Source organism: Marinococcus sp. LNHM4E3-1 (genome assembly GCF_056034405.1).
Genome location: NZ_JBQLID010000003.1, coordinates 1 through 115343 on the forward strand (window position 1 = coordinate 1; position 115343 = coordinate 115343).

A 115343-nucleotide genomic window follows, 5' to 3' on the forward strand; every position below is an offset into this window, starting at 1 on the left:
TCTCCGTAAAAAGTTTGATGCTGTGGCATCCGAAATGCCCTAAAAATGTGTTGCTTTTGATTGGGGCTCTGGCTTGTCTTTCCTTTTCAAAGAACAATCTGTCGTTATTTTCGCGACTTTTATATACTAACACCGGAGCGTTATTAAGTCAATAACTTTTTTCAGCTGCCTGAACAGCCCGCCGCTCTCTTTACGGCGACAAAAAATAATATATCATCGTTTCTTATTTGTACGCAACCCATTTTTATATTTTCTTTTAATTTTTTATATAAATGCCGGCTTTCGAGTCAGAAAGCCGGCAGAAAACTGTCTACTCTTCGTGAGAAACCTGGCTGCGCATTTGCGGAAACAAGAGCACATCTCTGATAGAAGCAGAGTTCGTTAGCAGCATCACCAGCCGGTCAATGCCTATACCGAGCCCTCCTGTTGGTGGAAGTCCGTATTCCATTGCTTCAAGATAATCGTAGTCCATCATATGAGCTTCTTCATCTCCAGCTTCTCTTTCTTCCACCTGTTTTTCGAACCGCTCCCGCTGATCTACAGGATCGTTTAACTCACTAAAGGCGTTTGCATGTTCACGTCCTACAATAAATAATTCAAAGCGGTCTGTAAATCTGGAATCTTTTTCATTTTTCTTTGCAAGCGGAGAAATAGCGAGCGGATGACCGTAAACAAAAGTAGGCTGAATTAGTTTTTCTTCCACAAAGTGCTCGAAGAATTCGTTAACCACATGACCAAAGGACATCGTTTCCCGAATAGGCACATTATGTTCTTTAGCCAGCGCTCTGGCTTCTTCGTCACTCATTTCCTGCCAGAAATCCACGCCGGTTTCTTCTTTGACAGCGTCTACAATGTGCATTCTTTTCCACTGATTACCGAGTTCAATCTGTTCGTCTCCGTATTGGAGCGTGGTACTCTCAAGTACATCTTCTGCGATCTGTACGATCAAGCTTTCGGTCAGGTCCATAATATCTTCATAGTCTCCGAAGGCTTCATACAATTCCATCATAGTAAATTCAGGGTTATGGCGGGTGGAAATACCTTCATTCCGGAAGACGCGGCCAATTTCATATACTTTTTCCATGCCACCGACAATCAAACGCTTTAAATGCAATTCAATCGCAATACGAATGTACAGCTCCATGTCTAGAGCATTATGATGAGTAACAAACGGACGCGCAGACGCTCCGCCCGGTATTGTATGCAGCATCGGTGTTTCTACTTCCAAAAAGCCCTGACGGTTCAAATGATTTCTCATGGATTGGATGATCTTACTCCGCATGATAAACGTATCTTTCACTTCGGGATTTGCAATAAGATCTAAATAACGCTGGCGGTAGCGCTGTTCAATGTCCTGAAGTCCATGGTATTTATCAGGCAGCGGGCGAAGAGCCTTTGTTAAGAGCGTTACTTCTGTGGCCCGCACAGATAATTCCCCTACATTTGTTTTAAATGCACGGCCGCGCACCCCGACAATGTCTCCAATATCCATATCCTTAAAGCCTTCGTATGCTTCGTCGCCGACTTCGTCTTTCCGTACGTAAATCTGAATCTGCCCTTCAAGATCCTGCAGGTGGGCAAATCCTGCTTTCCCTTTTCCACGCTTAGTGACCATGCGCCCCGCTATCGTAATATCCGTATTTTTTTCGCTCAGCTCTTCCTTAGAGAAGGCGTCGAACTCCCGGTGCATAGTTTTTGAATCATAAGTACGCGCGAAGCGTTCTCCAAATGGGTTTTTCCCTTCATTAATCAGCGCTTCTCTTTTTTCACGCCGTACACGGAACTGGTCGTTCAGCTCTTGATCCTGGCTCATAGTAGTCTCCCCTTTAGATCGCTTTTAATTTTTTCTTCTATTATATAATACCTTTTGTTTCCAGTTTTATTCCAGCACTCATAAACAGAGCGGCTTCCCTGGAAGAAGCCGCTCTGCGTGCAAATGCTTATGCCATACTGGGAGCTTCCGTAGAACCGACAAAATTATATAGTGTTTCCGCCACTTCATCGCGTGTATTCAGTTCATTTACTTTACCCCGTACCTTAGAGCCGCCGTGCATGCCCTTTAGATACCAGGCCACGTGCTTGCGCATTTCCCGCACAGCCACATCTTCACCTTTCAACTCTATCAAACGATCCATATGCACGATACACACATCCATTTTTTCCTTTGGAGTTGGTTCTTCTTCTACAAGCTTTCCTGTCTCCAAATACTGTACTGTCCGGTAAAACATCCAAGGGTCCCCGAGAGCGGCACGGCCGATCATGACTCCGTCCACTCCAGTCGTATCAAGCATCGCCTGGGCGTCCTGGGGAGTAGAGACGTCCCCGTTGCCAATTACCGGGATGTTCACGGCGTCTTTTACTTCCTTAAGTATTTCCCAGTTTGCCACACCTTCATACATCTGCACCCGGGTGCGCCCGTGTACCGCTACGCCTTCGCCGCCGGCTGCCTCAATTGCCTGAGCATTCTCCACAGCCAGTATGTGCTCGTCATCCCAGCCCATCCGCATTTTTACCGTTACGGGCTTATCTACTGCGTTCACAGCTGCTTTTACCATTTGATAGATTTTATCCGGATCAAGCAGCCACTTGGCCCCTGCATCACACTTAGTGATTTTCGGCACAGGACAGCCCATATTTATGTCAATGATATCTGCATTGGTATGCTGATCCACTACTTCAGCAGCCCCGGCCATCGTTTCTTTGTCCCCGCCAAAAATCTGGAGACTGAGCGGCTTTTCCCTTTCATCCACGTAGAGCATCCGCATCGATTTTTCATTTTCATGCAGTATTGCTTTGTCGCTTACCATTTCTGCGCACACAAGCCCTGCTCCAAATTCCTTCGCAATCAGCCGGAAAGCAGGGTTGCTGACTCCTGCCATCGGAGCAAGCACCACCGGGTTATTCATTTCTATGTCACGAATTTTTAACACCACAGCAACCTCCTATGTGTTGTCTTTATTTTTCACGCGTCGTTGTTTTCTATTGACAGCTCGCCCCAGTATACTACGTCAGCCCGTTCTTTCTCTGGCAGATTTTTTACATACCAACGAACCGTCTTGTCCTCGTGAACAAAACGGTCGGGGGCAATATCAAAAAAGGGGACCAGAACAAAGGCCCGCTCAGTTAACCGGGGATGCGGAATAATTAAATGCTCCTTGTTCATATTTTCTTCATCATAGATAAGAATGTCAAGGTCCACCGTTCTCGGCCCCCATCGTTCTTCACGTATGCGCTCAAGCTCATGCTCGATCCGGTGAAGCGCCTCCAGCAGTTCTTCCGGTCCGTAATCAGTGCTCCATTCAGAAACCATATTCAGAAAATGCGGCTGATCGACCACCCCTACCGGTGCGGTTTCATACACCGGGGAAAGCTTTATCAGCTGCATCTGCTTCTCCTTTTGCATAGCCTGAACCGCCCGCTTTAAATACTCTTCCCGTTTCCCGAGGTTTGACCCCAGGGCAATAAAAACCTGGGGCATTACGGACGAACCCTGGTCATTTCAATGGCAACATGATCGTAGTGTCCCGGAATTGGAGGATCCGGTTTAATCACTTTTACATGAAGCTGCTTAACGATTTCAAAACGCGCAAATATTGTTTCAGCGATTTTTTCAGCAATAGTTTCTACCAGCCGGAATGTTTGGTTTTCCACGGCATCTTTCACCGCTTCGAATGCTTCGGCATAGTTAACGCTTTTTTCTACGTCATCCTCTGCCGCTGCCGGCTTTAGATCCGCTTCGAGTACTAAATTGACGCGAAAGCGCTGGCCGAGCCTGTTTTCCTCCTCAAACACTCCGTGATAAGCGTAAAACTCCATTCCCTGTAAATGAATTTTATCCAACCGAATGCTCCTTTCTTACTCCGAGCATAGCGTCCATCATCCGGGCTACGCGCGTCATTTCTTTTACGTCATGCACACGGACAATATCGCACCCGCGTTCAATACCAAGGCTTACTGTAGCGCCTGTTCCTTCTACCCGGTCGTCGGCAGGAAGCTCAAGCGTTTTTGATATGAGCGATTTACGGGAGCTGCCAAGAAGTACGGGATACGAAAGCGACGTAAACTGATCCATTTTCCGCATCGCTTCCAGATTCTGCTCATAGGTTTTTGCAAAGCCTATGCCGGGATCCAGAATAATACGGTCTGCTTTGACTCCGGCCTTCTCGCAAATGGCTATGCTTTCATAAATATCCTGAATCATGTCCGGCATCAAATCCTGGTACTCAGTATTATCCCGGTTGTGCATCAAAATTATTGGCACGTCGTATTCAGCTGCTACCCGGGCCATGTCGGGATCTGCTTTTGCTCCCCACACATCATTAATGATATCCGCCCCAGCTTTAACAGCTGCCTCGGCGGTGGACGCTTTATAGGTGTCCACGCTGATAGGTACGCCTATACGGCTCCTCAGGGCTTCGAGCACCGGGACAATCCGCCGCTGCTCTTCTTCTGCTTCTACAAATGCCGCCCCGGGGCGTGTGGACTCCCCGCCGATATCGATAATATCCGCTCCGTCCCCCACCAGTTTTTCTGCCTGCGCGACAGCATGCTCCACCTCGCTGTAACGGCCTCCGTCAGAAAAGGAATCCGGCGTCACATTTAAAATCCCCATGACAAACGTTTTTAAGGAAAAATCAAGCTCCCAATTCTTCCATCGCATTACCTGATTGCGCATTTTCTCTCCTCCCTGCCGTGCCAGCTGTTATTTTCTCTCTCTTTCTTTCTGGTAGCGGCGGTGCAGCAGCCGGGCCGCTGAATAGCTTGGAAAATAATAATCCCCAAGGGCACGGACCGCTGCAATTTCCTGAATAGAATTCGTGACAAACATTTCTTCTGCCGTTTCTATATCCTGCGGGAGGAAGTGGCCTTCCTCCACGGTGTAGTCATTTTCATGTGCTAACTGTATCACAAATTGACGGGTAATGCCGTTTAAAATACCTGTCTCCACTGCCGGTGTATACAAAGTATCTCTTTTCCGCCAGAAAATATTGGACACGATGCCTTCTGCAGCATATCCCCCGCTATTGACGAAAATACCCTCCGCCGCCGGACGGTCTTTTATTTCCTGCTTGGCGAGCCAGTTGTTCATATAATGGTGGGACTTCATGCGTTCCCGGCCTTCCGGACTGTTGCGCCTCAGCTGAAGCCATAAGGCGTCCTTTTGCATAGGTTCTGCTCCCGCTGCCGGAAGCGGCTTCATGTAAATAACAATAACCGGCTCAAGATAGGGAGTCGTTTGAAGCCCCAGACTTCCGGGCCCTGCGGATACATTATATCGTACGTAGGCATTCTCTAGCCCATTGGCGTCGAGCAGCTGCTGAATTTCTCCCTCCACCGTTTCGCGTTCATAGCGGAAGACAATGCCGAGCTCTTCTGCGCCGGCTTCGAGCCTTTCCATATGAGCATTCAGCAAAAACGGGTGCCCGTTATACACCCGAAACGTCTCAAATAAGCCGAGCCCGTACATAAAACCGTGATCAAACACAGAAAGACGAGCTTCGCCCGCCTTCTTTACCTCACCGTCTATATATACATACAATACTACAGCACCTCTTCCGACTGCCGGTGCCGATCCACAAAGCGCTTGAGCATCTGTTTCCCTTCACCGGTCATAATCGATTCAGGGTGAAACTGCACTCCTTCCACAGGAAGGGTGCGATGGCGAATACCCATAATCTCCCCGGCGTCCGTTTCAGAGGTGATGTCAAAGCAGTCCGGCAGTGTTTCTCTTTTCACAATTAACGAGTGGTATCTTGTAGCCGTCAATGGATTTGGAAGATCGGTATAAATACTCACACCGTCATGGTGGATCTCCGATGTTTTTCCGTGCATCAGCCGTTCCGCCCGTACAACATCGCCGTCAAAAGCCTGCGCAATCGCCTGATGGCCGAGGCAGACACCAAAAATCGGGATTTCACCGGCAAAGCGGCGTATCGCTTCGACGCTGATCCCCGCCTCATCCGGACTGCAGGGCCCCGGGGAAATCATCAGAATATCGGGATTCAAATGGGCAATCTCCTCCACCGTGATTTGGTCGTTGCGCCGCACTTCGAGTTCTTCTCCCATTTCTCCGAGGTACTGCACGAGGTTGTACGTAAACGAGTCATAGTTATCAATCATTAAAATCATGCGAAAATCTTCCTTTCTATTCTAGTCTCAGCTCTGCTCGTGGGTGATGCCGGCCTCTGCTTCACTCTGTCTTTTCGCTTCCCATAACGCTTTGGCTTTTTTGATTGATTCTTTGTATTCTGCTTTTGGATCAGAGTCGATAACGATCCCGGCCCCTGCCTGAACATGGGCGTACCCGTCCTTGGCAAGCATGGTGCGGATAGAAATGTTCAGCTCTGCATCCTTGTTGTAGCCGATCCAGCCAAGCGCTCCTGTATAAAAACCCCGGCGTACCGGCTCGAGCTCTTCAATAATTTCCATTGTCCGTACTTTCGGAGCACCGGTGATCGTCCCTCCCGGGAACACTGCCCTTATCATATCATACACCTGCTCTGTTTCAGCAAGTATTCCTCTTACATTAGAGACAATATGCATCACGTGGGAATACCTTTCCACTGCCATTAATTCATCCACTTTTACAGAACCATAGCGGCAGACACGGCCCAGGTCATTTCTTTCAAGATCGACAAGCATGACATGCTCGGCCCGCTCTTTTTCCGTGCCCATCAGCTCCTGTTCAAGCGCCATATCCTCCTGTTCGTCCTTCCCTCTCGAACGGGTTCCAGCAATCGGGCGGGTGGACACCTCCGCACCCCGTTTTTTAACCAGAAGCTCCGGGGAGGCACTGACCGTCTGCCAGTCCGGTGTATGCATATAGCCCATATAGGGGGAAGGATTCAGCTCTCTCAGCTTTTGATAAATATGAAAGGCAGAGGTATGCAAAAGTTGTGTCTGGCGAGTGGATAAATTCACCTGGAAGACATCCCCCGCAGCAATATACTCTTTAATCTGCTCTACTGCTCCGCCGAACAATTCCCCGGAAAAGGAGGGCACCGACTTTTCGGCAGATACAGCCCCCTTCGATTCTGAACGCTCCTGTCCGGCAGACCTTTCTGCCGCCTCCATCCATGTTTTTTTCCATTTCTCGACGAATTTAACGGCGTCTTCCCCTTCAGCATGTAAATGCCATACCCACGTTTTCCCGGTTTTTTTATCATGAATGAAAAACAGGTCATACAGTAGAAAATACGCATCCGGCATCCTAAGGTCATCCACCGCGAGTTCCGGCAGCTGTTCAATATAACGTACATAATCGTAGCTTATCTGGCCTACCGCTCCCCCCTGGAACGGCGGCAGATCCGGATCCTCTGGAAGATTGTACGGCTCCATCCATTTTGCCAATGCTTCAAGTGGATCTCCTGCATGCATTTCAGTACTTCCATGTCTATGAAGGCTCGTCTCTCCATCTTTCCCTTCCACTACCGCAAAGGGGCAAAGGCCAGCGATATCGAGTTCGCCCTGACGTCCACTTTCAAGCAGCACATGGTAAGGTTCTTCCCTGGCAAGAAAGTCGAACGCCTGAAAAAACTGGTCATTCGTCTGAAAAAACGACGTCGTAGTCTGTGTATATGATTCTCCTGCTTGAGGCCCTCGGGCCAGTCGCTCATCCATTATGTGTATGCCCCCGGTTTCATCCAATTCTCTCTTTTTTTACAGAAAATTCTCTTTACATTTCTACCAAGTCTACGAAATTTTTTATAAAAAAACAATCAGAACGCTGCGTTTGCTTCATTACCCTTTTTCGTTTCCATTCACTCCAAATAAACCAAAGCGCCTCATTAAAGCTATTTCCATAAAAAAAGCCCGTCCCTTTTTGAGGGTACGGACTTTTAAACGTTTTTTATCTCAGTCTACAGTGTCTTCAAACTGGTAAAGAGGCGTACTCAAGTAGCGCTCTCCGTTACTAGGAATAACAGTCACGACCTTTTTGCCTTTGCCGAGCTTTTTCGCTTCCTGAAGAGCCACATAAATAGCCGATCCGGAAGAAATACCGCCCAAAATGCCTTCCTCGCGGGCAGCGCGGCGGGCATATTCAAACGACTGCTCCGTGGTTGCTACCGCTACTTCATCGTAAATGTCTGTATTCAGCGTACCCGGTACAAAACCGGCACCGATGCCCTGAATTTTGTGAGGGCCTTTATTTCCGCCGTTTAAAATTGGGGAATCTGCCGGCTCAATACCTACAATACGCATCTCCGGATAGTGCTCCTTCAAAAGGCCGCCTGCACCGGAAATCGTGCCACCAGTCCCGATTCCGGAAACGAAGGAATCAATCGGCCCGTCAATCTGCTCCAGCAGTTCGCGGCCGGTAGTTTCACGGTGGATTTTCGGATTGGCTTCGTTTTCGAACTGCTGCGGCATAAAGTAGCCTTTTTCTTCAGCAAGCTCATTCGCTTTAGAAATCGCACCACCCATGCCGTCAGGTCCTGGTGTAAGCACCAGTTCCGCACCGTATGCACGAAGAAGATTGCGACGCTCCATGCTCATTGTTTCCGGCATTACCAACACCGCCGGATAGCCTTTGGCAGCAGCTACCATCGCAAGGCCGATGCCTGTGTTACCGCTTGTTGGTTCAACGATTGTATCCCCTTCTTTTAAACGGCCATCCCGTTCAGCAGCTTCGATCATAGCAAGACCAATACGGTCTTTAACACTGCTTCCTGGATTCATATACTCAAGTTTCAAATAAACATCTGCATCATTTTCCCCGGTTAAACGGTTTAGTTTTACTACGGGAGTATTTCCAATGAGTTCTGTAACGTTATTTGCAGCCTTCATTCATGCTCCTCCTTCAAACACCAAGTAAATTTATTGGTTTTATTATAATTTAATCGTACCAATTTGGTCAACTTCTGTCAATCTGTAGATCAAAAGGCGCATAAATAATCTAGGAGCGGTTTTCAATTTCAGAGGTGCGCTCTTTCAAACGCTCCAGATCATCCACATCCAGGTGATAGACCTCGTTACAAAAGTGACAAGTTGTCTCGGCTCCCCCATCCTTTTCAATCATATCCTGGAGCTCGTCGGTGCCAAGAGAAATAATCGCATTTTCCACCCGCTCCTTGGAGCACTGGCAGGAAAATTGAACCGGCTGGGTATCGAGCACATTCACTTCTTCACCGAGGATAATATGAAGAATTTCCTCCGGGGTTTTACCGTGTTCAATCAGCTTGGAGACCGGTGGCATCTGCTGTATCTGCTGCTCAAGGCGCACTACATATTCTTCCTCTGCATCAGGAAGAACCTGAATAATAAACCCGCCTGCTGCTTTTACAGAGTTATCCGGGTTGACAAGCACTCCAAGACCGACAGACGAAGGCAGCTGCTCGGAATTCGCAAAGTAATACGTAAAATCGTCTCCGAGTTCACCGGAAACAATCGGAACGTTGCCGGTAAACATGTCCCGCATGCCAAGATCTTTAACGACCGATAAGGTTCCTTCTGTTCCGACGGCACGGGCTACGTCCAGTTTACCGCTATCGTTCAAATCGAAGTGAACCTGCAGGTTGTGGGCATATCCCCTCGTATCACCCGAAGAGTTACTGTCGACAATAATTGGACCCATCGGCCCATGCCCTTCAATTTTAATGGTCAGTTTATCGTCGCCTTTAAGCATCGCTCCCATCATGGAACCCGCTGTCATCGCCCGGCCTAAAGCCGCCGAAGCAGTCGGCCATGCCTGGTGGCGTCTGACCGCCTCATCCACCATTTCTGTCGTGTGTACGGCGTAAGCACGAACCTGATGATTAAACGCTGTTGCTTTTACTAAATAATCCTTCATTGATTTAATTCCTTCCTTTCCACTCTTGCTCTCTATATCATAATATTATCTTTGAAAACCTGATACATAGTATTGTACAAAACCAATTGAAAAACAACTAATCCGCTCGCATGCTTTCTGTTTATGCTATACCGCAGAACGTGCGGAGAAAAACATCCGCTCTCTTTTAAGCATACAAAAAAGGATGCCCGCTTAAAGGCACCCTTTCTTTCATGCTAGTCACGACGGTTCGTATCGTCGCTGTCGGAGCCCGAGTCCGAAGAAGTTGTCGTTTCTTCAGAAGAGGTTTCCTCCGAAGAAGATTCACCGCTGTCATCTTTTAGGACGTGGTCAGCCTGCTCCTCTTCATTCTTTTGCTCTTCGCTTTTCGTAGCACCCATCTCTTCATCCGATTTATTCGAATAGTGATCCTCTGGAAGCTTGCCATCTTCAACAAGGGAACGGATCTGCTCTGCATCCAGCGTTTCCAGCTCCAGAAGGCTTTGGGCTACAAGCTCAAGCCGGTCTTTGTACTGCGTAAGAATCTGTTTACAGCGTTCATACGATTCCATAATGATTCTTTGCATCTCATTATCAATTTCGTGAGCGATAGCGTCACTGTAATTTTGTTCGTTCTGCATGTCACGGCCGAGGAATACCTGGCCGCCGCCGCTTGAGCCAAACTGCAGCGGGCCGAGCTTTTCACTCATACCGTATTCGGTAACCATGCGGCGGGCGATATCTGTAGCACGCTGGAAGTCATTATGAGCACCTGTACTCACTTCGTTAAACATAACTTCCTCTGCCACACGGCCGCCTAACAGGCCGACAATTTTATCGAGAAGCTCCGGCTTGGTCATAAAGTAACGATCTTCCTTCGGAAGCATCATTGCATAACCGCCGGCCTGGCCGCGCGGAACGATGGTTACCTTGTGCACCATATCCGCGTTTTCAAGCTTCATACCAACAACTGTGTGCCCTGCTTCGTGGTGCGCCACGATGTTACGTTCTTTTTCTGAAATAACGCGTGATTTTTTCGAAGGACCGGCAATAACGCGGTCAATCGCTTCTTCCACATGCGTCATTCTAATCTTCTGCATATCAGCACGGGCTGCCACAAGCGCCGCTTCGTTCAGAAGGTTTTCGAGGTCCGCCCCGGTAAAACCAGGCGTACGCTGTGCGATGGCCCGGAAGTTAACGTCTTCTGCAAGCGGCTTGTTGCGCGCATGCACCTGAAGGATTTCCTCCCGGCCGTTTACATCCGGACGGCCGATAAGAATCTGACGGTCAAAACGTCCTGGACGGAGAAGTGCAGGGTCGAGTACGTCGGCACGGTTAGTCGCTGCAATGATAATGATACCTTCATTGCCGGCAAAGCCGTCCATTTCAACCAGAAGCTGGTTCAACGTCTGCTCCCGTTCATCGTGGCCGCCGCCGACGCCGGCACCACGCTGTCTTCCCACTGCGTCAATCTCATCAATGAAAATAATACACGGTGAATTTTTCTTCGCGTTTTCAAAAAGGTCACGTACACGGGAAGCACCGACACCGACAAACATTTCCACGAAGTCTGAACCACTGATGGAAAAGAACGGTACGTCTGCTTCTCCGGCGACCGCCTGGGCGATCAGCGTCTTACCTGTACCCGGAGGACCGACAAGAAGTACGCCTTTTGGAATACGGGCACCGATGTTGGAGAATTTACGGGCATCTTTCAGAAAGTCAACGACTTCTACAAGCTCCTGCTTTTCTTCCTCCGCACCGGCTACGTCTTTAAAACGCACCTTCTTTTTGTCTTCCTGGTACATCTTCGCCTTACTTTTACCAAAGTTCATCATCTTGCTGCCGCCGCCCTGGGACTGGCTGAGCAGGAAGAAGAACAGAAGGAAGATAATGATGAATGGAATCATCGTTGTAAGGAAAGTAACCCAGCCGCTCGTTTCTTCTTCCGGCTGCGTATCAAATTCGACAGCGTTGCCGTTAGGCCCCTGTGCTGTCTGCAGCTGCTGTGTTGATTCATCTGTCATCGGAATATACGACTCGTACGTTTCCGCATTTTCAGTATCTTCACTGGTGGCAGCTGTTACATTGTAAACTCCGCCCTCGGGCTGGAGCGTAATAGTAGCAAATTCGTTCTCACTAAGACGTTCATTGAACTCTGTACTGCTGATTGTATTTGTATCTGCACCATCGTTTTGGGCAAAGCTGATAATCCCTATAATAACCAGGAATAAAAAAAGCCAAAACACAGTGTTACGAAAAATTCGGTTCATTCCTGACCTCCTCCTGCATACATCGAAAGCTGCAATAATAGTATCATATTCACTTGTCTGTTCCTAATCATCCGCCTTGATAAATCTCGGGCTTTAATACACCAATATACGGCAGATTCCGGTATCTTTCTGCGTAATCCAGACCGTAGCCCACAACAAATTCATCCGGCACTGTAAAGCCAACCAGGTCTGCGGTAAGGTCCACTACCCGTCCCTCCGGCTTATCCAGGAGCGTTACCACTTTTAACGACTTTGCTCCCCGGGTCTGCAGGAGGCTGATTAAGTATTTAAGCGTGCGCCCGCTGTCAATAATGTCTTCAAGTATTACGATGTCTCTGTCGTAAACCGTTGTATCCAGGTCTTTGATAATTTTAACTTCCCCAGTGGAAACCGTGCCCCCGGCGTAGCTTGAAACGTCCATAAAATCCATCTCAAGATGAATGTTCATGCGCTTGACAATATCAGCCATAAAAGGAAGTGCTCCTTTTAAAACTCCGATCACTAAAGGAAAACGCCCGTCATATTCTTCCGTAAGCGTTGTGCCCAGTTCTTTAATTTTTGTCTGCAGTTCTTCTTCCGAGATTAATATATCCTGTATTTCGTCGTGCATCTGAATGTCTTTACCCTCCCAAGCGAATTTCATTCTTTCATCCGGGCTGAATTTTAACAGCCGCTGTTTTATTTTATAAAACTATAGTCACAAAACAGAAGCATTACAACCATGTTATAAGCTGCCATTGTTAAAAATGGTCCATTTTCAATCATAGCACGTATAAAGGGAATTTGCTTCCCTGCACAACAAATTTTCCGAAATTGTCACTTCTTATTTCACGTGCCTGCCCAGTGCTTTTTCCATACGAAATAGGCTGATTCTTTTTCATAGCGAAAGGAGGCACGCAGGCCGGGGAGCCATAAAATAGTCCCTTTTTCATCTGTAAATACGGGCCGGTGCGCACGTTCATGCTTTGGAACTTTTTCGTCTATAAACAGACGATGAATTTTTTTCGCTTCCTTCATGCCTGGTATATGTATTCGGTCCCCTGCGCGCGGGGGTCTTACGTATATCGGGAACGAAAGAATTCTTTCCGGGACAGCCACCCACCAATCCGCATCCTCCGGACGGTCACGACTTACCCTGACGACCCCGGGGCCGTATTTGTAGTTACCGTAGTCAGAAATACGGACCAGTTCAGGAAAAGAAGGGCCGGATTTTCCCCTGCATAAGAATTCCAGCCTATCGTAAGATTTGCGGACCAGTATCCCCCCGGGTAAATGAAGCTCTCCTGAAGCGCCGGCGGCAGAAGCCAGACTGATACAGGAATCCACCAAAGAAGCCGAAATACCTGTTTCTTCTGCAGAAAAATAATAATTTAATAGTAGCGAAACCGTTTCCCTTTGTAAAGCAAGAGGGGTTTCATGAAAAAAATCCATTCTTACAGCTGCATAATTAAGTTCCAGCTTTTCTCCGTAAAAATCGAGAGAAGCACCTGCCTGGCTGCGCATATAGTTTTGCTGTTCTTTATGCCATTCATATTTTTTCTGCATGTGCTGATGCACTGAAGGAAATTCATCTGTCAGCGCCGGAATGACGTGGCGGCGCACCCGGTTGCGCCTGTAATCGTCCGTAGCATTGCTTTCATCCTCCACGTAAGGTATGCCGTGCTCTTTGCAATAGAGCAGAATTTCTGTTTTTTTCACACCAAGCAGAGGACGTGCAATTTTCAAACCGTTCATTGCACGCTTCGGGGCAATTCCTTCTTCACCGAGTAGCGACCGGCCCGAAGCTGCCTGCATGATCATCGTTTCAAGCTGATCATCTGCATGATGGCCGGTCATCAGAACGCTGTAGTCAAAATGTTCCATAGTGCGGAAAAAGAAATCATACCTTTTTTTCCGGGCCACTGCCTGTGTCGCCTTTTCATCAGGGGTTTCTTTCATAAACATTGCCGCCGAAAAAAAAGGCAGCTGCTGATGCTCCGCCCACGTCCGCACCATCTGCGCCTCGGATTTCGATGTTTCCGGACGGAAGCCATGGTTTACATGCGCAATTCCCAGGGTGAATTCATATTTACTCTGTAAGCTTTTCAGGATGGACGCAGCTGCCATGGAATCCGGGCCCCCGGAGACCGCTGCGAGTACTTTCGCTCCCGGCGGTATCATTTCCCATCTGGTGATCCATTCTTCAACGATGTGTTTCATAACGCTGGCCCACCCCTTTGCCAACAGAAAATACCGAAAATGCGAACACGAGGCCAGCCGCAATTGCAATGGCCTGAAGCACTGTTTCCACGCCCTGCTCCAGTCCGTATAAATACCGTTCCTGTACGAATGCAAGCATCGTTTCATACGCCCTGCTGCCAGGGATCAGTGGAATGATTCCCGGGAGACTGAAGGTTGTCACCGGGACTTTCATAAACCGGGCAAACCATTGGCTGACAAACGAAGCAAAAAATGCAGCTACCGCCGCCGCAAAAACGAGCGACAGGCCTAAAACCGGCATCAGTGAATAAATCGCCCACGTACCTACACCGATAAACCCGCCCCACCAGACGAGCCGGAGCGGAATATTAAAAATAATCGCAAAAGCGATCGTCGCGACAAAACAAAGGCCCAGCTCTAATGCAAACATCGCCATCGTTATTTCCCTCTTTTCCTCAGTCTATACGAAAAAAATTGTGAGTGCTACTGCCACACCGCCTGCTATAGACATGCTTGAGACAGCCGCTTCGGCGCCCCTTGCTACTCCTGCCACCAGATCTCCCGACATTAAATCACGCACCGCGTTCGTCAGCGGCACACCTGGTACAAGAGGAATAATCGTGCCGATAATTACCTGGTTGGTATTCATTACAAGTCCCATCTGCACCATCAGCATGGCTATTAAAGCACCCGTGAATGAGGCCAGAAACTCCGAGAAAAACTTCACTTTCAGCCTCATTTGGTAGCGTACGAGCGCTACCGCTGTCACGAGTCCGCCAAGTGCGGCCGGCAGCATATCCATAATGCTCGAGCCGATCAAATAAGAAAAAGCGCCCCCGCCAATACCGGAAGCCAGGTAAATGAACCATACAGGATAATTCATCGGTGATTCTTCGATTTCTTTTAACTGCTTCTTTACTTCCCTTGAAGTAAGAAGACCACTCACGTATTCCCTCGACAGCTGGTTGACTGAGGTCACTTTGCTCAAATCCTGGTAACGCTCCTCAATTCGGAGCATCTGTATATGATCACGCTGGTCTACAGGCGATTTAAACGACAAAAAGATAGCTGTTGTCGTCACAAATGTATTCACCTGCTCCATTCCGGCAGCCCGGCCCATTCTCCGCATTGTGTCCTCTATCCGAAACGTTTCTGAACCGTAGCGGAGCATAAGCTGTCCGGCATGCAGACACATAGCCATAATGTCATCTGCTTTTTCCACGTGCCTCCCCGCCCTTCCTCAATTAATATGTAAATGTGCTTTCGCTTAAAGTATAGAATACTCGCCAGCGGAACAAAAGTAGTTTTCAGCAGTGAAACCGCTTTAATTATCTGGAACAAAATAAAACCACTGCCCAATTGGCAGTGGAAGCATTCAAGTTATAATTTGGTAGCGGCGGAGGGGATCGAACCCCCGACCTTACGGGTATGAACCGTACGCTCTAGCCAGCTGAGCTACGCCGCCATTTATTGCGACATTCACGATTATAAATTGTTTTTGTATTAAAAGTCAATATGCGCTATGAAATTAATTTCTGCTGAAGCATTTCCCCAAACAAAGAGAGCCTGCCGTGCGTTGGCAGGCTCTCTCCAGGGTTGGAAGCTTTCGGCATTACTTGCGGGATTTTTTTCCTCGTTTTTCAGTTTGCTTACGGATAGTGGCCAGGCGTTCTTCACTGTCTTTCATGAAGCTGCTCATTTTGTCTTCAAAGCTTGCCGGACGCTGCTGCGGAGGCTTCGATCCTCCACGTGGCCGGTCTCCCCCGCTTTTTGGGCGACCGCTGCCGCTGCTTTTCGGGCGTTCTTCCTGAGGACGGTCCTGCGCCTTACGGATGGAGAGTCCGATTTTTCCATCATCCTCTACCTTCATCACCTTTACTGTCACTTCATCCCCGACGGACAGAAAATCACTGATGTTTTCCACGTATTTATCCGCGACTTCACTAATGTGAACGAGACCTGTTTTTCCCGGCTCCACTTCTACAAAAGCGCCAAACTTCGTAATGCCGGTAACCTTGCCCTGTATCTTGCTGCCCACTTCAATTGCCATCTAAAAAATGCTCCTCCTTATGGATCCTATATGAAATATAAAAAGAGATTAGTGCAAAAGAAAGAGAAACGCCTTACGTTTTCAATTTCTCTGTGTCCAAGTAATTATACTCGAAGCCAAAAAACAATGTCAATTAGATGAATCGCTTTCCGGAAGTTTATAAAGCGTTTCCCCTTCTTTAGTTAAATAATACTCTTCCCGGGCGACTTCTGCTATGTAATCAAGGTCGTTGTAATCCTCCACCTGCTGATTTAAATCCGCTTCTTTATCCTCAAGGTTCGCCATCTGCTCTTCCATCTGATGCTGCTCCTCATTATTGGCTGCAATGGTTTGCCACTGTGAGAACAAAGTAATTCCCATTAATATGACGACAAAGGCAGTAACAACGGTTAAAGCAGTCATTCTTTTTTTCAATCCACGGCGCTGCTTCTGTACTGAGGCTTCTTTACGGGCATCTGTTTGTGTCTGCTGGTGGGAGTGCGGTCTATGAATGTTTGTTACTTTTTTCTTTTCTTCAATCAATCAAGAGCTCCTCCTTCGCTTGTCTCTGCAAGCTTTGTTGTAAAACAAGCGCTTTATAAACCGTTTACGATTTTAGTTATGTTAATCATAACGGAGCAGCGAAAGAGTTTCAACACGGTTTTTCCTCTTTATTACAGTTTTTCGCTTTATTTTTTCTGTTTTCGCAGGTTTTCTTCCATACTAAATAATAAAGCCGCCCCAAAAAGGAACGGCCGTTCGTATTATTTGCTTTCTTCTTCCATCAGTGTATACATCGATTCTGCTTCATCTTTTTTCGTTGTATCTTTAATAGCTTCCACTCTTAATTTTAATGTCTTCGAAGCAAAACGTACGATGATTTCATCCCCAGGCTTTACTTCCGTTCCGGCCTTCGCCTGATTACCGTTTACCGTAATGCGTCCCTGGGCAGCTACTTCCTTTGCAAGAGTTCTTCGCTTAATCAGCCGGGACACCTTTAAAAACTTATCTATTCTCACCGTTACCGTTCCTCCTTCTTCGCTTCCTGCCACCATGCTTCCGCTGTCTGCAGAAAGTTTTCTTCCTTCCAGTGCCGGTTTTCTTCATTCATTTTCTGTTCAATGTAGGCAAAACGACGGAAAAACTTCTGGTTCGTCTGTTCGAGCGCTTCCTCCGGATGTACGCGAAAGAACCGGGCAAGATTAACGAGCACAAATAAAATATCCCCAAATTCCTTTGAGCTGTTTTGTTCGTTTTCTGCACGAAGCTCCGCTTTCCATTCGTCTATTTCTTCGTGGAGCTTGTCCCACATCGGAGCATCATCGCCCCAGTCGAACCCGGCCTTTGCTGCCTTTTTCTGAATTTCGTAGGCTCTCATTAGTGCCGGCATTGCCTGCGGAATATCCGCCAGTACAGAATCTTCTTCGCCATCTTTGCTTTTTTCAGCTTTTTTAATCTGTTCCCACTGCGTGTTCACTTCTTCCGGGGTAGCCGCCGCTGACTCTGCAAACACGTGCGGATGCCGGCGGATCATTTTTTCCGTTACTGATTCCACCACATCATCAATGGTGAAAAAGCCTTCTTCTTCCCCAATTTGAGCATGAAGCATCACCTGAAGCAAAATGTCCCCCAGCTCTTCCTGCAGGTTGTCATCGTCTTCAGCATCGATGGCACTTAATACTTCATAGGTTTCTTCGAGCAGGTATTTTTTCAGCGATTGGTGCGTTTGTTTCTTGTCCCATGGGCACCCGTCCGGAGCCCGGAGAGAGGCGATAATGCTGCGCAATTTGTCCCAGTCTCCGAACCGGGCCGAAAACGGCAGCGGCGGCACGTAAACGGACATTAGATTATCGACAAAATCTTCGCGGTCAAGCTCGTACAGCGGCAGCTTCTGAAGCAGTTCTGTTCCGGTTCCCGCTCCGGAAATCATGTGTACGGTGTGCTCTTCCGGATACAGCTCCATCAGCGTCAGCTTCACCTCTGAAGCTGTCATACGATCGTACACCTGGGTGAGCAGCAAATGGGTGGAGGTCTGCACGTCTTCTCTTTTCAGCGCCGTCGCATCCAGCAGCTGGAAGCCTTCACTCGGATCCAGCCGCAGGGATGCAAAGACAGGGTCTAAAAAGCTTTGTCCGCCCACGATGTCCACCCGGCATTTTTCGGCCTTTTCTGCTTCAAGCAGGTGCTGCACCACCATTTCTGCCACTAGCGGATGACCCGGGACTGCGTAACAAATTTCCCCGGAAGCTTTGGAAGCCATAAGCAGCTCTTCCGTCATTATTCCGTATGCCTCTTCAAACGAATCTGTCTGTTCGTAGACCTGGTCAAAGGTTTTATGCGCCGGCAGCTCTTCCTGAAGCTCTCTGACTACCGGGTGCTCCCTGGTACGTAAATACAGAGAGGAAGCTGCGCGGAGACGACGGTAAACGTCCAGGGGGAGCTGCCCGGCATCTCCTGCTCCGAGCCCTAAAACGGTAATAACTGGTCGCGTGTCTGCATTATTCATTAGGAAGTCCCCCTCTTTTCATTCTTATTTCCGCCTGCGGAAAATATGTTCCACTCCTGGCGTTCGAAAAGTTTTAAGCCTTTGACAAGAGCAAGGCACAATGCCACGCCGGCCCCGGCCAGACCCAGGGCCCACATGCCAGCGACCGTCCGTGCGTCTACGCTGGCGGCAGGCAGCTGCAGCATCCACAGTCCAGCGCCAAGCAGGACTAAAAGAGTCACCCAGCAGACGCACCACCTGGGGGAAGGCCAGGAAATCAGCCGGTACTTCTGCAGAAGCGCTCCCTGCAGAAGGCTCGTAACAGCAAGGCCGCCGATCGTTGCCGCAGCTGCACCAACTGCGCCAAAGGACGGTATAAGCACTATATTTCCGACGAGCTTTATGATTCCTCCAGCCACTATTGATCCGGCAGCTATCCGGACATAGCCTCCCCCCTGGAGAATCGCGTTCGCAGTTACAATCCATCCGCTAAACAGAAGTGAAATAGCGAGCGCAGCCATAAGCTCTGTTCCCCTGCTGTTTTCAAACAGCATCACATTCACAAAGTCAGCTACTGTATAAAGGCCTACAGCCGCCGCTCCGCCGATAACCAGACTGATCCGAAGAGCAAGCCCACCGAGGAAAACTCCTTCCTGTCCGCGCAACGAAGGGAGTACAGCTGCTGCGAGCGCCGTAGATACTACCGTGCCGAACTGGAGAAGCGGCTGTGCCCGGTCCAGAACACCCTTCGTTTCTTTTGCATCCTGTCCGGAAACACCGTAAGCCTCAAGGCCGGGGACTACAGTAAACGCATCTATCCATTGATAAAATAAAAACACCATTGCACCGAGACAGGCAACTACTCCCGGGATAAGCAGTTTTTTCACCATTGTTTTATACTCGTTTCCGGCTTGCCGAAAAAGAAAAGGCAGGGGTTTGCGACGATGCTGAAACCACCAGAGAAGCAGCAGAATCAAAGCCCCAACACCGGCGCCTGCTATGGAAGCTCCCATAGCTCCGGCACCTACGTTATATACCCCCTGCCCAGCCGATACTGCTGCCCAGGCAGACAACAAAATAAAGGTTACCCGGCACACCTGCTCTACTACATGCGATAAAGCTGTCGGCTCCATTTTCCCTCTCCCCTGGTAATATCCGCGTCCAAGCGAAAGTACAGGAACGAGGAGAAAGACGAATGAAGTCATACGAAGTACCGGCGTAAGCTGTTCATCTCCCATGAATCCAGCCACCACGGGCGCAAAAAGAAACAGAAGCACAAAAGCCGATACTCCTGCAGATATCAGCACCACTCCAGCCGCTTTCATCGTTTCAAGCCGGTCGGATGCTTTTTTCTGCTGTATCATTTCACCAGCCAGTACAGCCGGAAATCCGTAAAGAGCAAGAATCATCGCTATACCGTAGAACGGGTACACCTGCTGGTAAACATAATACCCAATATCCCCGGTCATATTCTGGTATGGAATCCGGTAAACAGCGCTGAATACTTTTCCTATCAGGGCAGCTGCTGTCAGCAGGGAAACGCTTTTTAGTAAACGCGCGAAAGAGCGTTTGTCATTTGTCATCTTCGGTCCCTTCCATCCGCCCGCTCTATTTCGTGGACGTTGTTTCTTCCGGCTCTTTTTTTGCTTCCTGTACCCCTTTTACGACCGCCTGCACAGAAGTGAGTATTTTCATTTCTTCGAGCCGCTGGTGCTGCACTGATATCTGAATCTTTTTCCCGCTGGTCCCGATACCTATATGACGTCCCAGATCATTTACAAGTCCGAACAGCGAAGCACCATCTGCTTCACTGCTTGCTTTTTCACCCACTAGAATAATGGTTTTGTTAGCCTCCTGGGAAACCGACTCCACTCCGGAAGCTTCCGCGCGCAGACGAATATTACTGAGAATAAACAGCTTTTCCACTTCCACCGGGTATTCCCCGAAGCGGTCGATCATCTCACTCTGCAGATCTTCCATATCCTCAAGTGTCTCAAGCCCCCGGAAGCGTTTATACATCTCTATTTTCTGCTTGGAGTCGTCAATATAAAAGTCAGGGATGTAGGCATCTGCTTTCATATTCATCTCCATCTCCGGCTCCTGCTGCTTCGGCTTATCTCCCTTACGTTCTTCAATAGCTTCTTTAAGCATCTGTGAGTACAAATCAAAGCCAACGGATTCAATGTAGCCATGCTGCTCTGCACCGAGCAGATTACCCGTGCCGCGGATGGAAAGATCTCTCATGGCAATCTTAAAGCCCGAGCCGAGCTCCGTAAATTCCTTGATCGCCTGCAGCCGCTTTTCCGCAACCTCAGAAAGCACTTTGTCGCGCTGGTACGTGAAATACGAATACGCTACGCGATTGGACCTGCCGACCCGGCCGCGGATCTGATACAGCTGAGAAAGTCCCATCCGGTCAGCATTGTTAATAATAAGCGTATTCACGTTCGGGATATCGACTCCTGTTTCTATAATCGTTGTTGTGACCAGTACATCCTTGTTGCCCTCTAAAAACTCCACCATGACTGATTCAAGCTCCTGCTCGTTCATCTGTCCGTGAGCGTAGGCGACCTCTGCTTCCGGCACAAGCATCGAAATCTGGTCAGCCATCCGGCTGATATTATCCACCCGGTTATGCATAAAGTACACCTGGCCGCCACGGCTGATTTCACGTTCTATGGCTTCTTTAACGAGCGTCGGATTGTATTCCATCACATACGTCTGTACCGGAAAACGATTTTCCGGCGGGGTCTCAATAACTGAAAGATCACGAACACCGAGCATCGACATATGCAGCGTTCTTGGAATCGGCGTCGCCGTCAGCGTTAACACGTCAATGTTTGCCTTAAGCCGTTTGATTTTCTCTTTATGAGTAACTCCAAACCGCTGTTCTTCGTCGACAATCAGCAGACCTAAATCATGAAACTGTACGTCCTTGGAAAGCACACGGTGCGTGCCGATCACAATATCGACGCTTCCTGCCTTCAGTCCCCGGGTCGTTTCGTTCTGCTGTTTTTTCGTCCGGAAGCGGCTCATTAAGCCGATGTTGATCGGCTGGTCGGCAAAACGCTCTGTGAGCGTATCGAAATGCTGCTGGGCCAAAATCGTTGTCGGCACCAAAATGGCCACCTGCTTGCCGTCCATTACTGCCTTGAACGCTGCCCGTATTGCCACCTCTGTTTTTCCGTAGCCGACATCCCCACACAACAGGCGGTCCATCGGACGTTCGCGCTCCATGTCTTCACGGATTTCTTCAATTGCTTTTATCTGATCCTCCGTTTCCTGGTAAGGGAACGTAGCAGCAAACGCCTGCTCTTCCATCGCATACCGGTTAAAGGCGTGCCCTTTCGTAGCCTCCCGTTCTGCATACAGCTTGATCAGGTCGTCGGCGATGTCTTCCACAGAGGACTGTACTTTGCGTTTTACACGCTTCCAGTCGTTGCCGCCGAGTTTATAGATTTTCGGATCCTTTTCTTCTGACCCCACATACTTTTGAACCTGGTCAATCTGTTCGACCGGCACATACAGTTTATCGTTGCCCGCATAGGACACGTTTAAGAAATCCTGGTGCACTCCTCCAACGTCCAGAGTTTCCATCCCCAGGTATTTCCCGATGCCGTGGTTCACGTGAACCACCAGGTCTCCCACCTGCAGCTCCGAATAGCTCTTGATACGTTCGGCATTGTTCAGCTTTTCCCGGCGTCTTGAGCGGCGCACCTGCTTGGTGAACGTCTCCTGCTCTGTAATGACGGCAAGCTTCTCCAACGGCAGTTCAAATCCGCTGTCGAGCCGCCCCTGCACAATAGCAGGCCGTCCCGGCGTAAACGGTCCATCCTTGTCTGCGCGCTCTGCTTCTACTCCGTAATCATCGAGAATTCTCTGCAGCCGTTCGAGCCGGTCTTTGGTCTCAGCGGCAAAAACGATACGAAATCCACCGTTCTGCCAGCGTTCAATTTCATTTTTCAGTACCGGCAGCTGGCCGTGGAACTGCTGCATCGCCTTGCTCGTGACGTTCGCCACCCGGCGCGGGTGAAACTCGGATAAACTGCGGGTGAATAAAGAAAAAAGCACCTTCGGAAAATCGATGTTTTTCATAAGCGCATGGAACGGCACCGAAAGCTGCATCTCTACCGGCAGCTCCCCCTGCTCCACCATGTTTGTCCGCCATTCTGCCTCTTCTTCATCCAGCCGTTCTGCTGTTTCCTGTACCCGGCTCACTTCATCGATAAAAAAGACCGTTTCCGGGGAAAAATAATTGCTCAGGGTAGCCGGCTCTTCATAGAAAAACTGCATATATTTGTACAGACTTTGAAAACGTACGTGCTGCAGCAGCTGCTCCCGCTCTTCCGACAGGCGCTCCTGCACCTTCTGTTTCACGGTCTCGTCCTTGACCGTTTTCAGCGTTTTGCCCAGGCTTTCCTCAAGCTGCGAGGCTGCGCGCTGAAACTGTTCCGGATAAAGTATTGTCTCCTGAGCCGGGCTAATATTCACTTTAGTAATCTGTTCAATTGTCCTCTGGTCCTCCGGATTAAACAAACGAAGAGAATCAATTTCTGTATCAAACAGCTCCAGGCGTACCGGATTGTCCGCTGTAAGCGAGTAAATGTCAATAATACCGCCACGAATGCTGAATTCACCGGGAGCCGCCACCATATCGGCCCGCTGGTAGCCGGAAGCATAGAGAAATTGCTGAAACGCATCCAGATCAAGATCGTCCCCGTTATGCAGCGGCCACTGGGCTGCTTCCCAGACAGCAGGCGGAGGCAGCAGACGGCGCAGCCCGGCCACCGGGCTTACAATAATTCCGTCAAAGCCGCTGACCAGACGGTCGAGCACTTCAATCCGCTGCGACCTCATTTCCGGGCTCGCTACCGCAATTTCAGCAGAAATAAGCTCATTGACCGTATAAATTAATACGTCCTTTTCTGACCATTCCAACAAATCATCGTACAGCTTCTGCGCCTGATACAACGTATGCGTCACTACCAGCTGAGGCTTTTGCGTCTTCTCCTGGGCAAGCGTCATAAATAACGTTCTTGCCGAGCCGCTGAGCCCTGAAATCAGCTGCTCCGAAACCCCGTTCTGGAGGTCGCTGATAACTGCGCTGATCTCCGGATTGGAGGCCAATATCGATGGTAAACCCTTCATGCTCGTTCCTCCCTGTTTATGGCGATCTCTTTTTTTTATCAAGCAAAAGGGGAGCGGAACCTGGCAGTCCCACCCCGTTTTATTAATTAAACTCGTTCATCACTTCATCAAATGATTTACTGCTCCATGCTTCCGCCGAGGCTGCGGCCTTTTTGACTGCCTCATCCATATGCTTTCTCTCTTCCGGTGGAAAGGTGCCGAGAACATAGTCGATCACAGACGCCTTCTCCGGCTTTCCAATGCCAATGCGGAGCCGCTTGAATTCCTTCGTACCCAGATGTTCAATTAACGAGCGTATACCGTTATGGCCGCCGTGCCCGCCTTTTTTACGCAGGCGGACCGTGCCGGGAACGAGATCCAGGTCATCATACACAACTAGAACGTCTTCCGGGGACGCTTTATAAAAATCAAGCATCGGGCCTACCGCTTCTCCCGAAAGATTCATATAAGTCAAAGGCTTTACCAGTATCACTTTTTCGCCCCCTGCCATTGTTTCGGCAGTTTCGCTCCTCCACTTGCTCTTTTTCCATGACAGCTTCCACATGGAAGCGAGCTCTTCAACAGCTTCAAATCCGACGTTATGACGTGTCTTTTTATATTTTTTTCCCGGGTTGCCTAACCCGACAATAAATTTCATGCTGGTCCCCCGCTCTGCCTCGTACGTATAATGTTCAGGCTGCTTCTTCATATTGTACTAAAAAAACTGCTTCTTGACGTTTAAAACGATTACAGTGCTTGTCTTATTTTAAGATATTTCAGCTTAACAGCATAGCATAAATAAAGATCGCAGGGCGCCTGTAAAACAGAGTCGCCTGCGATCTTTATTTATGACGGAAGGCAGCACGCCCTCCGTCAGCTTTGGTGCAGTGATTATGAATTGTTGTTGTCGTTGCTGCCTTCTTCAGAACCGCCTTCTTCGGATTCTTCATCCGCATCTACAAGCTCAGGCTCTTCTGCTTCTTCTTCGCCTGGCTCTTCCGGCTCTTCTTCCGGTACAAGAACAGTAACAATCGTTTCTTCCGGCTCACTCGTAATCGTGTAGTTCAAACCTTCTGGAAGATCTGCTACCTGAATGGAGTCGCCGACATTCAATGTCGAAATGTCCACGCTGATGCTGTCAGGAATTTCAGCAGGCAGTGCGCTGACAGTAATATTGAACATCATGTGGGAGACAACGCCGCCGTCTTTTTCCCCTGGCGCTTCGCCTTCGAGGCTTACAGCAACGTCTGCTTCCATTTCGGAAGTCATATCTACTTCAAAGAAGTCAACATGGATAAAGTAATCCTTGATGGAGTCAACCTGCATATCATGCACGATGACCTGGTGCTTTTTGTTTTCACCTTCAATAGTCAGATCAATGATGCCGTTCTTCCCGGCTTCACGGATCGTTTTTAGGAATGTAACGTTGTCGACAGAGATAGGCTGGCTTTCCGTTTTCTTGCCATAAATAACGGCTGGAATCGTGCCCTCTCTGCGGAGTTTTTTCGTCACTGACTGTTTTGTTTCAGGACGACGAGCTGCAGTTAACTGCGTAGCCATGGTATTCACCTCATAATTAAATTTTATTTTCACGTGTTCGCGTAATTTTGCCCACTTGAGACAGAATTATACCAGAATCCACATCAAAAATCAATGGCTTATTCAAACCATTGATTTTCTTGTAGATTAATTAAACAAGCGGCTGACCGAAGTCTGCTCAAAGACGTTAATAATTGCTTTAGCCATAAGCGGGCCGACGGAAAGCTGTGTTACTTTATCGATATTTTTCTCTTCCGGGAGCACGATGGAGTTTGTTACGACAAGTTCTTCAATCCTGGAATTTTCGATTCTTTCTATTGCCGGGCCGGAAAGTACCGGATGGGTGCAGCACGCATACACATGGTTTGCACCCGACTCGATTAACGCATCCGCTGCGAGAGTAATTGTTCCGGCGGTATCAATAATATCATCAATAATGATTGCCGTTTTGCCTTTTACGTCACCGACGATATTCATAACCTCTGAAACGTTTGGACGCGGCCGGCGCTTATCAATAATCGCAATAGGAGCCTTTAAGCGGTCTGCCATTCTGCGTGCGCGCACCACGCCTCCGTGGTCAGGCGATACAATAACGAGATCTTCCAGGCCTTTTTCGTTGAAGTGACGGGACAAAATAGGCTCTCCCTGCAGCTGATCCACCGGAATATCGAAGAATCCCTGAATTTGCGTCGCGTGCAGGTCCAGGCTCAAAATTCTGGTCGCTCCAGCTGTCTCCAGCAGATTGGCAATCAGCTTGGCTGTAATAGGCTCTCTCGCCCGGGCCTTACGGTCCTGACGTGCGTAACCGTAATAGGGGAGGACAACGCTGATCGTTTTTGCCGAAGCCCGCTTCATGGCATCGATCATAATCAAAAGCTCCATTAGATGTTCATTGGCCGGGTCTGAAGTTGACTGGACCAAAAAGACATCGCAGCCGCGGATACTTTCTTCAATGTTTATCTGCACTTCGCCGTCACTGAATCGTTTTACAGAGCTGAGCCCCATTGTTGTACCGATCTGTTCAACAATTTCCTCTGCGAGCCTTGGATTCGAGTTCAGGGTGAATACTTTCAAATTGGAGCGATCCATCGTGGACATTTTTTAATTCCCTCCGTCACTTGTTTTGCTTTTTATCTGCATTTAATTTTTCACTTACATAGTTTTCTTTATTCGTCTGCCTTGCCCGTGCAATGGAAAGCGCATCCTCCGGTACATCCGAAGTAATAGTGGAACCTGCTGCTACGTAAGCGCCTTTCCCAACGTTTACCGGAGCTACAAGATTGGAGTTGCATCCAATAAATACGTTATCTTCGATTTTCGTTAAATGCTTGCCCATACCATCGTAATTAACAGTAATGGAGCCGCAGCCGATATTCACATTTTTTCCTACCTCTGCATCTCCAATGTAGCTGAGGTGGGACGTTTTGCTTCCCTGTCCGATGGAGGCTTTCTTGATTTCAACAAAATTGCCGATTTTGGCTTCATCACCGATTGACGAAGCCGGCCGGACGTGGGCATAAGGGCCGATTTGTACGGAGTTTCCTACCTCGCTGTCCGTCACTGTCGATTGACGGACCACTGTTTCGCTGCCAATGACTGCGTTGCTGATTTCTGAATGCGGGCCTAGCTGGCAGGAGGTTCCTACATGTACACTGCCGCGGAGAATTGTCCCGGGCTCAATTACTGTATCAGCTCCGATCACAGATTCCTTGGAGATATAAGTATTCTCCGGATCAATGATAGTTACTCCCTGGCGCATCCAATGTTCATTAATGCGGCGCTTCATGGCTTTTTCAGCCTGGGATAAAGCCACACGATCGTTCACCCCGATTGTCTCAGAAAAGTCCGGGGTGGTCCAGGCAGATACGGTTTCTCCCTGTTCCTGAAGGATACCAATAACATCCGGAAGGTAATATTCCCCCTGAACGTTGTTGTTATCCACCTGGCTGAGGGCATGAAACAAGGCTTCATTATCAAAGCAGTAGGTCCCCGTATTAATTTCCCGGATGCTTTTTTCCGTTTCGTCTGCATCCTTATGTTCAACGATACGGACAACTTCCCCGCTGCTTCCCCGGATGACCCGTCCGTACCCGGCGGGGTCGTCTGCTACGGCTGTTAAAATGCTTGCTTTTGCTTCCGTTTGTTCATGATGATCCATCAGCGCCTGCATCGTGCTCCCCTGGATCAGTGGAGTATCTCCACACGCAACGATAGTTGTTCCTTTTTTCCCCTCAAGCATCTGCCTTGTCTGCATTACAGCATGAGCCGTGCCAAGCTGTTCCTCCTGAAGAACATAGGAAGTACGCTCTTTTAAATGCTCTTCGACAGCTTCCGCCCCGTGGCCGGTCACCGTCACCAATTGATCGACACCGGCGTCTTCGAGCTCATCCACTACGTGCTCCACCATCGGTTTTCCGCAGACAGGATGAAGTACTTTATAGAGACTGGATTTCATGCGGGTGCCTTTTCCGGCAGCTAAAATAACGGCATAGCGATTGTTCATGTAGGTTCCTCCATATGCGCATTTTTGTCCATTAAGAATAATATCTTAAAAGCTGTAGGTTTTCAAGAATACACTATTACCTATTCTACATAATGAACGTTTACCTATCCACCCGATTTCGTTTACAGCCAAAAATAAATAACGGCCCCATCGAGACCGTTATCGCTGCCCTGGTACGTATGAAGTTACGAAGCGCCGGCTTCGTTAAAATTTTTTTCTGCGGGCTGCTGTTCCTGCTCGTCATATTCTGCCAATACAGCGGACTGGATCTTTTCTCTCGCTGCTGACGAAATAGGATGGGCAATATCACGGAATTCCCCATCAGGGGTGCGTTTACTCGGCATAGCAACAAAGAGACCGTTATTTCCATCAATGACCCGAATATCATGGACCACAAACTCTTCATCAAATGTAATAGAAGCAATCGCTCTCATCCGTCCATCAGTATTTACCCGGCGCAGCCTGACATCTGTTACCTGCATGTTTTCACCACCTTTGGTTTATTAACTCTCTCATCTATATGTATCTCTTCTTTCGCATCAAGCGTAAAGAGGCTGATTATTGATTTCTATATTATTCCGCAAAGTCCTGCCCAGACAAAAAATCGTCTGCAGATATATTTGATTTAAAGTATATAAACATGTATTCAGTATAACGATGTTTCATGTATGTTACCATATCTTTTTGCTCGAGCTAAAAGTCCTGTCTTTAAAAATCTCTCCGTTATTCTTCTTATCGGCCTGTTTTATGCTCTTTTCTACCCATATCGCAAAAAAACAGCACCCCGGCTGCCATTCGCGAAGGCAGCACAGAGCACTGTTTTTTATGAAGCCAGTAAAGCAATAACTTCAATTTCCACTTTTACATCCTTAGGGAGACGGGCGACTTCGACACAAGAACGGGCCGGCTGATGCTCCTGAAAGTAAGAACCATACACTTCATTAATAACCGGAAATTCATCCATATCTTTAATAAATACGGTTGCCTTAATAACATGATTCAGCGAAGAACCGGCTTCAGCAAGTACTGCCTGCAGATTCTGAAAAACCTGGTGCGTCTGCTCTTCAACTCCGCCGCTTACAACTTCACCAGCCGTCGTTAAAGGAATCTGGCCGGAGCTGTAAAATACATTGTTTACCTTAATGCCCTGCGAATACGGACCAATAGCCTCTGGAGCCTGCTTAGTAAATACTTCCTTCATCGTGATCTCTCCTTTTCGAGCTTTGTTAGAAAATTACCGGGAACTACACGGATGTTTTTTGTCTTTTCGTTTACCTCTTCCACTCTTGCGATGCTTACGTAATCATCCACCAGACGCTCTCCCGCGCCTTCAGCTTCCACAAGCACTCCGATGCCTGCCACATTTGCTCGGAACTCCTGCAGCAGCTCTATCATTCCGCTCACCGTACCGCCTGCTTTCATGAAATCATCCACTACAAGGACGTTAGATCCTTCCGGCAGGCTCCTCCGCGCTAAGGACATTGTCTGAATGCGTCTCGATGAACCTGACACGTAATTGATGCTCACGGTCGATCCTTCCGTAACCCGGTGGTCTCTTCGGACAATACTTACAGGGACGTCAAGATACGTACCAATCGCGTGTCCAAGCGGGATGCCTTTCATAGCCACAGTGACAATGGCATCAATCTGCCTGTCCGCAAAAACAGAAGCAAACATTTTCCCCACTTCGTTCATCGTACGTGGACGCCCAAGGATATCCATCATATATAAATACCCTCCAGGCAGCAGCCGTTCTTTGTTTTCCAGTTTTTCACACAGGTCTCCGACAAACAATTCTGCGGTGCTTTTTTCCACTTTTGGTACATATCGCACGCCGCCGCTCGCGCCTGCTACCGTACGCAGTGCACCAACACCCTGGGTTTCAAAAATTTCTTTAATGATAGTCAAATCTTCACTTACCGAGGATTTGGCGGAATCATACCTCTCCGTAAAATAACCAAGAGAGATAAGTTCATGTGGATGCTGCAGTAAAAAATTGGTCATATCAACCAATCGGCCGCTTCGTTTCAGTTTTTTCATGCTTACCTCCGTAAAATCCGAATATTTAGCAAGAATATACCATTTTCATACGGATTTTATCAAGCGTTTCGGTTGTTCAACAGGCGAACCGCGTACACTTGGGAGCAGAAACCACGCAACGCATTATACACACGGCTTACTTTGCTTTCCTTATCCACCAGTCCGAAAACAGTAGGACCGCTGCCGCTCATCAGTGCAGCATCCACACCGGAATCGAGCATGCGGGCTTTAATCTGCCCCACTTCGGGATAAAGCGGCAGAGTTACTTCTTCAAGGGTATTGGATAAAGAGCGGCAAAGCTGTTCATAATTGTTATTCCGAATCGCTTCCACCATCGCCGGGGTCATCTCCTGGCGTTTTTTAGCCGCGTCGATTCTGCGGTAAATTTCCCCGGTGGAAACACCTGTAGGAGGTTTAGCTAAAATTACCCAACAGGACGGGGGCGGGTCAATGTGCTCAATCTGCTCTCCCCGTCCGGTAGCAATCGCCGTTCCCCCGTGTACGCAAAAGGAGACGTCCGAGCCGATCAGCGCCCCAATTTCTGCCAGTTCCTCCATGTCCGCGCCGATTTCCCACAGCTCATTCACCCCCCGCAGCGTAGCTGCGGCATCACTGCTGCCACCGGCGAGTCCGGCAGCGACAGGGATGTTTTTATGTATGAAAATCGACACGCCATAAGCAATACGGTATTTATCCTTTAACAGCTTTGCAGCCTGGTACGCCAGGTTTCTATGGTCTTCCGGAAGAAAGCCCTCTGACATTTGCACGACAATTTTTCCATCTTTTCTTCGCTCAAACTCCAGACGATCAGCCAAATCCACCTGGGCCATCACCATTTTTACTTCGTGATAGCCATCTGCCCGTTTACCTAAAACATCGAGCGTCAGATTTATTTTCGCCGGAGCCTTTTTTGATAACTTCACCATCATTCTCCTTCTCTCATCTTCCTCCACGTTTACCGTACTTTCAACCTTCTAACATTTTAGTTGAAAAACTGCAGCATGTACAGCAGGAAAAGCTTCCCTTACTCCCGCAGGCGCACGTAAATTCGGAAATCGGGCTTTCGCCAGCCTTTTACTGTTCTTTCTTCAACATGGCTTTAAAAATGAAAAAAGCTTTCCGCTTAGCGCAGAAAGCCTGTATGCTGTCCGGGGACTGCATTCGTATGTGTTAGTTAAGCCTGAAGCTCTTCTTCTTCCGTTAGATACAGTTTGACTGTCTGGGTGAGTACATCTGTATAGCTGTAAGAAAGACGTTCGACAGGATGCTGGGCTCTGTCCAGTTTGACAATAAAGACGGAAGGATATGTTTCCTCTAAATACCCGGAACGTTCGACGGTTTTCTTGCGTCCGCCATTAGCAATTACCGTAACTCGTTTACCTACTTTTAAATCCAACGCTTCTTTAATCTCCACCAATGTTTTTCCCATTGTCTAACCCACCTCACTAAAAATTATGTTAACATAACCCGGGTTAGTTGTCAAAAATTTTTCATTATACCAATTCTTTAATTTGAATGTCAATTACTAAATCTTCTTTTTCCGAATGTCTTAAAATTCTTGATAAAAAGGAGCAAGTTCATTGGATAATAGAGCAAATTCCTCCATGGAAAGCGTTTCACCACGTCTTCCCGGATCGATGCCAGTCTGCTCAAACGCCTGCAGCAGTCTGCCTTTGCCCTCCGCTCCGGCCAGCTGGTTCAGCAAATTGTTCCAGAGGGTTTTTCTGCGCTGTACAAATGATGCGCGCACCAGCCGGAAAAAGAATTCCTCGTTCACTACATGCACTGGCGGAGCAGAACGTTTTCTCAGGCGGAGAATCAGTGAATCGACTCTCGGCTGCGGAATAAAAACGGTTTTCGGAACGGTCATCACCTTTTCTGCTTCCGCAAAATATTGTACCGCTATGGATAAGGATCCGTAGGCTTTTGTACCGGGCACGGCCGCCATTCGCTCTGCCACTTCTTTTTGCAGCATGATCACAATGTTTTTAATCGGCAGCCTCTGTTCAAGCACTGCCATCAGTATAGGAGTGGTAACATAATACGGAAGGTTCCCTACGACGGATACACTTCGGCACTCACTCATGTGTTCATGAATAAACGCCTCGAGGTCCACCTGCAGAATATCGCGGTGGTGCACCCGGACGTGCGGATAAGGAGCCATCGTTTCTTCAAGAATCGGAAGCAGGCGCTGGTCGATTTCGAATGCCTCCACCTGCCCGGCCTGTTTTGCGAGATGCTCTGTGAGGGCCCCAATGCCGGGACCCACCTCTATGACCCCGTCTTCCGGCTCTATGCCCGCTGCCTGGGCAATGCGCGTTAATATGTTTGCGTCGATTAAGAAATTTTGTCCCAGGCTTTTTTTAAACGCAAATCCGTGTCTTTCCAGTATATCCTTCGTCCGCCCCGGGGTTGCTATATCCTTCACGCCTTCTCCTCCTCTTCCAATAATTGTTCATATGCTGCGGTAAATTCAGCCTGGCTGATTTGAAACATCTCTAGCCTTTTCAAAAACTGCTTTCCATTGGCATAGCCGATGTTCAGTATTTCCCCCAGGCGGGCGCGTTTATCTCTAGAGCCGCTTCCGGCGAACAGCCCAAGCTCCAGGAGGTCTTGCCTTGTCACTGCTGCTGTCACTTCCGGATGCTCTTTTTCGCTGCGCACGTGCCTTAAGGCTTCACGGATCGTTTCCGCAGAAGCGTGCTCCACCCCCAGACTCTGGCCCGGGCTCCCGAAGGCTTTACCTTTTGTTAAGAAAGCGTGCTTGCACCCCGGCACGCGACGGCTGACTATCCTTCGGATTCTCTCGCCCGGAACGTCCGGATCAGTTAAAATAATGACCCCTCTCCGCTCCCTGGCCAGTTCAATCCGGCGGAGCGCTTCCTCACTTACTGCCGAGCCGTTTGTTTCAATGGTGTCTGCCTCCACCGCGTTGCGGACAGCTGCGGTATCAGATTTGCCCTCCACTACGATACATTCGTAAATACGCACGGTTACCTTCCTTCTAAGTCAATTTAGTCTTTTGCTATGATACAGCCCGCTTTTCCATTTTCATGGAAAGAGCGGGCCCGTTCATCGTTTACAGACGAAAAAGCTGTTTAGCGTTTTTTGTCGTCTGTTCAGCCAATTCCTCATACGGAATTTCTTTCAATTCTGCGATTTTTTCAGCTACCAGCTTTACGTATGCAGGTTCATTCCGCTTACCCCGGTATGGGTGGGGGGCCAAAAACGGACAGTCGGTTTCCACCAGCAGCCGATCCATCGGAATTTCCCTGCTTACTTCCTTAGGAAGCTTTGCGTTTTTGAACGTGACCGGACCGCCAAAGGAAATATAAAAATTCATATCCATACAGCGCTTCGCGGTTTCGGCAGTGCCGCCAAAGCAGTGCATAATACCGCCGACTTCTCCCGCATTTTCTTCCTCCAGCAGATCGACAATATCATCATGGGCCTCGCGGTCATGAATAATGATCGGCATGTTCACTTTCTTTGCCAGGTGGATCTGCCGGCGGAATACCTCTTTTTGTACATCCTTCGGGGATTTGTCCCAGTGATAATCGAGCCCCATTTCTCCGAGGGCTACAACCCGGGGATGGCCGGCGAGTTCCTCAAGCCATTCCAGGTCCTCATCGGTCATGTCAACAGCGTCGACTGGATGCCAGCCGACTGCTGCATAAATAAAATCGTACGTTTCCGCCAGTTCTATCGCTTTAGGAATCGTCTCCCGGTCAAAGCCGACGACCGTCATGTAATCGACCCCGGCTTCTTTAGCCCGTTCGATCGTTTCTGCGACTTCTCCTTCGAATTGTTTTACGTTCAGATGAACATGCGTATCAAAAAGCATCACATTCTCGTCCTTTCTTTAATTCACGACCGATCCGTTTGGAAGAGCCTGATCGATAGTGGCAAGCGTCAGTTCTTTTCCTTTAGAAGCAGCCAGGATCATTCCTTCCGACCATTCTCCCCGAAGCTTCACCGCTTTCAGGTTGGTTACACAGATCACCTTCCGGCCTTTTAAATCCTCCGGGGTGTAATGCTCTGCAATGCCGGAAACGACCTGACGCTTCTCATCCCCTACGTCAAGCTGAATTTTAAGCAGCTTATTAGCCTTTTTGACTGGTTCTGCGTCGATGATTTCCGCTACCTTCAGCTCCACTTTGCCAAAGTCATCAATTGTGATTTCCCCGTTTTCTTCTGTTTCCTCTTCCTCTTCTGCTTCCGCTTTCACTGTACCACCCATCGACTCAATAATATACTTCACTTCGTCCTCCTGCTGAAGACGCGGGAAGACAGGCACGGCCTTACCGGCTACTCTGGTGCCTTCTTTTATATGGGCGAAGGATTTTGTCGTTTCCCAGCCTGTAATTTCTTTCTCTATACCAAGCTGCGACCAGATGCTCTTCGGCGTTTCTGTCATAAACGGCTGAATCAGTATACTGATTACCCGCAGAGATTCCGCCAGATGGTAAAGCACGGAGCCCAGAACTTCCCGCTCGCTTTCATCTCTTGCAAGAATCCACGGCTGCGTTTCATCAATATATTTATTTGTCCGGCTGATAAGCTGCCATATGGCTGTCAGAGCCACTGAAAACTCCATCTCTTCAACCGCATTTTCTACCTTAGTGACGGTTGCCTCTATCAGCTCAAGCAGCGAAGCATCATACGGACTCGCGTCCTTCACATAAGCCGGGATGGAGCCGTCAAAATATTTGTTAATCATTGCCACGGTACGATTTAAAAGATTGCCCAGGTCGTTTGCGAGATCATAGTTCAGCCGGTCCACAAATCCTTCCGGCGTGAACACTCCGTCGGAGCCAAACGGTACCTCCCGGAGCAGATAGTAGCGGACAGCATCCAAACCGTAGCGGTCAACAAGCGGAATCGGGTCCACCACATTGCCTTTGGACTTCGACATTTTTCCGTCCTTCATCAAAAGCCATCCGTGGCCGAACACTTTCTTCGGAAGCGGCAGATCGAGGGCCATCAGCATAATCGGCCAGTAAATAGTATGGAAACGCACGATTTCCTTGCCGACAATATGCACATCCGCCGGCCAGTATTTTTGGTATTCTTCGTCTTGCTCTGTCGTGTAGCCGAGCGAGGTGATGTAGTTGCTCAATGCGTCAATCCATACATACACTACATGCTCCGGGTCGCTTTTGACAGGAATGCCCCATTCAAAGGTCGTTCTTGAAATGGACAAATCCCCGAGACCCGGTTTGATAAAGTTATTAATCATTTCATTCTTACGGGATTCCGGCTGGATAAATTCCGGGTTATCTTCATAAAACTGAAGCAGGCGGTCCGCATACTTGCTCATTTTGAAAAAATACGATTTTTCCCGCACCTTCTCTACCGGGTGGCCGCTTTCCGGACTGATACCGGCGGTTACGTTGCCTGCTTCATCGTACTGTTTCTCTTCGAGCTGGGTTTCTGTATAGAAGGTTTCGTCCGGCACCGAATACCAGCCTTCGTATTCGCTCAGATAGATATCGCCGTTTTCTTTCAGCTTTTCAAAGATGATCTGTACAGCATCGCGGTGACGGTCTTCAGTCGTGCGGATAAAATCATCGTAGGTAATATTTAATTTGTCCCACAGCTGCTTAATGTTCTGCGCTGCATCATCGACGAACTGCTGCGGACTGACCCCGTTTTCCTCCGCTTTTCTTTCAATTTTCTGCCCGTGTTCATCAGTTCCGGTTAAGTACTTTACATCGTAGCCTCTCAGGCGCTTGTAGCGGGCGAGAGCATCTCCGGCTACTGTCGTATACGCATGTCCGATATGAAGCTTTCCACTCGGATAATAAATCGGCGTCGTTAAATAAAAAGTATTCTTTTCTTCTGGCATATTTATGTCCTCCTTCAAAGGCGTGTAAATTCTTTTCCAATATAAAAAAGCCTCCGTCCGTCAAAGGGACGAAAGCTGCGCTCACGTGGTACCACCCAAATTTCCGTTATTTTTACAAACAACGGCTTATTTCCAGGCGCATCCGGCCCCCGGAAGTTCAGCGTTAACGCCGCTGACGGCCCGTCTTTACTGTTACAGCTCACACGGACGCCCTCCCGGACCATATTCTCTAGTTCCGCCGCACCGGTTTTCAGCATTCCCGGTTCTCTGTGCCGGCTTCTGTAGATACTCATCCATTCGTCGGGCCAATATTTTCTACACTAATATACTATTTGTTTTTTCCCTTTTCGTCAAAAATATTTTCATTCGACAATTCGACAAAATTAGTTTGGCCCAAGTAAATATTTCCCTATTATAAATTTTTATGGTTTTTTATACATAATCGGGCTGAATAAGTTCTAATTTGTTTAAAATTAATATATAAATAGATGTATAAAAGAATTTATTTCTGTATAAATGATTGAAATTTTTGTTAAATTTCACAGAAATCATAATTCAAATTCGTTGACGGTATTAGAAAACATTGGTATTGTTAGCGTACAGATAGAAAATGTCGAATTTTGACGAATAAAGCTGAATTTAAGGAGGACCTACCAATGAAATCAACAGGTATCGTACGTAAGGTTGACGAATTAGGGCGCGTAGTCATTCCGATTGAACTCCGCCGCACACTTGAAATCCAAGAGAAAGACGCTCTTGAAATTTATGTGGATCATGACCGCATTGTATTGAAGAAATACAAACCAAACATGACCTGCCAGGTAACCGGAGAAGTGTCGGATGACAACTTATCTCTTGCCGATGGTAAAATTATTCTTTCCCCTGAGGGCGCTGAAGCAATTATTAAAGATCTTCAGGATTACGTGCAAAACCATAAATCGAACGCTTAAGTTCACGAAAAAGCCTTTCCTTTCGGGGGAAGGCTCTTTTTTTATGATTTATTTAATCCGTGGTAAGCCGCATATACTTCCTGTTTTTTAACATTTCGGCGCTGGGCAGTTTTTTTAATCGCTTCTTTGCTCGATGCACCCGCTTCCACATACTTCCGGACTTCCTCCTCCATCGGCCCGTGCTCCTCTTCTCCGGATTCATCCGAAACAGGCTTTTCTACAATTAATACACATTCCCCTTTAATGTCTCTGTCTTCAAAAGCAGCCGCTGCTTCAAGCAGGGTGCCGCGGACAAACTCTTCATATTTTTTCGTTAATTCTCTTGCCACGACCGCCGGCACGTCCCCCCACTCTTCATGCAGAAAGTGGATCGTCCCGAGGAGGCGGTAGGGTGATTCATACAAAACAATTGGCACTCCTGAAGGAAGCTTTTGCAGAACCATTCGTATCTCTTTTTTCTTGCGCGGCAGAAATCCATGAAAATAAAAGCCGCCGCCCCCGAGTCCGGAAGCCGTCAGAGCTGGCAGAAGAGCACTTGCACCCGGCAGCGGCACTACCGGTATCCCCTGCGCAATGCATTCCTGCACGAGTTCATTCCCCGGATCAGATACAAGCGGCGTGCCTGCATCACTTACTATCGCCACCTGTTTTCCCTCTGTGAGCCACTGCAGAATTTTTTCCTGTTTTTGACGCTTGTTATGTTCGTGATAGCTTTCTAAAGGCGTATCTATTTGATAGTGCTGGGTAAGCTTTTTTGTCTGTCTCGTATCTTCGGCCAGAATATATTCCGCTTCCTGAAGTATGCGGACAGCCCGAAAAGTAATATCCTCTAAATTCCCGATCGGTGTTGGCACTAGGTAAAGCATGCCGGTATTTTCAGTAGCTTTAAAGCTGAACTGCTGGGTCATCATGCCCCTCCTTCATTAACCGTTGTTTGTGACTGCGGGGAAGCTGCTTAATACGGTATTCCTCCCGCATCGCCTCTCTTTTTGTAGGGAACCTCTGATGATAAACGAGCCGCACAGGCCCCCTACCCTTCGTATATTTTGCCCCCCGGCCTGCATTGTGGGCTTCCAGCCGCTTTTGCAGATTGTTTGTATAGCCGGTGTAGAGGCTCCCGTCCCGACATTGCAGTATATAGACAACATGTTTATTTTGTTCCATAGTACGCCCGAAACTCCTCTGTATACTCTCCGTCCGCCTTATATACAATAATCGGGGAAAGGCATTCCAAACCGGGCCTGCCTGCTTTTATTCCCTCCACCATCACAATATTTGCCGCCCGCCCTGCCTTTGGATGCACAAACTGCATCCGCTTCGGCTCGATCCGGTATTTCTGGTAGTAGCTAAACAGCTCTGCAAGCCTTTCCGGACGAAGAACTATAGCCACTTTTCCTTTCTGCTTGGCTAAAAATGCAGCGGAACGGACAAATTCTTCCAAACTTCCGTGCTCCTCGTGGCGTGCGTTTGCCAGCTTTTCCTGCTTATTTTTCATTGTCTCCCGGGCGGTATCAAAATAAGGAGGATTGCACGTCACCAGCGACCACTGATCCCCGTGATACCTGGAACGAACCTTCCGTACGTCTTCCTGCTGAACAGTAACCTGCCCTTCCGCTCCGTTCATCGTCATCGTCCGGGACGCCATATCACACAGCTCCGGCTGTCTTTCTATACCTGTAACAGGAACGCGGCTCCGCTCTGTTAATAACAGAGGAATAATCCCGTTGCCGGTCCCAAGATCGATAATTTTCCCAACAGTTTTCGGCACAGAGCAAAAGTACGCAAGCAGCACCGAGTCAATGGAAAACGCAAAAGCATTTTCATGCTGAATAATAGGCTTCCTCGAAGGGGTATAGTCGACTCTCTCTCCTGCCTGTAATACCTCTTTCACTGCCTGGGCCCCCTGATTTTGAATTGATTCACATTTTTTTTCATATATCCACCTTCTGCTGATTGGCCTCCTGAAAAGCTGCATATCGTCCCTGCTTTCGAAGAAGTTCTCTGTGCGTTCCCTGTTCTGCAATTTCTCCATCGTCCATTACGTAGATGGTATCTGCTTTTTCAATGGTATTTAAGCGGTGCGCCACTACAAAAGAAGTACGGCCTTTCATTAAGCGCCCCAGCGCCTCCTGTATTCTCATCTCCGTTACTGTGTCCACGCTTGACGTTGCTTCATCAAGAATCAGAATTTTCGGGTCGGACAGCACTGCCTTGGCGATGGAAAGCAGCTGCCGCTGCCCGTGACTGAACCCGCTTCCTTCCTTCCCAAGCATCGTCTGGTAACCTTCCGGCAGCCGCTCGATAAATGCATGGGCATTGGCCGCTTTTGCCGCTTCTATTACTTCTTCATCCGTAGCCTCCAGATTACCGTAGCGTATGTTTTCCATTACCGTTTTTTCAAACAGAAAATCATCCTGCAGAACTACGCTCATCTGCTTCCGAAGATGTTTAATATTCCATTCAGAAAGAGGTGTCTGATCCACATAAATCTCTCCGGCTTCCGCCGTGTAAAAACCGATAATTAAATTCATAACGGTCGTTTTTCCGGAACCGGTAGGGCCTATAAAAGCAGCTGTCTCGCCGGCATTCACATGAAAATCAATGCCGCGGAGCACCTTTTCGTTTTCATAGCCAAACGTAACTTCCTGAAACTTTACTTCCCCGGAAACAGTCTTGGCTGTTCCTCTCTCCTCCCGGTGATCCTCCGCCTTTTCGTCCAGAAACGAAAAAATTCTCTCTGCCCCGGCAAGCGCCGCAAACAGAGCATTAAACTGATTCGCCAGGTCGTTCAACGGCCGGGTAAACTGACGGGAATATTCCACAAAAATCACGATCGTACCAATAGTAACTGCACCGACACCATAATACGCCAAAATTCCTCCGGCTCCTGCCGTAATCGCGAAATTAATATTGTTTAAAAAATTCATCCATTTCGGGATAAAACCGGAATACGTCTGAGCCCAAAATCCTGCATGACGAAGGGTTTCGCTTTCCTGTTCAAAGTTTTTCATGACGCGCGGCTCTTTGGAAAATACCTTCACGATCGACTGGCCGGAAATCGTTTCTTCAGCATACCCATTCACTGCCCCGACCGCCTGCTGCTGTTTTTGAAACAACAGTCTGGTCCGCCTGGTAATCCAGCGCAGACCCAAAAACATGACCGGTAGAAACAAAAGCGTAAAAAAGGTGAGAAGCGGGCTGATCACTAACATAATAACGAGAATACCGGTAAACGTTAACAGGCTGGTCATGATCTGCACGACCGAGGTGTTTAAGGTAGTTGATATGTTATCCATATCGTTCGTCATTCTGCTCATGATAGAGCCATCCTGCCGTTTGTCAAAAAACGACAGCGGCAATGTCTGCAGATGAGAAAAAAGGTGGTAGCGAAGCTTAAAAACGGCCTGTTGGGCAAGAGAAATCATCACATAAGTCTGGATGGTGCTCATGACTCCCCACCCAACGTACACAGCAAACAACAGTAACAGTATCGTTCCAAGCCCTTCGAGCCGCTGCGGCACTAAATACTGGTCAACGATATGACCAAGAAGCAGCGGCCCCGAAAGCATAAAGGCGGCAGTGAAAAGCACGCAGACAAAAACAGCCGTCAGCCGCCATTTCTGAACGGACAGATAAGACCAGAGCCGGGCGGTGGTACGTTTCCAGTTCTGTATCTGGTCAGTGTCCGGGCGGTCGTCTGCCTGGGAAGGATCAATGTCCGGATGTTTATATTGAAACGGCGAGGTAATCCAGTGCCTTTTCATGTCGCCGCCTCCTTCCCATACTGTGATTGATACAGCTGTCTGTAGAATGCAGACTCCTCATACAGCTCTTCATGAGTGCCGAATCCAATGACTTCCCCATGCTCAAGAAGCAGCATTTTATCCGCCTTCAGTGCCGTAGAAAGCTTTTGAGTTACTAAAATGGAGGTACACGGGTACGCTTCAAGCGCTTCCAGAAACTGTGCCTCCGTTTCCGCATCCAACGCGCTCGTACTGTCATCGAGGAGCAAAAGCCCCGGGTTTCTCAGCAATGCCCGGGCAATCGTCACCCGCTGTTTCTGGCCCCCCGAAAGATTTACGCCATTTTGGCCGATCATCGTCTGCTCCTGCTCAGGCATGGCCCGGATCGTTTCCTCAAGCTGAGCCGTCTCCACCGCTCTGCTCATTTCCTCAGCTCCGGCTTCCTCACGCCCCCACTGAATATTTTCCTGAATCGTTCCTGAAAACAATTTTGCCTCCTGGGGGACGTAGCCGATCTGGGTTCTTAACGAAGCAATGTTAAGATCCCTGGTGTCTGCATTATCAATAAAAAGACGGCCGCTGACCGGCTCATACAAACGAAGCATTAACTGGAACAAAGAAGATTTACCAGCCCCGGTCGCCCCGAGAACCGCCATCTGCTCGCCGCGTTTCACGTGAAACGTCACATCATTCAGAGCCGGAACCCGGCTGTCGCTATAAGCAAAAGTCACATTCTCAAACTGGACGTCTATACTTCCTTCTTCTTTTACGTCCTCCTGGCCGGAATTTTCCTTTTCGGCACCTTCGAGCACTTCTTCAATCCGCGAGGCGGAAGTTCTCGCCCGGGCAAGCAGTGTAATCAGCATGCCGACAACGCCAAGCGCGCCAGTCATTCTTGCAGCATAGTTCACTACCGCTACCACCTCACCTACCTGGGCCTCGTTGTTCTGCACGGCAGAGCCTCCGATCCAAAGCATGAGCACAATCGCTGCGTTCATTAAAAACAAAAGGATCGGCGAAGTAAGAGCTGTATAACGAAAAGCTTTGACAGCACTCGCCTGGAGAGCTTCATTCTGCACAAAAAAACGTTTAATTTCATGCTGCTCGCGGCCAAAAACCCTTACAAGCCTAAGGCCGCCAAGGTTTTCCTTCATCACCCTGTTTACGGCATCGATACGCTTTTGCAAACTGCCGAAATAAATCATTCCCTTTGTCATCAGCCATGCGAGGATCAACAGTAAAAAAGGAATAAAAATCACCAGTACGAGCGCCATTCGGGCATTTACCACAAAAGCCATAACTGTCGCGCCAATTAGCAAAAGCGGCGAACGAAGCATAAACCGGAGCATCATTACAATCAAGTTTTGCACCTGGGTAATATCATTGGTGAGCCTGGTCAGTAACGAGGACTGCGGGAAATCCTGCAGATTCTCCAGGCTCGACTCCTGGACACGCTTATACATTTCATTGCGCAGATCAAAGCCGGTGCTGTGCCCGACGTGATCTGCGAAAAAACAGTTCAGTACCCCGACACCAAAGCTGAGCAGGGCAAGACCTGCCATCGCAAACCCAAGGCTTACGACCAGGCCGATATCATTGTTTGCCAGACCTTCATCAATCAGTCTCGCAAGAAGAAGCGGCTGAAATAATTCAACCGATAATTCAATCAAAAGCAGAAAAAAAGACAATACCGCTGCTGCTTTATAAGGACGAACGTAGCGTAAAATAGTTTTCATCAAAAGACCCCTTGCACATTTCTGCCCGCGTAAAGAATTATTTATATTTTAGCACACGCCTGCAGCTTATTTCTTCTCGATCCAGCATAAAAACCGGCCTTCTCATACGAAAAGGCCGGTGGGCAGCTACACGATATCGAGCGGTTGCTTTGTCTGCGGCTTCGGAAAAGCACTATCTAGCATTTCGACTTCTTCATTTGTCAGTGTAATACTAGCCGCCTCGGCATTCTCCCGCACATGCTCCGGATTGGAGGTCTTCGGAATACTTAACACCATCCCTGAGCGAATGGTCCAGGCGAGGGCAATCTGCAGCGGGCTCATGCCCCGGCGTTCAGCGATTCTCTGCAGGGTCCGGCTTTCCCCAAGCGTACGCCCTCCTCCCTGATCAAGTGGACAGTATGCCATTACCGGCATCCGCTGCTCCTTCATCCAAGGCATCAGATCAAATTCAATCCCCCTTGAAGCCAGATGATATAATACTTGATTGCAGACAGCATTACCTCCGTGTTCGAGCGAGAGCAGCTCCCTCATCTCCCGGGTATCGAGGTTGGAAACGCCCCACCGTTTGATTTTTCCATCTGCTTTTAATTTTTCCATACCCTTCACGGTTTCTTTGAGAGGCACGCTTCCGCGCCAGTGGAGTAAATACAAATCCAGCTGTTCCACACCGAGACGGCTAAGCGATCCTTCGCACGCTTTTTCAAGCTTCTCGCCGCCTGCGTTATTGGGAAGAACCTTAGAAACGAGAAAGGCTTCCTCTCTTCTTCCTTCCAATGCCTCTCCGGCCAGCTGCTCTGCTTTACCTCCGCCGTACATTTCGGCTGTATCAATCACCGTCATTCCATAATCAAGTCCTGTCCGCAGTGCTTCTATTTCCTGCTCTCTCAGCCCGGTATTGTCTCCCATATGCCATGTGCCCTGACCAAGCGACGGAAGCTCTGTGCCGTCCCGGAGGGTCACCGTGCGACCCTGAACGTGCTCTTTGATGGTTTTTGAAATATCACTCATTGATGATTCAATCCTCTCTCCATCTTTATTGTTTTTAACGGCGTTTCCATGAACATTTCTGTGAAGCGCTCTGTTTTCCGGAAGCCCTGCTTTTCATAAAAAGCTTCAGCCCGGGTGTTTCCCTCTTCCACGTACACTGTCATCGTTTTCTTTTCAGCAGAAATATATTCCATTCCGGCGTCGAACAGCTTTTGTCCCCAGCCGGCGCGCTGATACCGGGGCAGCACGTAAAGAGCTGCGAGCTCTGCTTCCTCCTGCTGGAGCAAGTTAATATAACCTATCAGAACACTTTCGCTAACCGCCGCTAAAAATATGGATTCCCCACGCTTAACATCAAACATTTTTTTAGAGTAAGCAGCTTCAATGAACGCCTCTCTTGCCCGGGCTGGTATTAAATTTTCATACGTATGCTCCCACGTGATCTCAGCAACCCCGCGCACCGCTTCATAGTCTTCCTCTCGTACAGGCCTGATCATTGCATGCCCTCCTCGCTGAAAATGCATCACTTTGTCTTCTGAAGATATAAACGAAACCGCTTGTCTTTACAGACAGGCGGTTCCAGATTGCTTGTTCCTTATTTTTGATTTAAAAACGAGAGGCAGAATAAACAGTCTCCGTCCGTCCGCAGGCTGCCGTAATGCATATTACAAATGTGGAAGCCTTCATGGTACAAGCGGGCGAGGTTGTCATAGCCCTCCCCCATACTGCTCGTCTGAATGCGGCTCGGACCCGGCTGGGACGTCCCTCCGGCTAATTCCTTTTCCTGAATTTCCTCACCGCTGTCTTCCACCCGCTGACGCAGATGCTGATTTTCAAGTACGAGTGCCTGGTTCTCTTCAATAAGCATCGCCAGCTGTTCTTTGAGCTCTCCCAGTTCATCATGGAGCCTTCCAATCCGCTCTTCCATATGAATCACCTGGGAGAAAATTTCTTTTTTATCCACTCGCACCCCCACCTTCTCCGTCCGTTTAACTGTTATCCTGCGATGAAGCCTTCATCAAGCAGCTCATCCAGCGAAAATTCCAATACTCTCTCTTCTTCTGCGTAGTTCACCTGTACGAGACGTTCTAAAATATTAATACCGGCTACCTTTCCTTTGCCTTCCGGGGTATTAATATGCTCTCCAACGTCCGGCATTTCACGCTTGGCTGTTTCATAATGATCGTTTTCATATTTCAGACAGCACATAAGCCTGCCGCACAGGCCGGAAATCTTTGCCGGATTTAAGGAAAGATTCTGATCTTTTGCCATCTTAATGGAAACCGGCTCAAAATCCCCGAGAAACGTCGAACAGCAAAGCATTCTTCCGCACGGGCCGATCCCGCCGAGCATTTTGGCTTCGTCCCGGACCCCGATCTGCCGGAGTTCAATCCTTGTACGAAATTGGGAAGCTAAATCCTTCACCAGCTGACGGAAATCCACCCGTCCTTCCGCCGTGAAATAAAACAAAATTTTATTCCGGTCAAAGGTGTATTCCACATTCACCAGATTCATATCCAGCTGGTGCGTCGCAATTTTTTCGCAGCCGAGATCATATGCTTCCTGCTCAAGCTGTTTATTTTCTTTCACAGCAGCGTGATCATCCTCATCGGCAAGCCTCATAACTTTTTTAAGCGGCAATACGACGTCGTCGCCGCTGACCTGCTTATTTTCAAGCACTACTTTCCCGTACTCAATTCCTCTGGCCGTTTCTACTATGACCCAGCTTTCTACCTGTGCGTCATGGCCGTTCGGGGAAAAGTAATAAATCTTTCCCGCCTTTTTAAACCGGACGCCTACTACATCATGCAATGTCATGATCCCTCCTGTAACTGGATCAGCAGCTGTTCCATCAGAAGCTGCGCATTCGCGTTAGCCCGGAGCCGGCGCTTTGCTTCTAAAATTGCCTGCAGTCGGGCAACGACCTCCATCTCTGAAAAACGAAGGGCTACTCGTTCCAACGTCGCTTTTTGATCGAAGTATGTGATGTCATCCGAACCGTATGTGATCGACAGGAGGTCGCGATACCAAAAAAGCAGCATATCTAAGCCGATGTCCAGTTCTTCTCTATCTGAAAAATGTACAAGCCATTTATCCTGCAGTGTCAATAGTGCACTGTGAAGGCGCTGATGCACCTCTTCCGTTAATTGTATCACTAGATTTCGGCCCTGTACAATCCACTCAGCCTGTGCTGCGTCGTTTTCACGCTCAGGGACATGAGGCAGTTTTGCAAGCAGGCCGGCCGCAATTTCCCCTGTACCTTCCCTTTCCTGAAACAAATGGCGGCGACGCTCCACGGAGGGAGGAGAAAACGCAATCTTTTGGGCGCGGGACTGAATCGTGTCCAGCAGAAAATGAGCATTCTCCGTTAATAAAATGGCGAGAGTCGGGCTTTCCGGTTCTTCGAGAAACTTCAGCAGGCTGTTGGCTGCACTGGCCGTCATACGGTCAGCGTCTTCGATAATATAAATTTTTAAACGGGCTTCCATTCCTTTATAGGTGAATTCTTTTTGAAGCATTTCCACCTGTGCTTTTTTGATTGAAGCGCCTTCCGGCTGTAAAAACATTACTTCCGAATGGTTCCCGTGCGTGATTCTTCGGCATTCCCTGCATTCTCCGCACGGCACCGGGCCGTTGTTTTCTACGCAAAAAAAGCGCTGTGCCATCAGAAGCGCTGTTTCACGCTTGCCGGCACCCGCTTTTCCTTCAAATATATAAGCATGGGCCACGCGGTCTTTGTTCATGCTTCTTTCCAACAGCGACATTACTGTAGGCTGTTCTTCCTGCATGGCTTCCCAACTCATATTAATCTCTCCGTCTTTAATATTTTTCAAACTCTTCCACGTTTAATTGAAAAACGGTCGCTCCACCGACCTGTACTTCCACAGGGTAGGGAACGTAGGAATCCGCATTTCCGCCCATAGGCGAAACAGGAGCGACGAGCTGTTCCCGGGTTTTGCAGTTTTCCTGGATGACCATTTTTACTTCATCCACCTGCTCATCTTCCACACCGATTAAAAACGTAGTGCTTCCGGCTTTCAAAAACCCGCCAGTACTCGCGAGCCTGGTCGCCTGAAAATTTGCTTCCACCAGCGCATTAGACAACCGGTTACTATCTTTATCCTGCACCACAGCCACTAACAGCTTCATGCTCCGTACCTCCTATTTCGTCCAAATCCATAATATTTATTATTTTTATTTTACTGTATATACAGTAAAAAGTGAAGCATACCAACGAAACAGCCATTTTTTGAATGCTGAATTCAATACTTAAGCCTAAGACCTTTTGATCAATATTTGGGAATAAATATACTGTAATTGAAGCTGAAAGCAAAATATGGAATACTTCAAGTAACAGTTTCCTATTTATGGCATTACCGAACCATCAGATTAACGAAGAAAGGAAGTTGGACTCATGCGCTTTCCCCGCTGGCTGATCCGGGCTGTACTTATTACCGCCGTTTTATTAATAAGTTCTACAGCTATTGGCTATTCCAAGGCAGAAAACCCTTACCGGTCCTTTGACGGAATGGGAAGCAGCTTGTCCGTCGCTCCTTCTGATGACAAATTAGCGTTCACCTATATCACGGACGGCCAGGAGAAAATATATACCTCCGCTACTGATGGCGAAAATCCCGAGCCGCTTACTGACCTAAAGCAGCCGCAATTTTCTCCTTCTTTCCATCCGCACTCGCCGGAGGATATTCTATTTTTATCGGAACAAAATGATTCAATTCGCTCTATTTATACAGCAGAGACAGAAAGCAGCCAGCATGAACGGTTAACCGGCAGTGAGCTTCATGTACGTGATGCTGCCTACTCACCGGATGGCATACTCATTTACTTTTTAGGAATGCCAGCCGACGCCTGGAAATCCGCAGACCGGAGCACAGAGGAAGGATTTAGCATTTATTCCATGCCTGCCAGCGGAGGATCTTACAAAAAGATCACCAGTGAAAGCAAATATTTAATGGGAAACATCTCTCCGGACGCTACGGGCAATATGCTTCTGTATACTTACACCGAAGGCCCCGATGATGAAATGCATGTGGGAATGAAAACCCTGAACAATAAAGTATATGAGGAGCATATCGAATTTGCGAACAACCTTCCCGGGGGGCTGTACAACCCGACAGCTTCACCGTCAGAAAGCCTCTATGCCTATACAACCAACGTTGCTTCCAGCCAGGAGCCCAACTACCAGTACGATTTGTTTTTATATGATCTTGAGGATATGCAGGCCAAAAGATTAACCGACCATGAAAATAATATTGATTCTCCTTCTTTTTTTCATCAGTCAGATGATATTGCCTACATGCATCAGAAAAACTGGCCGGAGGAGCCGGCAGAGTATGAACTGCGCATTGTGAACAGCGAATCCGGGACCGATGAAGTGGTGCCGGTTAATATGAATCAAGCCGGGGATTCGCTGCTCTCTGCAGGACTCGGAGCTGCTCAGAAAACAGTCAACGTATATGTAATTGGTTTTTTCTACACTTTGTTTGGCAGCTGGTTTATTATTGCTGCCTATAAAAAATACCGTCCGTTTCTGGTCGGAGCGGCAAGCACTGCTGTTGCCCTGGGGCTGTGGGGCTTCTGCCATTTTGGAGAGACCTCCTATCCATGGTTCGCTGCCATCTGCTCTGGACTTGTCGTTCCTCTCTTTATCTGCACAGGTGTTTTATTTCTGTTCGCCGGTATTCAATCGTACCGGCTGAACATACGCGAGTATAGAGCTTCCTCCCAGTAAAAAAGCAGCCAGGGGCGGGCCCCTGCTGCTTTTTTCTATGCTTGTTTACGGTTTTTCCATTTAGCGTACAGGTCGACTACCGTGTCGCCGATGTCACGTATTTGTGCCACCTGTTCATTTTCCTTCGTACGCTTTTGATTTTCATGAAGCGTTTCGGTAGCTACAGCACGCGTCGCTATGTGATATTTTCCTACGGCTTCTTTGGAGCCCTTGAGCGTATTCGTAAGCTCCTGGATCGTCTCCATATCCCGGTTGACGGAATCGTTAATAACCTCCAGTCGCTGGGTCAGTGTTTCCGACTCATTAATCAGGCCGTCTGTTTTCTTTTGAATCCGTTCCATTGTTTCATTGATGGTCTTCATCTGGGAAGATGCTGCTTTAACAGCCTGAACAACACCGATAACTAACCAGACAAGTGCCAAAACAATGATAGCGATACTCACATACAAAATAGCAATCATCTGTCCGGCTCCTTCCTTACTTGCGATATTTTCCTAAATGCCTTTTCCCGTTTTTATTTTATTGTATGTACTGAATTTGTATTTTTCCTCAACTTTTTACGTTCAGGTAGGCCTGTACCTTTTCCCTGCATTCTTTAATTACTTCTCCAAGCGGCTGTCCGGCATCGATTTTTTTAATACGGGCCGGGTATCTCTCCGCGAGCGTCATATACGCTTCATGTACCCTCGTATGAAAAAGCGCTGCTTCATTATCTAGGCGGTTCCATTCCCTTTCTTCGGCCCGCTGGATTCTTGCTATCCCTTCCTCAGGATCTACATCAAGCAGCAGCGTGAGATCAGGCATACGTCCTTCAATCGCAAATTCATTTACAGCTGCCACTTCATCTATGCCAAGACCCCTGGCTGCCCCCTGGTAGGCGAGGCTGCTGTCCACAAAACGATCGCAGAGCACCACAGCTCCTTCGTCCAAAGCCGGAAAAACCCGCTCCACCAGGTGTTGGCGTCTCGCTGCGGCGTATAACAGTGCCTCTGTGCGCGCATCCATCTCTGAATATTCCGGCTCGAGCACCAGACTCCGGATTTTTTCAGCAATCGGAATACCTCCGGGCTCCCGCGTTTTTAACACCTTGAATCCCTCTTCCTGCAGCCACTTTTCGAGAGCTGTAATAACCGTAGACTTTCCGGACCCTTCTCCTCCTTCCAACGTAATGAACTTGCCTTTATTCGTCTCCTGCATATGACTCTATCCTTTCTTCCTATGTTTTACTTTTACTAAAAAGCGGCTATCTTTTTGACTGCCACCCTGCAGACGCCCCCCGTTCTGCAGAAGGTCAAGGGCATAGCGAATTCTTCCGGCATCCACGTATTCTCCTTCAAGCCAGAGAGGTATACCCGGAGGATAGGGCACCAGCGGCGCTGCTGCAGTTCTTCCCTCTGCGCTTTCAAGCAGGACCCATTCTTCTTCGCCGGGTTCTTCTTCCCAGACGCCTTCGGAGAGACGGGGAAACAATTCAAACATGGAAAAGGACTGGCCCATGCTCCCGTGCCGGGGTTCAAGCCCTTCCCATACTCTCTTGACTGCATTTAATGGAATGTTGATATGTTCGCTGGTCAGGGGCAAAGTCCACAGCAGGTAGCTGCTGCCGGCAAGCTCTGAATAGATGTGCTCCTGCTCGAGAGCTTCCTGCACCTCCCATCCTGTATACCCTTCAGGCACCGGCACTATCCACTTTAACGGATCCGCATCTACGTGCTCTGGCGGCTGTATCAGCCTGCTGCCGATGACTGCTTCAAGCTGCTGCTTTTGAGCGGAAAGCTGTTCGGGGCTCCACCCCTCATGCTGTATTGTATGTACGTAGTGACGGGCCGCATCGAGTGAAGCGAGCAGCAGATATGAAGGACTGCTCGACTGCAGCACCCCCAGATAATAGGATAGACGTTCACGGGAAACCCGGGAGCCGGACACATGCAGATACGCACTCATCGTGAGAGCCGGCAGCATTTTATGCGCGGACTGGACGACCACATCCGCCCCCTGGGCGAGAGCCTCCTTCGGAAGCAGCGGGCTTGCCGCAAAGTGGGCTCCGTGGGCTTCATCCACCAGCAATACTCCTTCATGCCCGTGTACGAACTCTGCAAGAGAGGATATATCACTACTCCACCCTTCATACGAAGGAGAAGTGATGACCGCCCCTTTTAACGAGGGATAACGACTCCACGCATCCACCAGTATTTCCCGGGAAATACCGATGGAAAGCTGCGTATATTCATCGATTTCCGGCCGTGCAAATACCGCCCGGACACCGGCAAGCTTCAACGCATTCATCACCGATTTGTGAGCATCGCGCTGCACGAGCACCTCGTCTCCCGGAGAAAAGGCGGCCATCACCATCGCAAGGTTCCCCGTCGTAGAACCGTTAATTAGAAACCACGTTTTTTCGGCCCCAAACACTTCCGCCGCTAAATGCTCCGCTTCTGCAATTCCTTCTTCAGGCTGATGAAGATCATCGAGCCCGGTGATTTCTGTCAGGTCGTAAGGAAATATGTTTTTCCATTCCTGCAGCGACGCCGGGAAAACAGTGCCGTTTTTATGCCCGGGCACGTGAAAGGAGACCGGCCGGCCGGCCATATGCTGCTGCGCCATGCGAACTATAGGCTGCTCCTGTTGGCAAACCATGACAACCACTCTCCCTTTTCGCCTCTATTTTTTATCTTAACATGAAAATTTGGCTGTTCTTTCTCTTTTTTTACTCGTGCTATACTATTCAATGATTGAGATATTAAAGGAGAGATGCCTGATGAAAAGCATTGCTGTATTTTGCGGCTCCCGCCTTGGAGACGATCCTATATATAAAGATTCAGCAGCAGCTCTTGGTCGAGAAATAGCCTCCTCCGGGCGCACCCTGGTCTATGGCGGCTCCAACGTAGGAACGATGGGCCGTCTCGCAGATGCTGCGCTCGAAGCCGGCGGTGAAGTGATAGGAGTTATACCGGATAAACTCGTTGAACGGGAGATTGCCCATCCTTCCTTGAGTAAGCTTTATAAAGTATCTACGATGCATGAGCGAAAAGCCAAAATGGCCGAACTGGCTGATGGATTCATAGCGCTTCCAGGCGGGCCCGGGACCCTTGAAGAGTTTTTTGAAATGTTTACATGGGCTCAGATCGGCGTGCACCAAAAACCGTGTGCGCTTTTAAACATTCATCACTATTATGATCACCTGCTTCAATTTTTCAACCATATGGAACAGGAGCAGTTTCTCCCTGCCGACCACCGCGATAAAATTATCGTTTCTGACTCTCCGGAAGAGCTTCTTCAGCAGCTCAGCGAAAATCCGGAGCTCGAAAAGAAGTCCTACGAGTAACAGGCATAAAGCTGTGCCTGTGCTCTTTTTTTATTCATTATTACTCCAGCCGGGTAAACGTTTTGCGGAGCACCTTATTTTTCGTTATGATAATAATAATTAAACAAACTATGCGGAGGAACCTATGCGAAAAAAAGTGTTTATACATATCGGTTTTCATAAGACAGCCACTACGTTTTTACAGCAGAATGTGTATCCTAAACTAAAACAGGAAATCAAATACATACGAAAAAAGCGCATCGATCAGGAGCTGTATGATTTACGGCTGAAACGGCTGAGCGATGAAAACATTTATACCATCCGCACAAATATTGAAGCATTTATGCATCCGGACAAGCCCGTGCTTATTTCCTATGAAGGCCTCTCCGGCAGTCCATTTTCCCAAAAAAAATCAAAAAACAATCTAAAGGTGCTTGAAGACCTCCGCCGCATTTTTCCGGCAGATACGTATGATACCCATATTATCGTCGGTGTACGGGATCAAATTGACCTGCTGACCTCTCTCTACGTTCAATATCTCCATCAGGGCGGGTACAAGAGCGCCAAGGCTTTGTTTAAAGACTGGGAGGACCATGGCATTCTGGATCATTATCACTATTACCGCTATCTCCAAAAAATAGAAGAGCTTTTCGGCCCGGATAACTATTACCTGCTGCAGTATGAAAACTTCCGCAATGATGAATACGGTCAAATTTTGCAGCTGCTTCAGTATATGGGCATCGATCGTGTGCCAAAATACAACCGCTCAAAGCTGAACCGCAGCTACGGAGTCATGCAGGCGGTAATCGCCCGCAAGTTGAATTATTTCTTTAAAACACCGCTGAATCCAAATGGTAAAATTCCCATTGTCGACATACCGAAGATTGGTATTGTATCCCCGCGGCGGCTGCTGCAGAATAACGCGAGCTTTGCCCTTCATTATAAAAGGTACTCGCTCCCTGTGAATCTTCAAAAAGTGCTGCAGCTGAAATACCAGAAAGATAATGAAAAGCTTGCCGAAGCCTATCACATTAAGGATTATTCCAAAAGCTAACCGAAGAGCCCAGGCTCTTCGGTTATTTTTCAATCAGGGCGAGCGTATAGCGGCTTTTGCTCCCAGGTTCATAAAGATTCACCGTATCTGTGGAATACTGCAAAATCTCCGCCCGAAATGGTTCTGCTGCCCCCACCTGCACACTAAAGTCATTTTCGTACAATAATACCGTCACATCGTGCTACTCCTCATGAGTAACCTGAAACGTAAATTCAACGATCCGTTTTCCCTCTTCCGTGCGATCGTTTCTTAACAATGTCTCTTCCTGAAACGCACGGCTATTAATATAAATCATTTTTTTCCTCCTTTTGTTCTCTGCTTCATTCTGCCCTATAAAACCTTCCGTTACAATAATTACGTCCAGTTCTTCCCCCGCCAGTTTAAGCCAGCCCTCCTGGTGGTACGGTAAGGAAAGGCTTTGTATAACTACGTATCGCCAAGCTGCAAAGAGAGGGGTAAAACATATGAATACCATCAAATCCTATGCCAAAGAACTCATGGGCGAATTTAAAAAGGACGATGTCCCGTTACTAGCCGCCGCCCAATCCTACTATTACCTGCTTTCCATTTTTCCAATGATGATTTTAATACTTACCATTCTCCCCCTTCTTAATATTGATTCCCAGGCCGTCGTCACGCTTGTGCAGAATACGGCCCCAAGCGGCATGACCTCTGTGCTCGAGGAAAACATTCTGAGTATCGTTGAAACCCCGAGGGGCGGACTTTTCACCATCGGCCTGATCGGCGCATTGTGGTCGGCTTCAAATGGGATCAACGCCTTCATTAATGCCTCTAACACTGCATATGATATCGAAGAAACGCGCTCCTTCATTAAAGTCCGGGGCCTTTCCATTGCGCTGACGCTCGGCATGATTATTGCACTTGCTGCCGCTCTTATTCTCCCTATATTCGGCAACCTGATCATTGATTTTATCAGCTCTGTCGTCAGCCTCCCGCCTCAGACCGAGCTGCTTTTTCAAATTCTCCGGTGGGTCGTCGCCCTGACTATAATGTCTGCTGTGCTTCTCGTACTGTATCGTTTTGCTCCAAACAAAAAATTGAAATGGAAGGAGATTCTGCCGGGCGCTATCACAGCCGCGGTGCTGTGGCAGCTGATATCTCTCGCTTTTTCCTTTTATGTCAGCAACTTCGGCAACTACTCTGCCACCTACGGAAGCCTTGGAGGTATTATTATTCTAATGCTTTGGTTCTTCCTGACCGGCATGATTTTAATGATCGGTGCTGAACTGAACGTTATTTATCACCGCCGGCGCGGGAAATCCTCCACCACGTCCGCTTCCACAGAAGAAACGTGAGCCGTGCTGCCCCCGGAGCAGTCCGTTTTTTCTTTTCAAGGCCTATCCTTTCAGCTTCGGGTCAAAAATAATAAAAGGAAGGCCCCTATCGCGGGAGCCTTCCTTTTTTGCGTTACTCAACTGGTTCCTGTCGACTGACTGCTGCTGCTTTCCTGTAAAAACTGCATTCCTACCCACGTTTTACGGCCCCGCTGCTGAATCCACTGGGTACGCGCGTAGTTATCTGGAAAATGATCCTCCCTCCCGGAAATATAGACTATATCTCCCGGCTGAATGCTTTTGACGTTTTTCACCTGCACCCGGCAGCCGCTCATGCTGTAGTCCTTAACTACCGCTTCATAAATAACGTTGTTTACTTTTACAGTTGCCGACATATTCACCTGTTCCCGGACAGCCATCCGTTTTGCCTGGGCCGGCTGTTTTTCCGTGCCTCTGAAAAACTTCAGAAAGGCTCTTCCAAGCGAAGAACGCTCGTAAATACGTTTCGTATAAATATCGGTCATTTCCAAAAACATGACCTGGATTAAACTCCGGTACTGTTCCAAGGTCACATTTTGAAATTTACCTCCGGCAGCAGCCATGGCCTCTGCCTCGCCGCCCACCCACAGCTTATGCACGTGGAGGCGGTTAATCGGGCCGGCGCTGAGCGTAAAGTGTTCTTCATGTGAAAGCCAGGATTTTGCTTCCGGGTGTGCTACTTCAAAACGCACCCCGGTTTCACTAAGATCCAGCACCTTGCACGGAAGCGTTCTCCCCCCGGCTGACACAGTACCTTCCAGGTCTACTTTGTGCCGTTCAGCTCCGCGAAAACGCGGACGCTCCACTGAAACCATTAATGCCAGTACAAGAGCTACAGCGTTATAAAGGATCCAGAAAATATTAATGTACAGTACGTCTTCGTTTTGAAAAAATGTTAGAGACGTGGCGAAATGCAGCACCACTCTCGCCAGTGCGATAAAGGTGAGCGCAAGCAGCACCAAATACGGAATACTGACCCTCCACAAAAACTGACGGCGGTCATTTTGGATCCCCTTGGCTGTGACATTAAACTTGATGTTTTTCCGCATAAACGCTTCCGTAATTACCGAGACTGCCATGTACGGGGCCATGGCTACTTCATAAACATGGCTCCAGAGCACGGTCCGTTTTTGGTCGGACATTAACCGGAAGGCCAGCTGGGATGAAAGAAAGGCCGGCAGCCAGTAAAGCACAAGCGTTTCAAAATCTGCGTTCAGGCTGTAAATCGAAAAAATCAAAAACAACAGCGGTGCCAGCAGGAAAATCATTTTATAAACGCCGAAGAACCAGTAGTTGATACCATCCATATACAGCAGCCGCTGCATAAAGGAGAGGCCTTTGATTTTCATGGGATTCCATTTCCGGGTGACCTGAATATTGCCCCGGCACCAGCGGTCTCTCTGTTTTAAAAGGTCGGCATATGTTTCCGGTGCGAGCCCGACGGCGAGGGTTTCGTTTACAAATACCGTCTTTTGATCCCCGGTTTGAAGCAGCATTCCAGTCGCCATATCTTCAGTAATCACTCCAGTGGCAAATCCACCGATATCCTCGAGCGATTTTCTGCGGAACAGGGCGTTACTGCCCACATACATAGTAGCGTTAAAGCGGTCTTTTCCTTCTTCAAGCCGACGCATGAAAAAATCCTGCTCGTTAGTGATGTTGTCTTCAAAAAACAAATTGTACTGAAAAGGATCTGCATTATAAAATACCTGCGGTGCCTGGACGAACGAAACTTTTTCGTCCGTGAACTGTCCGACGGTGCGCTCGAGGAATTCGGCTTTCGGCACCATGTCAGCATCCATCGTAACGACTATTTCTCCGTCGGTTTTTGTTAACGCATCATTCAAATTGCCAGCCTTGGCGTGTTCGTTGCCGGGACGGGAAATGTAGCCTACACCTAGGCTTTCTGCAAGACGGCGCACAGACTCTCTTTTTCCGTCATCGCAGACGTACACCCTAAGCAGCTCTTCAGGATAGCGCATCATTGTGCATGCAGTCATGGTTCGCTTCAGAAGATCTTCCGGTTCGTTGTATGTGGCGATAAACACATCGACTGTAGGCAGGCTTTCCAGCTCTGAGAGCGGAATATGTTTTCGTTTGAATGGTTTCCAGGATAAAATCGTAAACATGATTGCCTGGAAATAGCCCATTATTTCTGTGGCCAACAGCAGGATTCCTGCGATAAAGCTGATGATGCCCAGTGTAGGAATCGTTTCGGCCGCTCTCCAGAAAAGATAGACAGCATTGACGATAAGAAAAAGGGAGAGCAGTATGTGCCGGGACCATGTCCATTTTTTTGCTGAAAAATACAGCAGCATTAGTACAATTATCTCTGCTGCTACAATATACCAGAATGTGTCATTCATGTCCTGCCCTCCTGTCAAAGTATATGGTTAAAAATAAATGTTCGTTTCATGCGGTCATATGCAGGCTTCACTTCCCAGCTGCTGTCAAACAGCAGCGGCTCCCCGCTTTCTGATTCCTGCTCGGTGACCCAGCTTTCTGCATCACCAACTCCCCAGACGGTAAGGCCGCTGCAGGACTCCTCTTCCATACAGATGCTCGTTACATCTGCATAAATATCTGCCTGCCTCTCCAGACGTTCCTCTCGGGGAGTATCCAGATTTTGCAGCTTTACATCCATTTCAGTTACAGCAGTCTCAAAACCAGCCGTTCCCCAACGCTTAAAATTCTCCTGCATCTTTTCCCGGGAAAATCTCGGATCGGCAGCATCAATATGGGTCTGCATGCCAATACCATCAATCGGTACGCCCTCGTTTTTCCAGCTGTTTAAGGCTTCAAACATAGCATCCGTTTTTTCATTTTTCATTTCATTTCCGTAATCATTGTAGTAGAGCTTTGCTTCGGGAGCCGCTTCGCGTGCCCATTCGAAGGCAAGAGGAATATATTCCGGCCCTATGTACTCCAACCAGATTGTTTCTTTGTAGCTTCCGTCGTCGTTCCAGGCTTCGTTAACGACGTCCCATTCCTGTACGCGTCCGCTGTAGTGTCCGGCCATTGTCTGCACGTGGTCCTTCAGCACTGCTTTAGCGCTTTGTTCATCTACTACCTCTTCATGAACCCAACCAGGAAGCGCTTCGCCCCATACCAGCGGGTGACCCCGGACCTTCATATCATTTTGTTCAGCAGTCTCTACAATTTCATCTGCTTTTTGAAAGCTGTAATTGCCCGGTTCAGGCTGTACGGCTTCCATCTTCATCTCGTTTTCCACCGTGACACTGCTGAATTCTTCAACGAGCAGATCTTTATACTTTTCATTGTCTGAAAGCGGATCCCAGCGCACCGAAGCACCTATATAGTGCCCGGAATTCTCCGCGTTTGTACCAAGTGAAGCGTTTGATTTCACTGCAAACCACCCTCCTGCCCCTGCCATAAGTAAGATCAGAAGCCCGGCTGTTACAAAAAAGACCTTCTTCAAAACAGCATTTTCTCCTTTTGTGCATTGTCATTATAAAGGCTGAATTTATAACTTTTTTTTCCAATTACGTATGTATTTATACTTAATGATATCATTATTTCGATGCGTTAAGAAGCTTTAACCCACACTTTTCCATTGATAATTTCCATCTGTTTCTATATCCGTAAATTTAAAACGGGAAGCAAATTATGTTGAACTGCGAAGCTTTTATGTATAAAAACTCTTTGTTTTTAAAGATTTTTGCTTAAAAAACCTGTATTCCTGCCTGATTTATGCTTATAGTGTAACTAGTAAAATTAAGACTGCAGTTGTAATAAGGAGGACCATATATGCTCGCTTTTGAACGAAGAGAAAAGATTCTATCCACCCTCTACAGTGATAAAAAAGTATTCGTCGCTCCCCTCGCTTCAACGTTTAACGTTACTGAGGAAACGATTCGCCGTGACCTGGAAAAGCTTGAACGTGAAGGCATTGTTACCCGTAATTACGGAGGAGCCACGCTCAATGAACGCACGAGTGAAGACCTTCCATACCAGACAAGAAATACGATTAATCTGGAAGAAAAAAGAATCATTGCGCAGCTCGCTCCGCCGCTTATCAAGGACGGCTCTTCCATTATGGCCGACACGAGTTCCACGGTCTATGAAGCACTGCAGGTGCTTCAGCAGTCCAAGGATCATCTCACCATTATTACAAACAGCGTATCTATTCTTCAGGACTTTGCATTTTCATCCTTTGACGTGTTTTCTACCGGAGGAAGCCTTCGGAAAAACTCGCGCTCTCTGGTGGGGCCTTCAGCCATTCGTTCAGTACAGCAGTACAACGTAGATGCAGCTGTTGTCAGCTGTAAAGGTATTTCCATGACGCAGGGCATCATGGATACGAATGAGCCGGAAGCTGATTTAAAACAGTACATGCAGAATCAGGCCCGGCAGGTTATTCTGCTTGTTGACCATACAAAGTTCGGAGCTGTCTCCCTGGTCAAAACATTTCCTTTTGAGCAGGTGGATTGCCTGGTAACCAACAAAAAACCAACGGATGAGTGGCTCGATTTTTTCGGGCAGCATGATATCAATGTTATTTTTCCTTCATAATAAAGCTCTGTCTCTCTGCTGTGGCTGCAGGGATGACAGAGCTTTGATTTAAGAGCTGGTAAGGTGCTGCACAACATCTTCAGCCATTTGATGGGTTTCCCAGGCCTGTTCATACATATATTCCGGTATAATGTCCTGTTCCACAAAGGCCAGAAAGGTTGTAATAATAGTTTCAAAGCCGCGCTTTTTCAGCGTGGATTCCCAGTCGTTTTCTCCCTGGTGCCAAATGTCTTTATTTTTATGCACACTGACATCCCGGACATTACTTACCGTCAGCGTCTGCTCCTGGTTCATCACGTCTACACGTTCCAGGGAGGTGCCGGCTTCGCGGTTCATAATACCGAGCGCTGTCACATTTGGTGACTCAAGCTGAAGCGTCACATGGTGCAAGAGATCATATTCTCCTTTACCGCTCACCGTCATGTTCTCAATTGTTTCTGGGAACAAATACAAAATCGTATCAATCACATGAATAAAGTCGTCAAACACAAACGTGCGTGCATCCACTGCCTGATGACCCCGATGCTTTTGAACGATAATCATATTCGTGTCCTCTGCTTCCATCAGCTTTTGATAGGAAGGTGCATGCCGGCGGTTAAAGCCTGTCATTAACAGCAGCCGCTTCTCCTTGGCTTTGGTAAGCAGCCGCTGGGCAGATTCGGCGTGGTACGTAATAGGCTTGTCCACATACACATGGATGCCCATGTCGAGCAGCGCATCAATAATAGGCTCATGCGCTACGGTCGCTGTATGCACAAATGCTGCTTTCATACCGCAGCTCAGCCACTCGTCCATCTGCTGATACGTGTGAGGTATCGTATACGTATCAGCAATTTCTTTTAACGTGTCCGGGTTTCTTGTATACACGTGCAGTTCTACATCTTTTAAGTTGCTTAAAATGGGGAGATACGCTTTTTTCGCAATGTCCCCGATGCCAATCATTCCTATTTTCATGGTGTCCCCTCCCGGGCCTGAGTTCATCAAGATAACGGTTTCAAAACCAACAGAACAATTTTGAATACCTTCTTTTCTCAGAATACCATAAATTGTTTCTTCACCGTTTTTCCAGCAGATTATTTATAGTAATTTTCTTTCTGTTCTGCTATTTTCTGTACTTCAGCACGAATTTGCTGGTACGCAAGCCGTCCGCCCAGACAAAGCAGATCATCTTCTTTGCTGTAGGGTGTGCGGCTGGTTAAATGATCAATCTGTTTGTCCAGATAAGCGGAGAGCATAGCGAGTTCTTCGTTTTTCACAACTCTTCCCACCCTTTTTGTACGGAAAGAATCCGGTCAAAGGAAATATTATAATAACTGCCCTGCTCGTCCTTCCAGTGAATAAGCCGCTTAATGTGATCAATATACGTGCACGTCCCTGTCGTTTCTATATCATTTTCTTCGTTTTTCCAGTGCAGTTTCAATTCATGCTTTTCTGCCCAGGCTTTACGGAGAAGGCGTTCCTTCTGTTTCCAGTCCTCCGTTTCTTTTTCCCATTCCGCCGCTATCATGCGGGCGATTGTTTTTTGTTCTTCATTCATCAGCCTCACATCCCTTCAAAGAGAAGTATATTACTTCCATTATACAAGAACGTACGTTCGAGAAAAGGATATTTTTTTCCTGGTTTTCTAACTGAACAGAAAAAACCGCTCTCTGTAAGCATTTCTGTAGGCAGAAAAAAATTTTTTCTTCATACTGGATATAGCGTATTTTAAAGGAGGAAAAGCATGCAGGTAGATATTTGGTTTGATGTAATGTGCCCGTTTTGCTATTTAGGAAAACGGCGCTTTGAGACCGCTTTGGAAAACATGTCTTTCAGGCACCAGGTGCAGGTGGTCTATCACAGCTTTCAGCTGAACCCGGAGATGCCAAAAAATCCGGCTTCGGACATTCATACCTTTCTCTCTGAACAAAAAGGCATGGACCGGGAGCAGGTGCTTGCGTTTCACCGGCAGCTCACCGATCAGGCGAAGGATATTGGTTTGGAATACAACATGGACACAGCAGTACCGGCTAATTCCTTCGACGCCCACCGGCTGTTGCAGTTCGCCACAGAACGCGGTAAAAACAACCGCATGACTGAGCGCCTTCTGCGCGCATATTTTACCGAATCCAAAAACATTGCAGATATCGACACCCTTGCCGCACTCGCAGGAGATGTCGGCCTTGTGGAGGAGGAAACGAAAGAGCTGCTCGAGCTGGATGCCTACACCCCCAGCGTACAGAAAGATTTACAGGAAGCTTCCTATATAGGAATTGACGGAGTTCCTTTTTATGTATTCGATGAAACGTACACCCTCTCCGGTGCCCAGCCGGCAGAAACATTTGAACAGGCACTGCAGCAGGTTTGGGATGAAAAGCAGCAGGCATAGCAGGAGAAGCTCTTCCTTTCCGGAAGGGCTTTTCGTATAAAGATAGGACGAAAGTAAAGCTTAATACGACTGAGCACAGGGAAACTTATTCCCATAATTGTAATATAGGAGGCCTGCGCCATGCTTGCTGTTAAAGTGAATCGTGCGCTCCATAAACTAAACAAACATGCAGCCCCTGCTGCCAAAACTGCTTTGAAAAGAAACGAACCGGTCGTAGTGCATTTAACCAGCACTCAGGAGCGGAAAGTAAAGGACTCTCTTTATTTTCTTGAAGAGGAACAATTAATTTACTGTGCCAGATTAGAAGAACAAACCACTACAGACCCCAGAATAGACACGACGCTCGAGCTCATCCCCCTTCCCAGGCTGTTTAACGTTTTAGATTAATAAAAAAAGCCTCCCCGGGATACGGGAAGGAGCATAGAGGGGTCCCCTGTCCAGCGGGATGAACCTGGGGGGATCAACACCTCCTATATTAAGCCCTTAATGTAACGCTTGTATGAAGAACCTGTTAACGTTTTGTTATTTTCTTTGGACCTGCTGCTTTTTGCCTGTAAGCACCACAAAACAAAAAATCATGATACCAATTCCAATCGTCCCGGCGAGCCAAAGAGCATTTAACAGTGCGAGCACGGTAAACATAAAGGTAAGCAGAACATATAAAGCAGCAGTGCGCGGCTGCCAATAAGCCGACACGTCAAACAACCTCCCTTGAAAGTGAAGAACCAAATACATAATCGTATGCAGAAGAAAGCCAATAATAAACCATCCCTGGAAATTCGAAAACGGAATATCATAATACCAGCCGCCTTCATTCCATATCCAGTACCCCTGCACCAGATAGTTCACAGGGTCGAGTACAAAATCAATTCCGGTGACTAAAAGTGCTCCCAGCAGCACATAAAGAATAAACGATACCCATCCACGCAGGCGTGGAAGCATGCCCAGAATATAAAGCATTAACGCATGTGACCCAGAAACGATGGCCACCCAGGCTGCTCCAATCGTCAGCGGCACCCCTAGAACCATCGCCCCGAAATCAGAAGCATATTCATAGCTTCCAAAAAAGAGATTCAGCTGCACACCGATCCCTTCAAGAAACATCGAAAGCAGAAAAATAACGGCAGTCAGCCCGCCTCCGGTTTTCCCCCCGTAAGACCGAATCAGAAAAAAAGCACCAATTACTCCGGTTAAATACAGAAAAACAGCGTTTGCCCATTCCAGCCATACCGGGAGCAAATCAAACGTCAGCAGCACGATGCCGCATATGTACCAAAAGATAAAAAAACGAAATAAACCTATGTCAAACGGTAAGTTTCTCATGGCCCCTCCTGAAGTTACAGACTATTAATGGATGCCCCTGTCTATTTCCCGGGTAATACTTGTTTTAACTGTATTTTATAAAAAAAAACAGAAAACCCCGAAGGATTTTCTGCCTGCAACTAATATTATCTCTATATTTTAAAGTAGTTGACCTCCTGTTGAAGGTCCTCTGCCATGGAAGCGAGCGTTTCGGCCGCAGAGGATATTTCCTGCATCGAGGCGAGCTGCTCCTGCGTGGACGCCGCCACCTCTTCGGAGGAAGCCGCGTTTTCCTGGGCGATCGAAGAGATATCAGAAGCCGAATGCGAAATACGCTCGACGCTTCCGGCCATGCTCCGGATCGTTCCAGTCACTTCTTCAATCTTTGGAGCCATATGCTCCATGCTGTCAAGAATCTGCTGAAACTGTTTAGAGGTGTCCTCAGATACGGTCAGCCCCTGCTCCGCATTTTTTGATACGCCCTCCATTTGAATTACAGACTGCTCTGCATCATTTTGAATGCTTTTAATCAGCGTACCAATCTGTTCTGCCGAAGTGGAGGACTGCTCAGCAAGCTTTCGCACCTCTTCCGCGACGACGGCAAAGCCCTTTCCCTGTTCTCCGGCCCGTGCTGCTTCAATGGCTGCGTTTAAAGCAAGCAGGTTAGTCTGACTCGCAATGCCGGTAATAACCTCAAGAATGCCGCCAATTTCCTTGGAGCGATCCGACAAAGCCTGAATCACCTGATTGGAGGCAGTAACAGATTGATGGATATCCTGCATCTGGGAGAGATTGCTTTCTACATACCTGCTGCCTTCGCGGGCCCTTTCTGCTGTTTCAGCTGACAGCTGAAGCACGTTGTCCGTCCGTTCCTCAATTTTTTTCACTCCGCCGGTCACTTCTTCAAGCGCGGCGCTGTTATGTTCAATTTTTTCCGTCTGTCTTTCTGCTCCGCTTGCCACCTGTTCGGTAGCGACAGCTACTTCGCTTGTCGCCTGCGAGGTCTGCTCCGAGCTTGCTTTCAGCTGCTCTGACGATGAACTCATATGCTCCACAGACGCAGAAAGCTTAGTGAGAATGCCCCGTAGAGATTCCACCATATGGTTAAAGCTTGCGGCGAGTGCTCCAATTTCATCGTTGCTGTTTACTTCCACCTGCCCGGTCAGATCACCGCGGCTGATTTTTTCAGCAGAAGCCTGAAGACGCTGGATCGGCTTTAAAATATTTTTTACGATAAAGTAGACAAACAGAAGGCCCCCAAGGAGTGCAGCGGCAATGACGATACCGGTTCTCCAGAGAATCGGCGCTGCTGCTTCCTGAAACTCGCTCGTATACATCGTGCCGCCGACCGTCCAGCCGGTGGTTTCATTCTTTATAAATTCCATTTCCTTTGCTTCCCCGTTCAGCGTGTACGAAAAATGGCCGTCACTCTTACCGTCGATTTGGCTGTAGACGTTTTCTTCCATAGGTTCTCCAGGTTCTGCGTTAGGGTTAACCATATAATTGCCCTGCGTATCCGCCAATACAACATATCCTTCTTTACCAATGGCCGCTCCTGCTGCCAGAGACTCCAGGGAGGATAAATCGTAGTCAATAGCCATTACCCCCGAGCCGTCATCCAGCTGCTGGGTAATCGTTACGATCTGGGCTTCTGTTGCTGCATCTACATAAACATCAGTAAGTACTGCCTCACCCCCAGCTTCGACTGCTTCCTGGAACCATGGACGTTCGGTTGGATCATAATCCTCCGGCAGTTCCCCCTGATCCGATGCAAACAGTGTTTCTCCTTCATTCGAGCCCGTGTAGATGGAAATAACCTTGCCATGTGTTTGAATATAGTCATTAAAGGTGTCGAGCATACGTTCTTCGGCTTCAGGATCGGTAAATGACTCTTCGGTGACGAGGCCGGCGTAATGGCTGATATCAGCAATTCTTGCATTCATTTCTTCATCCACCTGTTGGTTAATAAGACCAACGCTTTCCCCGGCATTGCTATTCATCTGGCTCCTGACTTCATTTTTGGCAGACGTGTAGGAGCTGAAGCCGATAATAATACTTGGCACCAGCAGTACGAGTAAAAACGAGATGTATAATTTTTTTCGCAGCGTTAATGATTGCAGCATAGGCATCCTCTTTTCTAAAATATATTTTTCTATGTAATAGGCCCTCTACTATTATCTATCGGTTCATTTTTGCAATTCTTTGTTCTCCAAACTGTTTTTATTTTGCATTGGCATAAAAAAATCCTCTCCATATAAATTCAGGAGAGGAAAACATTTTATTGATATTCAAGCTGTACACTGTTCAGCGAAGCAAAAACGCCGTTTTTATGGATCAACTCTTCATACGTCCCCTGCTCAGCAATACGGCCGCCGGTCACCACCACGATATTATCGGCATGCCGGATCGTCGCAAGCCGGTGGGCGATTACAATCGTCGTCCGGTTCTCCGCCAGCTGGGTCAACGACTGCTGAATCAGTGCCTCGGTTTCCGTATCGAGCGCTGAGGTCGCTTCATCCAAAATTAAAATCGGCGGGTTCTTCAAGAAAGCACGGGCAATTGCAATCCGCTGCTTCTGGCCCCCGGAAAGCTTTAACCCCCGCTGGCCGATTTCTGTTTCATACCCATCCGGAAGCTCCTCTACGAACCCGTCCAGGTTCGCCAGCCGGGCAGCTTCTTCAATCTCTTCCTCCTCAGCCGTCAATCGCCCGTAAGCGATGTTTTCCTTCAACGTGCCGTTAAACAAAAACACATCCTGCTGCACCATGCCGATCTGGGAACGAAGGGATTCCTTTGTCATCTTCCGGATGTCTATACCGTTAATTGTCACAGCACCGGCGTCCACGTCGTAAAAGCGCGGAATCAGCGAGCTGATCGTCGTCTTCCCGGCCCCGGAAGAGCCGACAAAGGCAACTGTTTTTCCAGCTTGTACCGTTACTTTCATGTCCCGGAGCACCGGCTGGCTTTTATGGTACCCAAACGTGACATCTTCAAGCCTGATGTCACCTGTAAGCACCGGAGCTTCTACTGCATCAGGGTGGTCGACAATATCTTTTTCTGCATCTGTCATTTGCACGAACCGTTTAAAGCCGGCCATGCCCTTCGGATACAGCTCTAAAATCGCACTGATTTTTTCTATCGGTTTGAAGAGCACGTTCACGTACAAAATAAAGCCGACGAACTCACCGTTTGTAATGGCACCTGTGTAAACGAGCCACGCACCGTAAACAAGCACTGCCAGAATCATAAGACGGGTCGTTAAGAAAATAGTCGCCGTAGTGTGCCCCATCGTCCGGTAGCCCGAGAGCTTAGCCCGGCGGTAACGGTTGTTGTTTTTGGCAAACCGGTCGATTTCAAAGGCTTCGTTTGTAAAGGACTGTACTACCCGTGCCCCTGAGACGCTGTCCTCCACCCGGGCGTTCACATCGCCTATTTCTGCGTACATTTTTGTCCACGCTTTGTTCATTTGAATATTCGTATAGGTAATAAGCGCAATCAGAAATGGCACAAACACAAGAGCAACAAGGGCAAGCTGCGGATTAATCGAAAACATAATCGTAAAAGCGCCCGCAAACGTCATAACGGCAATAAATAAATCCTCCGGCCCGTGATGGGCAAGCTCTCCAATATCAAACAAATCGTTAGTGATACGGCTGATAATGTGGCCGGTTTTCGTATTATCAAAAAATCGGTATGACTGGCCCTGAACGCTCTTAAACAGCTCCCGCCGCATATCCGTTTCAATATTAATGCCAAGCTTGTGCCCCAGATAATTGACGATGTACTGCAGGTAGGCACTGAATAAATAGATGGCAAGCAGGCCGGCTGAGACCCACACGACGAGGTTCCAATCCTCCTGGGGAAGCAGGGAATCAATAAACCACTGGACAACAAGCGGAAAGACCAGATCCAGGGCTGCAACAGCGATCGCGCTGAAAAAATCGATGAAAAACAGCTGTTTATGAGGAAGGTAATAGGAATAAAAACGTTTAAGCATCAGGGTCTCCTCTTCTAATCAAATTCACGTTGAAATACTTCTTTTATTGTATAGAAATGCTGATGAAATTCAATCATTTTCTACCTGGCTATTTCCATATAATGCAAATAACCATGAAATAATATGAAAACAGGCGCTTATCGGTATGGAAAGCAAATATTAGCTAAAAAACAGCATTAATTATCGGTATTCTTTTTTGTGTTTAATAGACAAACAAAGGAAATATGTTAATATAGATACACTGAATGCCATCAGGTATGTTGACCTTCCCGAAAACTTCCTAAGCTTCAGTATACAGCTGTAGAAGCTGTTTTCTTTGTATATGCGGCGCTGTACGCCAAAAAGCCTGAAAGCATTGCTGCTTCCAGGCTCTTTTTTTGACTTTATTTAGACGGCTTTTTTTCTAAAGCTGCATTGTCATCTCGTTCATGTGGCATGAGAAGCGGCTTTGGAACAGCCTTTTTCTTTGTAGCTTCAGAAACCACAAATATAAGAATAAACGCGATAATAACGATCACCGTACGGAAGGGGAAAAGCACAATCCCGTCTTCAATCATTGGGTACGGAAGAAAGACCGGCAGGCCGATCGCCGGTTCTCCGCCGCCAAGGCGCAAAAAGACAGATACAATAAATGCTGTCAGGGAACCATACACGTTCGCATTTTTATAAAACAGAGCCATGGTCAGCTGCGGGAATAAAATACAAAAAATCAAATCCGACGCAAGGTACCACAGAGTATATACACTTCCAACATTTAAAGCAATCAGGGTAGAAGCCGCCCCGATAATCACAATCGAGGTCTTGATCACCTTTTTCAGTTCATCGTTGGAGGCTTTCGGACGAAGCAGCGGGCGGTATATGTTCCATGAAGCCATCGAGGAGGCGGACAGAATCGAGGAGTCCATGGAAGACATAACGGCTGCTGCAAGAGCCCCGAGGCCAATCGCCGCTACCCATCCCGGCGTCAGATGCTGGAGCACCTCCGGCAGTACCATGGCCGCTGTTTCCGGTGCTGAAGTACCAAAGGACGCCCAGTCGACATTATAGCCGATTATACCAATAAGAACGGCTGGGACAGCCGCAATAATACATACTACACCGGCAATGATCGAAAACCACATAGCCGTTTTTTCATCTTTAGCGGAGAGCACGCGCTGGAAATAAACCTGCCAGGCAATGCCGCCGAAAATTAATAGAAAGGCATAGTCCCACCAGTTCCAGAAATAGTTGCCCCATTCCGGATGATTCCACCCGTCAAGTGGCGGAAAAAGGTTCGCATAGGTGCCAAGATCCGCCTGATAACCATTCCAGTTTACGCTCAGGCTGCCGGTGCTGCCAAAGGCAAACGGCAGCACAAGAAACAAACCACCCAACAGCAGAATCATCTGTAAAAGATCTGTATAGGCAACCGCCCACATGCCGCCAAATACGGTGTAGGCAATCGCAATAATGGCTGAAATAACAATCGACGTCGTAAAATTGATCCCTAAAATAGTACCGAATGTAGTGCCTAGTGCTGTCAGAATCGCGCCGCTCCAGAACATTTCCCCCAGGAGCGCCGGAAGATAAAGCAGACCGCCCATTTTCTTGCCAAACCGCTGCTCGAGCGGATCAATAATGGTTTTGAATTCGTAACGGCGCATTTTTCTCGCATAAAAAATACCGCCGATAATGAGACTGAGGGCATAACCCCACGGGGCCTGAGCCCATACAAGGCCGTCAGCATATGTTGATTCTGCGGTCCCGTTAATATAACCGCCTCCTACCCAGGTGGCGGCCATCGTGAAAATCATGATAACAAGCGGCAGACTCCGTTTAGCCACCATCATGTCATCGAGAGAATCAGACTTTTTAGCGGCAAAATAGGCCCCGACATAGTACATCAAAGCATAGAAAACAAGCATGGCAATAAAGCCGCTCCACATCACTTCGTCACCAGTGGCAATTATGTAAATCAGTACTGCTGCTACCAAAAGGACAAACCCTAGACTCTTTAATAAGTTTAAATTTTTCTCGATCACGAGCAACACCTCTATTTTTTATAAAATTCTAAATATTGCGAAAACATTTTCCGGAGAGATAAAGTAAAACTGTTATCTCTCTTTTTCATCATCTTCTTCTATCGGAATATATTTAAATAATTCTCCTGTTTCCATAGACTCCACGAGACGACTCAACCATTTGTAGTACTTGATCGACTGGCTGAGAATTCGCTGAATCTCCCGGGCTTCTTCTTTTATGGATTCTTCTGCTTCTTCCGACTGAATCAGCATATCCAATTGTTCCCAGGCGCTTTCGATAGCGCTCAAATTCGTCCGCACTTCTCTCTCCCACTGCTGGGCAAAGAAGTTGGTGAAAAAACGGAAAAAATCCTTTTCGGCTACGTAGGTCTGCTTTCGCTTTCCGCGCCGGTGCGTTTTCTTTACAACATTGAACTCCTGAAGCTTTCGTACTCCAGTGCTCATACTCGGTTTACTCATTCCGAGTTTTTCTCTCATTTCATCCAGCGTCATATCGCCTTCAACATACATTGTCCCATACAACGTGCCAACGCTTCTGGTGACACCGTACAAATCCATGGTTTCAGCCAGGGAATCAATGATAATATCTTTGGCGCCTTCGAGTGACTCCCTCCATTCATCCTGGTGATGAGAATCCGTCATGGGCCCCTCCTTTTCTATTAAAAAAATTCAATTTGTTAAATATTTTCTTCACAGTATCTAATCTTAACGTATAAAAATTTCTTGTCAAATGCCTAATCAAAAATATTGGAATCTAATCTTTATGTGCATTCCCCGGGAAATAAAAAGGCTTCGGATATACTCGCACGCGCGAGAGAGCCTAATAAAAATTTTAAAATTTATTTATTTCAGGGTAATGACTCCGGGCGCTGGATGAAAATTTCCCTGAAGGTCTTTGACAAGATAATTGAAAGCTGATAGATTTAGGTTATTCAAAACGTTAAATATTTTTTTAACAAAGTTAACGACTAGGAGGCATACACATATGGATATTCGCATGTATATTGACGGCGAATGGGTCGACGCTGCTAACGGCAAAACCCGGGACATTATTAATCCGCTTGACCAAAGCGTTATTACGCAGGCAGCCGAAGGCTCCCGTGAGGACGCTGTAAAAGCCGTACAGGCTGCCCGCCGGGCATTTGACAAAGGACCATGGGCCGCTACTTCCGCTTCGGAGCGCGGAGCGTATGTATTAAAGGTCGCCCAGCTCATTGAGCGGGATAAGGAAGAACTCGCAGAGCTCGAAACGCTCGATACAGGTAAAACAATGACCGAAAGCCGTGCTGATATGGACGATATCGCCGGAGTGTTCCACTATTTTGCCGGACTTGCTGATAAAGACGGCGGCGAATATATCGCTTCTCCACTGCCCAATTCCGACAGCAAAGTTGTCCGTGAACCTGTCGGCGTATGCGGTCAAATCACCCCTTGGAACTACCCGCTGCTGCAGGCATCCTGGAAGATCGCACCGGCTATTGCAACGGGAAACACCATTATCGTCAAACCAAGTGAAATTACGCCGCTTACGACCGTCAAGGTATTTCAATTGATGGAAGAAGCCGGCCTTCCGGCAGGCGTGGCCAACCTTGTGCTCGGAAAAGGCACCGACGTCGGTGCGGAGCTTTCTGAAAGCGTGGACGTGGACCTGATTTCCTTTACAGGCGGTATTGAAACCGGCCGTAAAATCATGCAGTCCGCCACCTCCAATATGAAAAAAATCGCCCTTGAGCTCGGTGGTAAAAACCCTAACATTGTTTTTGCCGATGCGGATTTCGATCTTGCCGTGGACCAGGCGCTAAACGCCGCTTTTTTTCATGCCGGACAGGTTTGTTCCGCCGGAGCACGGCTTTTGGTGGAGGAATCTATCCATGACGATTTCGTCAACGCGATCGTTGATCGGGTGAAAAACATTCGTCTCGGCAGCGGTCAGAATGAAGAAACACAGATGGGACCGCTTATTTCCGCAGAGCACCTGAGCAAGGTCGAAAACTATATCGACATCGGTAAACAGGAAGGAGCAACCGTTGCGGTCGGCGGCGGACGCCCGGACGACGAAACGCTCCAAAAAGGGTTCTTTCTTCTGCCGACAATCTTTACCGACTGCCGCTCCGACATGAGAATCGTGCAGGAAGAAATCTTCGGCCCGGTACTTACCGTGGAAACCTTCACTTCGGAAGAAGAAGCCGTGGAAAAAGCGAACGACACAGTGTACGGCCTTGCCGGCGCTACGTTTACCACCGACATCAGCAAAGCCGAGCGGGTGGCCTCCGGCCTCCGTCTTGGCACCGTCTGGATCAATGACTTCCATCCTTATTTTGCCCAGGCGCCTTGGGGCGGCTACAAGCAGTCCGGCATCGGCCGTGAGCTTGGCAAGGTAGGCATGGAAGAGTACACCGAAACCAAACACATCTTCCGTAACACGAACCCGGAAGCTCTGAATTTTTTCTAAAAAACCAGCAAAAAATACGACGTCTTCCGCTTACGCAGGCTGACGCCTTCCTATAGACATAAACTCTATAAATCATTTCTCGTTTTTTTATGTTGAGTAAGTATCATTTTATTAATAACTCTCCACGAAATAACATAGTTGGATCAAAAGTTATTATATAGCTTCACACACATCGTTAAACAAAGAAAATCTTTGGGGGTGCACAATATGAGTGAAACATTTGACTATGTAATTATTGGTGGAGGAAGTGCAGGATCTATACTTGCGAACCGGTTAAGCGCAGATAGAAATAATAGCGTGCTTGTACTAGAAGCAGGGCGAAGTGACTATGCGTGGGACTTACTGATTCAGATGCCGGCGGCGCTGCCGTTCCCTGCAGGAAAGAGTCTCTATGACTGGAAGTATCTGTCTGATCCGGAACCATACATGAACGGCCGGCGCATTAAGCATGCGCGAGGAAAAGTACTCGGCGGATCCAGCTCTATTAACGGCATGATTTATCAGCGCGGGAATCCCCTCGATTATGAACGATGGGGTGCAGACGAAGGTATGGAGGAGTGGAACTACGCGCACTGTCTTCCATACTTCAAGCGGTTGGAAAACGCGCTGGCAGCTGAAGAAGGAGACGAGTTCCGAGGTCAGGACGGTCCGCTTAAGCTGGAACGGGGACCAGCAACGAGCCCGTTGTTCGAGGCGTTTTTTGAGTCAGCTGTAGAAGCAGGCTATACGCGCACACCGGACGTGAACGGTTACCGCCAGGAAGGATTCGGGCCATTTGATAAGCATATCCATAAAGGCAGAAGAATGTCTGCTTCCCGGGCATTTTTACACCCGGTCATGAATCGGAAAAACCTTACCGTAAGAACCCGTGCGTTTGTTGAAAGCATAGATTTTAACGGGACAAAGGCAGAAAGTGTAACCTATCAACACAACGGCAAAACGCTGAAGGTGAACGCAGGAGAGATCATTCTTTCCGGCGGCGCGATCAATTCTCCGCAGCTGCTTCAGCTTTCCGGTGTCGGGGACGCAGAACACCTGCGTTCGCTTGGAATCGAGCCGGTCGTTGATCTGCCGGGTGTCGGGGAAAATCTGCAGGACCATTTGGAAGCATATATTCAGTATTCCTGCCCGCAGCCGGTTTCCATGCAGCCAAGCTTGAATAAGTTGAAAATGCCTTGGATCGGTCTGCAGTGGCTGCTTGGCCGTAAAGGTCCCGCAGCGTCGAATCATTTTGAAGGAGGCGGCTTTGTCCGCTCTAACGAGACTGTTCCTTATCCGAATTTAATGTTCCACTTTCTCCCGGTAGCAGTACGCTATGACGGCAAGAAAGCAGATACAAAGCACGGATTCCAAGTGCACGTTGGGCCAATGTATTCTGATGCACGAGGAAGCCTGAAGATCCGCTCCAGGGATCCAAGGGAGCATCCAAGCATGGTGTACAACTACCTTTCCACGGAGCAGGATAGACGCGAATGGGTTGAAGCGATCCGCATTTCCCGTGAAATCATGGCACAACCAGCCATGAAACCATTCAATTCTGGAGAGATCGCTCCAGGGGACGCTGTACAGACAGACGAAGAAATTCTGGAATGGGTTGCGAATGATGCCGAAACGGCGCTGCACCCAAGCTGTACTGCGAAAATGGGGCCTGCTTCAGACCCAATGGCCGTTGTTGATCCGAAGACGCTGAAAGTACATGGTGTCGAAAATCTTCGCGTCGTGGATGCCTCTGTCATGCCTTATGTGACGAACGGAAACATTCATGCACCGGTACTCATGATCGCTGAAAAAGCAGCGGACCTGATCCTTGAGCGTGAGCCGCTCGAACCGATGCATACAAAATTTTATCGTCACGGCGTTGATCCGTCGGATGCAGGGACAATTAAGTCCTAAAATAAAATATAAAAAGGATTCTTTTTATCCAGTGCAGCTTCTTGTAAAAGCCCTCGCTTTGGAAAAAAGGATCTTTTTTCATTCATTAAGGAGGATTTTCCCATGAACATGAAAGTCGAAAGCATGTTAAGCTATCACACATTTGAAGTACCAACAGCAATCAAGCACGGCATCGGTGCCATCAAACATATTGGTGAAGAAATCAAAGCCCTCGGCTCTGACAAAGTACTGCTCGTCACAGACCCGGGTATCCATAATGCAGGCGTAACAAAGCCTGTTATCGAAAATCTTGAAGCTTCCGGTGTAGAGGTCGTTCTTTTTAACAAGGTAGAGCCAAACCCTCCCGTACGTCTTATTGAAGAAGGCTCCAAATTTTACACAGCAGAAAACTGCAATGGTCTGGTTGCTGTCGGCGGCGGAAGCTCGATGGATACCGCAAAAGCGATCGGCGTTGAAGCTACCCACGAAGGCTCGATTTTAGATTATGAAGCTGCTGAGGGCAAAAAGCCGCTGGAGCGCCGCATTCCTCCATTCATCACTGTACCGACAACAGCAGGCACTGGCTCTGAAGTAACCCAGTGGGCGGTGATCACAGACGAAGACCGCGAATTTAAATTTAACACTGGCGGCCCGCTCATCCCGGCATACGTAACCATCATTGATCCGGAGCTGCACGTTTCCATGCCTCCGCATATAACTGCCATGACCGGTATTGATGCGATTGCTCACGCGGTTGAATGCTATACAATGAAATTCGCCCAGCCTGTCACAGATGCGGTGGCACTGCTTGCGATTGAGTACGCTGCAAAATACATCCGCCGTGCCTATGCCGACGGCGAGGATCTTGAAGCCCGTTATGGCATGGCACAGGCTGCAATGCTTGCAGGCCTTTCCTACGGCAGTGAATCTGCCGGCGCTGCGCACGCCATGAGCCAGACACTTGGCGGTATTATTCCAGTAGCACACGGCCAGTGCGTCGCAGCTATGATGGGACCGGTAATGGAATACAACTGGAAGGGTGCCCCGGAGCGTTTTGCACGTGTTGCCCAGGCATTTGGCATCGACACCGTACGCATGAGCACCGAAGAAGCAGCTAAAGCTTCTATCCAGTATATGTATGATCTCGCGGAAGAGCTCGACATTCCTTCCCTCGAAGAGCAGGGCGTAAATCCTGATATGACCGAGCGTCTTGCCAAAGAAGCAATGAATGACCCGCAGACAGAGGGCAATCCCCGCGACTTGAAAGTGTCCGACTACGAGTGGATCTACAAGCGCTGCTTCCATCAGGTGCCAAAAACCGTTTAATATTATCCTTACGCAAAAGCCGGAAAGAGGAGCGCCCTCTTTCCGGCTTTTTTATATTATATAGCACAGGTTTAAAACTCTTCGTATACCGCTGGGTCCTGATCATTTATGCGCCCGTCCGGCTGAGTCAACGAAGCAAGCATTTCCATTTCGCGCTCATCGAGCGAAAAGGAAAAGATCGAAAGGTTTTCAATCTGCCGGCGGGGCGACATCGATTTCGGTATCGGTATTGTGCCCAGCTGATAATGCCAGCGCAGAATAATCTGAGATACCGTTTTATTATGATTATTTGCTATTTTACGAAGCGTTTCATCCTGCAGTACATCGCTCGCCTTTGCCAGCGGACTCCAGGATTCGGTTTGGATGTCATGCTTTTCGTGCCATTTTCTTGATTCTTCCTGATTAAAATACGGGTGCAGTTCAATTTGATTGATGCTCGGCTTCACGCCTGTCTCTTTTTCAAGATGTTCCAGGTGTTCCGGCAAAAAGTTACATACCCCGATGGAGCGGACAAGCCCCCATTTTTTAGCCTCAATCAACGCCTGCCATGCTTCAACGTAATGCCCCTGCTTCGGATTCGGCCAATGAATCAAATACAGATCATAGTAATCCAGCCCTGCGCGGTACAGCGATTCCTGGATTGCCGGCACGGCCTTTTCATATTTCTGATAGCGTCCCGGCAGCTTGGACGTTATCCGGAGCTCCTGCCTCGGGACAGAGCTGCGCCGCACAGCTTCTCCTATGGTACCCTCATTTTCATAGTTGTATGCCGTATCGATCAGACGATAGCCTGCATGAATCGCCCGGTCCACAGCATTAGCGCCCTCATTTCCAATCACCGCCGCGGTCCCAAAACCGATGACTGGAAGCGTCAGGCCATCATTCAGACGGATTTCCGGAATTGAACTATTCATCAATAACTCATCCTTTCCCTGAAAGCTTGAAATATGTTCATGCTTTTGTTCGGTAGTTCTCTTCCCTTTTCGGAAGGTTTATTAACCTAAAGAAAAAGCCGGAAAAGAAATATAAACTTTTCTGGCCCCAGTACGTATACTATTTTTATCTTCACCGTACTATAAAAGGTTTATATTGAAGAATTTTTCTGCTGTTCTTTTTTCTTCTGCTCCATTAGGCCATGATACACAGCCCCGAGGAGGTTGGAATGCTGACGAAACTTAAAGGCTGCGATCGATGGCTTGATTTTCCCCAGCGGCAGAGATTCCATCATTCTATCCAATTGTTCATTCACTTTTGCAATAAGATCTTCGCGAGCGCTCACTCCGCCACCAATAGTGATTAATTCCGGATCGTACATGTACTGTAGGTTGTAAATGCCTGCCGCTACATAGTAATAAAATTTTTCTACAGCTGCTGCAGCCTCCTGATCATGTTCATCTGCAAGCCGGAAAACATCTTCCCCCGTATAGTCAGCGGGATCTCTTTGTTTCGAATTGGCAAACCGACGTACCAATGCCTGGGTAGACGCCAATCCGCTCCACGTCTGGCTAAATCCTAACTCCTCTGCATTTAACAGCATGTAGCCAAATTCACCACCGTGCAGATTATTTCCCCGGTGCAGCACTCCGTCCTTAATAATCGCTCCGCCAATGCCTGTTCCAATAACTACCGACAGCATATCCCGGACTTCGGTTCCTGCCCCTTTCCATACTTCCGCATATGCTGCGCAATTCGCATCATTTTCCATATAAACCGGCAGTTGCACTCTTTTCTGAAGCAGTTTTTTTATATTCGGACCATGCAAATAGGGAAGAGCACTGGATCCTTTTATAATACCTTCTTCAGTTACTGCACCCGGTGAGCTCACTGCGACTGCCTGAATAGGAGAGAGCTTTTCACAAAGCTGGCCTACTGTTTCTACTAAAGCATCGACGCTGACAGGGCTTTTGGTTTTTTCTTTTAATTGAATCGTTCCTTCTTCCGTGATTAACGCATATTTTATAAAGGTACCGCCCAGATCTACTGCTAAATACGTATTCATATTATCCCCGCCCTTTTATTTATAAGGCTCTTCTTCCACCTTAAGTGTACGGGTTTTGATCACATTCTGGAACCAATAGGCGGACTTTTTCATGGTCCGGTCCCGATTATTTTCCAGGTCGATGGAGACGAGCCCGTACCGGTTCTTAAACGCGTTCATCGGGGAAACGTTGTCGGAAAAGGCCCAAAGCATATAGCCCCGGCAGTTCACGCCTTCGTTGACGGCCGCCAGAAGCCATGCTAAATGCTCGGTAATAAACGCAATCCGGTAATCATCCTGAATGATTCCCTCCGCATTTTTGAACCGCTGCTCGTTTTCAACCCCCATCCCGTTTTCCGCAATAAACCATTCGATGTTTCCATACTCTTCTTTCATGCGGATCGCCATATCGTACATAATACGCGGAAAGATCTCCCATCCGCGGTAAGGATTCATTTTTTTCCCAGGGAGGTCGAAGGGATCGTAATAGTACCTTGGATGAAACGGAACCTGCTCGTTCCACCCGGACGTCCGTGCCTGCACGCGGTGAGGAAAATACAGGTTCAGTCCGACATAGTCCACGGTATAGCTGCGGATCGTATCCAGGTCTTCCCCGGTCGCGGTAAAGGCAATATCGTGCTTATGCATCAGCTCATACAGCTCTTCCGGATACTCTCCTTTAATCGTTGGATCCAGAAACATCCGGTTAAAAAAAAGATCGTGCTTGTTTGCTGCCTCCTGGTCATGAGGCGCTGTCGAACGGGCATACGTGACTTCTGGATTGAGAATGACACCGATTTCCGCTCCAGTCCTCTCAGCGAGCTGTTTTTCCCGGAATAGTTTCACGACCCGGGCGGTCGCAAGTGTTTTATGAAAGTTCCACTGCATCCACTTTTTGGTGTTCTGTTCAAAGGGATAACGAATCGCATCCAAATACATGCGGGTCTGCGGCACGATGGGCTCATTAAACGTCAGCCAGTGCTTGACCCGGTCCCCGAGCCGGTCCATCACTTTTTCAGCGTATTTTTCGAACAAAAGCACGACATGCTTTGACTCCCATCCGCCGTACCGCTCAAACAGCTCGGCGGGAATCTCGTAGTGCTCGAGGCAGATCATCGGCTCTACCCCCTGGGCGATTAATTCATCCACCATGTCCTCCACATACGAAGCATAATCTTCATCAACAATGGCATTTTCATAATCGGTTAAAAACCGGGACCAGTTCACCGAGGTGCGAAAATGCGTCAGACCGATGGTTTTCATGTAGCTGATGTCTTCTTTGTACCGATTTCGGAAATCCGTGGCCACGGCCGGACCATAGCCGTCATGCCAGACATGCCGATTATTTTTATACCAAAGGTCCATATATGAATCCTGGCTCTCCTTCTTCCCGGACCAGCCCTCCGACTGCCAGGCCGACAGCGCGGCCCCGAGCATAAAATTTTCTGGAATAGTTAATGTTTTAGTAGACATATTTTCGTCTCCTTCATTTTAAAAATATCAGCCTTTTACAGCTCCCTGCGTCATACCTTCTACGATTTGCTTTTCCATCAGCAGATAAAAAATGATTGTCGGGACCAGTACAAGGGTTAACCCTGCCATCTGAGCCGGATAATTTGTTGTATAGGCTCCTGCAAAGTTTGCCAGGCCGAGTGGCAGTGTTTGAAGCGCTTCGTCGCTGATAAGCACCAGGGCGAATGCAAACTCGTTCCAGTTATTAATAAAGTTGATGATGACTGCCGTAGCAATGGCCGGCCTTGTCATTGGCAGAATAATGGACCAAAAGATACGGAAGACCCCGCACCCGTCCATAATTGCTGATTCCTCCATTTCCTTCGGGAACGAACTCATAAAGCTGGTAAGTAAAAATACTGTGATAGGCAGATTAAACGCTACATACGGGAAAATTAATGCCCAGTATGTATTTAAAATTCCTAAATTCTGCATAAGAATATACATCGGTACGAGTGTGGCGTGGATCGGGATCAAAAGACCAATCACGAGAAAGCCATAAATGAATTTTTTACCCCGGAATTCAAACCTGGATAAAAAGTAGGCTGCAAGTGCGCCGGAAAAAATAGAAATCAGCACAGCCACCGCCCCGACCAATACACTGTTAAAGAAAAATGTACCGATATTTGCTGTTACCCACGCATCCTGAAAGTTTTCGAAAACCCAATTAGCCGGAAGCCCGAACGGATTTAACGAAAAATCCTGGCTCGTTTTAAATGCGTTCATGATCATCCAGAAGATAGGGTACGCATTCACGATGGTGAATAAAATTAAAATGATGTATACAAGCGTCCGCCGGAGTTTTCTTTTTGTTTTCGCCACAGCGTCCCGGTCTACGGGAGCCGCTTCTCTTGGTTCTACTTTATTTCCCATCATATTTCTTTTCTCCCTTCTCTATGTTCTTTTAACGCCCATTACTTTTGTCGTGATCAAAATCAGGATTAAGCTGAATACGAGAATTAAAATCGAAAGCGCACTTCCATACCCGTAGCTCAAACCTTCAAATGTTTCGCTGTACATATAGGTAGCCATTACCTCTGTGGAATGCGCGGGTCCTCCCTGCGTCATAACATAAATCAAATCAAATGTTTTTAAACTACCGCTTATGCACAGGACAATCGCGACTAAAATAACGTTTCGGATAGAAGGAAGTGTAATGTGAATGATCTTATGCCATTCCCCTGCCCCGTCAAGTTCTGCTGCTTCGAGCAGCTCCTTGGGAATCGTCTGGAGAGCAGAAAGAAATATAATGAAATACAAGCCAACAAACTGCCAGACTATCGTAATTAAAATAGCAAATATGGCGGAATCCGGGTCGCCAAGCCAGTTCTGCTGGAGAAAACCAAGCCCTGTAGTCTCCAGTAAATTATTAAGAAGACCCTGCTCTGAGTTGTAGATCATTCTCCATGTAATAGAGATGACCACGGTCGAAATAACTACTGGAAGAAAACCGATCGTCCGGAAGAACTTCGCTCCTTTAATTTTCCGGTTTAATAATAGAGCCAGACCCAGCCCAATTGGAATTTGTCCAAGTACAGAGGCAAGCACCACTAAAATATTATTACGCAGTGACAGCCAGAACGTAGAATCCTGAAATGCAGTAATGTAATTTTCTATTCCGACAAAGCTCATGGCGGAGAAGCCGTCCCAGGCCATAAAAGAATAGTAGAAAGAAATAAAAATCGGAATAATGCCAAATACCATATAAATAATCAATGGCAGCACCAAACCTAAACCAATTTTCCATGGACTTCTGAGCAAGTGCATTTTTCCCACCCCTTTTTAGAAAACGCTTACATTTTGATTATAAAAGGAGTGGCTTATACAAAAAATCGACTTTTTTAACATAATATCCACATTTATTGAGTATTTGTTGTATTCATAGCCCGGTACTGCGTAGGGGTCGTTCCCTTATATTTCTTGAACACCTTCACAAAATATTTGTACTCGCTGTAGCCGACATATTCGGCAATCTCAAATACCCGGTTTGAAGTAGTGACCAGCAGCTCTGAGGCTTTTTCGATGCGGAGCGTATTTAAATAATCTGAAAAGCTCAATCCTGTTTCCTGCTTGAATAATATACTGAAATAATTTGGAGTAATGAAGTGATCTTCAGCGATCGTTTTTGCCTGCAGATCGTGCTGATAATTGTGCTTCATGTAGCTGAGCACCTGATCAATGATCCAATTAGTTTCTTTTCTGTTTGATAAAGCTCCGGCCATGCGAAGCATATCCTCCATGAAGAAGCTTTGAATATCTTCGACTGTATTATAAATACGCATATCGACATCCTGCTGAAGCTTAAACTCATTTATATCAAACGTCCGCTCCTGTATTTGGGAAAACACCTTGTTTTTTATTACTACTTCAAGCTCTCTCATCATACGGAAGGCTGGTTCAACAGCTGTATCTTTTTCAATTAATTCGTCAAATACTTTCTGTACAAGTTCTTTCGCCTCTCCAGTTCGTCCTTCCATAATAAAAACAGCCAGCTGATCCTGAAAGGCTTTTGTAACCGACAGGGATGGTTCCTGTATTTTTTCATTTAGCCTGGATGTAACGCGTTTAGAGGTACCTCTAATGCTGGTTAAAAATGTATCCGCTTGTTCATAGAGCCTTCGGATATCTTGAAAAGACCCGGAAGCAGACACTGCTGCCTGGACGTTTATCCCTTTCTCTTCGATTTGTTCCTGCAGTTTCGTTATTCGTTCTTTCTTTACAGTCAGGCCCGAGTCGTCCCCACAGCATATATATATCCATTCATTTTCATGCCTCCATACGCGGACGAATTGCTTAGACCACACCGCCAGATTTTCTTCAAACATCTGCATCAACTGCTCTTTCTGCCCTTCTTTTTCTATTCGTCCTTTCCCAAGGGCATATTCCTTTATTTCTGCAACCACTACGTAATAGCTTTCGTACTGTTCTTCCCATCGAACCATTTCTCCAACTGTAATGTGGTGACGGAAAAGCTGTTTTTGCACTGCAAGCTTTAGCTTCTCCCCCGGATCATTATAGTCTTTACTATCATAATGTTTTTTGTGCTGAAGTCGTTTTACGATTGTTAACAGCTCTTCAATGTCGATTGGCTTCAGTAAAAAGTCATTCACTCCCAGGCGGAGAGCCTGTCTAGCGTATTCGAATTCATCATATCCACTGAACATAATCACTTCTATATCTGGATGGAGCGCTGTCAATTCTTCTGTTAAAGCAAGGCCATCCATATTAGGCATCGTAATATCCGTAAGAACGATATCTATTTTGTGCTCTTTTAATATGTCCAATGCCTCGATACCGTCATAAGCTACACCTTCTACCTCTACATCAATGCTTTTCCAATCAATCGTTTGAGAAAGCCCTTCGCAGATCATAGGTTCATCGTCCACGATCAGTATTTTCGTTGTCATTTGCCTCCCCCTCCTCATGGTCGAGGTACGATTCGGTATTTTTTTCTTTTAAAACAGGGAAATGTATTTGAATATGCGTTCCTTTCTTTGCCGGCACCAGATTCAAACCAAAGGCTTCCCCGTAAGTAGTGGTAATACGCTTCTCAATATTTTGCAGCGCAAATCCCTGACGCGATTCAGGAGAGCTGCTTTTTAATTCTTTAATATCCAAAGCCCCAATGCCCAGCCCATTATCTATGACATCTATAATAAGCTTCTCTCCCACCTGATAAGCCCGGACATCGATATGGATCGTCTGTTTATTAGCTCCCATTCCATGCTCAATGCTGTTTTCAATCAAAGGCTGCACAATCATTTTCATGACGGGCACATGCTCCAGTCCTGTTTCCACAAATAATGAGTAATGAAGTTTTGCCCCCATTCTTCGTTTTTGAAGCTCCAAATAACTTTTCGTACTCATTAATTCATCTTCAAGGTCCACCCAAGTGTTGCCCTTGCTTAAGGTATGCCGGAAAATCCGGGAAAGATCTTCAATGCTTTTACCAGTGTTAGGGGCGTTTTCCAGCCTCGCTGACCATCGGATCATGTCCAGCGTATTATATAGAAAATGCGGATTGATCTGACTCTGCATCGCCTTCAGCTCTGATTCCTTCGTCTTGAGCTCCAATTTATATTTTGTATTGATCAATGATTGAATTTCCTGCACCATTCGGTTAAAACGTCTGCTTAGCGTACCGATTTCATCTTTGGAAGCTACTTCCACCCGGGCAGTAAAATCTCCCTTTTCCACCCTTTTAATTTCTCGTGTTAAGGCTCCTATAGGCTTCAAAACAAACATGAAAAAGCCTGTGATGACCAGGATACTTAAAAGAATAGTGCCAATGATAATACCGGCAGTAATATGGCGTACATTGGAAAGCTCCGTTGCTATATACGATTCCTTCACCATAGAAACAAGATATAAATCTTCGAGCTGCTTGGAGGAAACGTAATAATCTTCGCCGTTGTAGCTGTATTTAAAGGGCTCTTCCTGTTCGTTTTTTATTCGCCGCATAAGTGTTTGGTCGGAAAAAGAGCTTCCGGCGGTTTCTTTGTCTGCATGAAGCATCAATGTGCCATCTTCCCTCAGTACAAATAAATCGCTGGAGTCGTTTTCCAGATCGCTCATTAAGTAATCATACAATTGCTGCTCATTTAAGTGGATCCGTACCTCTCCTATTGAATTCGTAAAATCATACCTGCTGTTAATCTGGCGAAACAGGCTGATCACTTTTTTCTCTTCTGCCGGAAAACCCGTCTGCACTTCGTATGGATCTGTCCACAGCACCCGACCCTCCAGTTCTCTCGAGACCTTGACCCACTTCTCATTTTCGTCTTCAACATAGTCCCCCATCATAATGGAACGTCCATTTTCTCCTTCAATAAAAACAGACTGAAAATAACTTTTATTTGTTAAATGAAAGGTGAAAAATGCGCGCAGATTTTCATTCATGTTGCTGAATTCTTCCACCGTGGCTTCTCCGTCTTCAAGGGTCAAATACTGATGGAATTCGTTATTATATATAATGTATTCCGAAATATCCTCAATCTCTCTCATTGTGTTACTTAAGTCAGCTTCAATGGAAGAAAGGTTTTGATTGGAGGTTTCAAGGGCCTGTTGACGAAGAATATTGTTAGACTGATAAAAAAAGATAACGCTTACTGCTAAGATAGGAAGCGTAGCCAGGCAAAGAAATATGATGGTTGATTTTGATTTGAGGCTCCAGTCCTTTACTTGAAGCTTTTTACTCACTGCCCTGCCCTCCTTTCTTTGAACAAAAAGGAGGATAAACCTGGAATTCGGTTATCCTCCTTTTACTTAGTATATACGAAATTGTCTCTGATAGGCAGACAGGCTGAACTACTCTACTTCTTTTTGCAAAGCTTCACCGATTTCTTCCGGCGTCGTTTCCCCTAGAGTTAAAGCCTGAAGCTGGTTTTCAAGTTCATCGTTTAAGCTCGGAGTGAGAGTGGCATCATACACTGGGGCATTTTCTGCCTCCTGCGTAAGCTCCATCATTTCTTTTATAAGCGGATCCAGTTCATCATTTGGATTTTCTACATTTGTCGGTACAATCCGTCCCACCGATTGAAGCTCTTTAAACAACTCCTCGTTATAGAGCCATTTTAAGAATTCTTTGGCTGCTTCTTTTTTCTCGTCAGAGATATCACTGTTAATCGCGCTCGCGCTTCCCATTGTATTTGAAATGCTGTTACGATCCCCTAAAGGAATCGTAGCAAGACCAATATTCTGATCCTCCTGTTTATTTTCAATAATTTCAGTAGCCGCCCAGTTGCCATCCATTACCATGGCAGACTCCTCCTGCAGAAATTGATCTATCATCTGCATACTGTCAATCGTATTCAAATCATTATTAAACGCTTCCATGTTATTTAATTCTTCAATGACCTCAAGACCCTGGATAAACTCTGGATCAGTAAATTTTCTATCTCCATTTTCCACATCCTCCAAAAAGTCAGGACCTGTAAACCGGTCCGCTATAGTGGAGATGTAGACTGACTGCAAAACCCATCCGCCTGAATTTCCAAGAGATATTGGCGTTACATCTTCATCCTTTAGATCTTCAATAAGCTGCAGAAATCCGTCGTAATCTTCAGGAAAGCTGTCATATCCGACCTTACTTAGCATATCCTTGTTATAGTATATAAAATGTGTTGGGTTACTATTTACCGGCACTGCGTATGTGTTGTCTTCTATTGTAAACTCATCAAAGGATCCCTCTTCCAGTAAACCGCTGTCAAGCCAGTAATCCTCTATATCATCAATCGGCTCCACCGCGCCCGCTTCCACAAGCGGTCGGAGCTCTGCTCCCGGCCATACCTGGAATACATCCGGCAGGTCCCCGCCAGCGGCCCGTGTATTTAACCTTGTACGATAATCATCATTCGGTGTTGTATTTACATCCAGTTGGATATCCTCATGTTCATCATTAAATTTATTTACTACTTCCATGAATGCTTCAAAATCAGGACGTCCTGTATCAGCCGATTTCCAGTAGCTGAGCGTTACCACATCGTCATCTCCGCCGCCGCTGCTACTGTCATTTCCGCACGCAGCGAGCCCACCGAGCGCTAGTACACCAGCCAGTGAAGCCGCTACCGGCTTTTTCCATCTACTCCCCATGATATATCCCCCTCATTAATGTAATCGCTTTCAAAAATAATCGTATCATGAGGCTTTTAAGGAAGTAATACAACAAAATTTGAATAATATCTACTTTCTTAATCTGAGTGTTTCTTTCCTATTATGTAAAAAGCCGCTTCAGATTCCGGATATCCCAGAAGCCTAAAGCGGCTTTTTTGTATTAATTCCGAATAAACGGGCTTGTTTTTACTTCATACCTCTGATGCCTTGCTTCTTTGAGTAAAAAAACATACTTGGCCTGATGAATTTTAAACTGGATCGTAAGCTCTTCCGACGGCTCCACGCTTTTATTCAACAGTTGCTGATACTGCTCCATTTTTTCCTTCGCATCGTAGATATGGTCCTTCAGCCGTTCGAGCTCCTGTTTTTTCAGCTTCTTTTTCAGTGGCATACAGATCCCCCTACAGCTCGCGACGTCCTTCAATGGCTTTTGATAATGTTACTTCATCAGCGTATTCCAGATCCCCGCCGATTGGCAGACCATGAGCAATTCTTGTCACCTTCATACCAGTTGGTTTTAACAGCTTCGAAATATACATAGCTGTAGCTTCTCCCTCAATAGTCGGGTTCGTCGCGATGATCACTTCCTGAATCTGCTCGTCCTGCAGCCGGGTTAACAGATCCGGCACGTTAATGTCCTCGGGCCCGACACCGTCCATCGGGGAAATCGCCCCGTGCAACACGTGGTACAGCCCTGAAAATTCCCGCATTTTTTCCATAGCTATAACGTCTTTGACGTCCTGCACGACGCATACGATAGAGCGGTCGCGCTGCTTGTCCTGACAGATATAGCATGGATCCGTATCAGTAATGTGGTGGCAGACCGAACAATATGTCAGTTCCCGTTTTGCATTAACAAGCGCTTTGGCAAATTCGAGAACATCGTCTTCTTTCATATCTAATACATAAAAAGCCAGCCGGCCGGCCGTTTTCGGGCCGATGCCGGGCAGCTTCATAAAGCTGTCGATTAATTGCGAAATAGGTGTCGGATACTGCACCTGATCTCCTCCTAGAACATTCCGGGAATGTTCATTCCTTTAGTAAATTTCCCCATGTCCTGCTCAACAAGCTCATCCACTTTCTTCAGTGCTTCGTTCATTGCTGCAAGCATAAGGTCCTGAAGCATTTCAACATCGTCCGGATCAACAACATCTTCGTCAATTTCAATGTCTAAAATCTGTTTATCCCCGGAAGCTACTACTTTTACAGCTCCGCCGCCGGCAGTTGCTTCTACCGATTTTTCCTTCAGTTCTTCCTGAGCTTTCTGCATATCCTTCTGCATTTTCTGCATCTGCTTCATCATATTTGCCTGGTTTTTCATTATAAATTCCTCCTCATATTAGTGATCCACGACTTCGACAAACTCAGAGCCGAAGCGCTTCACTGCTTCTTCCACCAACGGATCCGGCGCCTCTTCCTGTGAATTTTCCGGAGCTTCGGCTTCTTCGCTCTCTGCTGCTTCCGTTCCATTTTCCTGCTGATGCTGCTTATAATCTTCCTTAACCCTTTCCCATTCATTTGAAAGGATCGTGTATGGCTCCAGTTCTTTCCCTGTGATTTCCCGAAGGGCGTCGATAACTTCCTGGCGGAACTTTGTTTCAATCATATTGCGGTGCATTTCGTTTTTAAAAGCCAAAAGCACGGCTGTTTCATTCACAATCACTGGTTTAGAGTTGTTCAGCCAAGCATGTCCGGGCACGCTTCTCGCCCGCATCGCATTCATCACATTGTTCCATTGATTGGCCAGGTCCTGCAGGTCCTGCTTCGTCGCTGTTTTTAGAATCTCTTTAACTTTACCCTGTGACGGGGAAGAAGAAGCTCCTTTTTTGGAAGCACGCCTGGCCGGCTCCGGCTTCGGCTCTTCAGCTGCCGAAGCTTCCTGAACCGAAGCTGCCGGGGGCCCTGGTTTTTCTTTCAATGCTTTTTCAAGCGACGCAATACGGTTTTCGAGACGCTCAGTTCTGTCATCCGAAATACTGCTTTCTGCCACCGGGGCGGTACCTCCGGAAGAGAGGTGGCAGGACTGAATCAGCGCAACCTCCAAAAAGATTTTAGGATGACTAGACCAGCGCATATCCTGGTGAATTTTATTTAACTGATCAATCATCTGGTAAATCCATTCTGCCGGGACATCAGAAGACAGGGATTCAAATTCCTGATCAAGTGTAGCCCGGTCCAGCAGCTCCTGCATCCCCGGAGCTGCCTGGTGCAGCAGCATATCCCGGAGATAGTAGATGATGTCTTCCATAAAACGAACCGGGTCTTTGCCTTCCTTTACCAGACGGTCGGCTGCCTGCACCGCTTCAGCTGTATTCTGTTCCTTCAATGCACGCACGGTATCTGTCAAAAACTGCTGCGAAACGGCACCGGTGATCGCCAGTACGTCTTCTGCCTGTACCGCATCTTCAGCAAACGACATTGCCTGGTCAAGCAGGCTGAGGGCATCCCTCATTCCACCCTCCGCCGCCCGGGCAATCAGGTAAAGTGCCTGCTCCTCCGCTGAATCCTGCTGCTCCTCAAGTATATATTTCATGCGTTCGACCAGCGTCTCCGGCTGGATACGCTTAAAATCAAAACGCTGACAGCGGGAAACAATTGTAAGCGGAATTTTATGCGGCTCCGTGGTAGCCAAAATAAAAACAGCATGCTTCGGAGGCTCTTCCAATGTTTTCAGCAGCGCATTGAAAGCCCCGGTCGACAGCATGTGCACCTCATCGATAATATACACTTTATAACGGATATCCCTCGGAGCGGCAATCACGTTTTCGCGGATATAACGAATTTCATCCACTCCGTTATTGGAGGCAGCGTCAATTTCTATCACATCAACGACTGAACCGTCCATAATGCCTCTGCAGGCATCACACTCGTTACATGGTTCAGCTGTCGGAGCCTGCACACAGTTAATTGCTTTGGCGAAGATCTTAGCGGCACTCGTTTTTCCTGTTCCTCTTGGACCGCTGAATAAGTAAGCATGGGAGAATTTTTCCTGCACGAGGGCGTTTTGAAGCGTTTTTGTAATATGTTCTTGGCCCACTACGTCTTCGAGCAGCTGCGGCCGCCACATCCGGTATAAAGCTTGATGGCCCAACCATGTTTCCCCCCTTCTTTTCCGTTTCTTCCTCTGTCCATTATACCTATTTATAAAGGTATTTTCAAAACTCAAACGACCTGAGGAGGCATGCAAATATAAAAATAAAACGACCCCTGAAACGGAATCGTTTAGCTGATATGTTTATAGAGCCGTGCACCTTTCTTCGACAATATTTTCATAAGCGTTACCTGCGCAGTTTGCTCGGTCCAGGCAGCTCTGCGGCACACGGAAGAGTCCGCTTACTGCTGCTTCCTTCCGGACCTGACAGGGTTCGCGGGTTTCCGTTGCGCAGAACCTGGACGTCAACACCACTTACGCAGGGCAGACCCTACAAAAATAAAGCCTCGGAAAGGGATTCGGTCTTGCTATAGCGGATTGCAAGTACAGGGCACCGCTACCTCCCCACTTAGCACGGCAAATGGGTTCACTCTATTTAGGCACTTCTAATTGAAGCGCATTAATAAGTATATCTATTTTTTCGATAATATGCAACCGGTGAAGTTTAATCGGCAGACATGGATTTACAAGAGCTTTTACCGACTTCTTTTTCTTCCCATTCGGCAATTTTTTCTTTAATCAGATGAGGTGGTGTATGCATGATTTGCTCAGCCGGAACATTCAGCTTTTCGGAAAGCTTTTGCGCCGTTTCCACGGTAAATTGATTTGAACGCACTGGAAAACCTCCTGTTTATTCAATAATTTTGTTAAATATAGCACGGCCTGCTTCTATATTCCAAATAGAATTAAACGACTGTAGAGCTATTCCCCGTTTTCTTTCTTTTTATTCTTTTTCTTATCTCTCATTCGCCGGAAAAATGACGTGAGAAGACGTGCACAGGTGGTGCTTTCAACTTCGGGAATGACGTCACAGCGGTGATTAAAGCGCTCCTCCTGAAGCAGGTTCATCAGCGTTCCGGCGCAGCCTGCCTTTGGGTCGTACGCTCCAAAAACGACGGAAGGCACCCGGGACTGCACAATAGCCCCTGCGCACATCGGACACGGTTCAAGCGTAACGTAAAGCGTGCATTCCTCAAGCCGCCAGCTGTTTAAAAACGTACAGGCTTCCTGAATGGCAATCATCTCAGCATGAGCAGAGGCCTGCTGATCTTCCTCACGCCTGTTCCGTCCCCGACCTATCACTTCATTCTGATAAACGATGACCGCACCGATAGGCACTTCTCCAGCTGCTTCTGCCTGCTCTGCCTCGCGGATGGCTTCCTGCATCCAATATGTATGTAGATCCATTACCGTCTGCCCTCTTTTCACTTGTAACGGGTAGTGGCGTTAAAAAAAACTGCCGTCTCGGGCAGTTATCACTGGTAAATTAATGGCGGAGGAGGAGGGATTCGAACCCCCGCGGGCCGCAAAGCCCCTGGCGGTTTTCAAGACCGCTCCCTTCAGCCAGACTTGGGTACTCCTCCGTGCTGAAAAATATGTAGCTTGGTGACTGACAACGATAATCATAGCACAGGCCCAACCGTTGATCAACCCATACAGAAAGAAAATTTCCCCGTTCCTCTACGGCTTATGGAACGGGGAGATATATTTTATACCGGTGCCTGCTGCTGCATCTCTTCAAATTCTTTACTTGTGCACAGCACGTAGTGATCCTTTGTTACTTCCCGGAATTCAGGCTCTTCGCTCTGGTCATGATCTTCCGGGTTATAAGCAAGCCGGCGTCTTGTGCGTTCGTGTACCGGGTCCGGCTGTGGAATCGCGGATAGAAGCGATTTCGTATACGGATGCAGTGGATTTCTGTAAAGCTCTTCACTCGAAGCAAGCTCTACCAGACGTCCAAAATACATGACACCGATACGGTCGCTGATATATTTTACCATGGACAAGTCGTGGGCAATAAACAAGTACGTTAAATCCTCTTCCCGCTGAAGCTTTTTCATTAAGTTAACGACCTGTGCCTGAATCGACACATCGAGAGCCGAAATAGGTTCATCGGCAATGATAAATTCCGGCTTCACAGCAAGCGCCCGCGCGATCCCGATCCGCTGGCGCTGGCCCCCGCTGAATTCGTGTGGATAGCGCTCCGCGTGTTCCCTGCTCAGCCCGACCGTTTCGAGCAGATCATACACACGCTGACGCCGCTCCTCTTTATCCTTTGCAAGTCCGTGAATATCAATGCCTTCCGCGATAATATCAATGACCTTCATCCGCGGGTTCAACGAGGAATATGGATCCTGGAAAATCATCTGCATCTGGCGGTTAAATTTTTTCAGCTCCGCCTTGGATTTTTTCCCCTGCACATTTTCTCCCTTGAACAAAACCTCGCCGCTAGTCGCTTCATACAGGCGGATAATCGAGCGCCCGGTCGTTGACTTTCCGCAGCCCGATTCTCCTACAAGGCCAAACGTTTCACCTTTATATATATCAAAATTCAAGCCATCGACTGCCCGAACGACACTCTTTCTGCCTGTTTTAAAGTGCTGACTCAGATTTTTGATTTCCAGTAATTTCTCATCACTCATATCTACTGTCCTGCCTCCCATTTCCCGTCCATCTCCTCAATGCGCTGCTGTACTGAGGCGGGTGGTTGTACATCCGGTGAGTTTTCGTGCAGCAGCCATGTCGCTGCGTAATGCGTCTCAGAGACCTGAAACATCGGCGGCTGTTCTTCATAATCGATTTTCAGCGCGTACCGGTTCCGGGGAGCAAAAGCGTCTCCCTTGGGAGGATGAAGCAGATCCGGAGGCGTCCCCGGGATGGCAAACAACTCTTCCTCGCGCTGGTCTACTGTCGGCATGGAGCCTAGGAGGCCCCATGTATACGGATGCTTGGGGTTATAAAAGAGTTCATCAACAGAACCGATTTCTACAATTTTACCAGCATACATAACTGCCACCCGGTCCGCCACATTTGCCACAACACCCAGGTCATGCGTAATGAAAATGATCGAGGTTTCAAACTCCTGCTGGATGTCTTTCATGATATCGAGAATCTGAGCCTGAATCGTTACGTCGAGCGCTGTTGTCGGCTCGTCTGCGATCAATACCTTCGGGTCGCAGGCAAGTGCAATAGCAATGACCACCCGCTGGCGCATACCGCCCGAAAACTGGTGTGGATATTGATCCATCCTTGCCTTCGCATCCGGAATCCGGACCAGCTCCAGAAGCCGCACCGCTTCTGTTTTCGCTTCCTCTTTGTTCATGCCGCGGTGCATCCGCAGCCCTTCCATCACCTGCGTTCCTACCTTCATCGTCGGGTTCAGGGACGTCATCGGATCCTGGAAAATCATCGCAAAATCCTTGCCCCGGTATTTGGTCATCTGTTTATCGCTCAGCTTGGCAAAATCCTCATCCCCGTATAGAATATTGCCGTTTTTAATATAACCCTTCGGCGCCGGAAGCAGGCCCATCAGCGCTTTTGTCGTCACCGATTTACCCGATCCGGACTCGCCTACGATCGCCAGCGTTTCCCCTTTTCCGACTGAAAAACTAATGTCTCTTACCGCCTGAACTTCACCGTTGGCGGTTTTAAAGGAAACACTTAAATTTTTCACTTCTAAAATGGTCTCATTACTCATGTTCGTTCCTCCCACATTCTAATCGCGCATCTTCGGATCAAACGCATCACGCATACCGTCAGCCAGAATATTAAAGGCAATCATTAACACCGATAGCACGACGGCTGGGAATATTAATACGTGCGGCGTAGTCTGCAGAGCATCAAAGCCGTTATCAATCAACACCCCGAGCGAAGCATTCGGCGCCTGCAGTCCAAGGCCGATAAAGCTCAGAAAAGCTTCGAAGAAAATCGCATTCGGAATTGTAAACATCGTGTTTATAATGATTAAGCCTAATGTATTTGGCACCAGATGCCTTGTAATAACTTTGGAGTTAGATAAACCGAGCGTCTGGGAAGCCAACACAAATTCTTCGTTTTTCAGCTTAAGAATTTCTCCCCGGACGATACGCGACATCCCGATCCATCCGGTAATCGCAATCGCAAGCGATATGGAAAGGATACCCGGATCGAGTACGACAATCATCAGAATTAATATAACCAAATTCGGTATACCGGAGAGAATTTCGAGTATTCTTTGCAGAATGTTATCTGTCCTTCCGCCAAAGAAGCCGGAAATACCACCATAGGCAACACCGATAAACAAATCAAGCAGCGTCGCAATCAGGGCAATGTAGAGCGATACCCTTGTACCGTCCCACGTTCTTGTCCACTGATCACGACCGAGCCGGTCTGTACCAAACCAAAAGTTCTCTTCCACCCCGGCTTCTGCATAAGTATCAACACTCGCCTGAACCTGGGCGGATCCTACCGAACCGTCGCCTTCACTCAGCGTTTCATATTCTACGTAGTCCCCTTCACCGAAACGGCTTTCAGCGTTCATCTGCGCCTGCTCGGCGGAGATATGCTCGAATACATAGGTTTCCTGGCCGTCCATATTTAAAAACCCAATGTTTTCTAAAACAGGTGCCTTTGGAGGCAGATTGGACCTCGATAAATCCTGCTCCCTCGGCGTGTATTCATTCATCATTGGGCCAAATATCGCGAGCAGCGTAATTAACACTAAAGCGGCCAGAGAAATCATAGCTGCTACGTTTTTACGCAGCGCGCGGAACGCATCCTGCCAGAACGTCCGGCTCTGGCGGTTGATTTTCTCTGTTTCCTCCTCATTGACATCTGCCGGGGAAAACAATTCCTTATTATATTTTTTTTCTTTATCATTTTCGTGCTGCATAATGTCTTATTTCCCTCCATCCAGGCGGATTCTCGGATCGATGATGCCGTAAAGAATATCAATGATTAAAATAATCAGAACGAACAAGAAACTGAAAAACAGCGTTGTTCCCATAATCATTGGATAATCGTTAGTCGTTACAGCTGTGACAAACTGTTCCCCGATCCCCGGCACCGCAAAGATCTGCTCGATAACAAGCGTTCCAGTCAACAGACTGACCGCAAGCGGACCGAGCACTGTAATTAATGGGATCAGCGCATTGCGCAGCCCGTGCTTCAAAATTACAGAAGACCATTTAACCCCTTTGGCTCTAGCTGTCATAATATAATCCTTATTAAGTACTTCAAGCATTTCTGTACGCATAAACCTCGCACAAATCGCCATAGGGAATATTAATAAAGCAATTGTCGGCATAATAGTGTGGGCAAATGTGCCCCACGTGGCGACCGGCAGCACCTGCCATTGCACACCTAAGTAATATTGAAGCAGCCCTGCAAAAATAAAGGAGGGAATAGAAGTCCCAATAACTGCAAGCAGCGTGGAACCAAAGTCTAAAATACCGTTATGAAAAATAGCAGCAATCAGCCCTAGTATAGCGCCTAAAATAGAACCTATGATTAACGACTGAATCCCGAGCTGCAGGGATGGGCCGATACGGTTCTCAAGTATTGAGGAAACATCCCGGTTATCAAACTGAAAAGAAACCCCCAGGTCTCCCTGGACCAGGCCAAGCATGTAGTCAACATATTGCAGCGGCACCGGTTTATCCAATCCGTACTGCTCCAGCACAATCTGCTGCTGGGCTTCCGGCAGGCGGTCGGCAGCGCTCAGCGGTGTCCCCGGCATTAATTTCATAAGAAAGAATGTAATACTGGCGATAATAAAGAGTGTAATCACCATGTAGACCATTCTTGTGACAATGTAACGAGCCATGTGCTTTTTTCCTCCTTGGAGATTTCATGATGTTTTTCTTTGCTGCTCATATTTGTAAATTAACAGGAAACAAGGGAAAAGAGAGTATAAGCCAATTATCATGGATATACTCTCTTGCCCCCTGAAAATATTATTTTATTTAATTTTTATTCTTCTGTCGCGTCTTCGTTCATGTAGGCCCATTTGTATTCAAAATCAGGACCGGCAGAGTTTACGATAACTCCCTGCAGCGCCGGGTTCCAGAGATAAGCCTGGGAGCGCTGGTACAATGGTGAAATTGCGGCATCCTCTTCAATAAGAATCTGTTCCATCTGGAGGAAGTTGTCCCAGCGTGCTTCAGGCTCTGTAGCCAAATCACTGTTTGCTTCTTCAAGAAGGGAATCATATTCTTCGTTGGAGTAGCCCATATGGTTATTTTCGCCGTCAGTTTCAAACAGGTTCATGAATGTGTTTGGATCCACGTAGTCTGGTCCCCATCCGGCAAACTGCATGTCGTAATCCATGTTCGTGTCACGGTCCAGGCGTTCCTGGAAAGGCACTTCCTGAACATCAACAGTCAAGCCTTCAAGGTTGGTTTCCAGCTGTTCTTTAATATAGGCGTTAGTGTTTTGAGCCGTTTCTGTGTCATCTCCCAGGAAGCCAACCTCTACACTGTCGGTGCCGACTTCTTCAAGCCCCTGTTCCCAGAGATCCTGAGCTTCTTCTTTGTTTACTTCAGCAAGGTTTCCGTTCTGCTCGCGGAAGTCTTCTTCACCATCCGGACTGAACACAAAGTTTGCAGGCATTAAACCTTCAGCAGGAATAGAACCGTTGTTTAGAATCGTGTTCGTTAATCCTTCTTTGTCCACAGACATTTGGATAGCCTTACGAATATTTTCATTATCGAGGGCTTCATTGCCTTCCTGATTCATTTTAAGATAGAAAACAGTCGGCTCCTCTACCGTACGGAAATCCTGCTCCGTGCTGTATTCGTCCACAAATTCTGCACTAACTCCTGCACGGTCCACTTCGCCAGTATCGTAAAGGTTAACGCCAGTGGATACTTCTTTTACAACCTGGACGTTGATTTCTTCAAGCTGCACAGCGTCTGCATCCCAGTAGTCTTCGTTTTTCACAAACGTCATGCTTTCACCCTGATTCCACTCTTCCATTGTGAACGGGCCGTTCGTCATCATGCTGTCTGGTCCCAGGGCATAATCATCTTCCTGCTCTTCAATAAATTCTTCATTTAATGGAAGGAAGGTTGGGAACGTAGCTAATGATTCAAAGTAAGGTGTCGCTTTTTCAAGTGTTACTTCAAGCGTATAATCATCCACGGCTTCGACTCCCAGTTCTTCGGGGTCTGCCTCGCCTTCACTGATCTCGGTAGCATTGTCGATAACGCCGCCCATCATGTAAGGGCCATACTCAGAAGCCGTTTCCGGATCCACGGCACGCTGCCAGGAATAAACGAAATCCTGAGCTGTGACAGGGTCGCCGTTTGTCCAGGTGGCATCCTCACGGAGATTGAATGTATACGTAAGCGCATCATCACTCACTTCCGGTTCTCCCATGGCAATCCCTTCTTCTGTCTCTCCGTTTTCACCCAGGCGGTAAAGACCTTCATAAATTTCCCCTGTCCACTGAATACCGTATGTATCCGTGGTGAGTGACGGGTCCATGGAAGGAATATCCGCAGACTGCGCCAGGTTGACTACCTGATCCCCGCTTGCCTGGCCTTCACCGCCTCCATCACCACCGCCGTTGCCGCCGTCTCCGCCGGACTCTCCGCCCCCGCCGCCGGAACACGCTGCGAGCACTGTGCTTGCTGTTAATGCAGAAGCTAATACTGTCATTTTTGTCTTTTTCATAAGATATGTTGACCTCCCCAAAACTTTCGTTATTTTATTGTGTAAAATTTCTGTTATCTCTGTATTTACAAAGTATACAAGAAATTGCGAATATTTTCATTAATTTTTTAATTTTTTGCGAAAATGAAAATTTATTCGCTTTGTCTATACGAAAAGCATTAATGTTTTTACCTGCAGGGCAATTATTCGTAAATGAAAGATCCTATTCAGCGGTGGACAGCAATTGTGCTATAATAATGGGCGTTATAAAATTCCTGAAGGAGTCCCGTCTATGCATTGGAAGCTGAATCTCTTTGTATTTGCCGCTAATTTAATAGCTGCCGGCCTGCTGTTTTTCATTTTTTCTCCGGCCTTTGAACTGCTGAATGTGATCAATTATGTGTTTTATGTAGGTCTGTTTTATCTAATCATTTTCATTGCAGCGTTTGTAATGCGCGGAGGATTTTTCGATGCCATTACCCACAGCTTTCGAAAAGTGGCTCACCGCCTTGCTCCCTCCAGACCTTCGACTCAAGGCTGGGAACAACGGCTTGCTCCCTCTGAAGTCATTCAGATTTCTTTTTTCCGTATGCTTTTCATTCAAACAACAGCGCTGATTATCTTGGATCTTTTGCTGCTTGCTGTATACTACGCAACAAATTAAATTGGCCCGGCTTTATCTGCGCCCGTGGTACCACCACCTTTAATATTTATTTTCATTCAGGAGTAAGGTAAGAAAACGAATCCTTATACTGTTTTAATTCAACGTTTACATCGGCGTTCAAAATTCCGTCGATCTGTGCTAAATCTCTGTTAACAAAATTCACTAAATCCTCGTTATTTCTAAAATAAGCCTGTAAAATTAAATCATGATTACCAGAGAAAGCACCGACAAATCGCACTTCGGAAAAGCGCTGAAGCTTACTCGCAATTTCGTCCTGCATCCCGAGCTTTGTGCTCAGCCCGATGATCGTCTGCACATCTAGCCCAATTTTGTTCGGATTGGTGTGTATGATAAATTCAAAGACATTGTGCCGGAGCATTTTGTTAATTCTTGAACGAACAGTCCCCTCACTCACTCCCAGACAGCGGGCAATTTCACTGTATGATTCCTTGCCGTTAGCCTGCAGATATCCGAGTATCGACATATCTACCTGATCTAATGAAACGCTCATTGGCATCCCTTCTCTTTTTCCCATTCTCACCTTGATGACCTTGCATCCTTTATTACGAATCACCGAGTCAACCGCAGATTAATTTAGTAATTTCGTAACATTTCCCCGGGTGGATTAACGTAATTATAAGTAATTGTTCTTATTATTGCAATATTCGTGAAAGAATTTTATGAATTTTTTTGTAAGATTATATAACGCTATATGATTCGAAAACAGCCCGAAGATACTTCCCATACTACAATGTAATCGCTTTCATTACAATCGTATCTTCGAAAGTATTTTGCATAACTATAAAAAACTCTGGCCGCCTAAAGCGTCCAGAGTTTTATCGAAGTCTGCTTATTTTGCTGTAATATACTCTTTGTTGCCCATATATCCGCGAAGCACTTCAGGAATCTTAATGCTGCCGTCCTCCTGCTGATGGTTTTCCATAATCGCTGCCACTGTTCGTCCCAGCGCAAGCCCTGAGCCGTTTAGCGTATGCACAAATTCTGTTTTCGCATCGCGGTCCCGCTTAAAGCGGATGTTTGCGCGCCTGGCCTGGAAATCCTCAAAATTACTGCAGGACGAAATTTCTTTGTAATCTTCATAGCTCGGAAGCCATACTTCGATGTCATATTTCTTTGCTGCCGTAAAGCCTAAGTCTCCCGTGCACATGTTCATCACGCGATACGGAAGCTCGAGCAGCTGCAGTACTTTCTCCGCATGGCCAGTTAATGTTTCAAGCTCTTCATAGGAATCTTCCGGTGTCGTAAACCGTACAAGCTCCACTTTATTAAACTGGTGCTGGCGGATTAAGCCGCGAGTATCGCGCCCTGCTGAGCCTGCTTCAGAACGGAAGCAGGCACTGAACGCAGTATAGGCTTTCGGCAGCTCCTGTCCCGCGAGAATTTCTTCGCGGTGCATGTTCGTGACAGGCACTTCTGCCGTTGGTACGAGAAAATAGTCCTCTTCCCGGATTTGAAAAGCATCCTCCTCAAATTTTGGCAGCTGGCCGGTACCGGTCATGCTGTCGCGGTTCACCATATAAGGGGGGATCAATTCTTCATAGCCGTGTTCATCGCTGTGCAGATCCATCATAAACTGAATCAGCGCCCGTTCAAGACGAGCCCCGGCTCCTTTGTAAAACATGAACCGGCTTCCGGTTACTTTTGCCGCCCGCTCAGCATCAAGCATATTCAGCTCTACGCCAAGCTCCCAGTGCGGCTTCAGGGCAAAATCAAATACCGACGTCTCTCCCCAGGCTCTTACCTCTTCGTTATCCGATTCATCTTCGCCGACCGGAACTGTTTCATGTGGAACATTTGGAATCGAAAGCAGAATCTGCTGCAGGCGTTCATCCTTTTCACGGATTTGCTCATCCAGTTTTTTAACTCTGCTTGATACGTCCCGCATTTCCGTAATCAATTCATCGGCGTCTTCTTTGTTTTTCTTTTTAGCTGCGATTTCATCGGAGACGGTGTTACGCCGCTGTTTTAACTCCTCCGTCTCCTGGATCAGCTCCCTGCGTTCCCGGTCAAGTTCTTCAAAAGAATCCAGTTCACTGATATCTTCATTTCGCTTTGAAAGCTGCTTTTTTACTGCATCAAAATCATTTCGCAATCGTTTAGGGTCTAGCATAGGTGATTCCTCCTTCGTATAGTAGCTGTTTATATATTATAAAAAAGCCCCGCCCCTGTGAATCAGGGACGAGACTTTAATTTCCCGCGTTGCCACCCTCGTTGCAGTAAACGTTACTGCCGGCTTCTTCTCTCATCCGTTAACGGGGACGAGCCGAAAACGGCTACTTACGTTCACCGTTTTACTCCGGACGGGATTCCTTTTACACTTTCATCGGTTCGCACCAGCCACCGACTCTCTGAAGAAAAATGCAAAAGTACTATTGTCCATCAACGCGATTGTATTTACACATTTACTGCCGCCTGTGCTTCACGTACCATCTGTACGAAATACTGATGAAATCTGCGGTCGTTCGTCAGCTCCGGATGAAAGGAGCAGGAAAGCAGATGATCCTGCCGTGCCACCACGATTTCATCTTTATATTCTGCAAGCACTTCGACATTTTGTCCAACTTCCGTAATTAACGGGGCTCGGATGAATACCGCTTCCACATCATCCGCGACTCCGCGAATGGAAAGCTCAGTTTCAAAGCTTTCACGCTGGCGTCCAAAGGCATTACGCTGAACCGTCATATCCATCAGTTCGAGATGGCCTTCCGGTTCGCCTACTACATCGGTCGCCATTAAAATCAAGCCGGCGCATGTGCCAAACACTGGTTTTCCTGCTTTGGCAAATGACTGCAGCGGTTCAAAAAACTGATATTTTTCCACCAGCCGCCGCATCGTCGTGCTTTCGCCGCCTGGAAAGACCAGTCCATCAATTTCTTCAAGCTGTTCCGGCCGTTTTACGATAATAATTTCCGTATCAGGGGCCTCTAAACTTTTGACATGTTCACGAACAGCGCCTTGAAGAGCTAAAACGCCGATTTTCATCATGAGTAAAAACCCCCTGTAATTATATTACTGGCTGCGATCCTGCATGCGGTCAAAGCCTTCAAGCTGGGAAATATCCATCCCGGTCATCGCAGTACCCAGCCCTTTGGACAGCTTAGCGATCAGCTCATAGTCTTCATAGTGAGTCGTCGCCTCTACGATGGCCCGGGCAAATTTATCCGGATATTCGGATTTGAAAATACCGGAGCCTACGAATACGCCGTCGGCGCCGAGCTGCATCATTAAAGCAGCGTCAGCCGGTGTTGCTATGCCGCCTGCTGCAAAGTTAACGACTGGAAGACGTCCTTCTTCGCGAATTTGAAGCAGCAGTTCGTACGGAGCACCAAGGTTTTTAGCTTCTGTCATTAATTCGTCCTTTGAGAGGCCGATCACTTTACGAATCTGAGACTGGATCAAACGCATATGGCGTACTGCTTCCACGATGTTGCCGGTACCCGGCTCTCCTTTTGTCCGCAGCATGGAAGCCCCTTCGCCAATACGGCGGGTCGCTTCACCGAGATCACGAGCTCCGCAGACAAACGGCACCGTATATTCTGATTTATCCATATGATACACATCGTCCGCCGGTGTAAGCACTTCGCTTTCATCAATATAATCAGCGCCCAGCGATTCGAGCACCCGGGCTTCCACGATATGGCCGATACGGGCTTTTGCCATTACAGGAATCGATACAGCGTCCATCACTTCCTGAACAATTGTAGGATCTGCCATACGGGCTACGCCCCCGGCAGCACGAATATCCGATGGCACCCGTTCCAGTGCCATGACAGCTACTGCTCCTGCCTCTTCGGCGATTTTCGCCTGTTCTCCGTTAACGACGTCCATAATAACGCCGCCCTTTTGCATTTCAGCCATGCCTCTTTTAACGCGGTCTGTTCCTCTCTCTGCCATACTTCAGCCCTCCAGCTCCATTATTCTATCTATTGCCACCGATTTGGCGGTGTAATAATAACACTCAGTAGCCCTATTGTAACACTATACTATGTCCGGATAAAGTATCTTGTTTGCAGCTGAAAAAGCTTTTCTGCCGGCTTTTATTTATCAGCATCTGCGTGCCGGAAGCTGCTGAACAGGTTGCCGATGCTCTGCACAATATTTCCAAACCATCCGCGCTCCTCCACGGCTTCACCTGCTGTCAGAGGCACTTCTGTACGGCTCGTCCCGCCCTGCACATACGAGGCTTCGCTGTTAGTGACGACCACTGTTCCAACCTCTTCCCCCTTTTCGATCGGGGCTTCATTTTTGGATATGGCAATTTCATATTCCGGTTCTATTTCCTCCGATGAAATCAGCTCCAGCTTTTCTCCAGCTGTCACGTCTATGCTTTCTTCCTGGCCGCCTTCAACTTCAATGGATGATTCCCCATCGATTTCTGCGCCCTTCTCCACGAGTGTCCGGCTTTCAAGCTCGCGTTCGGCATAATCGTACAGTTTAGCCGTTTCTGTGAAGCGCGACATTTTCGTTTCTGCGTTCATCACTACCGATATATATCTGTTTCCGTCCTGTTCAATCGTCCCGGTAAAAGCATTGCCGGCCAGATCAGTGGTCCCTGTTTTCAGGCCATCCACTCCTTCGTACTCCTGTTCGAGCCCTGGAAGCATTTTATTCCAGTTAACCATATCGATTGGTTCTTCCGTGCCTTCTTTAAATGTTTTTTTCGGAATGCCAGCCACCTCCAGCACTTCAGGATACTCATCCAAAAGATGGTAAGCCAAAAGGGCCGTATCGTTTGCCGACATCATGTTTTCTGCATTTTCTTCGCTGCCTTCCGGTGCATAACCCATCATCGTGGAATTATTCAGTCCGGTCGCATTCACGAATTCATATTTCTCCATACCAAGCTCTCCGGCCTGCTGATTCATCCGGTCAGCAAAAGCTGCCTCGCTGCCCTCGATATGTTCTGCCAGAGCTATCGTTGCTCCGTTCGCGGAATAAATGGCCATAGCCTCGTAGAGCTCTTCCACTGTATAGGTTTCGTCCTGGCGAAGAGGGACGTTTGATAAATTTGTCTGAAGAGAAAGCTCGCGGACTTTATCGCTGATTGCTACTTCGTCGTTCCAGCTGATATCTCCGTCCTCGATTGCTTTGTTTACTATGTATTCTGTCATCATTTTGGACATACTGGCCGCAGAAAGCAGTTCATCGGTATTATCTTCAAAAACTACCTGTCCTGTATCTGCATCTATCATAATAGAAGCGCTTGCTTCTATCTCAGGCTCTGCCGCTTGAGCTGGCAAGCTTCCGAACGTCCAGATGGCTGCAGCCGCCACGCAGGAAACACCTGCTGTTTTCAACTTATTTCTCCTCAATCTCTGCACCTCCGTGGTGTTTTGCTATCGCATATTTTACCACAGCCCCATTTTAAAACATACCTGCCATTGTTCCTTTTATAAAGCCGCCTGCACTCGAAAACATCAATAGATATTTCCCGGGAAATATCTATTGGCATAAAAAAGACGGGAGCCGCCGGCCCCCGTCTTTCGTTCTTAGGAAGAGTAGTTTGGTGCTTCTTTCGTAATCTGCACGTCGTGAGGATGGCTTTCCCGCAGGCCGGCATTGGTAATTCGCACGAAGCGGGCATCTTCACGCAAAGATGAGATGGTCGGAGTGCCGCAGTAGCCCATACCGGCCCTCAAGCCGCCAAGCAGCTGGTGGATCGTATCCTTCAGCGGGCCTTTATAAGGAATACGGCCTTCAATGCCCTCAGGTACAAGCTTTTGGCTGTTTTCCTGGAAATAGCGGTCCTTGCTTCCCTGCTCCATAGCGCTCATTGAGCCCATGCCACGGTAAACTTTAAACTGGCGGCCCTGGTAAATTTCACGCTCTCCAGGACTTTCTGTCACTCCTGCAAGAAGGCTGCCGAGCATCACTGCATGAGCACCGGAAGCCAGAGCTTTGGCGATATCGCCGGAATATTTGATTCCGCCGTCGGCAATAATCGGTACGTTATGCTTATCCGCTTCTTCTGCACACTCATATACAGCGGTGATCTGCGGAACGCCAACGCCGGCTACTACGCGGGTTGTACATATGGAGCCCGGGCCGATGCCGACTTTTACAATGTCGGCGCCTGCCTCAATTAAATCCCTGGTTCCTTCAGCTGTGGCCACATTGCCAACTATCAGCACAACATCAGGATAGCTGCTGCGGATTTCTGCAATTTTGTCGAGGACGCCTTTGGAGTGACCGTGGGCAGTATCGATCACAATTGCATCGGCTTCTGCTTTAACCAGAGCTTCCACACGTTTATCCGTATCGGCGCTCACCCCGACAGCCGCTCCGACGAGCAGTCTTCCCTGGGTATCCTTTGCCGAATGAGGGAATTCGATTACCTTCTCGATGTCTTTAATCGTAATCAGGCCTTTCAGGGTGCCATCCTTTTCTACAAGCGGAAGCTTTTCAATCCGGTGTTTCTGCAGTACATCCTCCGCTTCCTCAAGCGTGGTCCCCACTGGCGCTGTAACGAGATTGTTGGCGGTCATCACTTCTTTGATTCCAATCGAATAGTCTTCGATAAAGCGGAGATCGCGGTTCGTAATAATTCCCACCAGCTTTTGATTCTCGTCAACGATCGGTACGCCGGAAATGCGGTATTTTCCCATTAGATGTTCTGCATCGAACACCTGATGGTCCGGATGAAGGAAGAAAGGATTCGTAATAACTCCGCTTTCTGAGCGCTTCACCTGATCCACCATTTCTGCCTGGGCTTCGATAGACATGTTTTTATGCACTATACCGAGACCGCCGGCCCGTGCCATCGCAATCGCCATATCTGCTTCCGTCACTGTATCCATTCCAGCACTTACAACAGGAATATTTAAAGGAAGCTTATCGGTTAACGATGTCCGTACTGATACATCCCTTGGATGAATATCAGATCTTGCCGGTAACAATAAAACGTCATCAAATGTTAGACCTTCTTGGGAAAACTTATCTGCTCGCACGAATCTTCCTCCTTCAAAATGGTTGGTTTTACAGGATTTCTCACTGTCCTGCTGCCTGTAACTATATTTATTTCTAATATCTTATCACGTTTGAGCCAGTCTCAGAAGTAAAAGGAATATGTTTTATTTTTCCGAAAATTTATAAACAGGCGCTAATAATTATGTAAAGGATTTCAAAGCTGTACCCACCATGCTAGATCACATGGTGGATGGCTGACTTTTCGTTTAGCTGGACGACCTGACCGTCTTTATCAAGCTGAACCAGCGGATATTCTATTTCACGGCGGTCCAGGTGCACGATCGAAGCAGAGCTGCCGTCGGCGAGCTGCACTTTCTTTCCAGTCATTACAGTAATGAACTGCTCTGTTAATGTTTCGACTACGGCGGGGGGCAGCTTTCCAAACGACTGCACCGTCAGCTCACGCATGGCATGAAAAGCCGATTTCCCCTCATTCTCCAACCGCTCGCTTGCCATGGCGTGATACATGTCCGCCGCTGCTACAAGACTGCCCAGCACATATATTTTGCCGCTTTTCATCCCGAATGGATACCCGCTTCCATCCTCACGTTCGTGGTGCTGCAAAATAGCCAGCAATACCTCATCACTGAGCATCCCGGTAGCCTTTGCCATCTGGTAGCTCTGAATCGGATGCTTTCCCGCCTTCTGACGTTCTGCGGCAGAAACTCTGGCCAGGGAAGCGTCACACAAGAGCCCGGCGAGCGCCGCCCCGAGCCATTCCTTTCGGCTGCAGCCATGCTTTTTAGCCAGCAGCGCAGCTAAAAGCGCCACCGATACCGCATGATGACTCTCGTACTTTTCCTGTTCTGCAAACTGATAGCTGGTAAATATATGAGAAGCGTTTTCTTCAATATCCTCGAGCAGAGGAGCAACAACGGCACGAGCTTTTTTCATTTCAATGGGGGCTCCGGCTGTCCATGAGCGCCACATGGCTTCATGCGCTTCTACCGCTGCATCATAAACGTCTTCAAATCTCGGCTGATGATGCCGCATGGCTGTCTCAGTCTCTTCATCTGGTGAAAAGGGATCACCGTTGACAAGCACCGGCTTTACTTCAATATACTCCACAAGAAACTGTTTGATAATATCGACTAACTGCTCTGTCAGCGCCGTTTGTTTTCTGACCACCGGTGTTTCGTTCACTGCATAGATATCGTTCATCAGAACACATCCAGGCACTGCCTGATTAATATGTATCCGCATGGAGACCACTCCATTTCTCCTAATATAATACTTATATTTTACTATTTCCCCCGGAAAATACCACTACTTTCCCTATTCTTATGAAGGTTTTTAGAATAAAATTCCATTTTCCACGAAAAAAAGCCCAGCCGTTTAAAATACGGCTGGGCTTCAAACTATTCTTCCTCTGATTCTGCTGGAACGTTTTCTTCTTCGATGGCTTCATGTTCAATTACGGGCGCCACTGTAGAAACAGCCTCGCCTTTATCAAGACGGATGAGGCGTACACCCTGGGCGTACCGCCCGAGTCTCGAAACATCGCCTACCTGCATACGGATCACCACTCCCTGAATGGTCATCACCATCAGGTCGATGTCCAATGGCACCGAACGCATCGCTGCGAGTTCCCCTGTGCGGCTTGTCAGTTTAATCGCTTTTAACCCTTTGCCGCCCCGGTTCTGCTTACTGAATTCTTCAATTGAGGTAAGCTTCCCGTATCCTTTGTTTGTTACCATTAGTATCATTTCATTCTCTACTGAAATATCCATACCTACTACTTCGTCATCTTCGCGAAGGGAAATGGCTTTAACTCCGGAAGCCGTCCGCCCCATCGAGCGCACGTCCTCTTCATCAAAGTGAATGGACATTCCCTGCTTTGTGCCGATAATTAAGGAATCGTCGCCGGAGGTGAGACGCACGCCGTGAAGCTCATCGTCCTCCCGGACGTTAATAGCGAACAGGCCGCCCTTGCGGATGTTTGAAAAGGCCGACAGCACAGTTCTTTTCGAAATTCCTTTTTTCGTCAGGAAGAATAGATAGGCGTTTTCTGAAAATTCCTCGATCGGAATTACCGTGCTGATATATTCACCTTTATCGATCTGAAGCAGATTAATTAACGGAATCCCTTTAGCCGTACGGCTTAATTCAGGAATTTCATAAGCTTTCAAACGATATACTTTCCCTTTGTTGGTAAAGAAAAGAATCGTCTGGTGGGAATTGGTCGTCAGCAGATGCTCTACAAAGTCATCCTCATTCGTCCCCATTCCCTGTACGCCCCGTCCACCGCGGCGCTGGCTCCTGTACGTATCAATCGGCATACGTTTAATGTAGCCCTGGTGCGAAATAGTGACTACTACGTCCTGCCGCGGAATAAGGTCTTCATCTTCGATGGAATTCTCTCCGGCTTCCAGACGTGTCCGACGGTCGTCACCGAATTTCTCCTTCACTTCGGTAAGCTCTTCCCGGATAATTTCGAGCACCCGCTCTTCGTTAGCCAAAATTTCTTTCAGCTCCCGGATGCGCTCCATCAGCTCCCGGTACTCCTGTTCAATTTTGTCTCTTTCAAGGCCGGTTAAACGCTGCAGTCGCATATCAAGAATAGCCTGTGCCTGATCTTCACTCAAATCATAGTTGTCCATCAGACCATTTCTTGCGATCTCCGTTGTTTCCGATCCCCGGATCAGCTCAATCACCGCATCCAGATGGTCAAGCGCCACCCGCAGACCTTCAACAATGTGGGCACGGGCCTCTGCTTTTCGAAGTTCAAAAGCAGTCCGTCGCTTGATAACTACTTTTTGATGCTCGAGATAGTGATACAGACATTCTTTGAGGTTAAGCACCTTCGGCTGGCCGTTCACAAGAGCCAGCATGTTAATACCAAAGCTCGTCTGCAGCGCCGTTTGCTTGTATAGGTTATTTAAAATAACGTTGGCGTTGGCATCTCTTCGTACTTCCACAACGACCCGCATGCCATTACGGTCTGATTCGTCGCGAAGATCAGTAATACCGTCGATTTTTTTATCGCGAACCAGCTCTGCAATACGCTCCACCAGCCGGGCTTTATTCACCTGGTATGGCAGCTCATCTACGATGATTGTTTCCTTGCCTTTTTTATCTTCTTCAATGTAGGCGTGCGAACGGATAATAATTGATCCTTTGCCTGTCTGGTAAGCCTTGCGGATACCCGAGCGGCCTAGAATGGAAGCAGCTGTTGGGAAATCCGGACCAGGGATATATTCCATCAGCTCTTCTACCGTAATATCAGGATCTTCACTCAGGGCGAGTACCCCGTCAATAACTTCTTCAAGACGGTGCGGCGGGATATTGGTAGCCATACCCACCGCAATTCCGGACGTACCGTTAACCAGCAGGTTCGGGAAACGCGCCGGCAGAACTACAGGCTCCCGCTCGTTACCGTCATAGTTTTCCTGATAATCAATTGTGTCTTTGTTAATATCGCGGACCATTTCAAGCGATATTTTAGACATTTTTGCTTCGGTATAACGCATCGCCGCTGCTCCGTCCCCGTCCACGGAACCGAAGTTTCCGTGCCCGTTAACGATTGGATGGCGGTAGCTGAAATCCTGTGCCATGCGCACCATTGTTTCATAAACCGCGGAGTCGCCGTGCGGGTGGTATTTACCGATAACGTCCCCAACGATACGGGCGGACTTCCGGAACGGCTTTTCAGGCGTCATGCCGAGCTCACTCATTGCAAATAAAATACGCCGGTGCACCGGCTTCATTCCGTCACGAACGTCCGGGAGGGCCCGGCTGACGATAACACTCATCGCGTAATCTAAAAATGAGGTGCGCATCTCCTCGCCAATACCAATCTCCGTGACTCTGGATTCGTTTTCTGCCATTGCAGTAACCTCCTACTTTCTATTCCAGCAGGCTTGAGTGCCTGTTTCTGCTATATTCGATAGAAACCCCCGCTTTAATCTTCCGCGGGGGTTTCTTTGTTTCACCTTAATGCCGGCTCTTACACGTCGAGGTTCTGTACGTAATGCGCGTTTTCCTGGATAAAGTCACGACGCGGCTCGACGTGATCACCCATCAGTGTTTCAAACACTTCATCGGCTACCATTGCATCTTCAAGTGTAACCTGCATCGTCGTTCTTGAATCCGGATCCATGGTCGTTTCCCAAAGCTGGGTCGGATTCATTTCCCCGAGCCCTTTATAGCGCTGAAGATTCGGTTTTGGCTGCGCCGGGAGCTCGGCCAGGGCAGGCTGAAGCTCACGTTCGAAAAAGAGGTAGCGCACGTATTTGCCCTGCTGGACCTTGTACAGAGGTGGCTGGGCAATATAAATATATCCTCTTTCAAGCAGCGGCCGCATATAACGATAAAAGAAGGTTAGCAGAAGTGTCCGGATATGGGCTCCATCCACATCGGCATCCGTCATAATAATAATCCGGTGATAGCGGGCCTTTTCGATATCAAATTCGTTGCCGATTCCCGTTCCGAGAGCTGTAATAATGGTTCTGATTTCATTGTTGGCAAGAATCTTATCCAAACGTGCTTTTTCCACGTTCAGAATTTTTCCGCGCAGCGGCAGAATAGCCTGGAAATGCCGGTCCCTTCCCTGTTTGGCTGAACCGCCGGCAGAATCGCCCTCGACGATATATACTTCACTGCTCGCCGCATCCTTCGAGGTGCAGTCGGCCAGCTTTCCCGGAAGGGAACTGACTTCGAGGGCACTTTTACGACGGGTTAATTCCCGTGCTTTTTTCGCAGCGTCCCGGGCTCTTGAGGCCATAAGCCCTTTTTCTACGATCGTCCTCGCCGTGTCCGGATTTTCGCTCATAAACCTCGAAAAATGCTCCGAGAATAATGAATCTGTAATGGTACGGGCTTCCCCGTTCCCTAACTTTGTTTTTGTCTGTCCTTCAAACTGCGGATCCGGAATTTTCACGCTGACAATCGCGACCAGTCCTTCACGCACATCGTCTCCGATTAAGTTCGGGTCGTTTTCCTTGAACAGGCTGTTTTTACGGGCATAGTCGTTAATAACTCTCGTCAGTGCCGTCCGGAATCCGGACTCGTGGGTTCCGCCTTCATGGGTATTAATATTATTCGCAAACGAATACACATTGCTCGTATATCCGTTGTTATACTGCATCGCCACTTCCACCTGAATATCGTTGCGGTTCGCTTCAAGAAAAATCGGCTCTTTGTGAAGAGTGTCCTTCTGACGGTTCAGGTATTCCACAAACGAAGCAATACCGCCTTCGTAATGGTAGGACTGCACCTGCTCTTCTTCCGTGCGTTTATCCGTACATGTAATATGGAGGCCCCGGTTGAGAAACGCGAGTTCCCGTACACGGGTGGTGAGCGTTTCAAATTCAAACTCGGTCGTTTCTTCAAAGATATCCGAATCCGGTTTGAAACGGATCTTTGTGCCCCTTTTGTCTGTCTTGCCGACCTTTTCAAGGTCGTGCTGCGGGATACCGCGGCGGTAAGCCTGCTGATAAATTTCGCCTTCCCTGTGTACTTCGATATCAAGCGTTTCGGAAAGAGCGTTCACCACGCTCGCCCCAACACCGTGAAGACCGCCGGAAACCTTATAGCCGCCGCCGCCAAATTTACCGCCGGCGTGCAGTACGGTCATAATAACTTCCACTGCCGGCCTGCCCATTTTTTCGTGCATGCCGACAGGAACACCACGGCCGTTGTCTTCTACGGTGATGCTGTTGTCTTTTTCGATCGTAATATATATTTGGTCGCAATAGCCGCCCATGGCTTCATCAATGCTGTTATCAACAATCTCCCACACTAAATGGTGAAGTCCTCTGGACGTTGTAGAGCCGATATACATGCCTGGGCGCTTCCGGACTGCTTCGAGTCCTTCAAGTACCTGGATTTGACTTTCATCATATGAATTTTGATTCATCGACAATCTGTTCACCTTCGCTTCCTGCGGGATCAAATCTCGCGTGTAGTCCGTAAATACATGCTGTCGTTTTCATGTCTTTATAAGCTCAGTCCTCTTTAGCTGACTGTATTTCTTCATGATATTCATCATATTCTGAAATAATCTGCGATCTGCGTTTCAGCGTTAACGAAGAAATAGGAGAGAAATAAACCTTCTCTTTCGTAACCACGACGGACTTTGCTTCGGAATCTGCAATTTGCTCTTTATCGTCATTTTCGACTGCCTGCAGGAACTGTCTTGTGATACTTGAAGAGTCCTGACTGTTGCTGTCTAAAATCGCAATGACATCTTTTGAACGTATTACGGTGCCGTCGCCTAAATGTATAAACAATGTGATTCACCACCTACTGTTTTTCCAATTGTCCCTGGCGGGCAGTAAATACGGTTGCCCGCTCGATTGTCTCGTGCTTGATGCTTTCAATGCTTGTCGTTGTAACAAAGGTCTGTACTTTTCCCTGGATCGCGTCAAGTAAATGAGACTGCCGATGCTGATCGAGTTCAGAGAGTACGTCATCAAGCAGCAGGATCGGATACTCTCCCACATAAGCGCGGATCAGCTCTATCTCTGCCATTTTTAACGATAGGGCAGCTGTTCGCTGCTGGCCCTGGGACCCGTATGTCTGTACGTCCCGTTCGTTAACCAGAAGCTTCATTTCATCCCGGTGCGGTCCTGCCAGCGACAGTCCACGGCGGATTTCATTTTCCCTGCGGCGCTCAAGCTCTGCCCGTAGCTGTTCAGCGAGTGCTGAGGCTTCCATTTCCGCGTGAATGTTTGCGGAAGGGTCATACTGCAGCTCAAGCTGTTCCCGACCCTGTGTGATCCGTGTATGAATCTCTGAGGCCCATCCTTCAAGCTGCTGCAAAAATCCGTAACGCCGCTGGATTACTTTCACGGCTGCTTCGATGTATTGTTCATCGATGACCTCAAGTGTTAATTCCTGCTCCCGGCTGGGTACGGGGAACATACCCTTCAGCAGCTGGTTGCGCTGCTTTAGAATGCGCTGGTATTTGGAAAGATCGTGAAGATACACCGGACTGATCTGGCCAATCTCCATATCAATAAAACGCCGCCTCATATTCGGCCCGCCTTTTACAAGGTTTAAATCCTCCGGGGCAAACATGACGACGTTGCATGCGCCTATATATTCGCTCAGCTTTTTTTGCTCGATGCCATTCTTTTTTACTTTTTTTCCTTTAGCCGAAAGAATAACTTCGAGATCAACATGACGCTGCTCCCGCTCTACCGAAGCTTCGATACGGGCAAATTCGTGGTTCCAGCCAATCAATTCCTTGTCTTTGGAAGTCCGGTGGGATTTCGCAAAAGCAAGCATATGAATAGCTTCCATCAGGTTTGTTTTTCCCTGGGCATTTTCCCCGACAATAACGTTTACAGTGTTCTCTATTTGCAAGGCAATATCACCGTAGTTGCGATACTGCTTGAGCCGAATGTTTTTTACATACACAGGCCTGTGCTCATCCTTCGCCGGTACCGATAGTGAAGCTTCCGTTTTCTTCGACTTCCACTACGTCCCCTGGATACAGCTTTCTTCCCCTGCGGGCTTCTTCTTCTCCATTCACTTCTACAGCGAATTCAGAGAGAAACCACTTTGCCATACCACCTGTATCGATGATTCCAGCTTCTTTGAGGAACTGGCCGAGTGTTATATATTCGGTTGTGATATTAATCGCCTCTCCCATATCGATCCTCCCGACGCCGGATATTAAAGCATAATTATTACTTCTGCCTGTTTCCGAACATATTTCATTCATACTCTATATTTTACTAAAAATAAGCGAAAAATGCCAGTATATCGCACTATTCGTTTCATATTCCCTGTCAGCATAACATAAGAAAAACGGCCTCCTGTTTTATACAAAAGGCCGTATAATTGTTCAACTTTTAATACGTGCGTACCGGCGAAAATAAATGCAGCATCTGATCATGGTCTGTCGGCCGCACCACAAATGGGCTCATTGCCCCGGTAAATTGAATATGAATTTTTTCACTGTCGATTACTTTCAGGGCATCTGTGATATTTTTTCCGTTAAACGAAATGCGAAGCTCTTCTCCGTCTATTTTATCACAATCGATGTTTTCCGTCACTTTCCCAATTTCGGAGGAAACGGAGTTGATCTCTACCCTTCCATCTCCGAGTGTTTTTAAGTTGATCACGTTGTTTTTTGTTTCTCTTGAAAGCAGCAATGCCCGGTCAAGTGACTGGAGTAATTCTTTCGTATACAGCTCCACCCCGGTTTTCGTTTCAGAAGGAATCATATTTTTTGTGACTGGATATTTCCCATCAAGAAGCCGGGAATAAAACAGGAGATGCGGAAAACGGAACATTACCTGGGTTTCCGTAATAATAATTTCCACCGTGGCATCATCATCGCTCAGCAGGCGGCTTAGCTCATTCAGGCTTTTACCTGGAATGACAATGTTAGACAGGTCAGGTGCATCCGAACCTGCTTCGAGATTTGCTTTCCGGAGAGCAAGCCGGTGGCTGTCTGTAGCAGTACAGATCAGTTCTCCGTTCTCACTTTCAAGGTTTACACCTGTCAACACTGGTCGCGTTTCCTGGGCCGACACGGCAAAAACCGTCTGGCGGATCATGTCCTTGAGTAAGCTCTGGGGCAAATGAAACATATTTGTATCATCCAGCTTTGGAAGCCTTGGGTATTCTTCTGGGTCCAGACCATTCAGGTTAAATACGACAGAGCCGGAACGGATCGTAGTCGCGAACTGGTCCTGTACGACGACTTCAATTTCTTCCCCTGGAAGCTTTTTTACTATTTCCGCAAAAAAACGGGCCTGGAGCACAATGCTTCCCTGCTCCTGCACCTGAACATACTGATTATCGTTTTCCTCTGTGGGAATGAACGTTTCGATGGATATATCAGAATCACTGCCGGTTAACGTTACGCCATCAGCAGCTGCAACGATTTTAATTCCGGTCAGTATTGGAATTGTCGTTCTGGAGGAGACAGCTTTATTTACGTTTTGTACATGTTGCACAAATTGATCTCGATCGACGGTGAAATGCATAGGTCATCTCCCTTTATATATATTGTTTTTAAAGTAGTAATAGTAGTAGGGCTTGTTAGTAATGTGGATAAATAACATTTGAACTGCTAAATCGGGCATTTGTCCCTGTGAGTAAGTTGTGTATAACTTCGGTTCGTTATCCACACCTATGTGCGTAATTGATCGATGATCCCCTGGACAGTTTTTTGCAGTTCTGTATCTGTCGACATCAGATTTGATATTTTTTCGTGGGCGTGAATGACGGTTGTGTGGTCTCTGCCTCCAAAAGCCTCACCGATTTTCGGCAGAGAGGCATCCGTCATTTCCCGTGACAGATACATGGCGATCTGACGCGGAAAAGCAATGCTTTTTGTACGCTTTTTTGCTTTTAATTCCGGCACAGGCATCTGAAACTGGGTAGCCACCCGTTCCTGGATATGCTCAATGGTGACTGTCTTAGGCTGGGCGGTAGGAATGATATCTTTCAGAGCTTCAGCCGCCAGGTCAGCATTCATGTCCTGATTGATCAACGAAGAATAAGCGACGACACGGATAAGTGCCCCCTCGAGTTCACGAATGTTTGTATCAATCTGATTGGCAATATAGAGCATGACTTCGTTTGGAATATCGAGCATTTCCGCTTTCGCTTTTTTGCGCAGAATAGCGATTCTAGTCTCGAGGTCCGGCGGCGTGATATCAGTGATTAATCCCCATTCAAACCGGGAGCGGAGCCGGTCTTCAAGCGTTGGTATTTCCTTTGGCGGACGATCGCTGGAAATGACAATTTGTTTGCTTTCTTCATGAAGAGCATTGAAGGTGTGGAAAAACTCTTCCTGGGTCTGCTCTTTTCCTGCTAAAAACTGAATATCGTCAATAAGCAGTACATCGACGTTTCGATATTTGTTCCGGAAATGCACAGCTTTGTTGTCCCGGATAGCATTGATGAATTCATTGGTAAACTTTTCAGAGGACAGGTACATAACTTTGGCATTTGGATTATGATCAATAACGTAATGACCGATGGCATGCATTAAGTGGGTTTTTCCAAGGCCGACACCGCCGTAAATAAACAATGGATTGTACGCTTTGGCTGGCGCTTCGGCTACTGCAAGCGATGCAGCGTGGGCAAAACGGTTCCCGGAGCCGATCACGAAAGTATTAAATGAATATTTATCATTCAGCATGCTCTTTGGAGGGTCCTGGCTGGAGCCGGACGGAGCTGCTTTTGGGGGCGCTGGTTCATTTTCAACCGGAACTTCAGCCTGCGGGATCACAAATTTCACCTGCAGCGCGGATCCGGTAATATCTTCTAAAGCATCCGTAATCAGGTTTGTATAACGGCTCTCAAGCCAGTCGCGGGCAAACTCATTCGGTGCTTCAATAATTACGGTATCTCCTTGAAGATCCGAGGCCTCTGTCGCTTTCAACCACGTTTCATAGCTTGGTTTACTTACTTTTTCCTGCATTAGTTCCAATGTCTGGTTCCATAAATCAGTAATATTTTCCAATAAGGACGCACTCCTCTCGTACAGGTTTAGCAGTATACAATGGTTTGGCTGGAGACTCAAATCGCTGGAAAGACAGAAAAGGCTTCTATCTTATCATGGTGAAAGAAAGAAACCCAATAAGTGAATATGCGGGAGATGCATATTGTATGCGTTATAAAATTATTGTGCAATAATAATAAAATTATGTAAAAAAAGAAATACACATAATGCACAGGGCTGTGAATAACATTGTCCAATGGCTGTGGAAAATTATCCACAAAGTTATCAACAGCTGTGGATAAGGTTGCATTGTATGGAATGTTATTAACAGAAACTTAATCCATGATAGCAAATAAAAAGATGAATAACAACGGGAACATATTTGTTTATCCACAAACTCAAGAACTTGTGTATAGAAACTATCCACAGCACTAGATTATGTGTACAGGTTGTTCATAATGCTGTGGGCATTTTTTATGTTCGCTTTTATTTATCCACACAGCAGAAAAGAATTGCTGTGCACAAATGCAGGAAACACAGCCAGCGGTATCGGCCAGGGGGTGGTTGACAGTTTTTCTTATTCTCTATATAATTTACGGGAATGTTTTCGAACGTTTATTACTCCTTAAGGAGGTGCGATACACTATGGGAAAACCAACATTTACCCCTAACAACCGGAAGCGTAAAAAAGTACACGGTTTCCGTGCGAGAATGGGAACAAAGAACGGTCGTCAGGTTTTGAAAAATCGTCGTCGTAAAGGTAGAAAAGTATTATCTGCATAAGAAGGCCACGGATTTTATCCAGTGGTCTTTTTTTCTGTCTTCAGCCGGAAAGAAAAATAAAAATGCCGGTGGTTTTTATAGGAAAAGGGGGAACCGGGTGATGAAAAAGCACAATCGTTTAAAAAAGAATCACGAATTCAGCTATATTTTTGCGCACGGAACTTCCTTTGCCAACCGGCAATTTGTGCTTTATACCTTAAAAAAAGAGGAACAGGTTCATTACCGGGCAGGACTTACCGTCAGCAAACGGATGGGAAACGCCGTCATGCGCAACCGGATCAAGCGTTATCTGCGTGAAGCTGTATCGGAGCTTGAGCCCCGGATCCCCGGAGGCTATGACCTGGTAGTAATAGCGAGGAAACCGGTAGCGGATATGGATTACCATGAAACAAAAAAAAGTCTGACCCATGTATTTAAAAAAGCCGGTTTGTTAAACTCAGGTAAAGCAAAGCCCAACAAGTAGACACAAAGTTGTTTTCGCTTCTGGCCGGCAGCGGCTGGGGGCGAAAAATACTTTTAAAATAGAGGGATTTCTGCTGGTGCTGAAGAAATTGTTTACAAGGACCGTGCGTAAATAAACTCAAAATCACTTTACACATACATGTACGTGCAGCATAAGCATATACATGCCCGTAATAAACGAAAATCGGGTACTTAAGAAACGTAAGGAACGAGGAGGGCGGGGTAACGGTGAACCAATCGATGAAGGTTTCGGGGAAAACAGTAGAAGAAGCTTTAGATACAGCTGTGCGGGAATGGGAAACAACAATAGACCGTATCGAGTACCAGGTGCTTGAAGAACCAAGAAAAGGATTTCTCGGCATTGGAGCGAAGCAGGCTTTCGTAGAAGTATCCCTTCGAATCGACCCTGTGGAGGAAGCGGCTGCATACTTAAAAGATCTGATTCAGGCTATGAACGTAGAAGCAGAAGTGGAAGTACAGATCTCAAGAAAGCATACCGCGATGGAGATCAAAGGCTCTTCTCTCGGCCTTCTGATTGGAAAGCGTGGAAAGACCCTCGATGCGCTCCAGCATCTTACGAATACAGCCGCCAATAAGCATGCTGACGCCAAGCAGCATATAGTACTTGATGCTGAAAATTACCGTGGGAAACGAAAAGAATCGCTGCAGAGGTTTGCAGAGCGGATGGCCGGAAAAGCGCTCCGGGAAGCCAAAGCAATTAAACTTGAGCCTATGGACGCAGCGGAACGAAAAATTATTCATCAGGCCCTGCATCAGCATAAAAATATTGAAACAACTTCTTCAGGAAAAGAACCAAGACGTCACGTAGTAATTACACCTGGTGCAAAAGAAAAGTTAAAATGAGACAAATTGCCGCCTGGACTGCCGGGCGGTTTTTTAAAAAGAAACAGGCAGATGTACACAGGTTATCCACATGTGGATAAAAACCTTTTTCGAACTGCTTTCATATGATATTCTATTTAGTTAGAAGCATATAAGGAAACTGACGAAAGCGATGCCGAAAAAGGTGTCGTCCTTTTCGTGTGTCTAATAGATGAAGAAAAACCCAGGGAGGGTTGATGAATGGAAACAGATACAATTGCCGCGATTTCGACTCCGAGCGGGGAAGGAGCTATTGCGATTGTCCGCCTGAGCGGAGACGAAGCGCTAAATATTGCGGATCATGTGTATAAGGGCAAAAAATCTCTTCATGACGTGGAAACCCATACGATCCATTACGGGCATATTATCGACCCAGCGGACGGCTCCGTGATTGAAGAATCCATGATTTCTGTCCTCAGGGCTCCAAAAACATTTACAAGAGAAGATATCGTGGAAATTAACTGTCACGGAGGACTGGTTTCGGTCAATCGTGTCCTTGATAATGTATTAAGTCAGGGAGCGCGGCTGGCGGAGCCTGGAGAGTTTACGAAACGGGCATTTTTAAATGGGCGTATTGATCTGACGCAGGCGGAAGGTGTCATGGACCTGATCAGAGCTAAAACCGACCGGGCGATGCAGAGTGCTTTAAAGCAGGTTGAAGGAAGGCTTTCTGAACGCATCCGTAAGCTTCGCCAGAAGCTTCTTGAAACAGTAGCCAATGTGGAAGTGAACATTGACTACCCTGAATTTGATGCTGATGTTGTGACGACAAATGTTTTGAAAGAGAATGTTTCGTTTGTCGGCGAAGAGATCGATCAGCTTCTCGTAACGGCGCGGCAGGGAAAAATCATGCGTGAAGGACTTGGCACAGCGATTATCGGCCGGCCGAACGTGGGAAAATCCTCCCTGATGAATAATTTGGTACATGAAAACAAAGCAATTGTAACGGA

The 115343-nt window shown here is 47.5% G+C and carries 109 protein-coding genes, 2 tRNA genes, 1 other RNA gene and 1 other annotated feature (1 of these 113 running past the window's edge); of the genes, 16 read left to right on the forward strand and 96 right to left on the reverse strand.

All coding sequences use genetic code 11. The annotated features are described in order from the left end of the window. Window positions 1–310: 310 nt before the first annotated feature. From lysS to ACTRXI_RS03860, 36 genes are all read right to left on the reverse strand, one after another. On the reverse strand, window positions 311–1813 hold the full coding sequence (lysS, locus tag ACTRXI_RS03685; protein ID WP_474261147.1) for a lysine--tRNA ligase: 1503 nt from the start codon (window positions 1811–1813) through the stop codon (window positions 311–313). A 127-nt stretch (window positions 1814–1940) separates the two neighbouring features. Beyond that, the gene (dusB, locus tag ACTRXI_RS03690) at window positions 1941–2930 is read right to left on the reverse strand and encodes a tRNA dihydrouridine synthase DusB (protein ID WP_322525259.1); all 990 of its coding nucleotides are present in this window, start codon (window positions 2928–2930) and stop codon (window positions 1941–1943) included. Window positions 2931–2962: 32 nt separating this feature from the next. Then, on the reverse strand, window positions 2963–3478 hold the full coding sequence (folK, locus tag ACTRXI_RS03695; RefSeq protein ID WP_474261148.1) for a 2-amino-4-hydroxy-6-hydroxymethyldihydropteridine diphosphokinase: 516 nt from the start codon (window positions 3476–3478) through the stop codon (window positions 2963–2965). Further along, on the reverse strand, window positions 3478–3840 hold the full coding sequence (folB, locus tag ACTRXI_RS03700; protein ID WP_474261149.1) for a dihydroneopterin aldolase: 363 nt from the start codon (window positions 3838–3840) through the stop codon (window positions 3478–3480). The genes folK and folB overlap by 1 nt, the downstream gene beginning before the upstream one ends. Beyond that, the gene (gene folP, locus ACTRXI_RS03705) at window positions 3833–4675 is read right to left on the reverse strand and encodes a dihydropteroate synthase (protein ID WP_474261150.1); all 843 of its coding nucleotides are present in this window, start codon (window positions 4673–4675) and stop codon (window positions 3833–3835) included. The genes folB and folP overlap by 8 nt, the downstream gene beginning before the upstream one ends. Window positions 4676–4702: 27 nt before the next feature. Next, window positions 4703–5539, reverse strand: coding sequence for an aminodeoxychorismate lyase (pabC, locus tag ACTRXI_RS03710; protein WP_474261151.1), 837 nt, complete (start codon window positions 5537–5539; stop codon window positions 4703–4705). Between the two features lie 2 nt (window positions 5540–5541). After that, on the reverse strand, window positions 5542–6129 hold the full coding sequence (gene pabA / locus ACTRXI_RS03715; protein WP_474261152.1) for an aminodeoxychorismate/anthranilate synthase component II: 588 nt from the start codon (window positions 6127–6129) through the stop codon (window positions 5542–5544). A gap of 27 nt (window positions 6130–6156) precedes the next feature. Next, window positions 6157–7620: an anthranilate synthase component I family protein gene (locus tag ACTRXI_RS03720; RefSeq protein WP_474261154.1), complete on the reverse strand. Its 1464-nt coding sequence runs from the start codon at window positions 7618–7620 to the stop codon at window positions 6157–6159. Window positions 7621–7854: 234 nt separating this feature from the next. Next, window positions 7855–8787, reverse strand: a complete 933-nt coding sequence (cysK, locus tag ACTRXI_RS03725; RefSeq protein WP_474261155.1) for a cysteine synthase A — start codon at window positions 8785–8787, stop codon at window positions 7855–7857. A 109-nt stretch (window positions 8788–8896) separates the two neighbouring features. Continuing rightward, the gene (gene hslO, locus ACTRXI_RS03730) at window positions 8897–9790 is read right to left on the reverse strand and encodes an Hsp33 family molecular chaperone HslO (RefSeq protein ID WP_474261156.1); all 894 of its coding nucleotides are present in this window, start codon (window positions 9788–9790) and stop codon (window positions 8897–8899) included. A 215-nt stretch (window positions 9791–10005) separates the two neighbouring features. Then, complete coding sequence (gene ftsH, locus ACTRXI_RS03735; protein WP_474261157.1) at window positions 10006–12042, reverse strand: ATP-dependent zinc metalloprotease FtsH; 2037 nt, start codon at window positions 12040–12042, stop codon at window positions 10006–10008. A 67-nt stretch (window positions 12043–12109) separates the two neighbouring features. Next, window positions 12110–12652 carry a hypoxanthine phosphoribosyltransferase gene (gene hpt, locus ACTRXI_RS03740; RefSeq protein WP_027847186.1) on the reverse strand — a complete coding sequence of 181 codons (543 nt, stop codon included), beginning with the start codon at window positions 12650–12652 and terminating at the stop codon, window positions 12110–12112. 218 nt (window positions 12653–12870) lie between these two features. Continuing rightward, window positions 12871–14241 carry a tRNA lysidine(34) synthetase TilS gene (gene tilS / locus ACTRXI_RS03745; protein ID WP_474261158.1) on the reverse strand — a complete coding sequence of 457 codons (1371 nt, stop codon included), beginning with the start codon at window positions 14239–14241 and terminating at the stop codon, window positions 12871–12873. Continuing rightward, window positions 14225–14677, reverse strand: a complete 453-nt coding sequence (locus ACTRXI_RS03750) for a threonine/serine exporter family protein (protein ID WP_022792856.1) — start codon at window positions 14675–14677, stop codon at window positions 14225–14227. Before ACTRXI_RS03750 ends, tilS begins: the two co-directional genes overlap by 17 nt. A gap of 24 nt (window positions 14678–14701) precedes the next feature. Continuing rightward, window positions 14702–15463, reverse strand: a complete 762-nt coding sequence (locus ACTRXI_RS03755) for a threonine/serine exporter family protein (protein ID WP_322525270.1) — start codon at window positions 15461–15463, stop codon at window positions 14702–14704. Between the two features lie 166 nt (window positions 15464–15629). Then, window positions 15630–15706 (reverse strand) — tRNA-Met (locus tag ACTRXI_RS03760). Between the two features lie 147 nt (window positions 15707–15853). Beyond that, window positions 15854–16291, reverse strand: coding sequence for a S1 domain-containing RNA-binding protein (locus ACTRXI_RS03765; RefSeq protein ID WP_322525271.1), 438 nt, complete (start codon window positions 16289–16291; stop codon window positions 15854–15856). A 129-nt stretch (window positions 16292–16420) separates the two neighbouring features. After that, window positions 16421–16813, reverse strand: coding sequence for an FtsB family cell division protein (locus ACTRXI_RS03770; protein WP_474261159.1), 393 nt, complete (start codon window positions 16811–16813; stop codon window positions 16421–16423). 221 nt (window positions 16814–17034) lie between these two features. Next, a complete protein-coding gene (locus tag ACTRXI_RS03775) occupies window positions 17035–17289 on the reverse strand; it encodes an RNA-binding S4 domain-containing protein (RefSeq protein ID WP_091615012.1) in 255 nt (84 codons plus the stop codon). A gap of 2 nt (window positions 17290–17291) precedes the next feature. After that, window positions 17292–18776 (reverse strand): bifunctional methyltransferase/pyrophosphohydrolase YabN, encoded by a 1485-nt coding sequence (gene yabN, locus ACTRXI_RS03780; protein ID WP_474261160.1) that lies wholly within the window; start codon window positions 18774–18776, stop codon window positions 17292–17294. Continuing rightward, window positions 18776–20338, reverse strand: a complete 1563-nt coding sequence (locus ACTRXI_RS03785) for a putative polysaccharide biosynthesis protein (protein ID WP_474261161.1) — start codon at window positions 20336–20338, stop codon at window positions 18776–18778. The genes yabN and ACTRXI_RS03785 overlap by 1 nt, the downstream gene beginning before the upstream one ends. A gap of 25 nt (window positions 20339–20363) precedes the next feature. Beyond that, entirely contained in the window at window positions 20364–23903 is a 3540-nt protein-coding gene (gene mfd, locus ACTRXI_RS03790) for a transcription-repair coupling factor (RefSeq protein ID WP_474261162.1), read from the reverse strand. An 82-nt stretch (window positions 23904–23985) separates the two neighbouring features. After that, a complete protein-coding gene (gene pth / locus ACTRXI_RS03795) occupies window positions 23986–24540 on the reverse strand; it encodes an aminoacyl-tRNA hydrolase (RefSeq protein WP_474261163.1) in 555 nt (184 codons plus the stop codon). Window positions 24541–24773: 233 nt separating this feature from the next. Next, window positions 24774–25442, reverse strand: coding sequence for a 50S ribosomal protein L25/general stress protein Ctc (locus ACTRXI_RS03800; RefSeq protein ID WP_474261164.1), 669 nt, complete (start codon window positions 25440–25442; stop codon window positions 24774–24776). Window positions 25443–25568: 126 nt separating this feature from the next. Continuing rightward, window positions 25569–26519: a ribose-phosphate diphosphokinase gene (locus ACTRXI_RS03805; protein ID WP_091615026.1), complete on the reverse strand. Its 951-nt coding sequence runs from the start codon at window positions 26517–26519 to the stop codon at window positions 25569–25571. 16 nt (window positions 26520–26535) lie between these two features. Further along, a complete protein-coding gene (glmU, locus tag ACTRXI_RS03810; RefSeq protein ID WP_474261165.1) occupies window positions 26536–27924 on the reverse strand; it encodes a bifunctional UDP-N-acetylglucosamine diphosphorylase/glucosamine-1-phosphate N-acetyltransferase GlmU in 1389 nt (462 codons plus the stop codon). A gap of 185 nt (window positions 27925–28109) precedes the next feature. Next, window positions 28110–28406, reverse strand: a complete 297-nt coding sequence (spoVG, locus tag ACTRXI_RS03815) for a septation regulator SpoVG (RefSeq protein WP_474261166.1) — start codon at window positions 28404–28406, stop codon at window positions 28110–28112. Window positions 28407–28747: 341 nt separating this feature from the next. After that, entirely contained in the window at window positions 28748–29125 is a 378-nt protein-coding gene (locus ACTRXI_RS03820; RefSeq protein WP_322525282.1) for a RidA family protein, read from the reverse strand. Next, window positions 29122–29964, reverse strand: coding sequence for a pur operon repressor (gene purR / locus ACTRXI_RS03825; RefSeq protein ID WP_474261167.1), 843 nt, complete (start codon window positions 29962–29964; stop codon window positions 29122–29124). The genes ACTRXI_RS03820 and purR overlap by 4 nt, the downstream gene beginning before the upstream one ends. A gap of 59 nt (window positions 29965–30023) precedes the next feature. Next, complete coding sequence (ispE, locus tag ACTRXI_RS03830) at window positions 30024–30887, reverse strand: 4-(cytidine 5'-diphospho)-2-C-methyl-D-erythritol kinase (protein ID WP_027847189.1); 864 nt, start codon at window positions 30885–30887, stop codon at window positions 30024–30026. Between the two features lie 251 nt (window positions 30888–31138). Next, a complete protein-coding gene (locus tag ACTRXI_RS03835; RefSeq protein WP_022792872.1) occupies window positions 31139–31393 on the reverse strand; it encodes a Veg family protein in 255 nt (84 codons plus the stop codon). Between the two features lie 120 nt (window positions 31394–31513). Continuing rightward, window positions 31514–32392, reverse strand: coding sequence for a 16S rRNA (adenine(1518)-N(6)/adenine(1519)-N(6))-dimethyltransferase RsmA (rsmA, locus tag ACTRXI_RS03840; RefSeq protein ID WP_474261168.1), 879 nt, complete (start codon window positions 32390–32392; stop codon window positions 31514–31516). Then, window positions 32389–32955 (reverse strand): ribonuclease M5, encoded by a 567-nt coding sequence (gene rnmV / locus ACTRXI_RS03845; RefSeq protein WP_091615040.1) that lies wholly within the window; start codon window positions 32953–32955, stop codon window positions 32389–32391. Before rnmV ends, rsmA begins: the two co-directional genes overlap by 4 nt. Before the next feature lie 88 nt (window positions 32956–33043). Beyond that, window positions 33044–33808 (reverse strand): TatD family hydrolase, encoded by a 765-nt coding sequence (locus tag ACTRXI_RS03850; protein ID WP_474261169.1) that lies wholly within the window; start codon window positions 33806–33808, stop codon window positions 33044–33046. A gap of 18 nt (window positions 33809–33826) precedes the next feature. Then, on the reverse strand, window positions 33827–35818 hold the full coding sequence (gene metG / locus ACTRXI_RS03855; RefSeq protein WP_474261390.1) for a methionine--tRNA ligase: 1992 nt from the start codon (window positions 35816–35818) through the stop codon (window positions 33827–33829). 8 nt (window positions 35819–35826) lie between these two features. Then, complete coding sequence (locus tag ACTRXI_RS03860) at window positions 35827–36015, reverse strand: hypothetical protein (RefSeq protein ID WP_474261170.1); 189 nt, start codon at window positions 36013–36015, stop codon at window positions 35827–35829. 453 nt (window positions 36016–36468) lie between these two features. Between ACTRXI_RS03860 and ACTRXI_RS03865 the strand changes: the two genes are divergently transcribed. Beyond that, a complete protein-coding gene (locus ACTRXI_RS03865) occupies window positions 36469–36762 on the forward strand; it encodes an AbrB/MazE/SpoVT family DNA-binding domain-containing protein (protein WP_022792877.1) in 294 nt (97 codons plus the stop codon). Between the two features lie 41 nt (window positions 36763–36803). On the opposite strand, the gene rsmI is transcribed toward ACTRXI_RS03865, so the two are convergent. From rsmI to ACTRXI_RS03920, 11 genes are all read right to left on the reverse strand, one after another. After that, window positions 36804–37673 carry a 16S rRNA (cytidine(1402)-2'-O)-methyltransferase gene (rsmI, locus tag ACTRXI_RS03870; RefSeq protein WP_474261171.1) on the reverse strand — a complete coding sequence of 290 codons (870 nt, stop codon included), beginning with the start codon at window positions 37671–37673 and terminating at the stop codon, window positions 36804–36806. Then, complete coding sequence (locus tag ACTRXI_RS03875; RefSeq protein ID WP_474261172.1) at window positions 37648–37926, reverse strand: GIY-YIG nuclease family protein; 279 nt, start codon at window positions 37924–37926, stop codon at window positions 37648–37650. Before ACTRXI_RS03875 ends, rsmI begins: the two co-directional genes overlap by 26 nt. Then, on the reverse strand, window positions 37913–38653 hold the full coding sequence (locus ACTRXI_RS03880) for a tRNA1(Val) (adenine(37)-N6)-methyltransferase (RefSeq protein ID WP_474261174.1): 741 nt from the start codon (window positions 38651–38653) through the stop codon (window positions 37913–37915). Before ACTRXI_RS03880 ends, ACTRXI_RS03875 begins: the two co-directional genes overlap by 14 nt. A 40-nt stretch (window positions 38654–38693) precedes the next feature. Next, window positions 38694–40526, reverse strand: a complete 1833-nt coding sequence (locus ACTRXI_RS03885; RefSeq protein WP_474261175.1) for an ABC transporter ATP-binding protein — start codon at window positions 40524–40526, stop codon at window positions 38694–38696. Beyond that, entirely contained in the window at window positions 40523–42241 is a 1719-nt protein-coding gene (locus ACTRXI_RS03890) for an ABC transporter ATP-binding protein (RefSeq protein WP_474261176.1), read from the reverse strand. The genes ACTRXI_RS03885 and ACTRXI_RS03890 overlap by 4 nt, the downstream gene beginning before the upstream one ends. Before the next feature lie 126 nt (window positions 42242–42367). After that, window positions 42368–43249 (reverse strand): aldo/keto reductase, encoded by an 882-nt coding sequence (locus ACTRXI_RS03895; protein WP_474261177.1) that lies wholly within the window; start codon window positions 43247–43249, stop codon window positions 42368–42370. Further along, the gene (locus ACTRXI_RS03900) at window positions 43246–43725 is read right to left on the reverse strand and encodes an N-acetyltransferase family protein (protein ID WP_474261178.1); all 480 of its coding nucleotides are present in this window, start codon (window positions 43723–43725) and stop codon (window positions 43246–43248) included. Before ACTRXI_RS03900 ends, ACTRXI_RS03895 begins: the two co-directional genes overlap by 4 nt. A gap of 98 nt (window positions 43726–43823) precedes the next feature. Next, window positions 43824–44192, reverse strand: a complete 369-nt coding sequence (yabA, locus tag ACTRXI_RS03905; protein WP_462868267.1) for a DNA replication initiation control protein YabA — start codon at window positions 44190–44192, stop codon at window positions 43824–43826. Window positions 44193–44224: 32 nt separating this feature from the next. Further along, window positions 44225–45040: a PSP1 domain-containing protein gene (locus ACTRXI_RS03910; RefSeq protein WP_322525628.1), complete on the reverse strand. Its 816-nt coding sequence runs from the start codon at window positions 45038–45040 to the stop codon at window positions 44225–44227. Window positions 45041–45042: 2 nt separating this feature from the next. After that, complete coding sequence (holB, locus tag ACTRXI_RS03915; protein ID WP_474261179.1) at window positions 45043–46032, reverse strand: DNA polymerase III subunit delta'; 990 nt, start codon at window positions 46030–46032, stop codon at window positions 45043–45045. A 16-nt stretch (window positions 46033–46048) separates the two neighbouring features. Further along, window positions 46049–46378: a cyclic-di-AMP receptor gene (locus ACTRXI_RS03920; RefSeq protein WP_322525299.1), complete on the reverse strand. Its 330-nt coding sequence runs from the start codon at window positions 46376–46378 to the stop codon at window positions 46049–46051. 265 nt (window positions 46379–46643) lie between these two features. Between ACTRXI_RS03920 and ACTRXI_RS03925 the strand changes: the two genes are divergently transcribed. Further along, window positions 46644–47978, forward strand: a complete 1335-nt coding sequence (locus ACTRXI_RS03925) for a TolB family protein (protein WP_474261180.1) — start codon at window positions 46644–46646, stop codon at window positions 47976–47978. 35 nt (window positions 47979–48013) lie between these two features. On the opposite strand, the gene ACTRXI_RS03930 is transcribed toward ACTRXI_RS03925, so the two are convergent. The 3 genes from ACTRXI_RS03930 to ACTRXI_RS03940 form a co-directional block, all read right to left on the reverse strand. Continuing rightward, on the reverse strand, window positions 48014–48439 hold the full coding sequence (locus tag ACTRXI_RS03930) for a DUF948 domain-containing protein (RefSeq protein WP_022792890.1): 426 nt from the start codon (window positions 48437–48439) through the stop codon (window positions 48014–48016). Window positions 48440–48527: 88 nt separating this feature from the next. Beyond that, complete coding sequence (gene tmk / locus ACTRXI_RS03935) at window positions 48528–49175, reverse strand: dTMP kinase (protein ID WP_474261181.1); 648 nt, start codon at window positions 49173–49175, stop codon at window positions 48528–48530. A 6-nt stretch (window positions 49176–49181) separates the two neighbouring features. Further along, on the reverse strand, window positions 49182–50615 hold the full coding sequence (locus ACTRXI_RS03940; RefSeq protein ID WP_474261182.1) for an aminotransferase class I/II-fold pyridoxal phosphate-dependent enzyme: 1434 nt from the start codon (window positions 50613–50615) through the stop codon (window positions 49182–49184). 121 nt (window positions 50616–50736) lie between these two features. Between ACTRXI_RS03940 and ACTRXI_RS03945 the strand changes: the two genes are divergently transcribed. Next, window positions 50737–51303, forward strand: a complete 567-nt coding sequence (locus ACTRXI_RS03945) for an LOG family protein (protein WP_474261183.1) — start codon at window positions 50737–50739, stop codon at window positions 51301–51303. A gap of 124 nt (window positions 51304–51427) precedes the next feature. Then, window positions 51428–52336 carry a sulfotransferase gene (locus ACTRXI_RS03950; protein ID WP_474261184.1) on the forward strand — a complete coding sequence of 303 codons (909 nt, stop codon included), beginning with the start codon at window positions 51428–51430 and terminating at the stop codon, window positions 52334–52336. 22 nt (window positions 52337–52358) lie between these two features. Here the strand turns inward: ACTRXI_RS03950 and ACTRXI_RS03955 are convergent, their stop codons facing one another. Beyond that, window positions 52359–52511 carry a DUF3219 family protein gene (locus ACTRXI_RS03955; protein ID WP_474261185.1) on the reverse strand — a complete coding sequence of 51 codons (153 nt, stop codon included), beginning with the start codon at window positions 52509–52511 and terminating at the stop codon, window positions 52359–52361. A gap of 289 nt (window positions 52512–52800) precedes the next feature. Between ACTRXI_RS03955 and ACTRXI_RS03960 the strand changes: the two genes are divergently transcribed. Next, the gene (locus ACTRXI_RS03960; protein ID WP_474261186.1) at window positions 52801–53652 is read left to right on the forward strand and encodes a YihY/virulence factor BrkB family protein; all 852 of its coding nucleotides are present in this window, start codon (window positions 52801–52803) and stop codon (window positions 53650–53652) included. Window positions 53653–53768: 116 nt separating this feature from the next. Here the strand turns inward: ACTRXI_RS03960 and ACTRXI_RS03965 are convergent, their stop codons facing one another. Together ACTRXI_RS03965 and ACTRXI_RS03970 are read right to left on the reverse strand one after the other, a co-directional pair. Beyond that, window positions 53769–56036: a glycosyltransferase gene (locus tag ACTRXI_RS03965; RefSeq protein WP_474261187.1), complete on the reverse strand. Its 2268-nt coding sequence runs from the start codon at window positions 56034–56036 to the stop codon at window positions 53769–53771. Window positions 56037–56050: 14 nt separating this feature from the next. Then, window positions 56051–57037: an endo-1,4-beta-xylanase gene (locus ACTRXI_RS03970; RefSeq protein ID WP_474261188.1), complete on the reverse strand. Its 987-nt coding sequence runs from the start codon at window positions 57035–57037 to the stop codon at window positions 56051–56053. A gap of 401 nt (window positions 57038–57438) precedes the next feature. Here ACTRXI_RS03970 and ACTRXI_RS03975 point away from each other — a divergent pair, with 401 nt between their 5' ends. Continuing rightward, window positions 57439–58203 (forward strand): DeoR/GlpR family DNA-binding transcription regulator, encoded by a 765-nt coding sequence (locus tag ACTRXI_RS03975; protein WP_474261189.1) that lies wholly within the window; start codon window positions 57439–57441, stop codon window positions 58201–58203. Window positions 58204–58251: 48 nt separating this feature from the next. On the opposite strand, the gene ACTRXI_RS03980 is transcribed toward ACTRXI_RS03975, so the two are convergent. The 3 genes from ACTRXI_RS03980 to ACTRXI_RS03990 all read right to left on the reverse strand — a co-directional run bounded on the left by ACTRXI_RS03980 (window position 58252) and on the right by ACTRXI_RS03990 (window position 59740). Then, window positions 58252–59157, reverse strand: coding sequence for a Gfo/Idh/MocA family protein (locus tag ACTRXI_RS03980; RefSeq protein WP_474261190.1), 906 nt, complete (start codon window positions 59155–59157; stop codon window positions 58252–58254). Window positions 59158–59276: 119 nt separating this feature from the next. Beyond that, window positions 59277–59459, reverse strand: coding sequence for a hypothetical protein (locus tag ACTRXI_RS03985; RefSeq protein WP_474261191.1), 183 nt, complete (start codon window positions 59457–59459; stop codon window positions 59277–59279). Beyond that, window positions 59456–59740 (reverse strand): hypothetical protein, encoded by a 285-nt coding sequence (locus ACTRXI_RS03990; protein ID WP_474261192.1) that lies wholly within the window; start codon window positions 59738–59740, stop codon window positions 59456–59458. The genes ACTRXI_RS03985 and ACTRXI_RS03990 overlap by 4 nt, the downstream gene beginning before the upstream one ends. 186 nt (window positions 59741–59926) lie before the next feature. Here ACTRXI_RS03990 and ACTRXI_RS03995 point away from each other — a divergent pair, with 186 nt between their 5' ends. Beyond that, window positions 59927–60571 carry a DsbA family oxidoreductase gene (locus ACTRXI_RS03995; protein WP_474261193.1) on the forward strand — a complete coding sequence of 215 codons (645 nt, stop codon included), beginning with the start codon at window positions 59927–59929 and terminating at the stop codon, window positions 60569–60571. Between the two features lie 120 nt (window positions 60572–60691). Further along, complete coding sequence (locus ACTRXI_RS04000; RefSeq protein ID WP_474261195.1) at window positions 60692–60958, forward strand: hypothetical protein; 267 nt, start codon at window positions 60692–60694, stop codon at window positions 60956–60958. Between the two features lie 135 nt (window positions 60959–61093). On the opposite strand, the gene ACTRXI_RS04005 is transcribed toward ACTRXI_RS04000, so the two are convergent. The 5 genes from ACTRXI_RS04005 to cudC all read right to left on the reverse strand — a co-directional run bounded on the left by ACTRXI_RS04005 (window position 61094) and on the right by cudC (window position 68533). After that, window positions 61094–61894 carry a carotenoid biosynthesis protein gene (locus tag ACTRXI_RS04005; protein WP_474261196.1) on the reverse strand — a complete coding sequence of 267 codons (801 nt, stop codon included), beginning with the start codon at window positions 61892–61894 and terminating at the stop codon, window positions 61094–61096. A gap of 131 nt (window positions 61895–62025) precedes the next feature. Beyond that, entirely contained in the window at window positions 62026–63996 is a 1971-nt protein-coding gene (locus ACTRXI_RS04010) for a methyl-accepting chemotaxis protein (RefSeq protein WP_474261197.1), read from the reverse strand. 155 nt (window positions 63997–64151) lie between these two features. After that, on the reverse strand, window positions 64152–65870 hold the full coding sequence (locus tag ACTRXI_RS04015) for an ABC transporter ATP-binding protein (RefSeq protein WP_474261198.1): 1719 nt from the start codon (window positions 65868–65870) through the stop codon (window positions 64152–64154). A 383-nt stretch (window positions 65871–66253) separates the two neighbouring features. Beyond that, window positions 66254–67891: a high affinity choline transporter 1 gene (locus ACTRXI_RS04020; protein WP_474261200.1), complete on the reverse strand. Its 1638-nt coding sequence runs from the start codon at window positions 67889–67891 to the stop codon at window positions 66254–66256. 72 nt (window positions 67892–67963) lie between these two features. Beyond that, window positions 67964–68533: a choline uptake/conversion transcriptional regulator CudC gene (cudC, locus tag ACTRXI_RS04025; protein ID WP_474261201.1), complete on the reverse strand. Its 570-nt coding sequence runs from the start codon at window positions 68531–68533 to the stop codon at window positions 67964–67966. Between the two features lie 343 nt (window positions 68534–68876). Between cudC and betB the strand changes: the two genes are divergently transcribed. The 3 genes from betB (at window position 68877) to ACTRXI_RS04040 (ending at window position 73541) form a co-directional block, all read left to right on the forward strand. After that, the gene (gene betB, locus ACTRXI_RS04030) at window positions 68877–70343 is read left to right on the forward strand and encodes a betaine-aldehyde dehydrogenase (protein ID WP_474261202.1); all 1467 of its coding nucleotides are present in this window, start codon (window positions 68877–68879) and stop codon (window positions 70341–70343) included. A gap of 207 nt (window positions 70344–70550) precedes the next feature. Next, window positions 70551–72236, forward strand: coding sequence for a choline dehydrogenase (betA, locus tag ACTRXI_RS04035; RefSeq protein WP_474261203.1), 1686 nt, complete (start codon window positions 70551–70553; stop codon window positions 72234–72236). A gap of 102 nt (window positions 72237–72338) precedes the next feature. Next, window positions 72339–73541: an iron-containing alcohol dehydrogenase gene (locus tag ACTRXI_RS04040; RefSeq protein WP_474261204.1), complete on the forward strand. Its 1203-nt coding sequence runs from the start codon at window positions 72339–72341 to the stop codon at window positions 73539–73541. Window positions 73542–73612: 71 nt separating this feature from the next. Here ACTRXI_RS04040 and ACTRXI_RS04045 read toward each other — a convergent pair whose 3' ends face one another. The 21 genes from ACTRXI_RS04045 to ACTRXI_RS04145 all read right to left on the reverse strand — a co-directional run bounded on the left by ACTRXI_RS04045 (window position 73613) and on the right by ACTRXI_RS04145 (window position 94228). Next, window positions 73613–74455 (reverse strand): aldo/keto reductase, encoded by an 843-nt coding sequence (locus ACTRXI_RS04045; protein ID WP_474261205.1) that lies wholly within the window; start codon window positions 74453–74455, stop codon window positions 73613–73615. 170 nt (window positions 74456–74625) lie between these two features. Further along, complete coding sequence (locus ACTRXI_RS04050) at window positions 74626–75540, reverse strand: ROK family protein (protein ID WP_474261206.1); 915 nt, start codon at window positions 75538–75540, stop codon at window positions 74626–74628. Between the two features lie 15 nt (window positions 75541–75555). Next, window positions 75556–76992, reverse strand: coding sequence for a glycoside hydrolase family 1 protein (locus tag ACTRXI_RS04055; RefSeq protein ID WP_474261207.1), 1437 nt, complete (start codon window positions 76990–76992; stop codon window positions 75556–75558). A gap of 27 nt (window positions 76993–77019) precedes the next feature. After that, window positions 77020–77907, reverse strand: a complete 888-nt coding sequence (locus tag ACTRXI_RS04060; protein WP_474261208.1) for a carbohydrate ABC transporter permease — start codon at window positions 77905–77907, stop codon at window positions 77020–77022. Window positions 77908–77925: 18 nt separating this feature from the next. After that, window positions 77926–78798: a carbohydrate ABC transporter permease gene (locus ACTRXI_RS04065; protein ID WP_474261209.1), complete on the reverse strand. Its 873-nt coding sequence runs from the start codon at window positions 78796–78798 to the stop codon at window positions 77926–77928. 92 nt (window positions 78799–78890) lie between these two features. Next, window positions 78891–80438, reverse strand: coding sequence for a response regulator transcription factor (locus ACTRXI_RS04070; protein ID WP_474261210.1), 1548 nt, complete (start codon window positions 80436–80438; stop codon window positions 78891–78893). Next, a complete protein-coding gene (locus tag ACTRXI_RS04075) occupies window positions 80407–82230 on the reverse strand; it encodes a sensor histidine kinase (RefSeq protein ID WP_474261211.1) in 1824 nt (607 codons plus the stop codon). Before ACTRXI_RS04075 ends, ACTRXI_RS04070 begins: the two co-directional genes overlap by 32 nt. Before the next feature lie 108 nt (window positions 82231–82338). Further along, window positions 82339–83622, reverse strand: a complete 1284-nt coding sequence (locus tag ACTRXI_RS04080) for an ABC transporter substrate-binding protein (protein ID WP_474261212.1) — start codon at window positions 83620–83622, stop codon at window positions 82339–82341. Window positions 83623–83803: 181 nt separating this feature from the next. Then, the gene (locus tag ACTRXI_RS04085; protein ID WP_474261213.1) at window positions 83804–84034 is read right to left on the reverse strand and encodes a YaaL family protein; all 231 of its coding nucleotides are present in this window, start codon (window positions 84032–84034) and stop codon (window positions 83804–83806) included. A 10-nt stretch (window positions 84035–84044) separates the two neighbouring features. Beyond that, entirely contained in the window at window positions 84045–84641 is a 597-nt protein-coding gene (recR, locus tag ACTRXI_RS04090; protein WP_091615138.1) for a recombination mediator RecR, read from the reverse strand. An 11-nt stretch (window positions 84642–84652) separates the two neighbouring features. Then, window positions 84653–84964, reverse strand: a complete 312-nt coding sequence (locus ACTRXI_RS04095; protein WP_022792923.1) for a YbaB/EbfC family nucleoid-associated protein — start codon at window positions 84962–84964, stop codon at window positions 84653–84655. An 18-nt stretch (window positions 84965–84982) separates the two neighbouring features. Then, complete coding sequence (gene dnaX / locus ACTRXI_RS04100; RefSeq protein WP_474261214.1) at window positions 84983–86734, reverse strand: DNA polymerase III subunit gamma/tau; 1752 nt, start codon at window positions 86732–86734, stop codon at window positions 84983–84985. Window positions 86735–86886: 152 nt separating this feature from the next. Further along, window positions 86887–87152: signal recognition particle sRNA large type (gene ffs, locus ACTRXI_RS04105), an RNA gene on the reverse strand. 87 nt (window positions 87153–87239) lie between these two features. After that, window positions 87240–87410, reverse strand: a complete 171-nt coding sequence (locus ACTRXI_RS04110) for a YycC family protein (protein WP_322525327.1) — start codon at window positions 87408–87410, stop codon at window positions 87240–87242. Between the two features lie 86 nt (window positions 87411–87496). Further along, entirely contained in the window at window positions 87497–87982 is a 486-nt protein-coding gene (tadA, locus tag ACTRXI_RS04115) for a tRNA adenosine(34) deaminase TadA (RefSeq protein WP_474261215.1), read from the reverse strand. Between the two features lie 83 nt (window positions 87983–88065). Then, a tRNA-Ser gene (locus ACTRXI_RS04120) sits at window positions 88066–88158 on the reverse strand. A 126-nt stretch (window positions 88159–88284) separates the two neighbouring features. Further along, window positions 88285–89217, reverse strand: a complete 933-nt coding sequence (locus ACTRXI_RS04125; protein WP_474261391.1) for an ABC transporter ATP-binding protein — start codon at window positions 89215–89217, stop codon at window positions 88285–88287. 2 nt (window positions 89218–89219) lie between these two features. Then, window positions 89220–90272 carry an ABC transporter ATP-binding protein gene (locus tag ACTRXI_RS04130; RefSeq protein ID WP_474261216.1) on the reverse strand — a complete coding sequence of 351 codons (1053 nt, stop codon included), beginning with the start codon at window positions 90270–90272 and terminating at the stop codon, window positions 89220–89222. 18 nt (window positions 90273–90290) lie between these two features. Beyond that, entirely contained in the window at window positions 90291–91445 is a 1155-nt protein-coding gene (opp3C, locus tag ACTRXI_RS04135) for an oligopeptide ABC transporter permease (protein ID WP_091615150.1), read from the reverse strand. Window positions 91446–91451: 6 nt separating this feature from the next. Next, the gene (gene opp3b, locus ACTRXI_RS04140; protein WP_474261217.1) at window positions 91452–92378 is read right to left on the reverse strand and encodes an oligopeptide ABC transporter permease; all 927 of its coding nucleotides are present in this window, start codon (window positions 92376–92378) and stop codon (window positions 91452–91454) included. Window positions 92379–92524: 146 nt separating this feature from the next. Beyond that, the gene (locus tag ACTRXI_RS04145) at window positions 92525–94228 is read right to left on the reverse strand and encodes a peptide ABC transporter substrate-binding protein (protein ID WP_474261218.1); all 1704 of its coding nucleotides are present in this window, start codon (window positions 94226–94228) and stop codon (window positions 92525–92527) included. A 271-nt stretch (window positions 94229–94499) separates the two neighbouring features. Between ACTRXI_RS04145 and ACTRXI_RS04150 the strand changes: the two genes are divergently transcribed. After that, window positions 94500–94871, forward strand: a complete 372-nt coding sequence (locus ACTRXI_RS04150) for a DUF3899 domain-containing protein (RefSeq protein WP_474261219.1) — start codon at window positions 94500–94502, stop codon at window positions 94869–94871. Between the two features lie 52 nt (window positions 94872–94923). On the opposite strand, the gene ACTRXI_RS04155 is transcribed toward ACTRXI_RS04150, so the two are convergent. The 14 genes from ACTRXI_RS04155 to dnaA form a co-directional block, all read right to left on the reverse strand. Beyond that, window positions 94924–95382 carry an Lrp/AsnC family transcriptional regulator gene (locus ACTRXI_RS04155; protein ID WP_022792933.1) on the reverse strand — a complete coding sequence of 153 codons (459 nt, stop codon included), beginning with the start codon at window positions 95380–95382 and terminating at the stop codon, window positions 94924–94926. A gap of 339 nt (window positions 95383–95721) precedes the next feature. Then, complete coding sequence (gene serS, locus ACTRXI_RS04160) at window positions 95722–97002, reverse strand: serine--tRNA ligase (protein WP_474261220.1); 1281 nt, start codon at window positions 97000–97002, stop codon at window positions 95722–95724. Window positions 97003–97063: 61 nt separating this feature from the next. Continuing rightward, window positions 97064–97284 (reverse strand) — a binding site (T-box leader). A gap of 2 nt (window positions 97285–97286) precedes the next feature. Then, window positions 97287–97877, reverse strand: coding sequence for a pyridoxal 5'-phosphate synthase glutaminase subunit PdxT (pdxT, locus tag ACTRXI_RS04165; RefSeq protein WP_474261221.1), 591 nt, complete (start codon window positions 97875–97877; stop codon window positions 97287–97289). 24 nt (window positions 97878–97901) lie between these two features. Further along, window positions 97902–98786 carry a pyridoxal 5'-phosphate synthase lyase subunit PdxS gene (pdxS, locus tag ACTRXI_RS04170; protein ID WP_474261222.1) on the reverse strand — a complete coding sequence of 295 codons (885 nt, stop codon included), beginning with the start codon at window positions 98784–98786 and terminating at the stop codon, window positions 97902–97904. A gap of 143 nt (window positions 98787–98929) precedes the next feature. Beyond that, complete coding sequence (locus tag ACTRXI_RS04175) at window positions 98930–100189, reverse strand: D-alanyl-D-alanine carboxypeptidase family protein (protein ID WP_474261223.1); 1260 nt, start codon at window positions 100187–100189, stop codon at window positions 98930–98932. Window positions 100190–100381: 192 nt separating this feature from the next. Beyond that, window positions 100382–101839 carry an IMP dehydrogenase gene (gene guaB, locus ACTRXI_RS04180; RefSeq protein ID WP_322525339.1) on the reverse strand — a complete coding sequence of 486 codons (1458 nt, stop codon included), beginning with the start codon at window positions 101837–101839 and terminating at the stop codon, window positions 100382–100384. 193 nt (window positions 101840–102032) lie between these two features. Continuing rightward, on the reverse strand, window positions 102033–103061 hold the full coding sequence (locus ACTRXI_RS04185; RefSeq protein WP_474261224.1) for an HD-GYP domain-containing protein: 1029 nt from the start codon (window positions 103059–103061) through the stop codon (window positions 102033–102035). A 155-nt stretch (window positions 103062–103216) separates the two neighbouring features. Then, on the reverse strand, window positions 103217–105685 hold the full coding sequence (gene gyrA, locus ACTRXI_RS04190) for a DNA gyrase subunit A (protein ID WP_474261225.1): 2469 nt from the start codon (window positions 105683–105685) through the stop codon (window positions 103217–103219). Window positions 105686–105804: 119 nt separating this feature from the next. After that, window positions 105805–107721, reverse strand: a complete 1917-nt coding sequence (gene gyrB, locus ACTRXI_RS04195) for a DNA topoisomerase (ATP-hydrolyzing) subunit B (RefSeq protein WP_474261392.1) — start codon at window positions 107719–107721, stop codon at window positions 105805–105807. Between the two features lie 82 nt (window positions 107722–107803). After that, entirely contained in the window at window positions 107804–108088 is a 285-nt protein-coding gene (gene remB, locus ACTRXI_RS04200) for an extracellular matrix regulator RemB (protein WP_022792942.1), read from the reverse strand. Between the two features lie 13 nt (window positions 108089–108101). Continuing rightward, entirely contained in the window at window positions 108102–109220 is a 1119-nt protein-coding gene (gene recF / locus ACTRXI_RS04205) for a DNA replication/repair protein RecF (protein WP_474261226.1), read from the reverse strand. Between the two features lie 10 nt (window positions 109221–109230). Then, window positions 109231–109455, reverse strand: coding sequence for a S4 domain-containing protein YaaA (gene yaaA, locus ACTRXI_RS04210; RefSeq protein WP_022792944.1), 225 nt, complete (start codon window positions 109453–109455; stop codon window positions 109231–109233). Between the two features lie 202 nt (window positions 109456–109657). Beyond that, window positions 109658–110800: a DNA polymerase III subunit beta gene (gene dnaN, locus ACTRXI_RS04215; RefSeq protein ID WP_474261227.1), complete on the reverse strand. Its 1143-nt coding sequence runs from the start codon at window positions 110798–110800 to the stop codon at window positions 109658–109660. Window positions 110801–110946: 146 nt separating this feature from the next. Continuing rightward, window positions 110947–112287, reverse strand: a complete 1341-nt coding sequence (gene dnaA, locus ACTRXI_RS04220; protein ID WP_474261228.1) for a chromosomal replication initiator protein DnaA — start codon at window positions 112285–112287, stop codon at window positions 110947–110949. Between the two features lie 624 nt (window positions 112288–112911). Here dnaA and rpmH point away from each other — a divergent pair. The 4 genes from rpmH to mnmE all read left to right on the forward strand — a co-directional run. Beyond that, window positions 112912–113049 carry a 50S ribosomal protein L34 gene (rpmH, locus tag ACTRXI_RS04225; RefSeq protein WP_079474470.1) on the forward strand — a complete coding sequence of 46 codons (138 nt, stop codon included), beginning with the start codon at window positions 112912–112914 and terminating at the stop codon, window positions 113047–113049. A 100-nt stretch (window positions 113050–113149) separates the two neighbouring features. After that, on the forward strand, window positions 113150–113512 hold the full coding sequence (rnpA, locus tag ACTRXI_RS04230) for a ribonuclease P protein component (protein ID WP_474261229.1): 363 nt from the start codon (window positions 113150–113152) through the stop codon (window positions 113510–113512). A 227-nt stretch (window positions 113513–113739) separates the two neighbouring features. After that, window positions 113740–114375 carry an RNA-binding cell elongation regulator Jag/EloR gene (gene jag / locus ACTRXI_RS04235; protein ID WP_474261230.1) on the forward strand — a complete coding sequence of 212 codons (636 nt, stop codon included), beginning with the start codon at window positions 113740–113742 and terminating at the stop codon, window positions 114373–114375. A gap of 219 nt (window positions 114376–114594) precedes the next feature. Beyond that, window positions 114595–115343, forward strand: partial view of a tRNA uridine-5-carboxymethylaminomethyl(34) synthesis GTPase MnmE gene (gene mnmE / locus ACTRXI_RS04240; RefSeq protein ID WP_322525348.1) — the 5' portion only. Its footprint extends 628 nt past the window's final position; the window shows 749 of its 1377 coding nt (coding positions 1–749); the start codon lies at window positions 114595–114597; the stop codon falls past the right edge of the window.

Excerpts from the sequence above, each read along its gene's own strand:
- lysS (WP_474261147.1), bottom strand. The coding sequence starts at position 1,813 with ATGAGCCAGGATCAAGAGCTGAACGACCAGTTCCGTGTACGGCGTGAA.
- folK (WP_474261148.1), bottom strand. The coding sequence starts at position 3,478 with ATGCCCCAGGTTTTTATTGCCCTGGGGTCAAACCTCGGGAAACGGGAA.
- folP (WP_474261150.1), bottom strand. The coding sequence starts at position 4,675 with ATGCGCAATCAGGTAATGCGATGGAAGAATTGGGAGCTTGATTTTTCC.
- pabA (WP_474261152.1), bottom strand. The coding sequence starts at position 6,129 with ATGATTTTAATGATTGATAACTATGACTCGTTTACGTACAACCTCGTG.
- ACTRXI_RS03720 (WP_474261154.1), bottom strand. The coding sequence starts at position 7,620 with ATGGATGAGCGACTGGCCCGAGGGCCTCAAGCAGGAGAATCATATACA.
- cysK (WP_474261155.1), bottom strand. The coding sequence starts at position 8,787 with ATGAAGGCTGCAAATAACGTTACAGAACTCATTGGAAATACTCCCGTA.
- hslO (WP_474261156.1), bottom strand. The coding sequence starts at position 9,790 with ATGAAGGATTATTTAGTAAAAGCAACAGCGTTTAATCATCAGGTTCGT.
- ftsH (WP_474261157.1), bottom strand. The coding sequence starts at position 12,042 with ATGAACCGAATTTTTCGTAACACTGTGTTTTGGCTTTTTTTATTCCTG.
- hpt (WP_027847186.1), bottom strand. The coding sequence starts at position 12,652 with ATGCACGACGAAATACAGGATATATTAATCTCGGAAGAAGAACTGCAG.
- tilS (WP_474261158.1), bottom strand. The coding sequence starts at position 14,241 with ATGAAACACATCGTTGAAGAATGGATCACCAGATGGGAAATGATACCG.
- ACTRXI_RS03750 (WP_022792856.1), bottom strand. The coding sequence starts at position 14,677 with ATGGCGATGTTTGCATTAGAGCTGGGCCTTTGTTTTGTCGCGACGATC.
- ACTRXI_RS03765 (WP_322525271.1), bottom strand. The coding sequence starts at position 16,291 with ATGGCAATTGAAGTGGGCAGCAAGATACAGGGCAAGGTTACCGGCATT.
- yabN (WP_474261160.1), bottom strand. The coding sequence starts at position 18,776 with ATGAATAATGCAGACACGCGACCAGTTATTACCGTTTTAGGGCTCGGA.
- ACTRXI_RS03785 (WP_474261161.1), bottom strand. The coding sequence starts at position 20,338 with ATGACAAATGACAAACGCTCTTTCGCGCGTTTACTAAAAAGCGTTTCC.
- mfd (WP_474261162.1), bottom strand. The coding sequence starts at position 23,903 with ATGAAGGGTTTACCATCGATATTGGCCTCCAATCCGGAGATCAGCGCA.
- pth (WP_474261163.1), bottom strand. The coding sequence starts at position 24,540 with ATGAAATTTATTGTCGGGTTAGGCAACCCGGGAAAAAAATATAAAAAG.
- ACTRXI_RS03800 (WP_474261164.1), bottom strand. The coding sequence starts at position 25,442 with ATGGCTACGCAGTTAACTGCAGCTCGTCGTCCTGAAACAAAACAGTCA.
- ACTRXI_RS03805 (WP_091615026.1), bottom strand. The coding sequence starts at position 26,519 with ATGTCCACGATGGATCGCTCCAATTTGAAAGTATTCACCCTGAACTCG.
- glmU (WP_474261165.1), bottom strand. The coding sequence starts at position 27,924 with ATGAACAATCGCTATGCCGTTATTTTAGCTGCCGGAAAAGGCACCCGC.
- spoVG (WP_474261166.1), bottom strand. The coding sequence starts at position 28,406 with ATGCAGGTAACAGATGTCAGGCTGCGCCGGGTAAATACTGATGGACGG.
- ACTRXI_RS03820 (WP_322525282.1), bottom strand. The coding sequence starts at position 29,125 with ATGAAGGAAGTATTTACTAAGCAGGCTCCAGAGGCTATTGGTCCGTAT.
- purR (WP_474261167.1), bottom strand. The coding sequence starts at position 29,964 with ATGAAAAAACTGAAACGAAGCGGCCGATTGGTTGATATGACCAATTTT.
- ACTRXI_RS03835 (WP_022792872.1), bottom strand. The coding sequence starts at position 31,393 with ATGGGAAAAACATTGGTGGAGATTAAAGAAGCGTTGGATTTAAAAGTA.
- ACTRXI_RS03850 (WP_474261169.1), bottom strand. The coding sequence starts at position 33,808 with ATGCTTTTTGATACGCATGTTCATCTGAACGTAAAACAATTCGAAGGA.
- ACTRXI_RS03865 (WP_022792877.1), top strand. The coding sequence starts at position 36,469 with ATGAAATCAACAGGTATCGTACGTAAGGTTGACGAATTAGGGCGCGTA.
- rsmI (WP_474261171.1), bottom strand. The coding sequence starts at position 37,673 with ATGATGACCCAGCAGTTCAGCTTTAAAGCTACTGAAAATACCGGCATG.
- ACTRXI_RS03875 (WP_474261172.1), bottom strand. The coding sequence starts at position 37,926 with ATGGAACAAAATAAACATGTTGTCTATATACTGCAATGTCGGGACGGG.
- ACTRXI_RS03885 (WP_474261175.1), bottom strand. The coding sequence starts at position 40,526 with ATGAAAAGGCACTGGATTACCTCGCCGTTTCAATATAAACATCCGGAC.
- ACTRXI_RS03890 (WP_474261176.1), bottom strand. The coding sequence starts at position 42,241 with ATGAAAACTATTTTACGCTACGTTCGTCCTTATAAAGCAGCAGCGGTA.
- ACTRXI_RS03895 (WP_474261177.1), bottom strand. The coding sequence starts at position 43,249 with ATGAGTGATATTTCAAAAACCATCAAAGAGCACGTTCAGGGTCGCACG.
- ACTRXI_RS03900 (WP_474261178.1), bottom strand. The coding sequence starts at position 43,725 with ATGATCAGGCCTGTACGAGAGGAAGACTATGAAGCGGTGCGCGGGGTT.
- holB (WP_474261179.1), bottom strand. The coding sequence starts at position 46,032 with ATGAGTTGGGAAGCCATGCAGGAAGAACAGCCTACAGTAATGTCGCTG.
- ACTRXI_RS03920 (WP_322525299.1), bottom strand. The coding sequence starts at position 46,378 with ATGAAGCTGTTAGTGGCTGTGGTGCAGGATAAAGATAGTAACCGGTTG.
- ACTRXI_RS03925 (WP_474261180.1), top strand. The coding sequence starts at position 46,644 with ATGCGCTTTCCCCGCTGGCTGATCCGGGCTGTACTTATTACCGCCGTT.
- ACTRXI_RS03930 (WP_022792890.1), bottom strand. The coding sequence starts at position 48,439 with ATGATTGCTATTTTGTATGTGAGTATCGCTATCATTGTTTTGGCACTT.
- tmk (WP_474261181.1), bottom strand. The coding sequence starts at position 49,175 with ATGCAGGAGACGAATAAAGGCAAGTTCATTACGTTGGAAGGAGGAGAA.
- ACTRXI_RS03940 (WP_474261182.1), bottom strand. The coding sequence starts at position 50,615 with ATGGTTTGCCAACAGGAGCAGCCTATAGTTCGCATGGCGCAGCAGCAT.
- ACTRXI_RS03945 (WP_474261183.1), top strand. The coding sequence starts at position 50,737 with ATGAAAAGCATTGCTGTATTTTGCGGCTCCCGCCTTGGAGACGATCCT.
- ACTRXI_RS03950 (WP_474261184.1), top strand. The coding sequence starts at position 51,428 with ATGCGAAAAAAAGTGTTTATACATATCGGTTTTCATAAGACAGCCACT.
- ACTRXI_RS03960 (WP_474261186.1), top strand. The coding sequence starts at position 52,801 with ATGAATACCATCAAATCCTATGCCAAAGAACTCATGGGCGAATTTAAA.
- ACTRXI_RS03965 (WP_474261187.1), bottom strand. The coding sequence starts at position 56,036 with ATGAATGACACATTCTGGTATATTGTAGCAGCAGAGATAATTGTACTA.
- ACTRXI_RS03975 (WP_474261189.1), top strand. The coding sequence starts at position 57,439 with ATGCTCGCTTTTGAACGAAGAGAAAAGATTCTATCCACCCTCTACAGT.
- ACTRXI_RS03980 (WP_474261190.1), bottom strand. The coding sequence starts at position 59,157 with ATGAAAATAGGAATGATTGGCATCGGGGACATTGCGAAAAAAGCGTAT.
- ACTRXI_RS03990 (WP_474261192.1), bottom strand. The coding sequence starts at position 59,740 with ATGAATGAAGAACAAAAAACAATCGCCCGCATGATAGCGGCGGAATGG.
- ACTRXI_RS03995 (WP_474261193.1), top strand. The coding sequence starts at position 59,927 with ATGCAGGTAGATATTTGGTTTGATGTAATGTGCCCGTTTTGCTATTTA.
- ACTRXI_RS04000 (WP_474261195.1), top strand. The coding sequence starts at position 60,692 with ATGCTTGCTGTTAAAGTGAATCGTGCGCTCCATAAACTAAACAAACAT.
- ACTRXI_RS04005 (WP_474261196.1), bottom strand. The coding sequence starts at position 61,894 with ATGAGAAACTTACCGTTTGACATAGGTTTATTTCGTTTTTTTATCTTT.
- ACTRXI_RS04010 (WP_474261197.1), bottom strand. The coding sequence starts at position 63,996 with ATGCTGCAATCATTAACGCTGCGAAAAAAATTATACATCTCGTTTTTA.
- ACTRXI_RS04015 (WP_474261198.1), bottom strand. The coding sequence starts at position 65,870 with ATGCTTAAACGTTTTTATTCCTATTACCTTCCTCATAAACAGCTGTTT.
- cudC (WP_474261201.1), bottom strand. The coding sequence starts at position 68,533 with ATGACGGATTCTCATCACCAGGATGAATGGAGGGAGTCACTCGAAGGC.
- betB (WP_474261202.1), top strand. The coding sequence starts at position 68,877 with ATGGATATTCGCATGTATATTGACGGCGAATGGGTCGACGCTGCTAAC.
- betA (WP_474261203.1), top strand. The coding sequence starts at position 70,551 with ATGAGTGAAACATTTGACTATGTAATTATTGGTGGAGGAAGTGCAGGA.
- ACTRXI_RS04040 (WP_474261204.1), top strand. The coding sequence starts at position 72,339 with ATGAACATGAAAGTCGAAAGCATGTTAAGCTATCACACATTTGAAGTA.
- ACTRXI_RS04045 (WP_474261205.1), bottom strand. The coding sequence starts at position 74,455 with ATGAATAGTTCAATTCCGGAAATCCGTCTGAATGATGGCCTGACGCTT.
- ACTRXI_RS04050 (WP_474261206.1), bottom strand. The coding sequence starts at position 75,540 with ATGAATACGTATTTAGCAGTAGATCTGGGCGGTACCTTTATAAAATAT.
- ACTRXI_RS04055 (WP_474261207.1), bottom strand. The coding sequence starts at position 76,992 with ATGTCTACTAAAACATTAACTATTCCAGAAAATTTTATGCTCGGGGCC.
- ACTRXI_RS04060 (WP_474261208.1), bottom strand. The coding sequence starts at position 77,907 with ATGATGGGAAATAAAGTAGAACCAAGAGAAGCGGCTCCCGTAGACCGG.
- ACTRXI_RS04065 (WP_474261209.1), bottom strand. The coding sequence starts at position 78,798 with ATGCACTTGCTCAGAAGTCCATGGAAAATTGGTTTAGGTTTGGTGCTG.
- ACTRXI_RS04070 (WP_474261210.1), bottom strand. The coding sequence starts at position 80,438 with ATGACAACGAAAATACTGATCGTGGACGATGAACCTATGATCTGCGAA.
- ACTRXI_RS04080 (WP_474261212.1), bottom strand. The coding sequence starts at position 83,622 with ATGGGGAGTAGATGGAAAAAGCCGGTAGCGGCTTCACTGGCTGGTGTA.
- ACTRXI_RS04085 (WP_474261213.1), bottom strand. The coding sequence starts at position 84,034 with ATGCCACTGAAAAAGAAGCTGAAAAAACAGGAGCTCGAACGGCTGAAG.
- ACTRXI_RS04095 (WP_022792923.1), bottom strand. The coding sequence starts at position 84,964 with ATGAAAAACCAGGCAAATATGATGAAGCAGATGCAGAAAATGCAGAAG.
- tadA (WP_474261215.1), bottom strand. The coding sequence starts at position 87,982 with ATGGATCTACATACATATTGGATGCAGGAAGCCATCCGCGAGGCAGAG.
- ACTRXI_RS04125 (WP_474261391.1), bottom strand. The coding sequence starts at position 89,217 with ATGAGTGATGAGAAATTACTGGAAATCAAAAATCTGAGTCAGCACTTT.
- ACTRXI_RS04130 (WP_474261216.1), bottom strand. The coding sequence starts at position 90,272 with ATGAGTAATGAGACCATTTTAGAAGTGAAAAATTTAAGTGTTTCCTTT.
- opp3C (WP_091615150.1), bottom strand. The coding sequence starts at position 91,445 with ATGCAGCACGAAAATGATAAAGAAAAAAAATATAATAAGGAATTGTTT.
- opp3b (WP_474261217.1), bottom strand. The coding sequence starts at position 92,378 with ATGGCTCGTTACATTGTCACAAGAATGGTCTACATGGTGATTACACTC.
- ACTRXI_RS04145 (WP_474261218.1), bottom strand. The coding sequence starts at position 94,228 with ATGAAAAAGACAAAAATGACAGTATTAGCTTCTGCATTAACAGCAAGC.
- ACTRXI_RS04150 (WP_474261219.1), top strand. The coding sequence starts at position 94,500 with ATGCATTGGAAGCTGAATCTCTTTGTATTTGCCGCTAATTTAATAGCT.
- ACTRXI_RS04155 (WP_022792933.1), bottom strand. The coding sequence starts at position 95,382 with ATGAGCGTTTCATTAGATCAGGTAGATATGTCGATACTCGGATATCTG.
- serS (WP_474261220.1), bottom strand. The coding sequence starts at position 97,002 with ATGCTAGACCCTAAACGATTGCGAAATGATTTTGATGCAGTAAAAAAG.
- pdxT (WP_474261221.1), bottom strand. The coding sequence starts at position 97,877 with ATGATGAAAATCGGCGTTTTAGCTCTTCAAGGCGCTGTTCGTGAACAT.
- pdxS (WP_474261222.1), bottom strand. The coding sequence starts at position 98,786 with ATGGCAGAGAGAGGAACAGACCGCGTTAAAAGAGGCATGGCTGAAATG.
- ACTRXI_RS04185 (WP_474261224.1), bottom strand. The coding sequence starts at position 103,061 with ATGCGGATACATATTAATCAGGCAGTGCCTGGATGTGTTCTGATGAAC.
- gyrA (WP_474261225.1), bottom strand. The coding sequence starts at position 105,685 with ATGGCAGAAAACGAATCCAGAGTCACGGAGATTGGTATTGGCGAGGAG.
- yaaA (WP_022792944.1), bottom strand. The coding sequence starts at position 109,455 with ATGGGAGAGGCGATTAATATCACAACCGAATATATAACACTCGGCCAG.
- dnaN (WP_474261227.1), bottom strand. The coding sequence starts at position 110,800 with ATGCATTTCACCGTCGATCGAGATCAATTTGTGCAACATGTACAAAAC.
- rpmH (WP_079474470.1), top strand. The coding sequence starts at position 112,912 with ATGGGAAAACCAACATTTACCCCTAACAACCGGAAGCGTAAAAAAGTA.
- rnpA (WP_474261229.1), top strand. The coding sequence starts at position 113,150 with ATGAAAAAGCACAATCGTTTAAAAAAGAATCACGAATTCAGCTATATT.